The sequence below is a fragment of the Sporosarcina sp. JAI121 genome, from assembly GCF_013408665.1.
Lineage (GTDB): Bacteria > Bacillota > Bacilli > Bacillales_A > Planococcaceae > Sporosarcina.
On sequence record NZ_JACCCL010000003.1, the window covers coordinates 173,015 to 258,012 of the forward strand.

Sequence of the window (84,998 nt, forward strand, 5' to 3'; positions counted from 1 at the left end):
TACGGTTTCTCATGATGCATTCGATAAAATAAAAACAACAGATTTAATCATAATACTGTCGAATTTAATTGATAATGCAATTGAGGCAACAATTGCATTACCTGAAGCTGAACGTGAAATAACAATTAGCTGTGAAACGTATGTTACGCATTATGTATTTAAAATTACGAATACTGGGCCTAAAATTATTGAGAATGAACATATTTTTAAACAAGGATATTCAACAAAAAAAGCAGAACAAGGAAAGATAAGAGGGCAAGGTTTATTTATTGTGAAGGAAGTTGTGAATAGATATAATGGGAAATTATCAATTGACTCAATAAATGAATTAGAGACTATAGCCATTGTGGAAATCCCTCTAAAGTAAATTTGAATGAAAGTGTAAACTCCCTATTACTAGTTGTGGGGAGTTTTTTCATTTGTCTAACTGTTTATGCTGCTAATTTCCTTATTTTGTGTTTTTTTAAATCGAATTATTATTCAACTGTATTCCGTATTCATATCTAGTAGACACAACACCAACTTTTCCCAGAAGTCCTCATTGTTCCATTTAGCGCTTCTTACTTCCCGTAACCTTAAGGGAGTAAGCCCCAAGTTAAAGGTCCAGGGCTTGAACAGCTGCATCCCTTGAAGCGTTATGTCAACCTCGTGTGCATGGCGTATACAGATTGATCTCATTTAGCAAATCCAATTTCTTCTTCGACTAACGGGGCAGGTTAGTTGAAGAAGGATGGATATCTCTATTCTAATTGGGAAGATTAGATAAGAGGTGAATTTATCTTGAAAAAACTATATGTACTGATTTTAATCATATCTTTATTTACTTTGGTGTCATTTGAAGCTAATGCACAGCCTAAAAAATGTCCTGTATTAAGTGAATTAGAGAAAACATCGCTTAAGGATAAAAAAGAGGTAATAGAAGCGTTAAATACTTTAATACCAAAAACGTATGGGACTGGATTAGATGATTTTCCTGACATGTATAATGAGTGGAATGTAGTAACTGCCAAACCTTTTCTCAAAACAGTTGGTAATAAAGAAGAAGAAGACTATTTTGGAATGGCAAAAAACTTTTGTGGCAAAGAAATTGCTGAAAAGTCATGGCTTGTACGTTTAGATTTCCCCAAAGCACCTGGAGCTAACTTAGCCCAAGGTCAAATATTTTTAGCTAAAAGTAAGGAAAAAGGATGGTTTGTTTGGTTTCAATACCATTGAACTAAGGGGCAGTTTAGTGAAAAAGTATCTTTCATCTTTTGAGTATTAGTTGTAATATGAATATGAACTGGAAAATTGTAGCTAGGGTTCCGCTATCTAGGTAGGTCGGTGACCGAGGGCTACATCTTTTACGATATGTAAAAGGCACCTATTGACATAAAAGGTCCGAGGGGAAAGGTTCAGCGTATTTGTTATGCGTTGAAATCTTTCTCTTCGGTCCTTTTTTTTTATTTTAAGGAGGGTTATTGTATGAAAAGAATTGATGCTTTAAAAGCTGGGATTGCAGTTATTATTTTGAATGAGGAAAAACAAGTTTTGTTACAGAAAAGGTCAGATGTAGGACTATGGGGTATTCCTTCAGGACATATAGAAATAGGGGAAACAGTTTCTGAAGCAGCTATCAGAGAAGTAAAAGAAGAAACTAATTTAGATATAAGAATTAAAAAGCTTATTGGTGTGTACTCTGACCCTAATTCACAGGTGTTTGCTTATCCAAATGGTAATGTAGTACATTTTATAACAACCTGTTTTCTTGCTGAAATTACTGGTGGAGAACTACGATGTAATTCCTCTGAGTCACTAGAAATTAAGTTTTTTGAACAACAGAACCTACCACAAGACCTATTGAAAATGCACCCTTTATGGTTAAACGATGCACTTGCTAATAAAGAATTGGCTTTTATTCGTTAGTGAAATTCTTATTGAAGTAACGGGCAGCCATCCATGAAGCATCTTCACTAACTAAGATGAAAATAATCTATTTACATGGGAGTTAACTGATTAAGCTACCTAAAAAAGTCGGTTCCTTACAGGAAATCGACTTTTTTCAGGTAATTCGCTTAGTGTACAAAATTTCCGAAATGTTGGCGGTACCCCTCGTTTAAATAAAAAAGGACAACTTAGATTGTGGGAGTGGAAAGAAATTATTTAGTGAACACTTTGATCATAATGTGTATTAAATGAGAAGGAGCTTATTCAACTATTGGGTGCTTTACTTAGAGATTGTAGAGCTGCTCAGACGGCTCTTTTCTTGTTCAACGAAAGGCGCAGGTTAGTTGGACAAAACGTATGAACAATTATGGTACTATGGGATTGAAAAGGGGCGTGCCTGTGATCTATCTAACCACTTTTTATATATTTGTGTTAGCGGTGTTTGTCAGTGCTATTGGTGGCTTTATGTTTTATAAAGTAAGCTGTAAAAAACTCTCAAGAACGCTTAGTTATATATTGGGAGGCATAGCATCTTTACTTCTAAGCTATCCGATGACAAAATTGCTGCTGTTAGGTGGGGTTTGGTTCTTTCACTTGCCTATCGCAGTGCTGTCGATAGTGGTATATGTCGCGTTCCTTTTGAATTCGAATGGTAGTTCGAAATTGATAAGTTGGGTAGGAATAGTTGTGTTGGCTTTGACTATTTCAGGACACGTTTATCTAATCATACTCTCTATCTTTTTAAAATAAACGGGTACTTTACTTGAAATTCGTTGAGCTGTTATGACGGCTCATTTTCTTGTTCAATTAAAGGGGCAGTTTACTGCACTAATATCTATTACTGATTTTTCGGGGTGTGAAATGATGAAAAGGTTCATAACAGCAGCACTATCTGCTGTTTTATTTGCAACAATATTTTCTTGGTTTTTCTTTGTACCCAGCTCTCAACGGGAACCTAATGTTTATTATTCTAGTTTTTCAGAAACGTTTACCTTAGTCATTATTTATGCCGGACCTGTTTTTTTTCTGGTAGGATTACCTCTTTCGATCTTCATTGATAAGTTAGATGCGAAGTTTAACAAAGATTTAAAATGGACACGTTACTTTTTCGGGTTAGGTTTATATTCGTTAGCTGGTATACTTTTTGGTGTTGTTTTTCTAAGTCTACTTAACCCAAATATCTATCTAGAAGATGTTTTTTCATTTTCACTATGCTGTTTCATAGCGTCTACTATTTACTATCACTTGTTATTGTCTGTTTCAAAAATAAATTTACTATTTAACTAACGGCTGCTTAGACGCTCTTTTCTTGTTTAACTCAAGGTGCAGGTTCTTCAATACAGCATTTGCATTATGCTACAATACAAGCGTTATAAAATAGCTTTTGAAAGAAAGGGAACATAGATGAAAAAGAAATTACTATTTTTTGGAATTGGATTTTTAGTAATGGCTCTTTTATTTGCAGGAACGTTTAAAGTTACGAAGTTAAGAACCTTTCAATTATTTGGAGGCTTAACATACCAAGTTGAAACGGAAAACAAGGTCATTGCTTTAACATTTGATGACGGTCCGACAAAGAACGTGGATCAGATTCTGCCTTTATTAGATAAATACGAGGCAAAAGCTACTTTTTTCCTTATCGGAAATGATATTGAAAAACACCCCGAAGAAGCAAAGAAATTGGTAGAAGCAGGGCATCAAATTGGAAATCACACCTATTCACACAAAAGAATGGTTTTAAAATCTCCCTATTTTATTAAAGAAGAAATAGAAAAAACCGATGAGTTGATTAGAAAGTCTGGATATAAGAGCGAAATTGACTTTCGACCTCCCTATGGGAAAAAATTTGTGGGATTACCTTATTATTTAAATAAGCACAACAGAGAAACTATTATGTGGTCTTTAGAACCGGATACATATTACACAAGTGCCGATGAAAAAGTAAATTATGTAGTGGAAAACATTAAACCAGGTTCGATAATCTTGCTACATCCAATGTACGATCAAACAGGTGGGGAAATCCAAGCGATTGAAGATATTTTACGAGAACTTACGAACGAAGGGTATAAATTTGTAACGGTGGATGAACTTCAAGAATTATGATGTAAGCAATAAAAATAATCTATTTTTAGCATTTTCGTTTGGAGAGATACAGTTGGTAAAACAAGGGTGATTGTTCGATAAGTAAGAATCGCTTTTTCCTTCTTCATGTAATTGCACGTTAGTTGAAGAAGCATTAAACAAATTTAAAGAGCCTAACTACAATAAAATGTAGCAAGGCTCTTATATTTTTATATCAAAATTGAATACCTTTTTTTTTACTGTACAAGTGAGATTATTTTTTATTGGATATTTATGTTAATATCGCTATGATGAAATGTACTTAAACTGACGGTGCAGTTTAGTTAATAAAATTCAAAATAAAGTGGCTAAATAGGGGAGAGAAACTTGAAGAATACAATACTTTATCTTGTAAATGCTGGTATGTTATTTGGTACTTGGTTGATGGCTTCTATTATTCTTTCCACAGGGGATGAATGGTGGTCCTTATACACTCTAAATATGGAGGAATTATCTCCATTCAATGTAGAAATATCTTGGATAAAAGTCTTTATTTTTGGATTCATCTCTTTAGTAATTTCTTTTTTTCTAGTAAAGATAACCTCAGAAAAAAATAAATAACTTGGCCCTTTTTCAACTGGGCAGGTTAGTGATAGAAGACGACTAACTAATGGGGGGATAGTCATGGATACTAAAATACTATATTATAAAATATTTGAAAGGAATGTGGAGCCTGTTGACTATGTTAATTGGGCTTTCAAAATGTTAAAGAATGAAATTTCAACTACATCCTTATCTATCCTTTCTTCCCTTAGTAAACCTCATAACATTTTTGAGGTAGAAGATTATTTTCATAGGGTTGTGGAAGAATTAAGTATGCAGGAGCCTTCACATGAAGAGTGTGCAAAGTACTACATCCGTAATTTATTAAGACAAATCATACATGATGAAACTAACGCAATTAACTTTGCTTATGAAATATATGTAGTGGTTCGTGAACACTTTATTAACAATAAGTTGGAAATCTGGTATGAAATCAGCGAAATGATTGATGACTTTCGTTATGGCGATAATATAGGAAATATTACAAAGGATTCCTTAATCACAACCATTGTACAAGAAGCTAAAGTACAATTAAAAAGTAACTTCTTATTGAGCTAAAGAGTGCTTATCTTCAATAAGATTTTCCATTAACGGGCGCGATCATTGAATAGGGAGCCATCTAAATAATTGAGCCTTTTGTAGAATAAGGTTCATTAAGCGAGAGGTTGCATAGGGGGCACTATTTTACGCTTACGAATCCGGAAATTAGCTACTATTTTTTCATTAGCACTCCTTAAATCATAATTGAGAAGTAGCTGAGCGTACGTACTGCCGAGGCACGTTCTGTGTGACAAGTTTACCCGATTAAATTCTTGGTTATTTGATAGTAGTCCTTTTCCTGCATACTTTAATCAAAATAAGGGAACGAATTGAATGACAATGCTTATAGGGAACACAGCCCTGTAAAAAAAAGCATAAGTAATCGTGTTATTCCAGTCGTAAATATGATTCGACTGTATGACTAGGTTTACTAAACGATAGTCCCAATAAATATAGAAAGGTGATGAATAGGATGGGTGTACATCAATATTTTAAAAGCTTATCAGATTTAGAACAAATTATTCGTTGTCCGGGAAAGTTCAAATATCAGGAGCATTCCGTTGCCAGTCATTCATTTAAGGTGGCAAAAATTGCTCAGTTTCTTGGAACAGTCGAAGAGGAATCTGGACAGAAAGTGGATTGGAGAATCCTATATGAAAAGGCATTGAACCATGATTACGCGGAACTTTTTACAGGAGATATAAAGACGCCTGTAAAATATGCTTCGAAAGAGTTGAAGCAACTATTCAGTGAAGTAGAGGAAGAAATGACAAGAAAGTTTGTAGAAAAGGAACTTCCATCTGAGTTTCAAGACATTTATTTGGAGCGATTTAAAGAAGGTAAAGATGAGACGTTGGAGGGGCGCATTTTATCTGTTGCGGATAAAATTGATTTGCTTTATGAAGCATTTGGTGAGATTCAAAAGGATAATCCGGAGCCCTTGTTTTTAGAGATATACGAAGAAGCATTAAGGACAATACTGCTGTTTCAAGATATGAACTGTGTAGAATACTTCCTAGAACATATTCTCACGGATATGCTTAGTGAACGATTCACTGAACATGGCGAGTTAACGGGCATTGCAATGCGGATAATTGAAGAACATAAAGGGTAAAAGACATACATAAAAATATCCAGTTCTAATGCAAACTAACGTAAAATGCTTAACTTCCATAATCGGGCCAGATTAAGGAGGAGTAACATATGAAAAAACACTGTTGTGAAGATATGAATTATCATGCGAATTTTAAATGTGATATGCATCGCGATCCGTTTGAATGTCCTGATAAAATAATAATTTATGATGATAAAGACGGTGACTATGGTTTGATAATCCATGATGGTGGTTCATCAAGTATAGGTATTGAATATTGTCCATGGTGTAGTACGAAATTATAACTTTCTATTCAACAACCGGGCCACTTAGTGGAATAATGAAATGAAAAAGTAGGTGATTCATTTCAAAATTCATCTCATTTACTGCAATGTAAAGCAATGGATTGAATCAAAAAATAAATGAATTCCTTCAATCTTATCCTGAAATTGAAGTGGTTGATTTTAGCTATTTTATATCGTTGATAAAGACTATTAGTATGATAAAAACGGGCGCAATTGTTTAATAAGCGTCTCTGTACTAATTAAACTAACGGGTGCGTCTCTACAACAAGTAGAGACGCATTTTTACTAACACGGCAGGTTAGTTCAATAACATTTAATTAACGGAGGAATAGGTGTATAATTAAGTCAAGTCAAAAAAAGGTGGGAGAATTGTGAACAATAGATTATTACCCATAAATATAACTGGCACAGATGCTTTAAATAGTATTGGTGAAAATATTATTATTGCTGATATAGATTATAAAATTATCTGGTTAAATTCATATGCTAGACAATCACTTAATTCAATAGCTCCTTTGTATGGTTTTTCCAATTCAGATGACTTAATTGGCTTGAGCATGGATTTCTTTCATAAAGAACCTACACACCAGCGTCAAGTGATGTCTGAATTAAAAAATGGTCATAGAGCTAGGATCAATATTAAAAACAAATTTATTGCTGATATTGTAATAACACCAATAAAGAGCATAGAGGAGCAAAATCAGGAGATTGAGGGTTACATGGTAATGCTCATGGATGTTACTAGCCAAGCGGATGAAGCAAGTAGATTGGAGGAAAAAGTCAGGGAATTATCTGCTCCAATACTGAAGATTTGGGATAACACTATAGCTCTTACGCTTGTAGGGGAATTTGATTTTGTTCGGGGAGAAACAATAATACCAGTTGTATTAGAGGAATGTACCTCAAAAGGTATAGAATTCGTTATGATTAGTCTCAGTCGGATAAATAATTTTGATGACAGCGTGAGGCAAACGCTTCAAAAATTACACGATTGTCTAAAGTTAATAGGAGTACATTGCATTATAGTTGGTATTAAGCCTAACTTAGCGGTTAGAATTGGAGCGTTAAGTAATATAGCTACTTTTAGTGATGCCCATGATGGTTTAAAATATATTATTAAGCTACAAGAAAACCGCTCCTTTACTTAAAAAGCGTTAATCTAGAATGCACTTTTTTTATATCACTTATTCAACTAACGGGTGGGTTAGTTGAATAAGGAAGAAGAAAATATTACTTATAAAAACAAAATCGTTGAATTATTTTTCAGTGTTTTTTTTTTTGAATAAATTTCATCTTTTCCACCTCTAACTCCCTTCAATTTGACCACTGAATTATCAATCTATTTCTTGCATTATTTAGTATTTTGTACCATTCAACAAAACGGATTAGAATTTACCTGCTTCGTCTTTTTATTTTGAATTATGAGGTGAAACTTAGAAACGATCATAAAGTTACTTCAACCGGCCACAAACGGCAGCGAACCAATCGTAAACACAGGTCAACCGACCATAAAGAAGAGCGAACGAATCATAAACACAGGTCAACCGACCATAAAGAAGAGCGAACCGATCGTAAACACAGGTCAACCGACCATAAACGAGAGCAAACCGATCGTAAACACACGTCGACCGACCACAAACCAGAGAGCGAACCGATTGTAAACACACGTCAACCGACCATAAACGAGAGCGAACCAATCGTAAACATACGTCGACCAACCATAAACGAAAGCGAACCGATCGTAAACGCACGTCAACCGGCCACAAACGGAAGCGAACCGACCATAAACACACGTCAACCGACCATAAACCAGAAAGCGAACCGACCACATTCCGCTATTGACAATGTAAACTACAAATGCACTGTTCTTCTAACAATCTTTGTTATACTAATCATACCAATGATGTAAACACGGTTATAGAAACAGGAGGAATTATCAAAATGAATCAGGAAGAAAAACCGCATATTTTACTGATAGACGGAATGGCACTCTTATTCCGCTCTTTTTTTGCTACATCAGCAATGGGACACTATTTCCCGAATGAAGCGGGAATTCCGACGAATGCAGTGCAAGGGTTTGCCCGCCATACGATGACGGCGACTTCGATATTCAAACCTACGCATATGGCAGTTTGCTGGGATATGGGAGCGCAAACGTTTCGCAATGATTTATTCGACGGATACAAAGCGAACCGGCCTGCACCGGCGCCGGAGCTTGTACCCCAGTTCGACATGGCTAGGAGTGTTTCTGAAACAATCGGCTGGAAAAACTATGGCGTACCGGGCATGGAAGCAGATGATCTGATTGGCTCATTCGTACAGGAGTGGGCAGGCAAAGCAGATATTACAATCGTGACCGGAGATAAAGATATGCTGCAGTTGCTCAGGCCAGGTGTCCGTATTGCATTCACCAAAAAAGGATATGCTGTTTACGACATCTATACAGCTGAACGATTCGTCGAGGAGTACGGAATTACTCCTATCCAGTTTATCGACAAAAAAGCATTCACGGGCGATACGAGTGACGGTTATCCAGGAGTGAAGGGCATCGGACCGAAAACCGCACTTAAACTCATTAAAGAATACGGGTCGGTAGAAGGCGTAATTCAATCGCTGCATGAATTGACACCGGCAATACGCAAGAAAATCGAGGTAGATATGGATATGCTCCTATTATCCAAAAAACTTGCAGAAATCCATTGTGAACTGAAAATGAATGATTCCATCGAAAACCTGAAAATACCTGTTTATGATAGCGTTATAAGGGAATTGATAGATAAAGAAGGTTATTCCATGATTGTCAGACAAGCGGATTCGCTCTTTTTTAATTAAACTTAGGAGGATGCATGTGGAAAAATACTTACAGCATATGAGGACAAAAATTGCGGCGGAGGCCGATCAAATAGTTCAAGCGGTATCGGAAAGTCAAAATAAGAGATATCCTTTTATGAGAAAACTTGACGATGTATTGGGACGTGAAAGGGAGAGAATGGTTCACATGTTTGCCGACACACTGATTATGGATGAGTCGGATAGGATTGAAACATTGAAAAGTTGGGGAGAAGAGGCAGGTACGGAGCTTTCCCACTTTGAGATGATCAGCCTGGACATGATGTTGCGTGAAATGCCCAAGTACCGGAATACGCTTGGCGCAGTTATTAAACATGAAGCAATAGAACTAGGTCTTGATGCGCGTGAAATGTACGACGTAATCTCTGTGTTGGATCAGTCATTGAACGATGCTATCTATTTTTTTAGTGTGCCATTTGTTCAAAAAGAAAAAGATAGACTCAATCTTACGCAGAATCTTGTTTCGGAATTATCCGTTCCCCTTGTCTCGATCAATGATCAGACAGCCATATTGCCACTTGTCGGTGCTGTGGATCATGACCGGGCTGTAATTCTTCAGGAACGCGTATTGCCCAATGCATCCGAATTGCAATTGAAAAACCTGATTATTGATTTATCAGGTTTGCAGACGACGGATACATTTGTGGCGCACCAATTATTCAATTTGTTTGATGCACTTTCGTTACTTGGTATCCAGCCGATTGTGAGCGGAATATCGCCAGCTATTGCACAAACACTCGTCCAGCTTGGATTGACATTCGGACGCATTAAAAGCTTCGCCACGTTGAAACAGGCTTTGGCGTATATAGAAGCATGAAAAAAGCTCTATTCGAATCGGAAAATGATTCGAATGGAGCTTTTTCATTTATCCTCAGGCTCCATTTTCACGAAAGATAAAATAGGCCTGTTCTTCTTATAGGAGATGGACCGTACACGACTGTCCCGGTTTCTTCCCCCGTTATCATGAATAATGAGAAATAAATCGTCCTCTTTCTCCTCATAACCTATGACAGGCACCCAATGATAGTCGAATTCATAATCGCCTCGCCAACGAAAAGTGAACCACTTATCAAACTTTGCAGCAATCGGGCGACCATTGTCGAGTTGTCTCTTCACTTCATCGATACTGCACGCTGCAACGGTCCATTTACTTCCGAGCAATTTTTGCACATTTCGAATGAAGCGATACTTGAACAGGCCAATCTTCGTTCCACCCAGAAGGCGATACAATTCATTTGTATCATAAGGGCACCCCTTCGGAAGCAAGTGTTGTATCAGTACGAGTGCCGTTACCGGACCACATGCAGATCGACGGATTGATAGGTCAATATCGTCAGCGAATTGGGATTTTCCTTTGACATTCAATATAGTTTTCATTCAAATACCTCCAGAAAAAAAGCTCATCCCTTAGCGTAAGGGATGAACTCATTGAATAGCAAGAGCGTAAGGGAATAGCTCATTGAGTAGCAAAGACTTTTAAATACTTGTCGATATCGACGTTCGTACCTTCTACGAGCGCATTTCCGAGTCCTTCATCGGCTTTGTAGAAGTTTGCGACCGCCCGTCCAACGATATCACGGTCTTTAATTTGTGCAAAATCATTCAGCAAGTTTTTGATGAGCGCTTGTTTCGTTTCTTCATCATAGCTTCTGTAAATATCTCCTGCTTGACCGAAGTTATTGGTTTTTTCGATGGCGTTACGGCCGATGACACCTGATAGTGGCTGATCCGGCTCACGATACGAGTGGTCTTCTTTCGGTTCGGTTGAATAGCTATTCGGTTCAAAATTGATAGTGGAAGTTTGCTGCTGAATCGGCATTGCCCCGTCACGTTGGTTATTTGCAAATGGACATTGCGGCGCGTTGATAGGCAATTGTAAATAGTTCGGTCCTACACGATGGCGTTGTGTGTCGGAATAAGAGAAAATACGGCCCTGGAGCATTTTGTCTTCAGATGGAAGCATGCCTGGGACCAAAACGCCGGGATTGAAGCCGACTGATTCCGTTTCCGCAAAGAAGTTATCAACGTTACGATTCAGTGTCATCGTACCGACAAGCTCCCAAGGGAAGTCTTTTTCGAGCCAATCTTTTGTTGAATCCAGTGGATTGAAATCGTAGTCGTCGAGATTTTTAGGGTCAAGTACTTGTACGTATAGATCCCATTCAGGGAAATTGCCCTCGTCGATTGCTTCAAATAGATCTCGTGTAGCGTGGCTGAAGTCTTTACCTTGCTGTTCTTCCGCTTCTTCAATCGTGAAGTTCTTAATGCCTTCTTTAGGATCCCAGCGTAGTTTCACGTAAACTGTTTCGCCTGCTTCGTTATACCATTTGTATGCATGTACGGAAGATCCGCGCATATGACGATATGAAGCGGGAATCCCTTCATCCGTGAACAAGTGGATCATCATGTTCGTCGTTTCAGGTGATAGCCCCATGAAATCCCAGTAGCGACTAGGGTTTTGCAAGTTTGTTTGTGGATCCGGCTTCAGTGAATGGATGACATCCGGGAATTTAATCGCATCGCGGATGAAGAAAACCGGTAAGTCATTCCCTACGAAATCATAGTTTCCTTCTTCCGTATAAAACTTAACGGAAAATCCGCGCGGATCCCGTGCAGTTTCGGGTGAACCCAGCCCATGAATAACTGTTGAGAAGCGGGCGAATAAGGGTGTTTCTTTGCCTTCCTCTTGAAGGAATGCCGCTTTTGTATACTTCTTCATGCTATTTTTCACTTTAAATACACCGTGTGCGCCTGCACCACGTGCATGGACGACACGCTCAGGAACGCGTTCGCGGTCAAAGTGTGCGAGTTTCTCGACTAATTGATAATCATCAAGTAGGGAAGGGCCGCTATTACCCGCCGTACGTGAGTTTTGGTTGTCAGCAATCGGAACACCTTGATTTGTCGTTAGTTTCTTTTCCAATGAAATCACTCCCTGATTATAATCATTACAAAGTAGGACTGAATATAATGTAATGTATATTCTCTCAATTTGCAAGAGAAAGGTGCTAGTTTATGAAAATAAAAAAATCACTCCATTCAAGAATGAAGTGATTGTCCATTTTCGGCTAATAGCACCTGTAATGAGGTTCTGAAATTTACGTAGGTTTCAATATTCACATGGATGCCTGCCTGCACGACTTCTCTGACGAGGCAAGGATTGAAACCGACGAAAATGGGGCGTACGCCCATCAGTTTCAACGTATTATTTAGTTGATCTATTTCAAGTGTCAGTAAACTGAAATCGAATTCCTCAATGTCATTGATACCTACTCCGGTAAAGTCAATTACAGCACAAATTGTTCCTCTGTGACCACCGACGTAATCGAGAACGCGGGTCCGGATCATGTTAAAACGTTCTTGGCTAATATGACCTGAAATCGGGACAAGGATCGTGTTTTCAACGATGGAAGGAATGATTGGAGCCGATGTTTCAATTAGAATTTTTTCATAGGAAGCAATTTTCGACTTAAGCTGTCGGATTTCATTTTCATAGTCCATAAAACGCACCTCGCTACCATTTTCTCTAGTATACTTCATTTGGCAAAAGGTGCATAGAAAATAGAAAACGGATAGACAAGGTCTACCCGTTCAGATAAAAAATTTAGTAGTTACGCCTTTACGCTTTCAAGGAAATCTGTAACTTGTTCTGGAGATTTTGCGTTTGCACTATGCAAATGCGCTTGCTTTTCACCGTTCTGGAAAATAAGCAGGCTTGGAATTCCCATGACTTCATACTTTTCCGCGATTTCGGGAAGTACGTCACGGTCGACGTCATACCATGTATACGAATCGTATTTTTCGACGATCGGATCGATGAACATGTCCATTCGTCTGCAGTCAGGACACCATCCTGCTTGGAATTTGACAAGTGCTTTCGAGTTTCCGGAAATCACTTCATTGAATTCTTCAACTGTTGTAATGGGTTTCATAATTTTTGCCCCTCCTTTATAGGGACAGTGTACAACGTATTCGCTTAAGACTGCTAGTTATATGTTCCGCGGGGAATAAGGGAGTAAAAAGAAATTTTTTCAATTTAAATATTGCGAAAACAATGAGAATGTTCTACACTGAGAGTTATAGAAATGGTTTCTATTTTTTTTGCCCAAGAAATGAATGAGTGTTCATTCAAAAAGAAAAGGGAGGCTTCACACGTGACTTATCAAATTAAAAAAGCGGCAGTTTTAGGTTCAGGTGTAATGGGCTCAGGTATTGCAGCCCATCTCGCGAATATTGGAATCCCGGTACTGCTCCTGGACATCGTTCCCGGCCAGTTGACGGAAGAGGAAGTAGCAAAAGGACTTACACTTGAAGATGATGCGATTCGAAATAAGATGTCAGCGGGTGCTCTGCAGAAACTATTGAAACAGAAGCCGGCACCACTCACAAAGAAAAGTAATGTGTCTCTTATTGAAGCTGGAAATTTTGAGGATGATTTGGAAAAACTGAAAAATGTCGATTGGATCATAGAAGTGATTGTTGAAAATCTAGATGTTAAAAAAGGTTTGTATGAAAAAATAGATGCAGTTCGTAAACCGGGTACAATCATCACGTCAAATACATCGGGCATTAGTATCGAGGCGATGGCAGAGGACCGTTCGGAAGATTTTCAAAAGCATTTCCTTGGAACGCACTTTTTCAATCCGCCGCGCTACTTGAAACTGCTTGAAGTGATCCCAGCTAGCACGACAACACCCGAAGTCGTCGATTTCATGACTCGTTTCGGCGAGGACGTTCTTGGTAAAGGGGTTGTCATTGCCAAAGATACACCGAATTTCATCGCGAACCGGATCGGTACATATGGACTTCTAATCACACTGCGTGAGATGGAAAAGCGGGGTTATTCAATCGGGGAAGTCGACTCGGTGACAGGGACATTAATCGGGCGGCCAACTTCAGCAACATTCCGTACGTTGGATGTCGTAGGACTCGATACATTCATGCATGTAGCGAAAAACGTTTATGACAAAACGGAGGGCGAAGAACAGAAGGTGTTTGAACTGCCGCCATTCATGAAGAAAATGATTGACAATGGCTGGATTGGTGCCAAAGCAAAACAAGGATTCTATCAGAAAAAAGGGAAAGAAATCTTGGAACTAAATACAGAGACATTTGAATACAGTCCGGCAAAAAAATTGACAACATCTTCAATTGAAATGGCCAAACAGCAAAAGGGACTTGCTAATAAAGTGAAAACGCTTGTCTATGCAGATGACCGGACTGGAGAAATCCTATGGAATATTCTTGCGCCGACACTGCGTTACTCGGCAGAACTGAACGGCGAAATCGCTGATGATATCGTATCACTCGACAATGCCATGAAATGGGGCTTCGGATGGCAGCAAGGACCGTTTGAAATATGGGATGCGATCGGCGTTGAAAAATCCGTTGTAAAAATGAAGGAAGAAGGCTATGAAATTCCCTCATTCGTTCAAAGTTTGCTAGCGAAAGGCTATGAATCTTTTTATAAGGAAGAAGACAGTGAACTCTACTTCTTCGACGGCGAAGATTACAAGCTCGTTCCGGTGAATGAAAAAGTGATCGATTTGAAACGGTATAAGAAAAAACACGGAGTCATCAAAAAGAATTCAGGCGCTAGCCTGATCGACCTTGGCGATGGCGTGGCACTTCTTGAATTCCATTCCCAATCGAATTCAATCGGTCCCGACATCATTCAAATGATCAATTTCGCAGTTGATGAAGTGGAGAAGAACTTCAAAGGGCTCGTCATTGGCAATCAAGGCAAAAACTTCTGCGTAGGGGCTAACCTTGGGATGATTCTTATGGAAGCGCAGGATGATAATATCTTCGAACTTGATTTCATCGTGCGTTCGTTCCAAAACGCCATGATGAAAATCAAGTATTCCTCAAAACCTGTCGTTGCAGCGCCGTTCGCTATGACGCTTGGTGGAGGGGCTGAGGTTTGTCTGCCAGCCGCGCATATCCAAGCTTCGATGGAAACGTATATGGGACTCGTAGAAGCCGGTGTAGGTTTGATACCGGGCGGCGGCGGAAACGTCGGTCTTTATACGAAACATTTGAAAGGATTGCCGAATGGCGTCCATATTGATTACCAATTTGTTGCAAATAAAGTATTCGAGACAATCGCGACTGCAAAAGTGTCCACTTCAGGTGAAGAGGCCCGCGACACCAATTTCCTGGATTTCGCGGATGGCATCAGTGTCAATGCAGATCATTTGATATATGACGCGAAACAGGCGGCGATAGCATTGTTCGATACAGGTTATAAAGCGCCTGCACGTGAAAAATTCCCTGTTACGGGTGATTCCGGTTATGCGACGATGCTTCTCGGCGCGGAAGGCATGTTTTTATCCGGTTTTATCAGTGAACATGATCTGAAAATCGCGAAGAAGCTTGCATTTGTTTTAGCCGGCGGAAAAGTGCCATACGGAACACTCGTTGACGAACAATATATGTTGGACCTTGAACGTGAAGCGTTCCTTAGCCTTGTTGCAGAACCGAAATCCCAACAACGCATGCAGCACATGCTTATAAAAGGTAAACCGCTGCGCAACTAAGTTTGTATTGTAGAGCAGAAATGTAAGTTCAAAGAGGAGGATGAAAAGGGCCGAGGAAGGAAGGCAGTCCACTGCATGACCTACTTCCTGCAGGTCTCAATTTTCACCGGGCTTTTTGAACAACCGATTTAAAGGAGGAAATACAATGCGTGAAGCAGTACTAGTAGCCGGTGCACGGACACCGGTGGGGAAAGCGGGCCGAGGCTCACTCGTAACAGTGCGTCCTGATGATTTAGGGGCACTTGTGGTTAAAGAAACGTTGAAACGTGCTGGAGGCTATGACGGACCGATCGATGATTTGATCATTGGTTGTGCGATGCCTGAAGCTGAACAAGGGATGAACGTAGCACGAAATATCGGGGCGCTTGCAGGTCTTCCTGATACGACGCCCGCCATTACAGTGAACCGATTCTGTTCATCAGGTCTTCAGTCAATCGCTTATGCAGCTGAACGAATCATGCTCGGACATTCGCAAGCGATTATTGCAGGCGGCGTCGAGTCGATGAGTATGGTGCCGATGATGGGCAATACAATCAGACCGAATGCGCATTTAGCGGAAACGGCTCCACAATATTATATGGGAATGGGTCACACCGCCGAGCAAGTTGCAGTAAAATACGGTATTAGCCGTGAGGACCAGGATGCTTTTGCTGTACTGTCCCACAAGAAAGCGGGTGCAGCCATTGCAGCCGGTAAATTCAATGATGAAATTGTACCCGTCGAAGTCGTGAAACGTTCGGTGGATGATAACGGTAAATATACAGAAAAGAAATTCACGTTCGAAATGGACGAAGGCGTTCGTCATGGAACTAGCGTGGAAGGTTTGGCGAAATTGCGTCCGGCATTTTCAGTGACTGGTTCTGTCACTGCGGGGAATTCTTCGCAAACATCCGACGGGGCGGGTTCCGTACTTGTTATGGACCGTGAAGTGGCTGAAGCGCAAGGGCTGAAGCCGATAGCGAAATTCCTATCATTTGCCGTGGGCGGCGTGCCTCCTGAAGTGATGGGAATCGGCCCGATCGTGGCAATTCCGAAAGCACTTAAAATTGCGGGACTTACCATTGAAGATATCGATGTGTGGGAGTTGAACGAAGCGTTCGCTTCCCAATCCCTTCAAGTGATCCGCCACTTAGGCCTTGATATGGATAAAGTGAATTTTAACGGCGGAGCAATCTCTCTTGGGCACCCACTAGGTGCAACAGGAACGATTTTGACAATCCGCATGATGAGTGAGTTAAAACGTCAAGGCAAACAGTTCGGCGTCGTCACGATGTGTATCGGCGGCGGAATGGGCGCAGCAGGCGTATTTGAAATGATTTAATCCAAAAAGGAGGAATTTATTATGACTGAATTGAAAACAAATGACCTCATTAAAGGTGGGGCTTTCCTAGTTGAAGATATTGACGCTGAACGTGTATTTACACCGGAGGATTTTTCCGATGAACAAAAAATGATTGCCAAAACTACAGAAGACTACGTGAAAAACGAAGTCCTCCCAGTTGTGGAAAATCTGGAAAACCATGAATTCGAGTATTCTGTCAAACTACTGAAATCTGCAGGCGATCTTGGACTTCTGGGGGCGGATGTCCCGGAAGAATATGACGGTCTTGATCTTGATAAAATCTCGTCTGCTTTGATAGCTGAAAAAATGTCGGTAGCGGGCGGATTTTCGATTACACACGGTGCGCACGTCGGCATCGGTACGTTGCCGATTGTCCTTTTCGGTAATGAAGAACAGAAGAAAAAATACTTGCTGAACTCAGTGTCGGGCGACAAGATTTCTGCGTACGCTTTGACGGAGCCGGGTTCAGGCTCTGACGCGCTAGGTGCGAAAACGAATGCGAAGCTGAATGCTGCCGGGACACATTATATCCTGAACGGTGAAAAACAGTGGATCACAAATGCAGGATTTGCGGATGTATTTGTTGTCTATGCAAAAATTGATGGCGAAAAATTCACTGCATTCATTGTAGAAAAAGAATTTCCGGGTGTATCCGTCGGTGCTGAAGAGAAAAAGATGGGTATCAAATCTTCATCAACACGTACGTTGATTTTACAAGATGCTGAAGTACCGGTTGAAAATTTATTGGGTGAAATCGGTCGCGGTCATATAATCGCGTTCAACATCCTGAATATTGGTCGGTATAAATTGGGAGTCGGTACAATTGGCGGATCAAAACGGGCACTTGAACTTGCAATCTCTTATACAAACCAACGTCAACAGTTCAAGACGCCAATTTCGTCATTCAACTTGACGAAACAAAAACTATCGACAATGGCATCCAAGCTCTATGCGGCGGAAAGTTTGATTTACCGTACGGTTGGCTACTTCGAAGAACGTCAAAGCCAGTTGAGCCCTGAAGAGCAAAAAGACGGTAAAGCGATTGCAGCGGCAATTGCGGAATATGCAATCGAATGTTCCATCAACAAAGTCGTCGGGTCCGAAGTACTGGATTACATCGTTGATGAAGCAGTTCAACTCCACGGGGGATATGGCTTCATGCAAGAATATGAAGTGGAGCGTATTTACCGGGATTCGCGCATCAACCGTATTTTCGAAGGGACAAATGAAATCAACCGTCTCCTCGTCCCGGGAACGTTCCTGAAGAAAGCGATGAAGGGCGAATTGCCATTACTGCAACAGGCAAAAGCACTTCAAGACGAGCTTCTAATGATGATGCCGGAAGAAATCGGTGAAGAAGCCCTCGCGCAAGAAAAAGCACTTGTGAAAAATGCCAAGAAAATTGGTTTGCTTGCTGCAGGTCTAGCTGCACAGCGGTTTGGCGCAAAGCTTGAAGCGGAACAAGAGGTGCTTGTTAACATCGCAGACATCGCCAATAACGTCTTCGCAATGGAGTCTGCACTTCTACGGACGGAAAAGGCGATTGCACGCAGCGGCGAAGAAAAAGCCCAACAGAAAATCCTTTACACACAAATCTTTTGTCAAGAAGCATTCGAAGACATCGAAAGAGATGCGAAAGAAACGCTTCTGGCAGCGGTCGATGGAGACAACCAGCGTATGATGACATCTGCGCTGCGCAAATTGACACGCTCCAACCCGTACAACATCATTGCCAAAAAACGCGAAGCATCAGTTAAGCTGATTGAAGCGGAAAAGTATATCGTTTAACACGTCTGTTGATAAACCAAAAGTAACCAATAATTACCTAGATCACACACTGGGCGATAGTTGCTTTTGTATCGCTTTGAATTGAACAACTTCTATACCATTATCGAGATTTCTTGATAAGTAGGGATGCGACGAAGTCGCATCCCTACTTATCTTTTCGGTAATCGTATGGTGTTCGTTCATCCATTGCTCTTCAAAACAACAGATACAAGAGTGCCCAAGCTTTTCGGAACGAAAGAATAGCATGCTTCTCACCTGGAGAGAGGCGGTCAAAGATACAATTTTGACCGCTCAAGCCTTCCTAGATAGTATCTCCATTTTTATTTTAAGGAAGTGTCACTATCTTAAAGAGCATCACAAAATCTTTGCTAAATGTAAGCCGAGAACGCAATGTACAATGTGCAAGAGTGCCCGAAATTGCATCTTCGGGCACTTACGAACTCTATAGAAAGTCATCTATTCTCTCCTTTCAAAGCAGCTGCATTGTTCACTTAACTATTGTAGGAACGCGACAGGCAATTACTCACAACAAGATGACCAAAAAGGGTGTGGCTAGAAGTGACGGAGTCACTTCTAGCCACACTTGCCCCTTGGTTAAAGTGTCGTGATTAATTAGCCGAAAGTTGGCCTAAAATAGTCCAGTGAAAAATGGCGGTTTTCAATTCCTTCTCGCCGGCATTTTATGCAAGTAAATAATGAAGCAACAGACGTGAACGTTTAATGAAGTAAAACTGTCAATCTCTCTATGCTATCCAGATGCCTATAGATGTCCGGGTGTTTTTTCTGTTATAATGGCGAAAATGGAGGTGTTTCGGCATGGGATTGATTTATTACGGTTACCCAAAGTGCGGGACGTGCAGGAAAGCGAAGAAGTGGCTTGAAACGAATAACTTGGACTTTCAGGAAGTGAACATAGCGGAAGCCCCCCCTTCAGAAGAGGAACTCGAGAAGATGATTGCGGCTTCTGATTTGGAATTGAAAAAGTTTTTCAATGTCAGCGGCATGAAATATAGGGAGCTTAACTTGAAAGAAAAATTGCCGGCAATGACCGATAATGAGAAAATCAGTTTACTAGCTTCGGACGGCATGCTGATTAAAAGGCCGATTGTTTTTGGAGACGGTAAAGTGACAGTCGGCTTTAAAGAAGAAGAATTCAGTAAAGTCTGGTTGATCTAAGTTCCTCTCTTGTCTTTATCTGAGAAATATGACAGAATTGAAGTGAATGAAACTACTTATTTGGAGGGGTTACGGAATGAGCACACCAAAAGATCTGCGTTATTCTGAAGAGCATGAATGGGTAAAGGATGAAGGCGGTAACTACCGCATCGGGATTACGCACTTTGCACAATCCGAACTCGGCGATATCGTATTCGTTGAACTTCCATCTGTTGGAGATGACATCAAAGCGGACGAGCCTTTCGGAAGCGTTGAGTCGGTTAAGACAGTATCGGAACTATATGCACCGATCAGCGGTAAAGTTCTTGAAGTGAACGAAGAACTGGAAGACAGCCCTGAATTCGTCAATGAATCGCCGTATGAAAACGCATGGATGATCGTCGTTGAACCTTCTAACACTTCTGAGCTTGACGAACTTATGTCTGCAGAAGCGTATGAAAAAATGACAGTCGGAGAATAATTACAACACGGCGCCGGTACATTTCCGGCGTCTTTTGCGTCTCAATGATGAATGAGCAAGGGAGGAACTCTTTTTGTCGGATGAAAAAATCATCATAGTAGAGGGCGGTTCGGATAGAAAACGATTAGCACGTATACTTGCTGAACCGGTCGAAATCATTTGTACGAACGGTACAGTAAGCCCTTACCGGCTTGAAGAGTTGCTTGCGCCTTATGAAGAACAGGAATTATATGTCTTTGTCGACGCCGACGAAGATGGTGAAAAAACCCGTACCTTATTCAAAAGAGCGTTTCCGGCAGCAATCCACTTATATACGGAAAAGGTATACCGGGAAGTGGAGACAACTCCATATAAAGTACTTGCCGCAATACTGCTAGGTGCGGATTTTAAAATCCGACCCGAATATCTATTTTAAAGGATGTAGGATCAATGGAGACATGGACACGCGAACAATGGGAAACCACTTTAACGGAGGAGACCTCGACAGCTGCGTTTTATTTATATACACCAATGTGTGGAACATGTGCGGTCGCTTCTAAAATGATGGAAGTTATTACTGTCATGAGACCGGAAATACCAATCGGGAAAGCAGATTTGAACTATGTGCAAACTATTGCTATCGACTATGAAATTGAAAGTGTTCCTTGCCTATTAATACAGAAGGATGGCGTTTTAATCCATAAAATCTATGCTTTTCAGTCAGTTCCGTATCTGCTTGAAAAGATTGATTGACAATCGATATGGCAATTTGATATAATTCTTCTTAACATTCAATTGAATAGGTCGCTCTTATTAAGAGAGGTGGAGGGATAGTGCCCTATGAAGCCCGGCAACCGTCACGAAAGTGAAATGGTGCCAAATCACGCAAAGTGCATACTTTGAGAGATGAGAGATTGGACAAACGTTTATTTTATGATAACGTAAAGCCTTTCTGCCCGTCTGCAGGAAGGCTTTTTTGTATTGAAAAGCGGAAGTGCCCCACGAAGCGGCGAATTATCGTATTATAGTAACTGAACGTAGGCGCCTTTAAAGGGGTAGCCGGAGCCATAAGACTGACGTCGAAGCTGTCTGGCTTATGGCAAGCCACTGAAAAAGTTCTTTTTTTAGTAAGAACTAGTTGATTGTAGTGGAGAGCGGCGACTCCAGCGGGAACAGCGCGAGCTGAAGACCCCGCAGGAACGCAGTGACGAGGAGGCTGAAGCCGTGCCCGCGGAAAGCGTCCGCTCGGAACGGAAATCAACGGGATTGAAGGAAATCGGACTTTTTCAGTGCCCTGGCTTATGGCGGGAGGCATCCTCGAAGCGGATTAGAAGGAATTCTAACTTACAATTTATATACATAAATTCTCAGAGGTGAAATAGATGATTCATTTAAAAAATATCAATAAACAATTCGGTGTAGGGCCAGCGAGTATTTCAGCGGTCGAAAATGTCTCACTTGAAATTGCCGACGGTGAAATTTTTGGGATTATCGGTTACAGCGGAGCGGGCAAAAGTACATTAATCCGTCTGTTGAATGGTCTTGAAAAACCGACATCAGGCAGTGTGAAAATTGGCGGTCTGGAAATATCCGCGATTAAAGGAAAAGAATTAAGAGAAGCGCGGCAAAAAGTAAGTATGATCTTCCAGCACTTCAACTTGCTGTGGTCACGAACAGTAAAGGACAATATCGCGTTCCCTCTTGAAATCGCGGGCGTGCGAAAAGCCAAACGTGAAAAGAAAGTGGCGGAACTGATTGAACTGGTCGGATTGGCGGGCAGGGAAAACGCGTATCCATCCGAATTGTCGGGCGGTCAGAAACAGCGTGTAGGAATTGCCCGTGCGCTTGCAAATGACCCCGAAGTCCTCCTTTGCGACGAGGCGACTTCAGCTCTTGACCCGGAAACGACGGATTCGATACTTGATCTTCTGACGGGCATCAATGAAAGACTTGGTCTGACAATTGTTCTTATCACCCATGAAATGCATGTGATTCGCAAAATCTGCCACAGGGTTGCAGTGATGGAAGCCGGGAAGGTTGTCGAGATGGGGGACGTTCTCGATGTGTTCCAATCGCCGAAAGAGTCCATTACGAAGCGATTTGTCTCTCAAGTGACGGAGCCGGCGGAAGCGAAACAGGCAATGGCACATATTAAAGATGAATTTCCAACAGGCACACTTATCAAGCTCGTTTTCGTTGGTGAGCAGACAGAACAACCTGTGCTCGCAAGCCTTATTCGGAAATTCAATGTCGATGTAAACATCGTTCAAGGGAACATTTCCCATACACATGGTGGAGCATACGGCACACTCATTCTCCAACTTCTTGGGGATTCCGCTGTCATTGAGGAAGCAATCCAATACCTTAATGAAAATGATGTTCAGACGGAGGTGATCGGTAATGATTGAAAACCTTTTTCCGAATGTTGACTGGACTAAGATGTTGGAAGCGACTGTTGAAACACTCTATATGACAGCAGTTTCTACATTTTTCACATTAATTATCGGACTAGGACTCGGAATCATACTGTTCCTATCAAGTCCCGGTCAACTGTGGTCGAATAAGCTTGTCAATATTATTTCAGGGGCATTCGTCAATGTATTTAGATCAATCCCGTTTATCATATTGATCATTTTGCTAATTCCGTTCACGAAATTTCTTCTAGGCACTATTCGCGGACCTGATGCAGCGATGCCGGCACTTATTATCGGAGCGGCTCCGTTTTATGCCAGAATGGTGCTAATTGCATTGCAGGAAATTGATAAAGGTGTAATTGAGGCTTCGAAGTCAATGGGAGCGAAAACGAAGACGATTATTTTTAAAGTTCTCATACCTGAATCGATGCCTGCTCTTGTTTCGGGGATTACTGTAACAGCCATCGCACTTGTCGGGTACACCGCTATGGCGGGTATTATCGGCGCAGGCGGTCTTGGGACACTTGCCTACTTGGATGGATTCCAGCGCAGCCGTGAAGACGTTACACTTGTTGCGACAATCTTTATTTTAATTATCGTTTTTATTATTCAATTCATCGGGGATTTCGCGGTGAGGAAATTTGACAAGAGATAATTTTATCGCAGTAACACCAGGCTTTGCCTGTAAATCATAAAATAGAATAGAAAAAGGGGAGAAATGTTCATGAAAAAGCTTTTAGGGGGAATAGTATTAGCAGTACTCGTATTCGCATTGGTAGCTTGCGGTGCGAAAAATGACAGCGGCGAAAAAAATGCAAGTGGGGGAGACAATGCTGTCGATGAAACCGTTGAAGAAACGAAAATCGTCATTGGTGCATCTAACACGCCGCACGCAATCATTCTAGAAAAGGCAGCTCCGATATTGAAAGAAAAAGGCATTGAACTTGTCATAGAAACATACCAAGACTATATCTTGCCGAACAAAGATCTTGAATCCGGTGAATTGGATGCGAACTTCTTCCAGCACATACCTTATTTGGATCAACAAGTAATTGACCACGGCTATAAATTTGCCAATGCAGGGGCTATCCATATCGAACCGATGGCTGTTTACTCGACGAAATATAAATCAATCGAGGAACTTCCAGATGGTGCTGTTATTATATTCAGTAACTCAGTAGCTGAACATGGCCGCGTTCTTTCATTGCTGGAGTCAGCCGGGCTAATCAAATTGGCTGATGGAGTAGATAAAGTAAAGGCTGAAGTGAAAGACATTGTAGACAATCCTAAAAATCTACAGTTTGATGCGAATTACGAACCATCGTTATTGCCGCAACTCTATAACAATGATGAAGGTGATGCGGTAGTCATCAATGCAAACTATGCAATTGATGCAGGTCTGAATCCAGTCGAAGATTCTATTGCGATTGAAGAGACGGAGTCGCCGTATGCGAATATCATTGCAGTGAGAGAAGGCGATGAAAATACTGAAGCAATCGAGACTTTGGTTGATGTATTGAAATCGAAGGAAATTCAAGATTTCATTGTCGAAGAATGGGGCGGCGACGTCATTCCTGTTAAGTGATTTGACTAAGGTAGTGGACAAGGTAAACGGTTCAGTTGAACAACTTGCTATACCCACCATCCAGATTAACATCATAGAAAAAAGGGAGATTATAAAATGAAGAAGTTACTATCGGGAATTTTATTGGCAGTACTTATACTTGCACTTGCGGCTTGTGGAACAAAAAACACCGATGAAGGTAATAATGCAGGCGGAAAAGAGATGACTAAGATTGTAATCGGTGCTTCCAATACACCACATTCGATTATTCTTGAACAGGCAAAACCGTTATTGGAGGAAAAAGGGTACGATCTTCAAATCGAAACATACCAAGACTACGTATTGCCAAATCAAGATCTTGAATCAGGCGAACTCGATGCAAACTACTTTCAGCACATTCCTTACCTAGAATTGCAAATTAAAGATGCCGGATACGACTTTGTGAATGCAGGCGGCATCCATATTGAACCAATCGGTGTGTATTCGAAAAAGTATAAATCATTAGATGAACTTCCAGATGGTGCAACGATTTTAATGAGCAGCTCAATTTCGGATCACGGACGTGTGCTTGCGATGCTCGAGTCGAAAGGACTTATCAAACTTGACGAAGGTATAGATAAAACAGCAGCTGAACTGAAAGATATCGTTGAAAATCCCAAAAACATCAAATTTGATGCAAACTACGAACCGGGGCTAATGCCACAACTTTACTCGAATGATGAGGGCGATGCGTTGTTGATCAACTCGAACTTTGCAATCGATGCTGGCTTGAATCCGATTGAAGATTCCATTGCAATCGAAGATGAGGATTCCCCTTATGTAAATATCATCGCTGTCAAAAAAGGCGATGAAGATGAAGATGCGATCAAAGCTTTGATCGAAGTATTGAAGTCCAAAGAAATCCAAGACTTTATTTTAAAAGAATGGGACGGCACTGTAGTCCCAGTAAAGTAATGTAAAAAAACTCCGTCGAAGGGTAAGAATTCGACGGAGTTTTTATATTTTCCAATAGATGTTAATAGCAAATTGATGTTTCAATAGCGAAAATATTATGGTATTGTTGTCTCTTAAATACATAAACTCATCTTAGGGGGAACATTGGTTTGAAGTTCAAAATTGGTCTTATATGGCGTATTGTTATCGCAATAGCACTGGCAGTACTCTTAGGTACATTTGTGCCAAAAGGATTTGTTCGTCTTTTCGCAACGTTCAACGATTTATTCTCTAACTTCCTGTCGTTTATTGTACCGCTAATCATTATCGCATTCATTGCACCCGGGATTGCGAAACTTGGAAAGGGTTCGGGGAAGATGCTTGGGATTGCGGCAGTCGCTGCATACTCGTCAACAATTATTGCTGGATTCCTGGCGTTTTTCGTAGGTTCATCAATACTCCCAAGTTTACTTGGCGGTAAAGCATTGAACACCTTGGAAGATCCGAGTGAAGCACTAGCTAAAGGCTTTTTCGAATTAGCGATACCTGCACCGGTGGAAATCATGACAGCGCTTGTACTCGCTTTCGTACTTGGAATCGGGATGGCATCTATCGGAAGCCGTCAAATGCTTCCACTGTTTGACGAGTTCAATGCCATTATTGAAAAAGTCATTTCTTACGTTATTATTCCATTACTGCCATTCCACATTTTCGGGATCTTCTTGAACATGACTTATGGTGGACAAGTAGCAAAAGTATTGTCCGTATTTGCAGTTGTATTCGTACTGATTCTCATTCTGCATTTCACGATGTTACTAATTCAGTACTTCACTGCAGGAACATTATTGAGGAAGAATCCATTCTTCCTACTTAAAACGATGGCACCGGCTTATATGACAGCGTTAGGAACACAGTCATCCGCTGCAACGATACCTGTCACATTGAGACAAGCCCGAAAAACTGGTGCATCTGCACGCGTGACGGACTTTGCTGTTCCGTTATTCGCAACGATTCATCTTTCAGGGAGTACAATTACGATCATAACTTGTGCAATCGGGGTTATGATTCTAAATGGTCAAGCAATTGTTTTCGCGAGCTTCCTGCCCTTCATCTTTATGCTGGGCGTTATGATGATTGCTGCACCGGGGGTACCAGGTGGGGCGGTAATGACTGCAATCGGACTTCTTGGAACAATGCTTCATTTTGACCAGACTATGATTGCACTTATGATTGCACTTTACATGGCGCAAGACAGTTTCGGAACCGCGACAAACGTTACGGGAGACGGAGCACTTGCTATAATCGTCGACAAGTTCACAAATGATGTCGATGGCGTGCCTGCAGAATCGACTAGCAATAGTAATGGATGAATCAAAGCCGGTGCATGAAGCGCCGGTTTTTTGAATTGTATGGATTCTCATTAAGGAATAGATAAATGAAAATGAGCGAACACTGAAGGAAGGAACCCGCTCAAGTCTTGAATTAAGGGCATTCCTTTCAAATGGAATGATTCTCAATGATTTGCAAGCCAATGATTAATACGTTAAGATTAGAATGATACTAAATTGAGAATGGATATCCGTTCATCTTTAATATATTGGAGGTATTGGAATGGCTACTTTGGAAATTAAAGACCTTCACGTTGAAATTGAAGGCAAGGAAATATTGAAAGGCGTCGATTTGACGATCAATACAAACGAGATCCACGCAATCATGGGTCCGAATGGTACAGGTAAATCTACACTCGCACAAGCGATTATGGGGCATCCCAAATATGTGGTAACTTCAGGTACAATCACACTCGATGGTGAAGACGTACTTGAAATGGAAGTGGACGAGCGCGCTAGAGCGGGGATCTTCCTTGGCATGCAATATCCAAGCGAGATTACCGGCGTAACGAATGCTGACTTCCTACGATCCGCAATCAATGCTAAACGTGAAGAAGGCGATGAAATTTCATTAATGAAATTCATTCGTGAACTTGACAGCAAAATGGAAATTCTTGAAATGGATGAAGATATGGCTACACGTTACTTGAACGAAGGTTTCTCGGGCGGAGAGAAAAAACGTAACGAAATCCTTCAACTTACAATGTTGAAGCCTAAATTTGCAGTGCTAGATGAAATTGACTCGGGTCTTGATATCGATGCATTGAAAATTGTTTCAAAAGGCATCAATGAAATGCGCGGCGAAGATTTCGGCTGCCTGATCATCACTCACTACCAACGTCTTCTTGACTATATTACGCCTGACACAGTTCACGTTATGATGCAAGGTAAAGTTGTTAAATCCGGCGGTGCTGAACTGGCACATAAACTTGAAGAACAAGGGTATGACTGGATTAAAGAAGAACTTGGCATCGAAGACGAAACTGTCGGGTTGGAAGTTTAAGAAAGGGGGACGATTCAAAATGACGGTTGAAACAAAGATGGCATTAACCGAACAGGACGTCCGCTCCTATTCCGCTAAGATGAACGAAGCAGATTGGATGGCGGATTTCCGCGCAGACGCATTAGCGAAAGCGGAACAGCTACCAATGCCAAAACCAGATAAAACGAAAATCGATAAATGGAATTTCACGGAATTCCCTGTTCACGCGGTAGAAAGTGCTAGTTATTCTTCATTGGACGAGCTTTCTGAAGAAGCACGTGCACTCGTTGATAAAGATCAGCAGAACAGTATTTATATTCAGCATAATAACACTCCTGCTTACCTTTCCCTTTCTGAAGAGTTGAAAGCGAAAGGTGTCATCATGACAGATATTTTCACAGCTTCACGTGAACACAGCGATCTTGTGAAAAAGTATTTCATGACGGATGGCGTGAAGGTGGACGAGCATAAATTGACTGCACTTCATGCGGCACTTATGAACGGCGGCGTATTCGTATACGTTCCAAAAAACGTTGTTGTCGAAGAGCCAATTCAAGTGTTGTTCTTGCATGATGATGAACAAGCTTCACTCTTCAACCACGTCCTTATCGTGGCAGAAGCGAATAGTTCAGTGACTTATGTCGAAAACTATTTGTCGACTGTCGAGGAATCGAAAGGTTTGGCGAATATCGTTTCTGAAGTATTCACGGGCGATAATGCACAAATCACTTACGGTGCGGTTGATGTACTTGCGAAAGGGTTCACGACATATGTGAATCGTCGTGGAGTTGCAGGGCGCGATAGCCGTATCGATTGGGCACTCGGACTGATGAATGACAGCGATACGATCTCTGAAAGCATCACGCATCTTGTAGGTAACGGATCTCACTGTGACATGAAGACAGTTGTTGTCGGCCGCGGTAAACAGCGCCAGAACTTCACAACTGAAATCGTTCACTGGGGTATGGATACGGAAGGGTTCATCTTGAAGCACGGTGTTGTGAAAGAAGAATCTACATGTATCTTCAACGGTATCGGTCGGATTGCAAAAGGTGCAACAAGGTCGAATGCTGTCCAAGAGTCACGCGTTCTTATGTTGAGTGAAAAGGCACGCGGAGACGCGAACCCGATTCTCCTTATCGACGAAGACGATGTAACGGCAGGACATGCGGCATCTGTCGGCCGTGTCGATCCTATGCAACTGTTTTACTTGATGAGCCGAGGAATTTCACAACATGAAGCAGAACGTCTTGTCATTCATGGTTTCCTTGCGCCTGTTGTCAGTAAACTGCCGATTGAAGGCGTCAAGAAGCAATTGACGGAGGTTATCGAAAGGAAAGTGCGCTAATGCTCAGTAAAGACATCCGCAATCATTTCCCTATATTAGATCAGGAAATAAATGGGCATCCGCTCGTTTATCTAGATAGTGCCGCGACTTCTCAAAAGCCGCGGCAAGTAATAGAAGCAATCAGCGACTATTACAGTTTCGGTAACTCGAACGTCCACCGCGGTGTGCATACGCTTGGAAACCGGGCGACGGAAGGGTATGAAGGCGCGAGAGAGAAAGTTCGCAAATTCATCAATGCGAAGTCGACGGAAGAAGTTATATTCATGCGCGGTACGACTACTGCATTAAACACGGTTGCACAAAGTTATGGACGGGCGAATGTCGGTGAAGGCGATGAAATTATCATCACCTACATGGAGCACCATTCGAACATCATTCCATGGCAGCAGCTGGCAAAAGAAAAAGGGGCAGTGTTGAAATACGTCGACCTTGAGGAAGACGGAACATTGTCACTCGAAAAAGTGCGTGAAGTGATTACAGACCGGACTAAGATTGTGTCGATCATGTACGTATCGAATGTGCTTGGCACGATGAACCCGATTAAAGAAATCACGGAAATCGCGCATGCACATGGGGCTGTCATGGTTGTCGATGGTGCGCAAGCTGCGCCACATCTGAAAATCGATGTACAGAAACTGGACTGTGACTTTTTCGCATTCTCGGGACACAAGATGTGCGGTCCGACCGGTATCGGTGTTCTATACGGGAAAAAAGATCTGCTCGACAAAATGGAACCGGTCGAATTCGGCGGAGAAATGATCGATTTCGTCGGTTTGTATGAATCAACATGGAAAGAGCTTCCCTGGAAATTTGAAGGTGGTACACCGATTATCGCAGGTGCGATCGGTCTGGGTGCCGCAATCGATTTTCTCGAGGAAATCGGACTGGATAACATTGAACGGCATGAACACGAACTTGCCGGATACGCAATGGAACGGATGTCTGAAATAGATGGTCTTACCATCTACGGTCCGCTTGATCCTGGAAAACGTGCAGGACTTGTCACGTTCAATTTGGACGATGTTCATCCGCACGATGTCGCAACGGTGCTCGACATGCATGGCATCGCTGTCAGAGCGGGTCACCATTGCGCACAGCCGCTCATGAAATGGCTCGATGTATCAGCCACGGCACGCGCCAGCTTCTATATTTACAATACGGAAGCCGATGTCGACCGCTTCGTGGACGGACTCCGTATTGCAAAGGAGTATTTCGCAGATGTCTACTAATAAATTAGATCAGTTATATCGCTCGGTCATCATGGACCATTATAAAAACCCTAGAAACAAAGGTGTCATCGGAGAAGACAGCATCACTGTCGATATGAATAATCCGACATGTGGCGATGTTATCCATCTGACGCTTCAAGTAGATGATGGCATTGTTCAAAATGCGAAATTCGAAGGGGAAGGCTGTTCAATTTCTATGGCATCCGCCTCGATGATGACGCAGATTGTCAAAGGGAGAAAAGTGGACGAAGCACTAAAAGCTGCCTCTGTCTTTTCGGACATGATGCTTGGCAAAGATATTGACGACTCCATCGACCTTGGCGACATTGAAGCTCTTGCGGGTGTAGCCAAATTTCCAGCCCGAATCAAATGTGCAACATTAGCCTGGAAGGCGATGGAAAAGGGAGTCGGAAATGACTCCGAACAATAATAGGACGGAGGAATAGTAATGGCTAAAAAAATGCCGGAAATCGGCGATTACAAATATGGGTTTTCTGATAAAGACGTCTCTGTTTTCCGTTCGGAACGTGGTTTGACAAAAGAAATCGTTGAAGAAATTTCAAGTATGAAGGATGAGCCGGAATGGATGCTCAACTACCGCTTGAAATCATTGGAAATGTTCTACAAAATGCCAATGCCTCAGTGGGGTGGAGATCTAAACTCCCTTAAATTCGACGAAATCACTTATTACGTTAAACCATCTGAAGGGGCAGAACGCTCTTGGGATGAAGTACCGGAAGAAATCAAGCGTACATTTGATAAACTTGGAATTCCTGAAGCTGAGCAAAAATACCTTGCGGGTGTTTCAGCACAATACGAATCTGAAGTTGTTTATCACAACATGAAAGAAGAACTCGTTGATTTGGGGATTGTCTTCAAAGATACGGATTCAGCACTTAAAGAAGACGAAGAGCTGTTCAAAAAGTATTGGGGCACGGTCATTCCGAACTCCGATAACAAATTTGCGGCATTGAACTCGGCTGTCTGGTCGGGTGGATCATTCATCTACGTACCGCCAGGCATCAAAGTTGATACGCCTCTGCAAGCCTATTTCCGCATCAACTCGGAAAATATGGGACAGTTCGAACGTACAATGATTATTGTCGATGAAGGGGCAAGCGTCCACTACGTTGAAGGATGTACGGCACCTGTCTACACAACGAATTCACTGCATAGTGCTGTCGTTGAAATCATCATCAAAAAAGATGCGTACTGCCGCTACACGACGATTCAAAACTGGGCTAACAACGTTTATAACCTTGTTACGAAGCGTGCAGTTTGTGAAGCGAACGCGACGATGGAATGGGTTGACGGTAACATCGGTTCGAAACTGACGATGAAATATCCGGCGATTATTCTTAAAGGCGAAGGCGCTCGCGGAATGACACTTTCCATTGCACTTGCAGGAAAAGGTCAACACCAGGACGCTGGAGCAAAAATGCATCACCTTGCACCAAACACATCATCTACAATCGTATCGAAATCAATTGCTCAACACGGTGGTAAAGTGACATATCGCGGAATCGTTCACTTCGGACGTAAAGCGGATGGCGCACGTGCGAACATCGAGTGTGATACGCTCATTATGGATAAGTTGTCGACATCCGACACGATTCCATATAATGAAATCCTGAATGATAACATTTCACTTGAACACGAAGCAAAAGTTTCCAAAGTATCAGAGGAGCAGCTCTTCTACTTGATGAGCCGCGGTGTTCCTGAGCTGGAAGCAACTGAAATGATCGTCATGGGCTTCATCGAGCCATTCACAAAAGAACTACCGATGGAATATGCTGTAGAAATGAACCGCCTAATCAAGTTCGAGATGGAAGGTTCAATCGGGTAATTATCATAAGGGAAAACCGGCCACTACGGCCGGTTTTTTCGTCTTTACATATAGTCTGTCGTCCAGTTTGCCGGCTGTCGTAGAGTTTCCTGACTCTGTCGCACAGTTCCGCCGTTCTGTCGTAGAGTTTTCAAAGTCTGTCGTCCAGTTTGCCGGCTGTCGTAGAGTATGCTGAGTCTGTCGTCCAGTTCCGCCGTTCTGTCGTAGAGTACACCAAGTCTGTCGTCCAGTTTGTCGGCTGTCGTAGAGTTTCCTGACTCTGTCGCACAGTTCCGCCGTTCTGTCGTAAAGTACTCCAAGTCTGTCGTCCAGTTTGACGGCTGTCGTAGAGTTTCCTGACTCTGTCGCACAGTTCCGCCTTTCTGTCGTAGAGTACTCCAAGTCTGTCGTAGAGTACTCCAAGTCTGTCGTCCAGTTTGCCGGCTGTCGTAGAGTATGCTGAGTCTGTCGTCCAGTTCCGCCATTCTGTCGTAGAGTTTTCAAAGTCTGTCGTACAGTCTGTCTGCTGTCGACCACAATTCCTCAAGTTCATCATTTAATCCAACAAACCTTCATCAAACAATCCCCGGAAACAATTGCAATTGCCGTAAATTTTTAAAGTACATATGTTAGTATGATAGTATCGATTTAATTGAAAGGGGGCGGGTAGGATGATCCAAATCGGTCTAACCGGTTGGGGAGACCATCCGGACGTATACGACTCCTCCTCCTCAAAAAAAGAGAAGCTAATTGATTATAGTGCGCACTTTCCAATTGTCGAACTGGATGCTACTTTTTATGCTATTCAACCGGAGCGCAATATTCAAAAGTGGATTGAAGAAACGCCGGACAACTTCCGGTTTATCGTCAAAGCATACCAGGGGATGACCGGACATCATCGGGGAGAACTGCCCTATGAATCTATCGATAAAATGTACGATTTATTCCGGCTGTCTGTCACTCCACTTCGAGAAGCGGGTAAACTTGCGATGATCCTTGTCCAGTTTCCGCCTTGGTTTGATTGTACAAAAGGGAACGTTGAGGAAATCCGTTTTGTTTGCAGTAAATTGGCCGGGTTCGACATCGCTGTTGAATTTAGGCATCAGTCGTGGTATTCACCGGAATATCTTGATCGAACGTTAGCTTTTCTGGAGAGACTGAATGTAATCCATTCTGTTTGTGATGAGCCGCAAGCTGGCCTAGGAAGCATTCCACTGGTTCCGATTACAACCCGTTCGGATAAAGTCTTATTCAGATTGCATGGCCGTAATGTGGCGGGATGGCGCAACACAACTGGCGATGATCAGGCATGGCGCAAAGTGAGATACTTATATAACTACAGTGACGCTGAACTAATGGAAATTCAGTTGGCTGTTCAAAAACTGCAAGAAGCAACTGATGAAGTTTTCGTCATTTTCAACAATAATTCCGGCGGGCATGCGGCACAAAATGCAAAACGTTTTCAGAAGATGCTCAACATCAACTATGAAAGTCTAGCGCCGAAACAGCTCGATTTTTTTGAGGGGGAATGGTAATGGAATTTATCTTATTGGCCGTTATCGGTCTCACAGCAGGAATTATCGGGGCGCTTGTCGGGTTGGGCGGGGGTATCATTCTGGTGCCAGCGACGCTTTTCGTCGGCATCAATCTTGGTTTAATTGATGGAATTACACCGCAAAGTGTCGTCGGTCTTTCTGTTATCATGATGATTTTTACTGGTCTTGCATCTACATTGTCATTTATGAAGGCGAAAACGATTGATTATCGGAGCGGACTCATCTTTTTTGCCGGGAGTGTACCCGGGACACTTCTCGGAGCCTTTGTCAATAAAGGGCTTGACCTCCCTGCGTTTAATCTTTCATTTGGAATCTTGCTGATCTTTTTGTCAACACTGCTCCTCGTCCGGGATTATTTAAAACCGGTCGGTTGGTTTGTTAAAAATGGAAAACAAAGGACGTTCATAGATAAGATGGGCGAAACGCATCTATATGGTTATCCTATATGGTTTGCTTTACTGCTTACATTTGTTGTCGGTTTTTCATCGGGGCTTTTTGGAATCGGAGGCGGCTCCATCATTGTTCCTGCAATGATTCTGCTCTTCCTGTTTCCACCGCATGTCGCGGTTGGCACGTCAATGTTCATGGTGTTTTTATCAGCTCTTGTCAACTCGGTCACGCATATCTCACTTGGCAATGTGCCATGGCTTTATACGATTCCGGTCGTTCCGGCAGCCTATATCGGCGCTAAAATCGGAGCGAGGCTGAATCAGAAGATGAAATCGGAAACTCTTGTTATTGCATTACGAATTATCCTGCTATTACTTGGCATAAGATCTATTATTGACGGATTTATGGGGTGACATATGGATCACAAAATCGAGACGATTCATTTCTATCATACAAATGATATCCACAGTCACTTTGAAAGCTGGCCGCAAATCAGCCGGCTTCTTTGTGATAAAAAGCGTGCGCATTCAATAAGAGGAGAAGCTTGTTATACATTCGACATCGGTGACCATGTTGACCGTTCCCATCCATTTACGGAAGGAACAAAAGGGCTTGGGAATATAATGTTGCTGAATGAGGCAGGGTATGATGCGGTTACGATAGGCAATAACGAAGGAATCACGATGTCGAAAGAAGCGCTGTCCTGTCTTTATAATGACGCCCGATTCGATGTCATCCTCAGTAATCTATTGGAGGAGGATGGGAGACGTCCAGAATGGGCATTGCCCTATGTGATCTATATCACAACGTCAGGAACGAGAATCGGTGTCGTCGGGGCAACTGCCGAATACAAAACCTTCTACTCAAAGCTCGGCTGGGAAGTGTTGCCGCCCCGCGAAAATGTAAAGAACATTGCTGAAAGTATAGCCGGCGAAACGGATCTCATTGTTTGTCTATCGCATATGGGTATTACTGAAGACGAAAAGCTCGCTGTTGAATGTCCGGAGATTGATGTCATTTTCGGAGCCCATACCCACCATCTTTTTCACGAAGGCAAGTTAATCGGTGAAACACTGCTGGCCGCAACAGGGAAATATGGTGAGTATGTGGGTCATGTCACAGTGAAATTTGATACGGTTACAAAAAGAGCACTCCAACTGGATGCAGAACTATTCAGGGCGGATTCTGTGAAAAGCGATGATGAGGACATTGAAAAAATAAACAATCTGATCTTAGCTGGAAAACAAGCGATGGAAGAGCAAGTCTTTTACAATCCTTCGCCCTTATCCCAAAACCTGTTCGAGAATAGTCCGTTGTCTTCTTTCTTCGGAAGGGCGCTCATTTCATATACGAAAGCCGATTGCGCCATGTTCAATGCCGGCATTTTTCTTGGAAGCCTCGATAAAGGCTGGGTGACGAAAGAGGATTTGCATTCTTTGCTCCCGCATCCGATCAATCCGTGTTTACTTACGCTGGATGGAGAAGAGTTAATGGAGGTGTATGAGCTATCTTTGAATGAAGAGTGGCCCGGAATAGAAATCAAAGGCCTTGGATTCCGAGGGGTATTGATGGGGGCGATGATTCACGAAAGACTTTATAGAAATCGAAATGGGCAATTATTCGCCGGAAACCGGGAAGTTGTGACGGGGCAAAAATATACACTTGCGACACTGGATATGTTTACATTCGGATTTTTCTTCCCTTCCCTGAAGTATGCAGAGAAAGAATACTATATGCCGGAATTGATCAGGGATGTGTTGGGTTGGTACGGGACTGAATATAATTATGAATGAACGGCTCCTCTCCTGCATAACGTATAGCAGGAGGAGTCGTTTTGAAATTTCAGGGCCAGGTTACCAGAAAGACCAGGAAAAAGAAGCGTAAACTGTTACCCTTTCTTATTCCGACGATTGTGATTGCAGTCTTCCTCTTCTTTTATTTTGTCAATGCAAGACTTACTCCAATTTATATCCAATATGCAGAAGTGCAGACGGAGAAAATAGCCTCCCATGTTATCAATAAAGCCATCAATTCGAGAGTAGCCAATGTCCTTGATGTCAATGAAATCATTGTGGACGTACCGAACGAATCAGAGGGGGGGGCGGCGTGGAAATTCAATACGGAAATTATCAACAGGGTATTATCTGAAACACAAGGGCTTGTCGAGTCCCATCTCCAACAAGCCGAAGAGGGGAATTTGGAAATGCTCCCTTCGGATAATGGTATTGAATTCGATCCGCAAGCGATGGAAAGCCATGGGGGGATAGTTTTTTTCGTGCCAGTCGGGCAAGCGGCGAATATTCCCTTACTTGGAAATTTGGGTCCCAAAATTCCAATCCGTTTCCACGTCATTGGCGAAGTCAGTGCGACGGTTGATACGGAAATCCGTCCTTTTGGCATTAATAGTGCTTATGTGGAAGTAAATATATTATTGACAGTAAACGTTCAAATCATCATGCCGCTTGCAACAGAGAAAAGTGTAGTTAAACAGAAGATTCCGGTAGCAATAGGACTTATTCAAGGAACGGTCCCTCAAATCAATTATTCGGGGAGTGGAGATCAACCCAATTTACAGGTACCTATACTAGATTCCTTTGAACCATGAATAAGGACTTGAAAATATCCCGGATTATTGATAGGCTTATAAAGGATTAGAAATATCGATTGGGTAGAGGCTGCATTGCTTATGAGTCACACACGCGAGATTGACACCGATGACCGTGCGTAAAAGGAAGCTTTGCCGAAGTTTGGTAGGATTGTCGAAATCTATCAGGCTGGGGTTGTTCCGAATAGGGATAACACTGTCATACATCTTTGAACATGTATGATGAGCTACAGGTCGTGTGTTAGATAAGCAGTATGATTTATCCAACAAACGAAACGTAGATAAAGCCGGTTCCTGATTCACTCTGATGAGTGCAGTTAGCAACCGGTTTTTTTATTCCCCCTATATAGGGCCTCAAACCGACTAAATGGAGGAATAGAAGATGATAGGAACATGGGTATCAATTTTACCACCATTAATTGCCATTATTATGGTATTTGCAACTAAACGAGTGCTGTTGTCGCTAGGAGCGGGGATAATATCAGGCGCCTTGCTGGCAGCGTCATTCGGCCCCGTTGAATCTTTGAAGAATTTATGGGAATCGGTTAAGGCTACTTTTTGGGATGGAGGACTTAATACAGGGAATATTTATATTATCCTTTTCATCCTCCTCTTAGGAGTTATCACTGCTTTTGTTAGTTTGTCCGGGGGAAGCAGAGCATTTGCAGAATGGGCTGTGCGTCATATCAAAACAAAACGCGGTGCAAAATTGCTCACAGTATTTCTCGGAATTGCAATTTTTGTGGATGATTACTTCAATGCGCTGGCGGTTGGGCAAATCGCTCGTCCAATCACAGATCAACACCGGATTTCAAGAGCGAAATTGGCTTACTTCATCGACTCGACTTCAGCACCAATCTGTGTCATTTCACCAATTTCAAGTTGGGGCGCCTTTTTAATCGGGCAACTGGCACTTATATTTGGCGGTGCAGCGGCAATCAACTATTCGCCATTATCCGCATTCGTTATGATGGCACCGATGAATTTTTACGTTATCGCAACACTCGCAATGGTATTCTTCCTTGCATGGTCGAATCTTGATTTCTTTGAAATGAAGAAACACGAACAGCGTGCTACAGAAACAGGTCAATTATTTGATCCAGCTAAAGAAATCCCGGGTCAATTGAAAGAAGAATTTCCTGTGCATCCGCATGGCCGTGTTCGGGATCTTGTGGCGCCGATTGTCACGCTCGTTGCAGTGACATTTGCTGTGATGATTTGGACAGGCTATCTAGAGGGGGGATCGATGAATATCTTGTCGATCTTTGAAAATACGAATGTTTCGCTGTCGTTGTTGGCGGGCGGAATAACAGCTACGCTACTTGCAGCAATTTTGTATACGCTACAGATGAAAAACAATGAAACGGCGAGCTATTCGCTTATGGGAAGTGCAATACTAAACGGCTCGAAGGCAATGATGCCGCCTGTTTTAATACTTATCTTTGCTTGGTCACTGTCGTTCTTAATCGGAAAACTAGATACAGGTATCTTCTTATCGGACCTCGTATTGAAATCGAATATACCGGTTACCTTCCTTCCTGTCATCATGTTTATTCTTGCTGGAATTATGGCATTTTCGACAGGAACGTCTTGGGGATCATTCGGTATTCTCATGCCGATTGCTGGAACAATTATGATTGAAGCGGCACCGGAAATGTTACTGCCTGCGCTGGCTGCAGTACTTGCGGGAGCTGTATTCGGAGATCACTCTTCGCCGATATCCGATACGACGATTCTATCTTCAACAGGTGCCGGATGTAACCATATCGATCACGTTTCGACACAGTTCCCTTACGCTTTGATTTGTGCAGGGGTGGCTACTGCCGGTTACGTAATTCTTGGCCTGACAGGTTCAATCTGGCTTGGGCTAGTAGGGGTAATCGCTATTCTTGCATTATTGTTTTCTGTTTGGACGATGAAAGCGAAAAAAGTGGCTGCACAGCAGTTGGTATGATTGTAAATGACTGGAAGCGGTGAGATATTCACCGCTTTTTTATTATAAATATAATAGTTTTCTAACAAAAAAATGTTTTGACAATAGTCTGATAGGTGTATATACTAGGCATTAAGACCAAAAGAAAATATAAAAAGAAAAGCGTCCATCAAATTGGTACGTTGAAGTTGAAAAGGAGGGACAACCGTAAGTAAGAGTAATACTAAAATGTAAATTAGCCAAGTAATAAAGCGATTTTTTTGCAGAATTCTATCTGCAAACGATAAGTATAGAAAATTCGCTATGGACTGAATAGAAAGTTTGTTTTACAATGAGCTTGTAAGTAGAGAAAAAGGTATTTCCAAATACGGTAGTCGGTAGTCATCTATCAGTCAATCGGCGCGCCTTAAATTGTCGGAAATATCAAACAAAAGGGGGATTTTTAATGAAATTGAAAAAGTTTGCAAGTGTGTTCGCGGCTTCCGCTCTCGCAGTCAGTTTATTGGCGGGATGCACGGGCGAGAAGGCTGAAGAAGGAAGCACGGGTGGATCGAAGGATGTCGAAACGATTAAAATCGGAGTCAATCTTGAATTATCAGGTGCGGTTGCTTCATACGGTACTTCAGAAGCATCAGGAATTGACCTTGCAGTGGAAGAAATTAACGCAGCTGGCGGAATTGACGGTAAGGAAATCGAACTTGTAAAAGTTGATAATAAATCCGAGCCTGCCGAAGCTACGAGTGCTGCACTTAAATTAATAACACAGGATAAAGTAATTGCGATAATCGGGGCAGCTACAAGCGGTGCTACTGTTGCACAAGCTGAAATTGCTAATAGCAACGAAACGCCACTTATCAGTCCATCTGGAACGAGCCCGACAGTAACAGTTAAAGAGGACGGAAGTGTAAATGAATTCGTTTTCCGTACTTCATTCATCGATCCGTTCCAAGGAACGGTTGCAGCAAACTTCGCAGCGAACGATCTTGGCGTTAAAAACGTAGCGATTTTCTCGGATAATGCAAGCGATTATTCAAAAGGTCTTGCGTCATCCTTCAAAAAAGACTTTGAAGCTGCAGGCGGTAAAATTGTTGCTGAAGAATCTTACGTAGCTAAAGACTCTGATTTCCGTTCAACGCTTACGCGTATTAAAGCAGCAAATCCTGAATTCATTTTCATCCCTGGATACTATGAAGAAGTTGGATTGATCGTTAAACAGGCTCGTGAAATGGGTATTACTGTTCCACTAATGGGAGCAGATGGTTGGGATTCTCCAACCTTGCTAAAACTAGCAGGTGCAGATGCGTTGAACAACACATTTACAACAAATCACTATTCATCTGAAGATCCAGATGGCATCATTCAAAACTTCAACAAAAAGTTCAATGACAAATACAGTAAATCACCTGACGCATTTAATGCACTAGGATATGACACTGTTTATCTACTAGCTGATGCAATTAAACGTGCAGGCGGTCCAGACTCTGTGAAGATTAAAGAAGCCCTAGCGGAAACAAAAGACCTTGAGCTTGTTACAGGATTGTATTCGGTTGATGAAAACCATCACCCTATCAAATCTGCAACTATCCTTGAGTATGTAGATGGCGAACAAGTCTTCAAAACAAAAGTTAATCCTTAAATCAATCACGTCTCGGCGTGATTGCGTCCAGATTTTGAATTGAGCTTGCTCAATTAATTCCCTTCAAAATCTGTGACATCCGCCGGAGGCTTTAACTTTATTCAGCCGGTGTTTGAACCTTCGCTGAATTGTAGATTTCGTTCACATTTATCTAGCAAGTTATAGAAGTGAGAGACATCTGTAGCTGACGCTTCGCTTTCAGTATAAAAAGATTTGCTGAATAAAGTTAAAACTGCAGGAATGGGGGGAGGATGTCCTCTCCTTATTCCTTTTTTAATCCCTGGAAAATTATGAAGTCTCGTATGTGGATAACCTGCGAAAGGTGATATTTCACGTCTAGACTCCAGCGCCTAAGGGCTCGGGTCATATGCCACCCTGGCTAAGAGGCAAAGAACGCCTCATCGCCGGTCTGTCTTATGCCTGTCGCCCTTGACCAGGCGCTTGCGCTTTTGTTAATCCCTATTTTAGAGCTGGAGAAGGAGTGAAAATTTCATGGAATGGCTACAACAACTAATAAACGGTATTTCACTCGGAAGCATTTATGCATTGATTGCACTAGGCTATACGATGGTTTACGGGATTATAAAACTCATAAACTTTGCACACGGGGAAATTTTTATGATAGGTGCGTTTATTGGCTATTTCTCGATTGCAGGATGGGGACTCGGATTTCTCCCAGCACTGCTGTTATCGATGGCTTCCTGTGCGATTATTGGTGTCGCCATTGAACGGATTGCTTACAAAAGATTACGGAATGCGACAAGAATCGCGGCATTGATCACTGCAATCGGGGTATCTCTTCTCATTCAAAATGGCGTCATTTATATGCGCGGGGCGCAACCAGAAGCATATCCAGCGGTGTTACGAAATAAATCATTCGACTTTTTCGGCGCTCAAATCAGCAGCCAGTCCATATTGATTCTTTCTGTTTCTATCACACTGATGATCATCCTTCAGTTTGTTGTACATAAAACGAAAATCGGAAAAGCGATGAGAGCGGTTTCATACGACGCTGAAGCAGCTAAACTCATGGGGATTAATGTAGACAACACAATTTCGGCTACGTTTGCAATCGGGTCGGCCTTGGCTGGTGCGGCGGGCGTTATTTTCGGTATTTATTATACAAAGATAGATCCGTTAATGGGGATTATCCCTGGTTTGAAAGCCTTCGTCGCCGCCGTACTTGGTGGAATCGGAATTATTCCGGGAGCCATGGCAGGGGGGCTTGTGCTTGGAGTTGTAGAAACGTTTGTCAGTGCACTTGGGTTCTCCCTATGGAGAGATGCGGCGGCTTTCGTTATCTTAATTTTAATACTCATTTTCAAGCCATCCGGGCTCTTTGGTAAAAATACACGTGAGAAAGTGTAGGTGAAAAAAGTCATGAAAAAGTCGAAACAGTTTTGGTCATTTATTGCTTCTTCTCTTATCGTATATACGGTTATTCAAGCTCTTATCAGTATTGGTATATTGAATAACTTCCATTCAAATACATTAATCTTTATGGCAATTAATATTATGTTGGCGGTCAGTTTGCACTTGGTGATAGGTATTACAGGACAGTTTTCTCTGGGGCATGCAGGATTTTTAGCAGTTGGTGCATATATATCGGCCATCGTGACGATGAAATTCCACCTGCCATTCCCGGTAGCCATTGTAGCAGCGGGGCTTATTGCGACGATTGCCGGATTAATAATAGGAATTCCAAGTTTACGCCTGCGTGGGGACTACTTGGCGATTGCCACTCTCGGATTTGCTGAGATTATCCGGATCGTATTTTTGAATATTGAATATGTAGGCGGGGCAGCGGGTATGCAAGTTAGCCATTATACTACGTGGACTTCTGCGTTTATCTGCCTGTTCATAACAATACTTGTCATCGTCAACTTTACGAACTCAAGACATGGTCGGGCATGCATTTCAGTTCGTGAAAATGAAATAGCTTCGGATGCAATGGGCATTAATACGACGTATTACAAAGTGTTGGCATTCGCCATCGGTTCTTTCTTTGCTGGCGTCGCAGGCGCATTGTATGCACACAACTTTTACATTATCCAACCTGCAAACTTCGGGTTTTTAAAATCAATCGATATTTTAATCTACGTTGTTTTGGGTGGACTTGGAAGTCTGTCGGGCGCAATTGTAGCAACAATTCTTTTGACACTCGTTTCCACTTTCTTGCAAGGTTATCCTGAAACGAGAATGATCATCTATAGTCTTGTACTCATCATTGTTATGCTTTATCGTCCAAAGGGGCTGATGGGCACAATGGAAATCACGGATTATTTCAAGTTATGGAGAGGTTCGAAAGGAGGCAGCCAGCATGAAAAGTGAACCGTTGCTAACAGTTAAAGATGTGGGGATACAGTTCGGCGGGCTGAAGGCTGTTTCGAATCTCAACTTGGAGATCAATCCTGGGGAACTTATTGGATTGATTGGGCCGAATGGGGCAGGTAAGACAACAAGCTTCAACTTATTGACAGGTGTCTACGCGCCGACGGAAGGCGAAATCATATTTAACGGGAAACGCATTAATGGGATGGCCCCTTATCAAGTTACCCGACGAGGAATTAGCCGTACGTTCCAAAATATCCGATTGTTCAATGAACTATCCGTGTTGGATAATGTCAAAGTGGCTTATCATTCATTGGCGAAGCATTCAGTTCTAAGTTCCATGTTGCGACTTCCTTCACATTTTTCGGGAGAAAAGGAAATGGAAAAGAAAGCGATGGAGTTCCTTGAAATCTTTGAACTCGATAAATACAAAAACGAGGACGCAAAAAATTTGGCGTATGGCAAGCAACGTAGACTGGAAATCGCGAGGGCATTGGCTGCAGGTCCCGAGTTATTATTGCTAGATGAACCGGCTGCCGGGATGAACCCGCAAGAAACGAAAGAACTCATGGAGTTAATCGCTTTTGTCCGTAAAAAGTTCAACTTGACTATATTGTTGATTGAACATGATATGAACTTGGTAATGGGTATTTGTGAACGTATTTACGTATTGGACCATGGTGTACTCCTTGCTGAAGGAACTCCTGAAGAAATCCGTAATAATCCAAAAGTGATCGAGGCTTATTTAGGGGAGGAAGTTCACGATGAGCATGCTTAAAGTTGACAATCTTAATGTATATTATGGAAGCATCCATGCATTGAAAGGTGTATCTTTGAATGTGGATGAAGGTGAAATCGTTACACTGATCGGCGCGAATGGAGCAGGGAAGAGTACATTGTTGAAGACGCTATCGGGTTTGTTGAAACCAAAAGAAGGAACCATCGACTATTTGAAGAAGTCAATAGCGGGCAAGCCGGCACAGGCAATTGTAAAAGCAGGCATCTCCCATGTTCCAGAAGGAAGACGGGTTTTTGCAGAGATGAGTGTAGAAGAGAATATAGAATTAGGCGCTTTTTTAAGAAAAGATAAAGCGGGTATCCAAAAGGATTTTCAGAAAGTATATGAGACTTTTCCGCGCTTGCATGAGCGGCGTAAGCAATCGGCTGGAACGTTATCCGGCGGAGAGCAGCAGATGTTGGCTATGGGCAGAGCCATCATGGCAAAACCGAAACTGTTGCTATTGGATGAACCTTCGATGGGTCTGGCTCCGCTAATGGTAAAGACGATTTTTCAGGTAGTTAAAGATATCAATAAAGAAGGAACGACGATTCTTCTTGTTGAACAAAATGCACATATGGCACTATCAATCGCTGATAGGGCGTATGTTATCGAAACAGGACGGGTCATTCTATCCGGGACAGCAGAAGAATTGCAGGCCAGCGAAGAAATTAAGAACGCGTATTTGGGCGGTCATTAATCATGAAAGGAAAAAAGATAGTGCCCGGAAACGGAGACACTATCTTTTTTCATGCTAATAAAATCAGCAACCAATTTATACGGGAGAGTTGGTTGTTTGAAGTCAGAATATATGATACATTGACAAGAGTAGTGAAAATACTTTTAAAGTACGTAGGAATGGAGTCGGTCGTCGTGTCTTGCAAACCGGAACAAGGAAATAGAACGGATCATGTAAGAAAACCGGATTGGTTAAAAATCAAGCTGAATACGAATGATAACTATACAAATCTTAAAAAAATGATGCGTGAAAATAATTTAAATACCGTATGTGAAGAAGCTCGTTGTCCCAATATCCACGAATGCTGGGGAGAGCGCCGTACAGCCACGTTCATGATTCTTGGTGCTGTTTGTACCCGTGCATGCCGCTTTTGCGCTGTTAAAACGGGCCTGCCGACAGAACTGGATCTTGCGGAACCAGAACGCGTTGCCGATTCTGTCGCTCTCATGAATTTAAAGCATACAGTCGTCACGGCGGTTGCACGAGATGATCAAAAAGATGGTGGATCTGCAGTATTTGCGGAAACAATCCGTGCAATTCGCAGAAAAAATCCATTTACAACAGTTGAGGTTCTGCCATCGGATATGGGCGGTGTTTATGAGAATCTAGAGCGCCTAATGGATGCTAAACCGGATATCCTGAATCACAATATCGAAACGGTACGCCGTCTCACGCCAAGGGTTCGTGCGCGTGCAACATATGACCGTTCGCTTGAATTTTTACTGCGTGCAAAAGAGATGCAACCGGATATCCCTACAAAATCTTCACTGATGCTAGGCCTTGGTGAAACTCACGAAGAAATTCTTGAGACAATGGATGACCTAATTGCACATAAAGTTGATATAATGACGATAGGCCAGTATTTGCAGCCTACTAAAAAACACTTGAAAGTACAAAAGTATTATTCGCCGCAGGAATTCGGCGAGTTAAGAAAAATTGCAATGTCCAAAGGGTTCTCACACTGTCAGGCCGGTCCTCTGGTTCGTTCCAGTTATCATGCTGACGAACAGGTGAATGCTGCCGCAAAAGAGAGGCAGCGAAAAGGTGAAGAACAGCTGGAATCAGCACTGCAAAGCTAAATTGGCGGTGAAAAATGAATGATAACGTTAGACAATTGGCAGTTTGAAATACTAACGGAATTCCGTGATGGTTTTAACGAAGAGGCGTTACTTGCAAGATACAGTGACGTACTGCTCAAATACGATTATATACTTGGTGACTGGGGATACGGACAACTCCGTTTAAAAGGTTTTTTCGATGATACAAACCAGAAAGCGACGTATGAAACAAAAATCAGCACATTACAGGATTATTTGTACGAATACTGTAATTTTGGTTGCGCTTATTTCGTATTGAAAAAATCGGGACGGATTAAACCGGAAATGCAGGCAATGCCGGAAATCCAGACTAATGTAGAAACCGAATGAGTTGACCCGCAAGTGGATGTAAAATCCGCGTGCGGGTCTTTTTTAGTTAGTCCGCAGGATATGGTATCATAAGATGAAGATTGTGAAGAAACAGGAGGGAAAGTCCGTGTATTTTGTCGACCGGAACCAAATTGGTGAATCACTTACACATATGGAAAGTTTGCTTGCTTTGTACAATAGTGAAAATGAGTGGCAGGAGGACATCATCCATACCCTTGCGCTTGAACGGATAACAACTGTTATTATCGAATCAATAATAGATGTTGGTAACGCAATGATTGACGGTTTCATCATGCGTGACCCAGGGAGTTATGAAGACATTATCGACATTATGGATGACGAGCGCGTCATTACGCAGGAAATGGCCGATCCGTTGAAACAGGTGGTTGAGCTTAGGAAGATGATTGTCCGTGATTTCACAAAAGTGGATAGTAGAGTAATCCAGGAAGTTTTAAATGCTTCGATGGATGAACTACTTGCGTTTCCAATCAAAGTTCGCCATTATCTTGAAAATGAACTAGGACCGGTATCCGCTTTTTTACCGGAAAATAAATGATCAAGGAAAAATATAATGCAATCTGCCTTGACTTGGATGGCACTGTCTACCGGGGAATTGAACCGATTCCAGAAGCGGTCACTTTCATCGGGAATATGCAGCATAGAGGAATCGATCCATATTTCATTACAAACAATTCTTCGATGACTCGCCTGCAGCTTCAAGAAAAACTGGCTTCATTCGGAATTAAAGCAGACAGCGACCGCATCATGACATCCGCGATTGCTGCTGCCAAGTATTGCAAAGGGAATCATGATGGCGCATCAGTCATGATGATTGGTGAAAAAGGATTGGAAGAAGCGTTGGCGTTCGAAGGGATTGAGGTGGTGAAAGAGAATCCGGATGTTATTATCATGGGGATTGATCGTGGTGTAACATACGCTAAATTAGCGGATGCTTGTCTTGCAATCCGAGCCGGAGCACATTTCATCGCAACGAATAGCGATAAAGCGTTTCCGACTGAGAGAGGGCTTGTCCCGGGTAACGGATCATTCGCTAAGTTGATGGAGAATGCAACGGGAGTTTCGCCGGTATATGTCGGAAAACCTGAACCGCATATGCTAGGTTTCATCCAGCAGGAAAATGGTTATTGTAAAGAAGAGATGGTAATGATTGGTGATAATTATGATACTGATATCCTAGCGGGTATTCGTTTCGGCATAGATACTGTCCATGTTGCCGGGGGAGTGACCTCACTGGAAGAAATACGTGCGAAACAACACAGGCCGACACATTCACTTCGGACATTACTGGAGCTTGGCATATAAAAAGGCTAACCGCCTTGAATAGGCGGTTAGCCATGACTGGTGCTCAAAAGAGCGGATTGTCTTCTATGAATTGATAGATACGTGCTGTCAGTTCGTCATTCGTATCCGCCTCGACGATTTCACCATTGACTACCGCATACAAAGTTTCGGCACATTTTGTACAATAGCTTAAACAGCCGTACTCAAGAACGTCCAAATTTGGGTCTTTTTCCAATTTCTCAAATGTTTCTTGTGAACCGTTTGCAATATTACTTATGCAAAATTCGACAATAGGATTCACGATGATCACCTCACCTAATTGGAATCCTACTCTTTTTATCCTCGCGCGTCAATTATCCCGTATTACTATTTGGATGTTCCTTACTCCGTGGAGATGAACTACTAATTGACGGGAAAGTCATTCCACTACGTAATGTTTCGCTTTCTTATGACTCATTGTGAAACATGTCACAAACTGCTATAATCGTATTTGGGAAAATAACGGATTACTGTATTACGAAGGAGAAATCTTATGAGAAAACTTGTGCTATTAGGTGCCGGATACGGAAATATTCGTATCTTACTGCGTTTATTAAACAAAGATTTACCGGATGACGTTGAAATAACGCTCGTCGATCGAACACCCTTCCACAGCTTGAAGACCGAATTTTATGCCCTGGCTTCCGGGACTGTTTCGGATTCGGTAGTGCGTGTTCCGCTACCGGAACATGATCGATTAAAAGTTGTCGGCGGAGAAATTATCGAAATCAGACCGGATGAGAAATGTGTCTATCTTGATGATGGCGTGCAGATAAAGTTTGACGACCTTGTCATCGGTCTTGGGTGTGAGGATAATTACCATGACGTCCCAGGGGCGGCAGAATACACGTATAGTATCCAAACAATCGGAAAATCGCGGGTTACCTATGAAAAACTTCTTGGTCTAGGCAGCGGCGCGACGATAGGAATTGTCGGAGCGGGTTTAAGCGGGATCGAGCTCGCAAGTGAACTTCGGGAAAGCAGACCGGATTTGAATATTAAGCTATTTGATCGTGGTCCGCGTATTTTGAGGGATTTCCCCGAAAGACTCAGCAACTATGTCAAAGGATGGTTTGACGAGCATAATGTAGATGTGGTTGCGAGCTCCAACATTACGAAAGTTGAACCGACCACACTATATAATCATGAAGAAACAATAGCGGTCGATGCTGTCGTCTGGACTGCAGGTATTCGTCCTGTCGCACCCGTGCAGAATATCGATACGGAAAAAGACAGTTCAGGTCGTGTCGTACTGAATATGTATCATCAGATGCCTGAACATCATAATGTCTACGTCGTTGGTGACTGTGCTGCACTGCCTTATGCTCCAAGTGCACAAGTAGCCGAAGAACAAGCGGAACAGATTGTACGCGTTCTCCGCAACGTCTGGAACAATGAGCCATTGCCGGAGACGATGCCTGAAATTAAGCTAAAAGGCTTCCTCGGTTCTTTAGGTAAGAAGCAGGGCTTCGCCTATCTTGCCGATCGTACTGTAACAGGACGTATTGCAAGGCTACTGAAATCAGGTGTGCTTTGGATGTATAAATGGCATAACGGTTAATCACCTATTCAAAAATCCCTTTTTCGCACAGAACTGCGGAAAAGGGATTTTTTTGTTCTCATTTATCTTATAACGTTCTCATTTCAAGATTGGGCTACAAATCCTTGTTTTTCAAGGGCGGCAAAAACAGGTTTCAATTGAATATAACCTTCACCGATCATTTCGTCATTGATCATAACAAGGGGATAAAAGAACTCGTCATCCTGTATTTGTTGTGCAATTTTCTTATGTTTCTCATCGGTAATGTCCGATTCGATGTCAATGTATTCGATTGCATAGGGCTGGTCCGGATACTTTCTATCGATTGCTGCTTGTAACCACTCGTACGTGTCTTTGGATGAAGGTGCATTTACACAGCTGGCACAGATGATATCTGCTCCGAAAATTTCAATGGTAGTAGTACTTTTCGTCATTTTAATTGTCCCCTTCCGATTGAATGTTGGATTTTTTCTTCTTTCCAGTTTATAATAAGTATAAGGAAAGGAGAGTTAAAAAACAATGACAGATACAGAGCTTACTGAACCAGTACAAGAAGTATTAGATAAACTACGCCCATTCCTCCTTCGTGATGGAGGCGACTGTGAACTTGTGGATATTGAAGACGGTATCGTAAAACTCCGCCTTCTTGGTGCTTGCGGTACATGCCCAAGCTCGACGATCACACTTAAAGCAGGTATTGAACGCGCCCTACTGGAAGAAGTTCCAGGCGTCGTAGAAGTGGAACAAGTATTTTAAGTCAAACGTTGAGCGGACCAGTATTCGGTCCGCTTTTCTATTTCGCCTTCCATCGACCTATGCGTTTTAATATGGAGAGGGAAACAAGTTTTTTATTAATGTGAAACGGACGGATTTCCACGTGAATCTTTCTTTCGCACTATATATTTCAATGTAACTTATTTACCCGGATGCACGAGTTAATATGATTGCGTTAACGCTTAAATCATTGCTATGATAATGAAAAGAAAACAAAGGGAAGGTGAACACGAATGACACAAATTGTTGAGGTTACAAAAGCTGCGGCAATTCATGTAAGAGAAATGATGCGTCATAATGAGGAAGAAGGATCATTCCTGCGTGTCGCTGTGAACGGCGGAGGATGCAGCGGTTTAACGTACGGAATGGGCTTTGAAACTGAAAAGTCATCGGATGATATCCAGCTTGAACAGCACGGTTTACAAATTCTCGTATCCAAAGAAGATGCCGGAGTTCTTGAAGGTACACAAGTTGACTATAAAGAGTCCCTCATGGGGGGCGGATTTACTATAAATAATCCCAATGCGATTGCTTCCTGCGGTTGTGGGACATCATTCAGAACAGCTAAAAAAGCAGGAACCCCGGCAGACTGCTAATAGATTTCAAGCCCTCCTAAACCAAACTTAGGAGGTTTTTTTGTCGTTCTATTACATAATCATCTTTATAAGTCGATGTATTGAATACAGTGTATAAGCCAATCTCAGTCTCCTTTCATCAGTTATATTGAGGTAAGGTTCACCTGTTATCTGAATACTTTTTATCAATGAATTTGGTATCATCAATATATCGAGGAAAAGCCAGCGCAGGCGCCTTTCAGTGTCCAGTTGCTGGCACAATTCGAAGTACGTGAATTGTGTCAGAACTGGACACCGGGTAGCCTCCCGCGATAAGACTGGCGGTGGTTTTCCGCCCGGCTTATCGCGGGAGGCATCCGCAAAGCGCCGAAGCGTATTTCAAGGAAATCTTCACTTCCACTAAGTCAGTATTTTCAAATATCTTCTATTTTAAATATACTATTGAAATGGCGTATCAAAAGGGCTACTATTAGAGATAGAAGTTTGTCGAAAAAATGACAAAGGCCAGGACTGTGTAAATCGTCGGTGCAACCGATTTCACGTGGGCCGGGCACATAAAAAAATCAAAGGTGGTTTCGATCTTCGTGAAAAGACCGACAATTTTAGTATTAGGTGCAGGTTATGGCGGTTTAACTACAGTCGTTAATTTGCAAAAATCGCTAGGAGCAGACGATGCTGACATCGTTCTAATCAACAAAAATGATTATCACTATGAATCGACATGGCTTCACGAAGCAGCGGCAGGTACAATGTCTCCTGAATCCGTGCGTTATGATATTAAAGACGTCATTAACAGTAATAAAGTAAAATTCGTCAAAGCTGAAGTTACAGCAATCGACGTGAACGGGAAAGTCGTAACGACAAACGTCGGCACACATACATACGATTACCTAGTTATTTCACTTGGATTCGAAGGAGAAACATTTGGTATCCCAGGTCTTGATAAATACGCGTTGTCAATTGCAAACGTTAAAGCTGCACGTCAAATCCGCGAACATATCGAATATCAATTCGCGACTTGGTCAACTGAAGAAGTTAAAGACGATAGCCGTCTGACAATCATCGTTGGAGGAGCGGGCTTCACAGGCATCGAATTCCTTGGCGAACTTGGTAACCGTGTTCCTGAACTTTGCAAAGAGTTCGACGTTCCACAAGAAAAAGTACGCGTATTATGCGTAGAAGCAGCTCCTATGGTTCTTCCAGGATTTGATCCTGAACTTGTAGATTATGCTGTTAAACATTTGAACTCTAAAGGAATCGAATTCTCAATCGGTACTCCGGTTGTAGAAGCTACTCCTGAAGGAGTCAATATTAAAAAAGGTGAAGACGTATTTGAATTCATCAAAGCCGGTACAGTCGTTTGGGCTGCGGGCGTCCGCGGTAACCGTCTGATTGAAGAGACTGGTATCGAAAACATGCGTGCCCGTGTCAAAGTCGACAAAGATCTCCGCGCTCCAGGTTATTCCGATGTATTCATCGTAGGGGACTGTGCGCTTATGATCAACGAAGAAGTCAACCGTCCTTACCCGCCAACTGCACAGATTGCTATGCAACAAGGTGATATGTGTGCGAACAACATCATCGCACTCATGAAAGGCAACCAAACTTCCGAGTTCACACCGGACTTGAAAGGTAGCGTTTGTTCACTTGGCGACACCGATGCGATCGGCGTTGCATTCGGTAAAAAAGTGACAGGTACAAAAGCTTCATTCTTGAAGAAAATGATTGATAACCGTGCGCTTTACATGATTGGCGGATTGGGTCTGACAATGAAAAAAGGTAAATTCAATCTGCTTAAATAAACATTTCTGAAGCACCCGTCTGTCAATGACTGCGGGTGCTTTTTTTGGAGGGAACTTTTTATGTCACGGAAAATGCGGGGAAATGTATGGCTCGGAGCGGCAGGGCTCGTTGTAAATAGCACGGGTCAGTGGCTAGTGGTCCGGAAAAACTACGGCGGTCTTAAAGGATTATGGTCCTTTCCGGCAGGTTTTGTGGAAGGAAATGAAACGGCGGACAACGCAGCCATTCGTGAAGTGGAAGAAGAGACAGGCATAGTTTGTCGGCTCGAAGGGATGATTGGATTCCGTACAGGTGTACTAAAAGGTGAAATAAGTGATAACATGGCAATATTTCTTCTCACACCTACAAGTGAAGGGCAGATTCTAGTCCCGCAATTGGGAGAAATTTCAGAGGTTGCATGGAAAAGCCCGTTCGAATTGAAAGCGGATAAAGATGTTTCTGTCATGATTCATGAAATTGCAGATAAGGTGATCGAATCGGGTTTTGACGAAATCGAGAATATTAATCCGGGAGATCAATTCGGCTATACTTCTTATAAACTGTTCTTCAAAAAATGACAGATATGTTGAAGAAATGACTATCAATATAAACTAAGTGAAGCCTCCTTCGCTGGTTCTTCTTGAGATATTAAAATACACCAAAAAAGTTCACTCTCATAGAATGGACTTGGCATTATCCATAATACTTGCTTCGCTTTATATGAGAATGCTTCTTCAGTAATAACCAGCGCAGGCGCCTCAAAGGGGTAGCCGAAGCCATAAGACTGACGACGAAGTTGTCCGGCTTATGGCGGGAGGCATCCCCGAGCGCCGCAGCGGATATTACGGTAAACGCTTATTCCACTTCTCTAATAGTGGACTTTTTCAATGGGCTCGAGCGGATTCAATGGAATTCTATATTTCAACCTTTATAGATACCAGTCGATTTTCCTTCTCGCGGAAAATCGACAAATTGACGAACGCGGCTAGTAATGTTGAAAGCTTACATCCATTCCTGTAAAATAATGAATGGAAAACGGAGGTAGTCACAAATGGGAACCATTTCGTTAACGCACGTTGTTTTATCTGTAATGATTTTCATAGTCATGTTTTTTGGTATAGGATTCCTATTAAATATGCTTCTTCGAATGACATGGTTGATGGCCATCATTTATCCGATTGTCGTCGTACTTATTATTGACGAAGTAAAAGTGTACGAATACTTCACGAAGCCAAAATACGCATTCAACCTTCTCAGTGAAAAAGTCATGGCACTCCATTCAGCGGATGTCATCATTTTAGTAAGCGGATTAGTAGGAGCGATCATTTCGGGCATCGTTATAAAATTACTAAGAAAACAAGGCTATCAAATGTTTTGAAAAAAGTGTGTGTACAAGCGATTATGCTTGTACACACACTTTTTTGTTTTAAATGATAAAAGTATAAAGAATAACAGAGATGAGGATACCGGTTACAGCTCCTGCGAACACTTCACTCGGTTTATGACCGAGCAATGTTTTCAGCTCTTGGATTTTTTGCGAACCGTCTTTGTGCTGCCAGCCTTTCGCTTCCTGAACAAACGTCTGGAAGTCCAATCGCATTTGATTGATGATAAGAGCTTGCTGTCCTGCCTGATAACGGATTCCCGTTGCGTCAAACATGACGATGACGGCAAAGATGGCCGAGACCGCAAATAGGGGGGAGTCGAGTCCTGTTTCGTAAGCGATTGCGGTTGTCAAAGAGGTGACCGCGGCGGAATGGGAGCTTGGCATTCCTCCAGTCGAAGTCATCAATCTCCAGTCGAGTTTACCACTGATGAAAAAATGGATAGGGATTTTGACAAATTGAGCAAAAATAATTCCAAATAATGCCGCAAGGAGCGGGGTGTTTTGTAAGAGAGCCATTTTATCCACTCCTTTTCAAAAATCGAAAATTGTAAAATTAGTATACCATATCGACATGATACAAAAAACTAGCACGTCCGGCGAACGGCCGAATCATTATAGACGGCAGAAAATTTAGGTTATACTAAAGAATGAATGAAAAATTGGAGGCAGTCAAATGAAAACACTAATTATGGAACCAGATTTCGGGAAAATTGAAGCCGATGTCCTTGTTATCGGCGTCCGGGAACATCCGGAAAATACAGAGGGATGGGAAGGCGTCGTCCGTTCTTTCAGTCCTCGTTTACCGGAATGGATTAAGTCGGGGGATATTAAAACAGAATTCAAAAAGATCGTCAAAATGCCGGCAATTGAAGAGCGTGGCTATAAGCGTGTCTTCTTCATCGGACTTGGTTTACAGAAGGAATTGACCGAAGATCGCTTGCGCCAATCGTTTGCTGCAATCGGAAGGGAGCTTGCAGCCGTGAAAGCAGTTTCTGTCGCAATATGGACGGCACCGTTCACGAACGACAATCTGAAGTGTGAAGATGTCGTCTTTGCAGCATCGGAAGGCATCGGGCTCGGCCTGTATAAGTTCGAAGGCTACCGTACCGATTCAAACGAACGCGATGTTGCTCTTGAAACACTATCATTTTTGTCTGAAGCGGATGAAGACGAACTGAAGGCGGCATTCGAAGTGGGAAAAGTCCACGCGTTTGCGGTCAATGAAGCACGTAATCTGGTCAATATGCCGTCAAATATCCTGACCGCGACTAAAATGGCAGCGTATGCACGTGAGGTTGCTGAAAAGTACGATTTCGAAATTGAAATCCTTGGAAAAAAGGAAATGGAAGAACTGGGAATGGGTGCCATCTTGGCAGTGAATAAAGGATCGGTTGAGGAACCCAAGCTGATTGTCATGAAATATGCAGCGACTGAGAAATGGGAAGATGTCGTCGGACTTGTCGGCAAAGGAATTACATATGACACGGGCGGCTATTCATTGAAACCGAAAGACGGGATGGTCGGTATGAAAGGGGATATGGGCGGAGCAGCGGCAGTTCTCGGCGCCATGACGATCATAGGGGAGTTGCGTCCGGCGAAAAATGTCATTGCTGTAATCGCCTCAACTGACAATATGGTTTCCGGGGAAGCTTTCAAACCGGATGATGTTATTACGTCACTAAGCGGTAAGACAATCGAAGTGCTCAATACGGATGCAGAAGGGCGCCTCGTTCTGGCAGATGCGGTTACATACGCCAAGCAGGCCGGTGCAGACTGCCTGATTGATGTTGCTACATTAACCGGAGGCGTTATCGTTGCGCTCGGTATGGATAAGACAGGAGCGCTTACAAACGATGAAGGGTTCTTTGAGGAATTCATGCAAGCATCAATGGAAACGGGAGAATTTGTCTGGAGGCTGCCGTTGACGGAAAGCGATAAGAAAAGACTTCGTAAAAGTGATGTAGCGGACTTGAATAACTCGCCCGGCAGAGATGGGCATATGATTTTCGGCGGCGGTTTTGTAGGGGAATTCGCGGGCGACACACCGTGGATCCATCTTGACATTGCAGGAACATCGGATGCTTCAGCTGCACACGATTTGGGACCAAAAGGAGCGACGGGTGTCATGGTACGTACCCTTGCGACACTTGTTGAACGAATGGCGGATACCGATATAGAAGGCTGATAGGCAATTGTCCCACTTCCCACTGAATGACGCGAATAAGATAAGTGGGAAAGGGGAATGATTATGCCTAGAGGTGGTTTTCACGGTGGCGGCTTTGGCCGCGGTTTTGGTCATGGTGGCTTCGGACGCGGCGGCTTTGGCCGTGGTTTCGGTTTTGGAGGATTTGGCGGACCTTTTATCGGAGGATTTGCCGGTAGTTTATTAGGTAGTGCATTGTTCCCGGGGGGCGGATATCAGTCGTACCCACCGTACCCGTACCCGTACCCGTATTATCCATATCCATACTATCCGTATCAACCATACGGATACTACGGGCCTTATTAAAAGATGAAAATGCCTGTCAACCGAATTTTCGGCTGACAGGCATTTTTTAATCTTCTTTCTGATGAGTTGGGGGATTCTTTAGTTTGGCCTGCTTGATAACTTCCGCAAAATCGTCCCCGACGGTAAGTTTAGTCGGTTTTACACCCGATATGTAAGCTGCGCGGCTCATCAGATGTCCTCCTATCGGAGAGGTAATGAACAAGAATGCAATTGCAAGTAGGAGCTGTATGCTAAAGTGTCCTTCCTTCAACCAAAAGTGAAAAAATACACCCAACAGAATACTGAGCACGCCCAGCGTCGCGCTTTTGGAAGCCGCGTGCGCTCTCGTATACACGTCCGGTAAACGAATGACGCCAATGACTGTCACGATGGTGAAAACGATGCCGACGACGATTGTAAGGACAATGAGGATGTTAGCTAGTACGATCACGCTCAATTATCTCTCCTTTCTCAATGAATTTAGAGAATGATACCGTTCCGATGAATGACATAATCGCAATCAGCAAGATGACTTCCATGAAAAAACCAGTATCGAATAGGATCGATAGGAGAGCGATTGCGGAAATAAGCATGACACCGATTGCATCCAACGCGACGAGACGATCCGGAACGGATGGACCGCGGTAAACACGATACAATAGGCCGACAATTGACAGGATGACCAGGATGAGGCATACCCATATGAATGTCGTCATGGTCGGCTCACCTCCTTGATTGCTTTTTCAAATGAATTTTTAATGGAGTCAATTGCATCATCCACATCATCAACATCGATGGCATGAATATAAAGCGTTTTTTGATCATCCGACACGTTCAAAACAATGGTACCCGGCGTCAATGTAATCAGGCTTGATAACAATGTGATTTCCCAATCATGTTCAAGGTCGGTCGGTAAAGCGAAAATCATCGGCTGAATATTCATCTTCGGGCGCAAGACAACCTGCAGCACTGAAATATTGGACAATGTCAATTCCTTGAAGAAGAGGAGTGCTAATTTCAATGTAGCCCAAAGCCGCCAAATGTACAGTCTATCCGAGAAAAAACGCCTCGTCATAATGATCAAAAGCAGACCAATCAAGAACCCTATGATGAATGTCGAAGCGGTGAATGAGGTGCTCATGAACATCCAGACGAGAGCGATGAAAAAGTTCAATAATAGTTGAAATGCCATCGTTCATCTACTCCTTTAACACCGCATCAATATAGATGGATGGTTGTAGTAATACATCTGTTGCGTCCGTCATGTAAGGAACGAGCCATTCAGTACCAACCCCGAACAACACAGATAGAATGACTAATGCAACAGCAGGCATCATCATCTTCCGGAATGTACGACGGTTTGTTTTCGGCAATTCCACGATGGTGGGATCTCCCCAGAATGCGTAGACGAAAATCCGGATGACAGATAGTAGGACCACAAGGCTCGATGCGAGGATGATAATACTCCCAAAGACGTCACCCGCTTCGAATGCGCCTTTCACAATCAGAAGCTTTCCAACGAAACCGCTTAACGGCGGAATGCCTGCCAATCCAAATGCAGCGATCAGATACATCCAGCCAAGCGGAGCGTGGGTTTTCATCAACCCGCCCATTTTACGCAAGTTGGACGTTCCAGTTACGTAAATAATAATACCAATCAATAGAAACAAGGCTCCTTTGATAAGCATATCGTGGATCAGGTAGAAAACAGCACCCGATATACCGGCCTCGTTCATTTGTGCGGCGCCGAATAATATAACACCCACGGCAATGACGATATTGTAAATGATTATTTGTTTTAAATCGAAATAGGCAAGTGCACCAATACAGCCGGCAACGATAGTAAGAAGTGCCAGTGCGGATAATAAGCCATGTGTAAATCCGGTGTCATGAACAAAAAACAGCGTATACGTTCGGATGATTGCATAGATACCGACTTTTGTCAGCAATGCACCGAATAGGGTAAGCACCGGTATTGGAGGTGCGGAGTAAGATCCCGGCAACCAGAAGTAAAGCGGGAAAAGGGATCCTTTCACTCCGAAAACGAGTAGAAAGAGAACTGCAATCACCGTTATAATACCGGGTTGACCAATTTCAGCAATCTTCACTGAAATATCGGCCATATTTAATGTACCAACGACAGAGTAGAGATAAGCAACTGTGATAACGAATAATGCTGATGAAATGACATTGACGAGTATGTATTTGATTGATTCGCGAAGCTGCCTTTTCTCGCCGCCCAGCACGATTAACAGGTAAGAGGCGATGAGCAGCACTTCGAAGAATACGAACATATTGAAAATATCACCAGTTGTAAATGCACCATTGATGCCCGTAATCATGAACAGAATAGCGGGATAATAAAAATGGCGCTCCCGCTCTTCACCAATCGCATTGAAACTGTAGATCACAACAAATAGCGTAATTAAAATCGTTGTCGTTACGAGCAATGCGGATAACATATCGGAAACCATCGATATGCCGAATGGTGCAGGCCAACTTCCGAGTGTGATTGCTTGCACGCCATCCGCTTTCACTGTTGCAACAAGGTAAAGCGCCGCAACCAGGCTGATTAGCAGCCCGATAACAGTCAACAAACGCTGTGCCCTTATATTCTCCTTGAAGAACAGGAGGATTATTGCGAAAAGGAATGGCAATATGATTGGGAATAACAGTAGATTAATCATGTTCGTCATTTCCTTTCATGAGATTCATGTTATCAGTCTGATGCTCGGCATACGTCCGGTAAGCTAAAACGAGGATGAATGCGGTAACACCGAAACTGATAACGATCGCCGTTAAAATAAGCGCTTGCGGCAAAGGGTCAGCAAAATCGGTTACGCCTTCCGTCAAGACAGGCGGGGCAGCACCGCCAAGTCCACCCATCGTAAGAATGAGCAAGTGGGCGCCGTGGCTCAACAGGCCGGTCCCTAGTATGACTTTGAGGAGGCTTCTGGATAGTATCAAATAGACGGCTGCCATGAAAAGGATTCCGACGACGATAGCCATTAGAAATTCCATTATGCGTCCCCTCCAATCGTTTGGATCATTGTAACAGCTGCCCCTACAACAACGAGATAAACGCCGGCATCGAAAATCATCGCTGTATGCAGAGAGGTTGTACCGAATAAAGGCAATGTGAAATCGTCAAAAGCGTGTGTAAAGAAGGGAACGTTGAAAAAGATCGAGCCTGCCGCCGTGCCGAGAGCAAGCAATAAACCGATGCCTGTCACAATAGTAAAGTTGAATGGCAGCGCTTTTTGTACGGTTTTCAGATCGAAGGCGAGCAGCAGGAGGACGATGGCACCGGTTGTCAGCAACCCTCCAACGAATCCTCCTCCTGGTGTATAGTGCCCTGCAAAGAAAATATGGATTGAAAAAAGGAAAATGATGAAGAATACGAGTTTTGTTGTCGTTTGCAAAATGACATCATTTGTTTTCATCCGTACTCTCCTCCTTTCTAGACAACTTCAGACGAATCATTGCAAGGACCGCGATTCCAGCGATTGAAAGAACCGCAATTTCAAATAATGTATCAAATCCACGGTAATCTACGAGAATGACGTTGACGATATTACCGCCCCCAGCTTCTGTTGCAACCGTATCTTTGTAATACTGTGATATCGAGGGAATCAGTTTTTGTGAATGGGCTGATAAAGCAACTAAAGTCACAGTGATTCCGACACCTGCCGCGATAATCAGATTTCCAAGCTTGTTGCGTTTCGTTAGGCCGTGATTAGAAAGTGACGGCAAATGCTTAAAGGCCAACAAGAACAAGGCAACTGAAATCGTTTCGATGACGAGCTGTGTAAGCGCCAAATCCGGTGCTTTGAAAATGACAAAGAATAATGCAACCGAATACCCGACTCCGCCAAGTGCGATAATGGCAGATAGCCGTGTCTTGGCGAGTAAAACCATAGAAACTGCAATAACTAGAACGATAGCATTCAAGATGCCGTACAAGTTTATCGGTGTAAAACTCTCCATGTCCACAACGAACGCTTCTTTGATGAATAGCGTTGCGGCTGTGATGGCAGCAATGAATGCGAACATATAAATCAGATACGTGCGGATCAAACCAGTCATATAGAAGCGGGAAATTCTATTCATCCCACCTTCACTGAATAGCATGGCTGAATCATACAAAGCATTCAACGACATGTACTCGGGATGGATATCGTACAGTTTCTGCCATCTCGCCATTGTCAGGAATAAGATAAACCCGACTCCTACAAGCGAAACTGTCATCCATAATTCCGGAGCGGCAAAGCCGTGCCAAGCTGCAACGTCAACCTTGACATCAGAGGGATGACTGTATAAACCGGGCTGGATAGCCATCACAGCAGGTTTCACAAACCACTTTCCAATGATGTTCGGTATGAAGAAGATGACAACAACTAGTGAAGCGAGAATTACTGGAGATACTAGCATCCCACTAGGCGCTTCATGCGGTTTATTCGGAAGCGGTTCGCTTTTTTGTCGTCCTGCAAACGTCTTGAATACAAAGTAAAAACTATAGACGAACGTAAAGACACTGGCAATCCAGGCAATGACAGGGAAGAGAATTCCCCATGTCGCAAAGTTGAACAGTTCAAAATGACGAATTGCCAACATTGATTGAAGGAACATTTCCTTACTCAGGAAGCCGCTGAATGGTGGCAGACCTGCCATCGACATTGAGCCGATGAAAGCAACCGTGAAGCTGACCGGCATGATACTCATCAACCCGCCGAGTTTCCGGATATCCCGGGTACCGGTTTCATGGTCGACAATACCTGCAATCATGAACAGACTACCTTTGAAAGTCGCGTGATTGATCAAATGAAAAATCGCAGCGAATGTTGCAAATTTAAAGATGGCATCATCCGAGTGATAAGCGAGCGCACCGGCACCTAGCAGAGACATGATCAGTCCTAGTTGGCTGACTGTCGAAAAAGCTAGAATCGCTTTCAAATCGGTTTGCTTCACTGCGAATAGTGATCCACAAAACAGTGTCAGAAGTCCGATGCCGGTAACGAGCCAGATCCATACTTCGGACACGGCGAAAATAGGCGTGAACCGGGCGACAAGGTAAAGCCCCGCTTTCACCATCGTTGCGGAGTGCAGATAGGCACTGACCGGTGTAGGCGCTTCCATTGCATCCGGAAGCCAAATATGGAACGGGAACTGCGCTGATTTCGTGAATGCACCGAGCAATACCAATACGAGCGCAAGCGTGAAGAATTCATGCCCTACAAAGGTGGATGCATTGGCGATAAGTTCTCGGATGGAAAATGTATCCCCCATAATTCCTAACAGAATGAATCCCCCAAGTAACATCAGCCCGCCAAATACAGTAATCATCATCGATTTCAATGCACCAAATCGTGAACGGTCACGTGTATTCCAATAGCCGATAAGCAGGAATGATGAAATGGAAGTCAATTCCCAGAATAAATAAAGGGAAATCACGTTGTCCGATTGCACGACCCCTAACATGGCACTCATGAAAATTAAAAGATAGACATAGAAGTTATTCAACTTTTCCCGGTTTTTATCGAGATAAAAGATGGAATAAAGGACAACTAGCGAGCCGATACCAGTTATGAGCAAAGTAAACAGCAAGCTGAGACCATCAATATACGATACGAACGAAATTCCAAGGGATGGAATCCATTGCAGCTCTGCTATAGCATGTCCGCCGTCCATCGTTGTCTTGATGAAACCAATGTAATAAATGAAAAGAACTATGGGAACGAGTAAAACGAACCATCCAGTATGTATGGCTTTCAGTTTCCTGAATAGCAGGGGAACGACTAGGGCTGCCACTATCGGCAGAAAAATCAGTAATACGAAATTCAAGAAAATCCTCCTTCCTGATGATTGAAACAATATTCTCTGCATCGTTTTAAAGTATAGCGTAAATAGACAGCGTTTGCATACATCACTTCCGCAAGTTATTGCTTAAATAGACTCACTTCTTATATTATAGGAATGGAGAAATAGTAATAATATTGAGGTGTGTAAATGAAAAATCCTTATCTATTCGGTTATTTGCCATTTGTAACAATTGTTCTATTCAGTTTGACCTTCGGAGTCTATACAGTAGGCGTGTCGGTGGAGTTGTTCAAAGGAATCGGATTATATGCAGGAATGCGGGAGTTTCTGACAGATATACAGTTACGTATTTTTCTGCTTATCATATATGGGTTACTATTTTTTATGCTTTTTTCTGCATTGAAATTGATTGCGGAGACGATTCATGAAACCGCAATGCTGTTCTTTTCAAAAGACGTGGAGGGGGAATCATATAGCAAGGCTCGCGGGGGCAATGTCATTTACTTTTTTGGCGCGCTTGCATCGGCCGGAGGTATCCATTCGATTATCCTTTTGATAACTATATTTCTCTTGACAACGTTCGTCTATTTCATCTATGTCGTTTATAAGTTGAGCAGATTCATGACAATCGTCAGCACAATCGGGCTGATCGTCTTTGAAATTATCAGTTGGAGTGTACTAGTTTCCGTACTTTTGTACATTTTACTGAAGCTTTATACGGGAGTTGTTGCAAGTCTGCCGTTCATCGACAAGTAACGGTCTTATATAAATTGAAATTAGGAATTCCTTCAAATCTATCTCCTCTACCTGGTGTCCTTTTACTTACACAATTCATGTCCACTTGTATAGAGCGGAATAAGCGTTTCCTGTAATACACGCTTCGGCGCTTGGGGATGCCTCCCGCCCAAAGCCAGACAACTTCGTCGTCAGTCTTAGGGCTCCGGCTACCCCAGTAAGGCGCCTTCGCTGGTTTCTCTTTAGTAGATTGGAGCTACTGAGAAAGTTTACGTCCACTATTATTTAGTGAAATAAGGAGCTCCCGTAATACACGCTGCGGCGCTCGGGGATGCCTTCCGCCCTAAGCCAGACAACTTCGTCGTCAGTCTTATGGCTACGGCTACCCCTGTGAGGCGCCTACGCTGGTATTTCTCGGGTATATTGGATTTACTGTGAATGTTCACGTCCACTATTACAGGGTGGGATAAGGATTGTCCATTTTACAAGCTCCGACGCTCGGGGATGAATTCCTGTTTCTCCCGGGTATATGATGCACCTAATTTATCGGTGCAGGGTTTAACTATAAAAGGCGATATTTCGTTCGGATTCGAACAGAAATATCGCCTTTTTAAATTCGTATTTACTTAGAGAAATCAAATACATCAGTTTTTCAGTAGTCGTACATATCTTCAGAAGCATCCCCATATAAGGCGAAGCGAGTATCATGGACAATGCTAAATCCAGACTATAAGCATGAAATTTTAATGTATTTAATATTCCTAGGAAAACCAGCGCAGGGCCTTTTAGTGTCCAGTTGCTGACACAATTCGAAGGACGTGAATTGTGTCAGAACTGGACACCGGGTAGCCGGAGCGATAAGACGAGCAGTGGTTTTCCACCCGGCTTATCGCAAGCCGCTGAAAAAGTTCTTTTTTATAGTAACAAGTAGTTGATTGTAGTGGAGAGCGGCGACTCCAGCGGGAACAGCGCGAGCTGAAGACCCCGCAGGAAAAGCCGTCACGAAGAACGGCTTTTGCGACCAAAAGCGTTAGCGTTGGGAGCATGGGGGAAGGATGCCTTAATTTCTGCCAAGAACGCAGAAATTAAGGCAAATCGAACCCTTCGCTGTTCGATTGGCTGAAGCCGTGCCCGCGGAAAGCGTCCGCTCGGAACGGAAATCAACGGGATTGAAGGAAATCGGGCTTTTTCAGTGATCTCTCATAAGCCAAGTAGCTTGGTCACCAGTCTTATGGATACGGCTGCCTCTTTGAAGGCGCCCACGTTCAGTTTTTTATAGCTATTTATAAATTCAACATTTATAGCCGTAATAACGAACGGCTAGTCCTGAAGCAATGTTGAAAATATCCGTAAATGCAGTTTCTGATCACTTATGTGTTTAATGGATTGTGGTCTATCATAGCCGACCCAGACAGCAGTTGTGTAGTTATCATTTAGTCCCCCGACCCATAAATCTTTATAATGGTCCGTCGTGCCGGTTTTCGCTCCTGTATAGGTTGTTGTATATGGGATTCCGCGCCCAGTTCCATTCAATACGACATCCTGCATCATGCTGCGCATCTTGGAAACTGTAGAAGGGGACCAGACATTGTTCTTTTCCTGCGGCCATTGATATAGGATATTCCCTTCTTTATCCTTCACTGCCCGGATTGCATGGACGGGTGAATATATTCCATCGATGAAGCTGGAATATGCACCCGCAAGTTCAATGGGCGTCGTCCCTTTCGAGAACCCTCCGAGGGCAGCCGCATAGGTCATGTCCTGCTCTGTGACGGATTTAAATCCGAACGGTTCGATGAAGTCGAATGCCTCCTGAATTCCAACCCGCTGAAACAATCTGACAGCCGCGGTATTATGGCTGTGTCGAAATGCCTCTTTGACTGAAACATTCCCATAAACGGACCCCCCGATATTTGTAGGGCAGTATGAACCGATACAAATGGAACCACCGTTGATAGGCGTGTTTTCTGTATACGATCCGCTTTCAAAAAGCGGGGCATAGACAAGAAGGGGTTTGATGGCAGAGCCTGGTTGCCTGACAGCCTGATATGCGCGATGAAAATCAGCTTTCTTATACTCTTTTCCTGCGAATACACTGATGATTTCCCGCGTTGCATTGTCGATGACGGCGGCTCCCGCCTGCACGCCTTCAGGTTTCAAAAGGAAGGATATTGCTCGTTCGTCCCGCCGCTGTTTCCCGGGATTAAGTGCCGTTTCGATAATCAATCCTGTGGACAATACTTCAATTGTCCGCTGTTTACTTATCGCTTCAAGGGCTGTCTTTTCAGAAGCATTTTTCGCATTTGCAATCTTTTCCGACAAGCCTTCGGATTTTGCTATGAGATCGGTTAGTTCAGCAAGTACATACGTGCTGTAAGCGGGATAGGCATTCGCTTTCTTTTTCAGCTTTAATTCGATGACCGTATTTTTATGAACTTCGTATTCCTCCGCGCTTATGACACCGTTTTTTGTAAGTATCGATAGAAGACGTTCTTGCCTTATTTTTGTCCGCTCGAAATGCTTCAACGGATTGTACAAAGATGGATTGTTTGGAATTGCTGCGAGGAAGGCTAATTCCGCTTTATTCAACTCGTCAATAGGTTTGCTGAAGTAATAGGTCGAGGCCGCGCTAATGCCGTATACTTGATTGCCGAAATACATTTCATTCAAATACATTTCAAGGATTTCATCTTTTGTCGATTGTTTATCAAGCTCGGCTGCGTAGAAAAGTTCCGTCACTTTTCGTTCGTATGTCTTTTCGGTCGATAAAAAACGCATCCGGACGACTTGCTGTGTGATGGTGGAAGCACCTTGCCTGACAGTGTCCGTTGCAGTGTTGACAGCAAATGCCCGTGCGATGGCGGCGACGTCATACCCACGGTGCTCGAAGAAGCCAGTGTCTTCACTTTCAAGAAAAAGTTGACGGGCGAATAGCGGAATCGATGCGAGGGGAAGCGGATCGCGCCATTCCACATATTCTTCTGCGAAGATAAGTCCGTTACGATCTTTCATCGTCACAGGTGCGTTGACGGTCCCGGATGATAACGCAATGGTTTCACTCATCTTTCCCTTGAATGAATTAACAGTTTTCAATTCCATGGCAATCGCTTCCTGGACGACAAAGAGAATTGGTATGGAAAAAAGGATGAAGATAAAGCCGATGATTTGCTTCAGCACTACGGACCTCCGTTCTAGAATTATGTATATAAATTGAAATAAAGCAATCCATCAAATCCGCTCCGGCGCTTTGTGGATGCCTCCCGCGATAAGCCGGGCGGAAAACCACCGCCAGTCTTATCGCTTCGGCGACCCGGTGTCCAGTTCTGACACAATTCACGTCCTTTAAATTGTGACAGCAACTGGACACTAAAAGGCGCCTTCGCTGGTTTATCCTAGGAATATTATATACACTTAAAAAATTCATGCTAATAGTCTTGACTTAGCATTATCCATAATACTTGCTTCGCTTTATATTGAGAATGCTTCTTCAGTAATAACCAGCGAAGGCGCCTCAAAGGGGTAGCCGAAGCCATAAGTCTGACGACAAAGTTGTCTGGCTTATGGCGGGAGGCATCCCCAAGCGCCGCAGCGTGTATTATGGGAAATGCTAATTACACTCTATACTAGTAGATGTAAAGTCTCTCCGGCGACCACATAAAAGGCGTCTACGCTGTATCCATATGTTCAACTTTTACAATAACAAAAATATAGCACACTCCCGCATTGGGGGTGTGCTGTTTTTTAAGTATGCGTCCGTTTTTCTTCCGCTGCTAGAAAATCCTCAAAATCCTGAACCGGTTTTCGTTTGGCGTAAAAGAGAAATGCGAATCCGACTAAGAACAAGACACCGGTGACGATGAAGACGGACGAAATGCCGATAAAACCGCTGACAATCCCACCGAACATCGGCCCGATGATGTTGCCTAAGAAACGGAAGCTTGTATTATACCCCATGACTTCGCCTTGAATATTGATCGGCGCTTCGCGTCTGACAAGGGCAGTCGTTATAGGAATCATACCTCCGAGTGCGATACCGAACAGCAGACGCCAGAAAATAAGCTGCCATAGCTCTGTCACAAAAGCCTGGGGAATGATGAAGACGACTGATAGAAGAAGCAGGATTGACAGCACCTTTTCATAGCCGATATCGTCACCCAGCTTACCCCAGCGGCGCGCGAACAATAGATTTCCGACCCCCGCGGCACTAAACGTGATGCCTGCCAGAAACGCTACATCTTTCGCTTCCGTCAAATGGGACACATATAGCGATAGCAACGGCTGGATACTGAAGTTTCCTATTTGGATAAGTGCGGTGACAATCATGATGTTCAACATGAGCCGGTGATGCAGAAGACCGCTTAAAATGGATTTTCTTGAATACTGGATGGCTTGCGGATTTTTTATCCGTTTCTGTTCCTTAATGCCGAACAGGACGATGATTGCGGCGACTATTACGGAGATGGATGTAATGATGAAGGTGTATTGGAAGCCGAATGTATCCGCCAGAAGACCACCGAATACAGGTCCGAACAACGTTCCCGTCACACTCCCCATCTGCAAAGTCCCAAGCATTTTTCCCGCTTCCTTTTTTGCGGTCTGCGAAGAAATAAAAGCTAGAGATGTTGGTATGAATCCTGTAACGACACCATTTAACAGGCGCAGAACGAAAAATGCCTCAACGGAGTCGACAAACCCCATTAAGAAGACAGACGTTGCAATCCCGAATCCATTTATGAGAAGAATGGGTTTGAAGCCGAATTTATCAGCGACCCGCCCCCAAATCGGTGACATGATAAATGCCGTAACAAAGGAGGCCCCGAAAATTAAACCCGACCACTTTTGGACATACGCATCCGAATGATCACCGAATGTCTCAATATATAGGGATAAGAATGGCATAATCATCGTCATGGTTCCGGCAACTAAAACGTTGGATATCCAGATGATGATGAAATTCCGTTTTTGCACGTCCATGTGAAAACCTTCCTTCTCCTCTGTACCAATTCATTCATTATAAAACAGTTCGATATCCGAAGGAAGTAACATGCTTATTCATCGAAATAGATGTTTCGATATGATAAACTGATTCAGGGTGAATGTTAATGAGAAAACGCTTTTCTCTTTACTGACAATCTTTGTTCTCGTCTTACTTACTGCATGCGGAAAAGGTGTTACGCTGAACAATGTGCAAGAAAAAGAAGTGTCTGCTGGCAAGGAGCCGGCAGAAGAAAATAGCTCGAAGAACTCAGAGGAGGCAATAACTATGTATCCACAATTATCGACAGAAGTAGCAGCAAATGAAGCACTTGTAGTAATGAACACAACAATGGGGCCAATTAAAATCAAGCTTTTCCCTGAACAAGCACCAAAAACCGTTGAAAACTTTTTGACACATGCAGAAAATGGCTATTATGACGGCATCATCTTCCACCGTGTCATTGAAGATTTCATGATTCAAGGCGGCGACCCAACGGGAACTGGTATGGGCGGAACTAGTATATACGGCGATACTTTCGAAGACGAATTTTCTATGGAATTATTCAATCTAAAAGGAGCACTTTCCATGGCGAATGCTGGACCGGGAACGAACGGCAGCCAGTTCTTCATCGTCCATGCATCAGAAGTTCCAGGTTCAGTCGATCAAATGAAAAAAGGCGGATGGCCTGAAGAAATCGCTGAAGCATACGGCAAATGGGTGGAACACCTCACCTGGACCAAAAACATACGGTATTCGGCCAAGTTATTGAAGGCATGGATGTTGTCGATAAAATTGCAAAAGTTAAAAAAGGTCGTCAGGACAAGCCAGTTGAAGATGTTTCCATTCAATCAATCGAAATCCTTCAAAAATAATCCTAATCTCGTAAAATTAACAAAGTGAGGAAGTGTACGTAAGTGAACGCTCTATTAATGCCGTTCCTTTACTTTCCGGAAGATAAATCAGAATACATTCCGGCTGCGATTTCATTTGTCATCTTCATGATTCTTTTAGTATTCGCATTCCGGTGGATTCGAAACAATTCGAAGAAACAAGAATTGGAAACGAAAGAACTTGAAGAACGCATTCTGCGTGAACGTCGCGAAGCCAAAGAAAAACAGCATCCTCAAAATTGAGGATGCTGTTTTTCTTTAGTAATTTTTAAATAGATAAGTGAATCGATTTCCTAATAGCACAGTTATACTGAAATCCTAACAAGGTTGATTTTCGCTTCAGCCGGACACTTTCCGCGGGCACGGCTTCAGCCTCCTCGTCGCTACGCTTCTGTGGGGTCTTCAGCTCGTGCTGTTCCCGCGGGAGTCGCCGCCTTACGCTCCAATCAACAACAGTATAACGTTATAATTACGAACAATGGAACGGCTGTTTTTCTTTGGTAATAATCGTGCAGTCAGTCACTCATCGCAGTGATAAAACGTTTGACGCCTTCTTTGATTTGCGAAAGCGGCGTAGCCACATTCATGCGCAAGAAACCGCGTCCCGCTTCACCGTATTTCGTGCCCGGCTCCAGTGCAAGTTTTCCTTTATTCAAAAGCTTGTCCATCATCTCATCTTCAGACAGTCCCGTCCCGCGATAGTCAATCCAAAGAAGGTATGTACCATGAGGCTTCGCAATTTTTAAAGCGGGAATCGCTGCCGTCAGTTCACGGATCACATAGTCCATATTATTGGAAATCGTATCAAGCAGTTCTGCCAGCCAAGGGCCGCCTTCTTTATATGCCGCCGTCAATGCTGCAGCTGCAAAAGAGTTCAATTCCATCTGACCATGTGACAGCGCATTCATTGTAAGTTTCTCTCTCACATCTTGATCCGTCGCAATCATCAATGCTGCTTGAATGCCTGCAAGATTGAATGTCTTTGTAGGAGCAACGCAAGTAATGATGCGGCCGATTTCTTCGCCAGCTATTTTTGCAAGCGGAATATGCTTATAGCCAGTGAAGACAAGGTCTGCATGTATTTCATCCGACAATATGAGGACATCATATTTAGTACAAAGACGCAACATTTCTTTCAGTTCGTCTTCTTTCCAGACGATGCCGCCAGGGTTATGCGGATTACACAAGATGAACAGCTTAACATCTTGCTGCAGGCTTTTCTCAAATTCTTCAAAATCGATGGAGTAAACGCCGTCTTCTTCATTCATCATGCATTCGACCAGATTCCGTCCTTGGCGTTTGGGAATTTGGAAGAACGGTGGATAGACGGGGGAAGTGACAAGGATTCCGTCCCCCGGATTCGTGAACGTTTCAATTACCGAAGCGATTGCGGGAACAACGCCATGGTGGAATAACATCCATTCATTTTTCGTTTCCCATGCATGACGTTCAGATAACCACTGGCCAACTGCATCTTTACATCCATCGCAAATATACGAATAGCCGAATACGGGATGGTCGAGCCGTTCTTTCATAGCATTTACGACAACCTCAGGAGCGGCGAAATCCATATCTGCGACCCACATCGGTAAAATATCGGATGCATCTTCAATTCCATATATCATTTCCATTCGGTCCCATTTTACAGAACGCGTTTTACGCCGTTCGAAGACTTGTTCAAAGTTATTCATGGAAATCCCCTCTTTCCTTTTTTCGTTACTATGTTATCATAGTCTAAACTAATGAGAAAAATAAGGTGACTCATCGTGCAGACTATTGAAATGAATAAAAAGGCTGTTGCTCTACTTCAACAATGGGATCCTTTCGCAGTCGGACCAAAAGGGTATGAACTCGAAATCGTCGATGTCGTAGCGGATTTACATCGACTTGATCATCCGACCGACCTTGCAAAGCGAATCCGGGAAATTTACGAACATTCCTATGAATTGTGGATACCGATCGAGAACTGCGTGCAAATTTCTTATAAGCTGTTAGCCATTAAATACGAGGCGAAATGTATCGTCTGATCTTCTAGAGCTGTACCCACATTCAAATGGGTACAGCTTATTTTATTACAATAAAATACCCGCGAATCCCAAAACTGGATTCGCGGGTATTAAAGTTAAAGCTCAATGATCCAAACGATGAAAATGATAATGATGGCAGCCGGTGCTGCATACCTTACTAGAAACTTCCAAAGACTGTTCATAACAGGGTGCATGCGAAGCTCTTCATCCGTCTGCGATTTCGTCAGGACATAGCCCGCGAAAATCGATACGAGCAATGCACCGAGTGGCATTGCAATCCTGCTCGTCAGCGTGTCGGCGAAGTCAAAGATGGTTCCGCCGAAGATTTTCACGTCGGAAAGGACTCCGAATGACAATGCGCTTGGTATCCCGACGATGAAGATAAGTATTCCGAATACCCATGCAGCACGCCTTCTGCGGTTTCGTTTCTCGCGGATACCCGTTGACACGACAATTTCAAGCATCGCAATCGATGAAGTGAGTGTCGCGAATAGCATCAAGATGAAAAAGATGATCATGAATACATTACCGAACGGAATCTGGCTGAAGATAGCAGGTAATATAACGAAAATCAGTCCCGGTCCTTCAGCAGGCGAGTGACCAAGTGCGAACACTGCCGGAAAAATGACAAGACCAGCCAAAATGGAAATGGTGATATTCAAAAGTGCGACATTCATGGCCGATTGCCCTAATTTTTCTTCTTTCGGCAAATAAGACGCATAGGTCATCATTGCTGTAACCCCGACACTCAAGGAGAAGAAAGCTTGTCCGAGTGCCAGTAAAAATGTCGAACCTGTCAAATGGGACCAATCAGGCACGAATAGGAAGCGAACACCTTCCATTGCACCATCCAGTGTCAATGAACGGATGGCCAGGATGATGAAGAAAATGAACAACAACGGCATCATCCATCTGCTTGCCCGTTCGATTCCGCCTTTGATACCACTTTGTACAATCCAAATCGTCAGCCCCATGAACACGGCTTGGGCAAGCAAGACTTCTACTGGATTGGCGATGATGGTATTGAAAAGATCTCCATGATTTGTCGCATTGAGTCGGAAGAAGATGGCTCGTGCCAAATAGGATAGAATCCATCCTCCCACGACACTATAAAACGACAGGATAATGAATGAAGCTGCAAGGCCCATCCAACCGATGAAAGGCCACTTTTTTCCTGGAGCCAGACGTTTTAAAGAAGTTACTGCATCGGCTTGCCCCATCCGTCCGATAACGAACTCTGCCAGTAAGATAGGGAGTCCGATTGCTATAGTGCAAATAATGAACAGTAGTAGGAATACGCTTCCGCCGTTTGTCCCTGCCATGTAAGGGAACTTCCATATCGCACCGAGTCCGATCGCACTGCCGGCAGCTGCTAGAACGAAGCCGATCTTAGAAGACCATTGATCACGTTGTTTCATATACAATCACTCGTTTCATTAAGTTTCAGATTTTCTTATTGTACACTAACTAATGTCGAATACCATCGGATTTTGGAACAAATTTTGCGAACGGATAATCTTTGGTATAATTGAAATAATTAGACAGATATTCTGAAGGGGAGGGGTGCCTGTGGAAGATGCTGAGTTGAGTCATAAGATAAGGGCCCGCCAGATTGACGCTTTTGAAAAATGGATGGACATTTACTCGGGAGACATTGAGCGTTTCACCATTCAGTATGGTTATGGGTTAAAACAAGCGGCTAAAGTAACGGAGGAAGCGTTTAGAATCGTATTTAATCAGCTGGAATCCGTTGACGACGAAAGGTCATTCATTGACGCATTATATAAACAAACCGTAAATATACTTGCTAACACGCGACGATCCAATCAGCCAAATGAAACGATATTCCTTTTTGAAGAGGATCAGGAACTACATAATCAGATTGGCCAACTTGAAACGGACAAGAAAGTACCGTTTATACTTTCGGCACTCCATAAACTGGATGATACGGAGATTGCGACAATTATGGATACTTCCGTGGAAGCGGTCGAACTCGCTATTACGGAAGCGTCCAGTGACTTGGAAGTAGCGCAACTGGAAAAGAGGCTTGAATTCCTTACTAGATCGTATGGACGACTGAAAACTTCTTTTAGAAAAGAACAGGTTTTTGCAGAGCCGCGGAAGGAAGTTCGGGAGCCTGGAAAAGTGAAACAAACAATTTCAAAGAAGGTCCTAATTTCCTGGATTGCGGGGTGCCTTGTCCTCCTATCACTTCTTATCGTTCCTGTTGTGACAAGTGAGGAATACAAAAAGACTTCTGCCGAAAAGTATATTGAACGGTTAAAGGCGTCGTTTGAGAAAGAAGTCGGAAACCGATACAACGAATTGGGATTGAAGGAAACAACTGAAGATGGAGTGGAATTTAACCATATTTTTTACGGAAAGCAAGAACGCGATGATTTTGTGTCTATGATACGGCGTTATGAAGGCTATATAAGAAACACCGGTACATTGGATAAAAAGAAGGTAGGAGAAGAGTACGCAAAAATAATTAAGTCATTGGAGTTGCCGTCCGCGATGACGAAACGTTTATTTAAACAACCGCTAGCAGATGACGTGGAAAAAAGCGGTGAATTTATAAAAGAATACTTGGAACAGTATTACATACTCCAACAATCCTATTTCACGGTTCTTGTTAAATATGAACAGCTTATCGAAGATGCCGTCGTCGATGGGGTCATAGATATTGAAGAATTCCTGAAAAAAAAGGAGACGTATCCAAAAGATTTGCAGCTGGCATTGGATGGCATGATTAAGCAAAACATTTATCCAATGTCCGTTAAAAACTGGGCCCCTATTGTTCCTGTATTTAAAAAGAATGAGTACAGCGCTAAAATTCGCTCCTCTATCCATCCTGATTTGCGAGGCTATTTAACAGGTTTGGAAGCGATGCCGATGGTTACGTATCCGGGTCTTGCACACCCTTTGGAACAATCGATCGACTATTTGCTGGAAATAGAAAAAACGTTGTTAGCAACAAAATTAACGGATGAAGCGACTAGCAATCTCAGTTGGAGTTACGGTGAACTCTTTTACAAAATCATCGGTGGGACGGAACCTGATCGAATACTCGATACTGATGGAAAAGTGAAAACGGAAATTCGTGCAGGATGGGAAAGAATCGCTGGTTCGGGAGAAGGCTCTCCAACAGCTTATCTTATACAAATAATCATTTCAGAGATGGAAGCGACGAATTGGACCGAGTCGCAAAGTCGCAATCGTTTAGAAGCCTATGATGTCTATCATGCACTGGAACTTGCAAAAGCCGGGAAACTCGATACGTTTATCATGCTTGGAATCAGACAAAGCGCATCGGGCATTGAAAGTGTGTCGCTCCCGGATACGTACTTTGAGAACTTAGTTGAAGAGACGTACCATTCATTTTCATCAGATTATGACCAATCCATATTGCAATCAGTCAGTCCGCTGGTCATTATGGGCGTATACTTTTATGCGAATGAACAAGAGGACCCAGAGACGATGTGGCATCTTTATATTAAAAAATATAATGCAGATACGCTAGATGAGTATGTTGCAGAATGGAGTCGATTGGATATAGTTATTGAGAGCCTTGATAGTCTACTATTTGACGGCAACGGAGGAACAACAGGTTCAATCGGAATTCAGCGGGGAGATACTACGTTTTATGGTGTTGAGATGGTTTTGGATGAAGATTCTATATGGGGAATAAAGCATGTTGACTTAGACTTTTTACTGACCGAATTTAGTGATGGGCAGTTGTAACACGGTCATATCGTAGTACCCCTTCACACTGTCATTTTTTGCCCGCTTCCTATAAACATGATATAATTTTAAGTGGCCTTAAGGGCAGAATCGATACCAAAATAGATTGGGAGCTGTTTTAAATGGCGCAAAAATTCGAAGCGGGAGAAGAGTTTTCCGGCAAAGTAACAGGTATCCAACCGTACGGTGCATTTGTAGCACTTGACGATGAAACACAAGGACTTGTCCACATCTCTGAAATTACGTATGGATTTGTTAAAGATATTCATGAATTTCTCACTGTGGGGCAGGAAGTGCAAGTGAAAGTGCTGGAAGTTGACGAAGCCGCAGGGAAAATCAGCCTGTCAATCCGGGCCCTTCAAGAACCGCCGGCTGTAACCCGCAGAGACGACCGTCCGCGCAAGTCATTGCAAGCACGTGTCGATGAAAGCGATGCAGACGGATTCAACTCACTGAAAGACAAACTCCAAGACTGGATTGAAAAGTCCGGGCAATGATGGAACGCAGCCTAAGGATGCCGCGTCGTGCGGCAAAGGCTGCATGACCCACATCCTGTGGGCTTCAGAGCGATTGGCCGCTGAAGCTGGACAATAAAAAATGAGGGAGAAGGCATGCATGCCTTCTCCCTCATTTTTTTAATTTCCTTAATCGATACTGTAAATTCTGTCTGCTCATGCCAAGTGCATGTGCAGTTTTTGTGATGTTTTTATTATTGAGCTTCATCGCTTTTTGTAAATAATAGCCTTCTGCTTCACGTAAAAACTGATCAAGCGGAAGTAGCTCTTTATCGGACTGTACGATAAAGTCCGTAGCTTGCGTAGGTTCCTCAGTGATGTCTGCACTCTTCATCCGGAAATGCAATGGTAGCAGATCATACGTAATGGCCGTTTCAGTCGTGGCCAAGGAAGAGATTTCATCCAGAAGAAATTCAAGCTCCCGCACATTTCCCGGCCAATCATATCCGAGGAATAGCTGTTCAACGTCGGGTGTGATTTCCGTAAGTGAAGAACCATAACGTTCACTTCGCCGTTCTAAATAAGAAAAAATGAACGGCATAATATCCTCTTTCCGCTTTCGCAGAGGCGGAATCCGGAGTGTGAATGAAGCAAAGAAATAATATAAATCCTTCAGTAATGTGCCGGCAGCGATTAATTCAACAGGATCATCACCGATGCTTGCGATGAATTGCTTGTTGCTGCGCTGTGCTTCCAAGAGGATTGAAAGTAGCTTTTGCTGTAATGGAATCGACAGTAAATCGATTCTTTCGCAAAATAACGTCAGCGATTCCGATACATTCAAATCTTTACCTAAACGTCCAATAAGTATCGGGTCTGAACTATGACAGAACAGGGTATAAAATAAGGTGCTGGAAGGCGATAATTCATTATGTATGCTTTCAGCAATCAAATCTTTTCCTGTGCCGGTTTCACCGATCAACAATACAGGCAATTTTGCACGTGCCGCTTTTTTTGCAGTCGTAATAACAACTTTCATAGGCGGGGAGGACGCGATAATTTGATTGAACGTAACCGGGTCACTATTTTTACGAAAGGGCTGCAGAACGAATTTCTCAAGAGCTGTAACATCACGGGCTAATTCAACAGCCCCGATTTGACCGACGCTTCCGACAACCGGATAGGTATCATTGATGGTGGTGATTTCTGTACCGTTTCTATTCCAATACGTCTGTTTGACGTTCAATTGCTCTTTCCCGCTTTGCAACACTTTCAAGAGCGTACTTTCCTCTTGGTCAAAATTAAAAAGCTCCAGAATCGACCTGTCTCCCACATCTTCAAGTGCGAGTCCCTCGATTTCTTTCATCTTGTCATTATAGATGATGGTGCGACCGTTTATGTCTACGGCATGTATGCCAACCGCGGCGTGGCGCACTGCAAACTCATAAAAAGGGAAGAGTGAATCGTCGATGTTCTTCAAAATAATCACCCTCAAACTATTATTTTTAAAATTTTAATGAATAATGCTTGATATCTGCAACAATCTTTTGCATTATTATATATGTAATCTATAAATAAGTGCAAATATTATTTGCGTTTCACTACTTCAGAGGAGGAATAATATGATTCCATATAAACACGAACCATTCACAGATTTTACGGTAGAAGCGAATAAACAAGCTTTCCTTGAGGGGTTGAAAACAGTTGAAGGATACCTTGGGCAAGATTATCCGCTAATTATCGGTGGAGAACGCATCATGACTGAAGAGAAATTGGTTTCAACAAACCCGGCAAACAAAGAAGAGGTAATCGGACGCGTTTCCAAGGCAAGCAAAGACCTTGCTGAAAAAGCGATGAAAGTTGCAGACGAAACGTTCAATACATGGAGAAAAGAGAAACCTGAATTCCGCGCAGACGTATTATTCAAAGCGGCTGCAATCATTCGTCGCCGCAAACACGAATTCTCGGCACTTCTTATGAAAGAGGCAGGGAAACCTTGGAACGAAGCAGATGCGGATACAGCTGAAGGAATCGATTTCTTGGAGTTTTATGCTCGCCAAATGCTTGAGTTGAAAAATGGAATACCTGTTGTAAGCCGACCAGGCGAATACAACCGCTTTGACTACATCCCACTTGGAGTAGGTGTTATCATCTCGCCTTGGAACTTTGCATTCGCAATCATGGCGGGTACGACAGTTGCTGCTTTAGTTACAGGAAATACGGTACTTCTTAAACCTGCATCGACAACTCCAGTTGTTGCATACAAATTTATCGAAGTTCTTGAAGAAGCGGGAATGCCGGCTGGCGTTGTTAACTACATCCCTGGATCTGGCGCTGAAGTGGGCGACTATCTTGTTGATCACCCTAGAACACGTTTTGTTTCCTTCACAGGTTCACGTGAAGTAGGAACACGTATTTACGAACGTGCGGCTAAAGTGAACGAAGGCCAAATCTGGTTGAAACGCGTTATCGCTGAAATGGGCGGTAAAGATACAATTGTCGTTGACAATGAAGCAGATCTTGAACTCGCTGCACAATCAATCGTTAAATCAGCATTCGGATTTAGCGGACAGAAATGTTCAGCATGTTCACGTGCGATTATTCACGAGGACGTTTACGACCAAGTGGTAGCGCGCGTTGAAACATTGACGAAAGAATTGACATACGGCGATCCGGAAGATAACTCAAACTTCACTGGACCTGTTATTGATCAGGCGTCATTCGACAAAGTGATGAGCTACATCGAAATCGGTAAAGAAGAAGGCCGTATCATCGCAGGAGGAACAGGAGACAGCTCTAAAGGATTCTTCGTTGCGCCTACAGTTATTGCGGACCTTGATCCAACAGGCCGTGTTATGCAAGAAGAGATCTTCGGCCCGGTTGTCGGCTTGTCGAAAGCTAAAAACTTCACAGAAGCAATCGAACTTGCAAACAACACGGACTACGGTCTAACTGGCGCGGTCATTACAAACAACCGTCACCATATCGAACAGGCACGTGAAGACTTCCACGTAGGTAACCTTTATTTCAACCGCGGCTGCACAGGTGCAATCGTAGGTTACCAGCCGTTTGGCGGATTCAACATGTCAGGTACAGATTCAAAAGCCGGCGGACCGGATTACCTTCAACTTCATATGCAAGGACAAACAACATCAGAAACACTATAAGAAAAGCGTAGGGCGCCTGAAAGACCCGACAAGCGCTGGAGGAATTGTGATAAAGGCGTCTTTTGCCTTTATCCCCAATTCAGAAGCGACTCGAGGGGCTGGTGCCCGTAGCTAAACAGATAGAAAAGCGTAGGGCGCCTAATTAGCGCCTGGATTCCGGAAAATATACGGACCCATCTAAAGGATGGGTCTGTCTTTACATACCTTGGGGAGGGAAATGTATGACAGTATCAGAAAAAGTAATTGTACAGACAGAAAAATTTGGGGCGAACAATTATCATCCACTGCCAATCGTTATTTCAGAAGCAGAAGGGGTTTGGGTGAAAGACCCGGAAGGCAATAAATACATGGATATGCTCTCTGCATATTCTGCAGTAAACCAAGGGCATCGTCATCCGAAAATTATTCAGGCATTGAAAGACCAAGCGGATAAAGTGACGCTGACGTCCCGCGCATTCCATAACGACCAACTCGGTCCATGGTATGAAAAAATTTGCGAACTGTCCGGCAAAGAGATGGCGCTACCGATGAACACGGGAGCAGAAGCGGTTGAGACAGCTATTAAAGCAGCACGCCGCTGGGCTTATGATGTCAAAGGGGTAGCAGAAGGCAAAGCGGAAATCATTGGTTGTGAAGGCAACTTCCATGGCCGTACGATGACAGCTGTATCTTTATCGTCAGATGCTGAATATAAACGCGGATTTGGTCCGATGCTTCCAGGAATCGATCTAATTCCTTATGGAGATATTCAGGCTCTTGAAGCTGCAATCACTCCGAACACGGCGGCATTCTTGATTGAACCGATTCAAGGGGAAGCGGGTATCATCATTCCACCGGCAGGTTTCATGAAAGCTGCTTATGAACTATGCAAGAAGAATAACGTTCTATTTATTGCGGACGAAATCCAAGCCGGTCTTTGCCGTACTGGTAAAATGTTTGCATGTGAATGGGAAGACATGGAGCCGGATATGTACATCCTTGGTAAAGCGCTAGGCGGCGGCGTATTCCCGATTTCATGCGTGTTGGCGGATAAATCTATTCTCGGTGTATTCAACCCGGGTTCACATGGTTCAACATTCGGCGGTAATCCAATGGCATGTGCAGTATCAATTGCATCCCTTGAAGTCCTTGAAGAAGAGGAATTGGCGAAAAAGTCCCTCGAACTTGGAAACTACTTCATGGAAGAATTGAAGAATATTGATCATCCATCAATCAAAACAGTGCGAGGACGCGGTTTGTTCATCGGGGTTGAATTGACGGAAGCGGCTCGTCCATATTGTGAAGAGTTGAAAGAACTTGGATTGCTATGTAAAGAGACGCATGATACAGTTATCCGCTTTGCACCACCACTCATTATCAAAAAAGAAGAATTGGATTGGGCAATTGAAAAAATTAAAAGAGTTTTCGGAAATTAAAATACTTGTCCAACTAAGTTGCGGATATGTTACAATAGAAGCATAGAAAAAATTATGAATCAAAGAGGCGAATCATTAAATGACTGAAAACCTGAATCTATTTACGTCTACACAAGCTGTCATAAAAGATGCACTTGACAAATTAGGCTACGATGAAGGAATGTACGAACTATTAAAAGAACCGCTCCGCATGGTAGAAGTACGCATTCCAATAAAAATGGACGACGGCAAAGTGAAAGTGTTCACGGGTTACCGCGGACAGCATAACGATGCAGTCGGACCTACAAAAGGCGGCGTTCGTTACCATCCGGAAGTGACAATAGAAGAAGTAAAAGCACTTTCAATGTGGATGACACTGAAAGCGGGTATCGTCGATCTTCCTTATGGCGGCGGTAAAGGCGCAATCATCTGTGATCCGCGTGAAATGTCCATGGGCGAACTTGAGCGTATTAGCCGCGGTTATGTCCGTGCACTGAGCCAAGTAATGGGACCTGCAAAAGATATCCCAGCTCCAGACGTCTTCACAAACGCACAAATCATGGCATGGATGATGGATGAATACAGCCGAATTGACGAATTCAACTCGCCTGGCTTTATTACAGGTAAACCGATTGTTCTTGGTGGATCACAAGGACGCGACCGTGCGACTGCAGAAGGTGTAACAATCATCATTGAAGAAGCGGCGAAACGTCGTGGAATTGATATGAAAGGTGCACGCATCGTAATCCAAGGTTTCGGAAACGCGGGTAGCTTCTTATCCAAGTTCCTTCATGATGCGGGCGCGAAAGTAATCGGGATTTCCGATGCTTACGGTGCACTTCATGATCCTGAAGGTCTTGATATCGATTACCTTCTAGATCGTCGTGACAGTTTCGGAACAGTGACAACACTTTTCGACAACACGATTACAAACCAAGAATTGCTTGAACTGGATTGCGATATCCTCGTACCAGCAGCAATTGCGAATCAAATTACTGAAGAAAATGCACATAAAATCAAAGCTAAAATCGTTGTTGAAGCAGCGAACGGACCAACAACTTCTGAAGGAACGAGAATTCTTACAGAACGTGGAATCCTTCTCGTACCGGACGTTCTTGCTAGTGCGGGCGGTGTAACGGTATCTTACTTCGAGTGGGTCCAAAACAACATGGGCTACTACTGGACTGAAGAAGAAGTTCGTGAAAAAATGACGAAAAAGATGGTTGATGCATTCGATAACGTATATACGACTGCAGAAACACGAAACATCGACATGCGTCTAGCGGCGTATATGATCGGTGTCCGTAAAACTGCGGAAGCATCACGTTTCCGTGGATGGGCATAATTCAATAAGTAAAAGGCATCTCCCGCATTATACGGGAGATGCCTTTTATATTTTATCGGAAGTCGAAATAATTTCATCAGCGCGATCTGGCCGATATTCAAATAGTAACCCGTGATATAGAAGACCTTCAATTACAATGTTAATGAATCGAGCCACTGGCCAATTGAGCAACTACGTCAAATAATGATATACCCACCAACGCCCAGATAAGTGCGCCGATAAGTAACAGGACCAAGGCTATTTTAATTACTTTTTTCCGTATAGTAACACCTCTATTATCTACCATTTCCGGCAGTCACATATTCATACTAGCATCTATAAAATTGCAAATCAGCTTGCGGTTTCGGATAATGAAAAGAGTAGAAGGAGGCAACCATAATGAATGAATTTGTATTCCACAATCCAACGAAACTTATATTCGGTAAAGGGCAGCTTCAAAAGCTATCGAAAGAACTTATGAATTACGGCAAAAAAGTGCTTGTCGTATATGGCGGCGGCAGCATTAAACGAAATGGTCTATACGATGAAGTAATGACGATTTTGAAAGACAACAACATGGACGTTCATGAATTAGCGGGTGTCGAACCGAATCCGCGTGTTTCTACGGCACGCAGAGGCGCGGCGATTTGTAAGGAGAAAGACATTGACTTTATTCTAGCTGTTGGCGGTGGCTCGGTAATCGACTGTGTGAAACTCATCGCATCTGCAGCTAAATATGACGGTGATGCATGGGATCTTGTGACTAGAAAAGCGTTCGCAAAAGGCGCGATTCCATTTGGAACTGTTCTGACATTAGCAGCAACAGGATCGGAAATGAATGCAGGATCGGTCATCACTAATGAAGAAACGGAAGAAAAATACGGATGGGGCGGTCCATTCAATTATCCGAAATTCTCAATCCTTGATCCGACGTATACGATTTCAGTACCAAAAGATCAAACAATTTACGGTATAGTCGATATGATGTCCCATATTTTTGAACAATATTTCAATAACGCTAAAAATACGCCCGTACAAGATGAAATGTGTGAAGGTGTCCTGCGCGCGATTATGGATAATGGTCCCAAGCTACTTGAGGATCTTGAAAATTACGATCTGCGGGAAACAATTCTATTCGCAGGTACAATGGGGTTGAACGGTTTCCTTCAAATGGGTTATCAAGGCGATTGGGCGACACATGATATCGAACATGCTGTGTCCGCCGTCTATGATATTCCACATGCAGGCGGCTTAGCGATCTTATTCCCACACTGGATGCGCCATAATGTTAAAGTTAATCCAACACGATTTGCCAAGCTTGCCGTGAATGTATTCGGTGTCGCACCGGAGGGGAAGACGGAAGAAGAGGTTGCGTTTGAGGGAATTGAGCGACTTACATCATTCTGGAATTCACTTGGAGCTCCTAAAACGCTTGCTGATTATAATATTGACGATACGAAACTTGAATTGATGGCTGAAAAAGCGACGATTAACGGGTCGCTCGGTCATTTCAGCAGTCTGAATAAGGAAGATGTATTGGCGATATTAAAAGCTTCATTATAGTAGAAATGAAGTAGTAGAAATGAAATAGTAGAAATGAAAAACGTCACGTTGGAGATTATCCAAACGTGACGTTTTTATATTACTCCGGTAGTTTTGAAATGGTTTGCTTTGATGTATCCGGAGAATTTGATTTCTTCCATGACATTACTCCATCATCTTCGTCAAAGGAAATTAAAACGTCCCGTACACCTTTTTGTTTAAGGACAATATCCATCAGTCGGTCGCGCACATCATCGACATAGGCAACTGTATGAGAAGGGTCAACTTCGGCGACGATTTCTACATGCAGAAATTCTCCTTCTTTGATAACTTCAATCCGTTGTATGTCCTTCACATCGGGATCTTCGGCAACAATGTGGGCAATGTGATTGAGCATTTCTTCGTCAGTTTCTCCGATCGCACCACGTGCATTTTCGAGAAACACCTTGCCGACCACATAGAACATCATCATCCCGATCAAAATGGATGCAATGCCTTCTGCTACGAGCAATCCGAGGAAATGAGCTAACAAAACAGCTATGAAGGCAAGAAGACCTCCTAATGTTGCGACGAAATCTTCCATGAAGACGAGTTTTGTCGCAGGCTTAGCACGATTAAGATTTTTGAACCCCATCGTTAGGGGGGCCATTCCACCTTTATCAATCCCTACTTCGTGAAGGATTTCTTTACCGGCTTTATAAAGAACGGTAGCTTCAAGAATGATAGCAATACCGAGAACGGAAAGGTTGATTATGTATCCGCCTGACTCGACTGGATTCATAAGATGATGCCAGCCGCCTATTACTGCCTCATAAGACATGATTCCCACAATAATGACGGCACCGAGACAAACCAAGTTAACGACGCGACCGAATCCATTCGGGAATTTCGGAGTAGGTGCTTTTTTTGAAAGGGCAGAACCGACGAAAACGAAGAACTGATTCGCTGCATCACCAAATGAGTGCATCATTTCCGCGAACATAGCAACATTTCCGGTGAAGAAGAATGCGATTGCTTTCAAAATTCCGATGACTGTATTCACGACTGCTGCAAGTAGTGATGGTTTGTTGCCGCTTTTCAAAAGTTTTAGTATGTCTCTCATAAAAACATCCTCCATTAGGGAAATATTTCGATTTCAACTGATTCGATATAAGGTAGTGTTGACAATTCGATATACAAATTAGACGTATGTTTCTTCGGAAGTGCCGAGAGCCGAAAATCAAGTTCATGCTGCACATGAAGATCCCTAGCTACAATTTGGCGAATACGCAAATTTTCAATTGTCATGCCTTCTGTTTTCAAGTAATCAATTAGATCTTCAATCTTCGTCAAATCCGATACCATTACAATGAAGGAAGCCTCTTTTGCACGTAGTCTCTTTGGGCCGAATTTGTCGAGCGCAGGTGCGATGACTTCTATGACGAACATTACTGCCAGCACAGCGAACGCGGCTTCGATATAAAAACCGGCACCAACAGCAATTCCGATACTCGCTGCCCCCCAAATCATCGCCGCCGTCGTCAGTCCCGTAATACTGTCATTCCCCCTGCGCAGAATTGCCCCGGCTCCTAGAAAACCGATTCCGCTGACAATTTGCGCAGCAAGACGAAGCGGATCCATTGTGACATTGATATCGTCCCGTGCAGGAACGAGATATGCCGCTTCAATAGAGACGACTGTCAGAAGACAACTGAAAGTAGCAATGACAGCACTAGTTTTTAATCCAATCGGTTTCTTCTTTATTTCCCTCTCTACACCGATAACTAAACTTAAAACTAAAGCGAGTGTGATTTTAATCAATACTTCGGGATACATCGCCTCATTCGCTATCCAAATCAAAACATTTCCCCCTCATGACATTCTCTATTACGAACCATGATATACTAACAATTATCTATAACCCTAAAAGGTGAAAAGATAACCTAATTCCTATTGAAAGAGATGTGTTAGAAGTGGAAAAACCAGTAATTCATCCGTATATTCCAATAATCATAGGAGTGATTTCCGTTGCATTGTCTGCAATCTTTGTAAAGCTTGCTACAGCTGACGCAGGGGTCATTGCATTTTATAGAATGTTATTCTCGGTTCTGATCATGTTGCCGTTATTCCTCAGTAAGTATAGGAAGGAAGTGATGACACTCGGTAAAAAAGACTGGATCTTTTCAACAATCGCCGGAGTCTTTTTAGCGTTTCACTTCATTCTATGGTTTGAATCGTTAAATTACACATCGGTCGCCAGCTCGACCGTACTTGTTACATTGCAACCCATTTTCGCCTTTGTAGGAACATACTTCTTCTTTAAAGAGAAGCTTTCGTTTAAAACGATCTTATCCGCACTGATTGCTGTATCAGGGAGTGTGATCATTAGTTGGGGAGATTTTAAACTGAGCGGTACAGCTTTTTACGGCGACATGCTTGCACTTATTGCATGTGCCTTGATTACAACCTATCTACTATTCGGTCAAGACGTGCGTAAACGACTTTCTCTTATTACATATACGTTTGTTGTTTACTCCATAAGTACAATAACGTTGTTCTTTTATGTTCTCATCAAAGGAGAGTCATTCGGTCCTTATCCGGGCTCTGATTGGTTTTGGTTTATATTGCTCGCTATTATTCCGAACTTGTTTGGACATACCCTATTCAATTGGGCGCTCAAGTGGGTCAGCACCAATGTCATATCCATCGGTATTCTATTTGAACCTGTGGGGGCAGCAATCCTGGCGTTTTACGTCTTCGGTGAAACTTTATCGATGTCCCAAATAGCGGGAGGAATGATTGTAATAGCGGGGATTGTACTCTTCGTAATTGATGGTAATAAACTGCGGGAAAAATTCTTTTCAAAAAAGGCTTGATTTCTTATAACGTCTTGTAGTATATTAATACATGTCCTCAGGGAGCGAGAAACAACAGCGAAAAAAGAAGTTAACAAAGTTGTTGACTCCTTCCGAGCGAGATGTTATGATAGTAAGCGTCGCACTTCTGATGAAGTGGCAACAACGAAAAAAGAAGTTAAAAATAGTTGTTGACATGAAGAATGCGATTTGATAAGATATAAGAGTTGCTGCTGAAACAACGGCAACTGAACGAAGAAGCGAATTGCCTCTTCTCAAATCAAATGAACCTTGAAAACTGAACAGCAAAACGTCAATGAAATACAGCGAGAGTGCTAACGCACTTGAGCAAAACGTTTCTTAGTAAGTTGACTTCTGTCGGACGAAAAGAAACACAATCGAATCTTCGGATTCAGGGGAGGAATTCTATTCCTCTCCAGTCAGCAAGAAATGAGCTATTCATT

83 protein-coding genes, 1 pseudogene and 2 riboswitches (1 of these 86 cut by a window edge) are annotated in these 84,998 nt (G+C 43.0%); of the genes and pseudogenes, 61 read left to right on the forward strand and 23 right to left on the reverse strand.

What is annotated here, in order from left to right:
- From HDC33_RS14675 to HDC33_RS16870, 11 genes are all read left to right on the forward strand, one after another.
- Positions 1–367, forward strand: partial view of a GHKL domain-containing protein gene (locus HDC33_RS14675; RefSeq protein WP_179393309.1) — the 3' end only. It extends 941 nt beyond the left edge of the window; only the last 367 of its 1,308 coding nucleotides appear in the window; the start codon falls outside the window, past its left edge; it ends in the stop codon at positions 365–367.
- A gap of 413 nt (positions 368–780) precedes the next feature.
- Positions 781–1,215 carry a hypothetical protein gene (locus tag HDC33_RS14680; RefSeq protein WP_218843292.1) on the forward strand — a complete coding sequence of 145 codons (435 nt, stop codon included), beginning with the start codon at positions 781–783 and terminating at the stop codon, positions 1,213–1,215.
- A gap of 249 nt (positions 1,216–1,464) precedes the next feature.
- On the forward strand, positions 1,465–1,905 hold the full coding sequence (locus tag HDC33_RS14685) for an NUDIX domain-containing protein (RefSeq protein WP_179393310.1): 441 nt from the start codon (positions 1,465–1,467) through the stop codon (positions 1,903–1,905).
- A gap of 1,425 nt (positions 1,906–3,330) precedes the next feature.
- Positions 3,331–4,029 (forward strand): polysaccharide deacetylase family protein, encoded by a 699-nt coding sequence (locus HDC33_RS14690; protein ID WP_179393311.1) that lies wholly within the window; start codon positions 3,331–3,333, stop codon positions 4,027–4,029.
- A gap of 345 nt (positions 4,030–4,374) precedes the next feature.
- Positions 4,375–4,608, forward strand: coding sequence for a hypothetical protein (locus HDC33_RS14695; RefSeq protein WP_179393312.1), 234 nt, complete (start codon positions 4,375–4,377; stop codon positions 4,606–4,608).
- A 63-nt stretch (positions 4,609–4,671) separates the two neighbouring features.
- The gene (locus HDC33_RS14700; protein WP_179393313.1) at positions 4,672–5,148 is read left to right on the forward strand and encodes a hypothetical protein; all 477 of its coding nucleotides are present in this window, start codon (positions 4,672–4,674) and stop codon (positions 5,146–5,148) included.
- Positions 5,149–5,602: 454 nt separating this feature from the next.
- On the forward strand, positions 5,603–6,244 hold the full coding sequence (locus tag HDC33_RS14705; protein ID WP_179393314.1) for an HD domain-containing protein: 642 nt from the start codon (positions 5,603–5,605) through the stop codon (positions 6,242–6,244).
- Between the two features lie 89 nt (positions 6,245–6,333).
- Entirely contained in the window at positions 6,334–6,528 is a 195-nt protein-coding gene (locus HDC33_RS14710; RefSeq protein WP_179393315.1) for a DUF6980 family protein, read from the forward strand.
- A gap of 371 nt (positions 6,529–6,899) precedes the next feature.
- Complete coding sequence (locus tag HDC33_RS16865) at positions 6,900–7,676, forward strand: STAS domain-containing protein (protein WP_370457484.1); 777 nt, start codon at positions 6,900–6,902, stop codon at positions 7,674–7,676.
- Positions 7,677–8,469: 793 nt separating this feature from the next.
- Positions 8,470–9,360, forward strand: coding sequence for a 5'-3' exonuclease (locus tag HDC33_RS14720; RefSeq protein WP_179393316.1), 891 nt, complete (start codon positions 8,470–8,472; stop codon positions 9,358–9,360).
- Positions 9,361–9,376: 16 nt separating this feature from the next.
- On the forward strand, positions 9,377–10,195 hold the full coding sequence (locus HDC33_RS16870; protein ID WP_179393317.1) for an STAS domain-containing protein: 819 nt from the start codon (positions 9,377–9,379) through the stop codon (positions 10,193–10,195).
- A 44-nt stretch (positions 10,196–10,239) separates the two neighbouring features.
- Here HDC33_RS16870 and HDC33_RS14730 read toward each other — a convergent pair whose 3' ends face one another.
- The 4 genes from HDC33_RS14730 to HDC33_RS14745 all read right to left on the reverse strand — a co-directional run bounded on the left by HDC33_RS14730 (position 10,240) and on the right by HDC33_RS14745 (position 13,310).
- Entirely contained in the window at positions 10,240–10,755 is a 516-nt protein-coding gene (locus tag HDC33_RS14730; protein WP_179393318.1) for a C39 family peptidase, read from the reverse strand.
- A 79-nt stretch (positions 10,756–10,834) separates the two neighbouring features.
- Positions 10,835–12,307, reverse strand: a complete 1,473-nt coding sequence (locus tag HDC33_RS14735) for a catalase (protein ID WP_179393396.1) — start codon at positions 12,305–12,307, stop codon at positions 10,835–10,837.
- A gap of 110 nt (positions 12,308–12,417) precedes the next feature.
- Positions 12,418–12,879: an STAS domain-containing protein gene (locus HDC33_RS14740; protein ID WP_179393319.1), complete on the reverse strand. Its 462-nt coding sequence runs from the start codon at positions 12,877–12,879 to the stop codon at positions 12,418–12,420.
- Between the two features lie 110 nt (positions 12,880–12,989).
- Positions 12,990–13,310, reverse strand: a complete 321-nt coding sequence (locus tag HDC33_RS14745) for a thioredoxin family protein (RefSeq protein WP_179393320.1) — start codon at positions 13,308–13,310, stop codon at positions 12,990–12,992.
- Between the two features lie 222 nt (positions 13,311–13,532).
- Between HDC33_RS14745 and HDC33_RS14750 the strand changes: the two genes are divergently transcribed.
- The 17 genes from HDC33_RS14750 to sufB all read left to right on the forward strand — a co-directional run bounded on the left by HDC33_RS14750 (position 13,533) and on the right by sufB (position 32,366).
- On the forward strand, positions 13,533–15,917 hold the full coding sequence (locus HDC33_RS14750) for a 3-hydroxyacyl-CoA dehydrogenase/enoyl-CoA hydratase family protein (protein ID WP_179393321.1): 2,385 nt from the start codon (positions 13,533–13,535) through the stop codon (positions 15,915–15,917).
- Between the two features lie 145 nt (positions 15,918–16,062).
- Positions 16,063–17,238 (forward strand): acetyl-CoA C-acetyltransferase, encoded by a 1,176-nt coding sequence (locus tag HDC33_RS14755; protein ID WP_179393322.1) that lies wholly within the window; start codon positions 16,063–16,065, stop codon positions 17,236–17,238.
- Between the two features lie 21 nt (positions 17,239–17,259).
- Positions 17,260–19,047 carry an acyl-CoA dehydrogenase family protein gene (locus HDC33_RS14760; protein ID WP_179393323.1) on the forward strand — a complete coding sequence of 596 codons (1,788 nt, stop codon included), beginning with the start codon at positions 17,260–17,262 and terminating at the stop codon, positions 19,045–19,047.
- An 816-nt stretch (positions 19,048–19,863) separates the two neighbouring features.
- A complete protein-coding gene (locus HDC33_RS14765; protein WP_179393324.1) occupies positions 19,864–20,223 on the forward strand; it encodes an arsenate reductase family protein in 360 nt (119 codons plus the stop codon).
- A 76-nt stretch (positions 20,224–20,299) separates the two neighbouring features.
- Positions 20,300–20,683 carry a glycine cleavage system protein GcvH gene (gcvH, locus tag HDC33_RS14770; RefSeq protein WP_179393325.1) on the forward strand — a complete coding sequence of 128 codons (384 nt, stop codon included), beginning with the start codon at positions 20,300–20,302 and terminating at the stop codon, positions 20,681–20,683.
- A gap of 73 nt (positions 20,684–20,756) precedes the next feature.
- Complete coding sequence (locus HDC33_RS14775; protein WP_179393326.1) at positions 20,757–21,098, forward strand: toprim domain-containing protein; 342 nt, start codon at positions 20,757–20,759, stop codon at positions 21,096–21,098.
- Between the two features lie 14 nt (positions 21,099–21,112).
- Positions 21,113–21,415 (forward strand): thioredoxin family protein, encoded by a 303-nt coding sequence (locus HDC33_RS14780; protein WP_179393327.1) that lies wholly within the window; start codon positions 21,113–21,115, stop codon positions 21,413–21,415.
- Positions 21,416–21,469: 54 nt separating this feature from the next.
- A riboswitch (SAM riboswitch) is annotated at positions 21,470–21,575 on the forward strand.
- Between the two features lie 469 nt (positions 21,576–22,044).
- Complete coding sequence (locus tag HDC33_RS14785) at positions 22,045–23,070, forward strand: methionine ABC transporter ATP-binding protein (protein ID WP_179393328.1); 1,026 nt, start codon at positions 22,045–22,047, stop codon at positions 23,068–23,070.
- Complete coding sequence (locus tag HDC33_RS14790; RefSeq protein ID WP_179393329.1) at positions 23,063–23,731, forward strand: methionine ABC transporter permease; 669 nt, start codon at positions 23,063–23,065, stop codon at positions 23,729–23,731. The genes HDC33_RS14785 and HDC33_RS14790 overlap by 8 nt, the downstream gene beginning before the upstream one ends.
- A 69-nt stretch (positions 23,732–23,800) precedes the next feature.
- A complete protein-coding gene (locus HDC33_RS14795; protein ID WP_179393330.1) occupies positions 23,801–24,661 on the forward strand; it encodes a MetQ/NlpA family ABC transporter substrate-binding protein in 861 nt (286 codons plus the stop codon).
- A gap of 96 nt (positions 24,662–24,757) precedes the next feature.
- Positions 24,758–25,594, forward strand: coding sequence for a MetQ/NlpA family ABC transporter substrate-binding protein (locus tag HDC33_RS14800; RefSeq protein WP_179393331.1), 837 nt, complete (start codon positions 24,758–24,760; stop codon positions 25,592–25,594).
- A gap of 149 nt (positions 25,595–25,743) precedes the next feature.
- Positions 25,744–26,943 carry a dicarboxylate/amino acid:cation symporter gene (locus HDC33_RS14805; RefSeq protein ID WP_179393332.1) on the forward strand — a complete coding sequence of 400 codons (1,200 nt, stop codon included), beginning with the start codon at positions 25,744–25,746 and terminating at the stop codon, positions 26,941–26,943.
- Positions 26,944–27,184: 241 nt separating this feature from the next.
- Entirely contained in the window at positions 27,185–27,964 is a 780-nt protein-coding gene (sufC, locus tag HDC33_RS14810; RefSeq protein ID WP_179393333.1) for a Fe-S cluster assembly ATPase SufC, read from the forward strand.
- A gap of 19 nt (positions 27,965–27,983) precedes the next feature.
- The gene (sufD, locus tag HDC33_RS14815; protein WP_179393334.1) at positions 27,984–29,291 is read left to right on the forward strand and encodes a Fe-S cluster assembly protein SufD; all 1,308 of its coding nucleotides are present in this window, start codon (positions 27,984–27,986) and stop codon (positions 29,289–29,291) included.
- Positions 29,291–30,520, forward strand: a complete 1,230-nt coding sequence (locus HDC33_RS14820) for a cysteine desulfurase (protein ID WP_179393335.1) — start codon at positions 29,291–29,293, stop codon at positions 30,518–30,520. The genes sufD and HDC33_RS14820 overlap by 1 nt, the downstream gene beginning before the upstream one ends.
- Positions 30,510–30,950 (forward strand): Fe-S cluster assembly sulfur transfer protein SufU, encoded by a 441-nt coding sequence (gene sufU / locus HDC33_RS14825; RefSeq protein ID WP_179393336.1) that lies wholly within the window; start codon positions 30,510–30,512, stop codon positions 30,948–30,950. Before HDC33_RS14820 ends, sufU begins: the two co-directional genes overlap by 11 nt.
- Before the next feature lie 18 nt (positions 30,951–30,968).
- Complete coding sequence (gene sufB, locus HDC33_RS14830; protein ID WP_179393337.1) at positions 30,969–32,366, forward strand: Fe-S cluster assembly protein SufB; 1,398 nt, start codon at positions 30,969–30,971, stop codon at positions 32,364–32,366.
- A gap of 44 nt (positions 32,367–32,410) precedes the next feature.
- On the opposite strand, the gene HDC33_RS14835 is transcribed toward sufB, so the two are convergent.
- Positions 32,411–32,716, reverse strand: coding sequence for a hypothetical protein (locus HDC33_RS14835; protein ID WP_179393338.1), 306 nt, complete (start codon positions 32,714–32,716; stop codon positions 32,411–32,413).
- A gap of 300 nt (positions 32,717–33,016) precedes the next feature.
- Here HDC33_RS14835 and HDC33_RS14840 point away from each other — a divergent pair, with 300 nt between their 5' ends.
- The 14 genes from HDC33_RS14840 (at position 33,017) to HDC33_RS14905 (ending at position 47,063) form a co-directional block, all read left to right on the forward strand.
- Positions 33,017–33,880, forward strand: coding sequence for a DUF72 domain-containing protein (locus HDC33_RS14840; RefSeq protein WP_179393339.1), 864 nt, complete (start codon positions 33,017–33,019; stop codon positions 33,878–33,880).
- Positions 33,880–34,704, forward strand: a complete 825-nt coding sequence (locus HDC33_RS14845; RefSeq protein ID WP_179393340.1) for a sulfite exporter TauE/SafE family protein — start codon at positions 33,880–33,882, stop codon at positions 34,702–34,704. Before HDC33_RS14840 ends, HDC33_RS14845 begins: the two co-directional genes overlap by 1 nt.
- Before the next feature lie 3 nt (positions 34,705–34,707).
- Entirely contained in the window at positions 34,708–36,084 is a 1,377-nt protein-coding gene (locus HDC33_RS14850) for a bifunctional metallophosphatase/5'-nucleotidase (RefSeq protein WP_179393341.1), read from the forward strand.
- 41 nt (positions 36,085–36,125) lie between these two features.
- Entirely contained in the window at positions 36,126–36,896 is a 771-nt protein-coding gene (gene yunB, locus HDC33_RS14855) for a sporulation protein YunB (protein ID WP_179393342.1), read from the forward strand.
- Positions 36,897–36,952: 56 nt separating this feature from the next.
- Positions 36,953–37,134: riboswitch (Lysine riboswitch) on the forward strand.
- A 144-nt stretch (positions 37,135–37,278) separates the two neighbouring features.
- Complete coding sequence (locus HDC33_RS14860) at positions 37,279–38,850, forward strand: Na+/H+ antiporter NhaC family protein (RefSeq protein ID WP_179393343.1); 1,572 nt, start codon at positions 37,279–37,281, stop codon at positions 38,848–38,850.
- 424 nt (positions 38,851–39,274) lie between these two features.
- Positions 39,275–40,465 (forward strand): ABC transporter substrate-binding protein, encoded by a 1,191-nt coding sequence (locus HDC33_RS14865; RefSeq protein WP_179393344.1) that lies wholly within the window; start codon positions 39,275–39,277, stop codon positions 40,463–40,465.
- A 492-nt stretch (positions 40,466–40,957) separates the two neighbouring features.
- A complete protein-coding gene (locus tag HDC33_RS14870) occupies positions 40,958–41,833 on the forward strand; it encodes a branched-chain amino acid ABC transporter permease (protein ID WP_179393345.1) in 876 nt (291 codons plus the stop codon).
- Between the two features lie 12 nt (positions 41,834–41,845).
- On the forward strand, positions 41,846–42,796 hold the full coding sequence (locus HDC33_RS14875; RefSeq protein WP_179393346.1) for a branched-chain amino acid ABC transporter permease: 951 nt from the start codon (positions 41,846–41,848) through the stop codon (positions 42,794–42,796).
- Positions 42,786–43,574 (forward strand): ABC transporter ATP-binding protein, encoded by a 789-nt coding sequence (locus HDC33_RS14880; protein ID WP_179393347.1) that lies wholly within the window; start codon positions 42,786–42,788, stop codon positions 43,572–43,574. Before HDC33_RS14875 ends, HDC33_RS14880 begins: the two co-directional genes overlap by 11 nt.
- Complete coding sequence (locus HDC33_RS14885; RefSeq protein WP_179393397.1) at positions 43,567–44,274, forward strand: ABC transporter ATP-binding protein; 708 nt, start codon at positions 43,567–43,569, stop codon at positions 44,272–44,274. The genes HDC33_RS14880 and HDC33_RS14885 overlap by 8 nt, the downstream gene beginning before the upstream one ends.
- Before the next feature lie 158 nt (positions 44,275–44,432).
- Positions 44,433–45,392 (forward strand): lipoyl synthase, encoded by a 960-nt coding sequence (gene lipA / locus HDC33_RS14890; protein WP_179393398.1) that lies wholly within the window; start codon positions 44,433–44,435, stop codon positions 45,390–45,392.
- An 18-nt stretch (positions 45,393–45,410) separates the two neighbouring features.
- Positions 45,411–45,740, forward strand: a complete 330-nt coding sequence (locus tag HDC33_RS14895; protein ID WP_179393348.1) for a YutD family protein — start codon at positions 45,411–45,413, stop codon at positions 45,738–45,740.
- A 106-nt stretch (positions 45,741–45,846) separates the two neighbouring features.
- Positions 45,847–46,296: a DUF86 domain-containing protein gene (locus HDC33_RS14900; protein WP_179393349.1), complete on the forward strand. Its 450-nt coding sequence runs from the start codon at positions 45,847–45,849 to the stop codon at positions 46,294–46,296.
- Complete coding sequence (locus tag HDC33_RS14905; RefSeq protein ID WP_179393350.1) at positions 46,293–47,063, forward strand: TIGR01457 family HAD-type hydrolase; 771 nt, start codon at positions 46,293–46,295, stop codon at positions 47,061–47,063. Before HDC33_RS14900 ends, HDC33_RS14905 begins: the two co-directional genes overlap by 4 nt.
- Before the next feature lie 43 nt (positions 47,064–47,106).
- Here HDC33_RS14905 and HDC33_RS14910 read toward each other — a convergent pair whose 3' ends face one another.
- Entirely contained in the window at positions 47,107–47,343 is a 237-nt protein-coding gene (locus tag HDC33_RS14910; RefSeq protein WP_179393351.1) for a YuzB family protein, read from the reverse strand.
- A 231-nt stretch (positions 47,344–47,574) separates the two neighbouring features.
- Here HDC33_RS14910 and HDC33_RS14915 point away from each other — a divergent pair, with 231 nt between their 5' ends.
- On the forward strand, positions 47,575–48,642 hold the full coding sequence (locus HDC33_RS14915; RefSeq protein WP_179393352.1) for an NAD(P)/FAD-dependent oxidoreductase: 1,068 nt from the start codon (positions 47,575–47,577) through the stop codon (positions 48,640–48,642).
- Between the two features lie 83 nt (positions 48,643–48,725).
- Here HDC33_RS14915 and HDC33_RS14920 read toward each other — a convergent pair whose 3' ends face one another.
- A complete protein-coding gene (locus HDC33_RS14920) occupies positions 48,726–49,055 on the reverse strand; it encodes a YuzD family protein (protein WP_179393353.1) in 330 nt (109 codons plus the stop codon).
- 85 nt (positions 49,056–49,140) lie between these two features.
- Here HDC33_RS14920 and HDC33_RS14925 point away from each other — a divergent pair, with 85 nt between their 5' ends.
- The 5 genes from HDC33_RS14925 (at position 49,141) to HDC33_RS14945 (ending at position 53,130) form a co-directional block, all read left to right on the forward strand.
- Positions 49,141–49,377 carry a NifU family protein gene (locus tag HDC33_RS14925; protein ID WP_179393354.1) on the forward strand — a complete coding sequence of 79 codons (237 nt, stop codon included), beginning with the start codon at positions 49,141–49,143 and terminating at the stop codon, positions 49,375–49,377.
- A 251-nt stretch (positions 49,378–49,628) separates the two neighbouring features.
- Positions 49,629–49,991 carry a HesB/IscA family protein gene (locus tag HDC33_RS14930; protein ID WP_179393355.1) on the forward strand — a complete coding sequence of 121 codons (363 nt, stop codon included), beginning with the start codon at positions 49,629–49,631 and terminating at the stop codon, positions 49,989–49,991.
- A 563-nt stretch (positions 49,992–50,554) separates the two neighbouring features.
- Positions 50,555–51,772, forward strand: a complete 1,218-nt coding sequence (locus tag HDC33_RS14935; protein ID WP_179393356.1) for an NAD(P)/FAD-dependent oxidoreductase — start codon at positions 50,555–50,557, stop codon at positions 51,770–51,772.
- Between the two features lie 60 nt (positions 51,773–51,832).
- Entirely contained in the window at positions 51,833–52,330 is a 498-nt protein-coding gene (locus HDC33_RS14940) for an NUDIX domain-containing protein (protein ID WP_179393357.1), read from the forward strand.
- A gap of 473 nt (positions 52,331–52,803) precedes the next feature.
- Positions 52,804–53,130 carry a YuiB family protein gene (locus HDC33_RS14945; RefSeq protein WP_179393358.1) on the forward strand — a complete coding sequence of 109 codons (327 nt, stop codon included), beginning with the start codon at positions 52,804–52,806 and terminating at the stop codon, positions 53,128–53,130.
- A 48-nt stretch (positions 53,131–53,178) separates the two neighbouring features.
- Here HDC33_RS14945 and HDC33_RS14950 read toward each other — a convergent pair whose 3' ends face one another.
- Positions 53,179–53,655 (reverse strand): divergent PAP2 family protein, encoded by a 477-nt coding sequence (locus tag HDC33_RS14950; RefSeq protein ID WP_179393359.1) that lies wholly within the window; start codon positions 53,653–53,655, stop codon positions 53,179–53,181.
- A gap of 157 nt (positions 53,656–53,812) precedes the next feature.
- Between HDC33_RS14950 and HDC33_RS14955 the strand changes: the two genes are divergently transcribed.
- Both HDC33_RS14955 and HDC33_RS14960 read left to right on the forward strand, forming a co-directional pair.
- Positions 53,813–55,324 (forward strand): leucyl aminopeptidase, encoded by a 1,512-nt coding sequence (locus tag HDC33_RS14955; protein ID WP_179393360.1) that lies wholly within the window; start codon positions 53,813–53,815, stop codon positions 55,322–55,324.
- Between the two features lie 63 nt (positions 55,325–55,387).
- The gene (locus tag HDC33_RS14960) at positions 55,388–55,648 is read left to right on the forward strand and encodes a hypothetical protein (RefSeq protein WP_179393361.1); all 261 of its coding nucleotides are present in this window, start codon (positions 55,388–55,390) and stop codon (positions 55,646–55,648) included.
- 46 nt (positions 55,649–55,694) lie between these two features.
- On the opposite strand, the gene mnhG is transcribed toward HDC33_RS14960, so the two are convergent.
- Genes mnhG through HDC33_RS14995 form a run of 7 tightly spaced genes read right to left on the reverse strand, consistent with a single transcriptional unit; the run spans position 55,695 to position 61,468 of the window.
- Positions 55,695–56,078 carry a monovalent cation/H(+) antiporter subunit G gene (gene mnhG, locus HDC33_RS14965; protein ID WP_179393399.1) on the reverse strand — a complete coding sequence of 128 codons (384 nt, stop codon included), beginning with the start codon at positions 56,076–56,078 and terminating at the stop codon, positions 55,695–55,697.
- Positions 56,062–56,343 carry a Na(+)/H(+) antiporter subunit F1 gene (locus HDC33_RS14970; protein WP_179393362.1) on the reverse strand — a complete coding sequence of 94 codons (282 nt, stop codon included), beginning with the start codon at positions 56,341–56,343 and terminating at the stop codon, positions 56,062–56,064. The genes mnhG and HDC33_RS14970 overlap by 17 nt, the downstream gene beginning before the upstream one ends.
- Entirely contained in the window at positions 56,340–56,819 is a 480-nt protein-coding gene (locus HDC33_RS14975) for a Na+/H+ antiporter subunit E (RefSeq protein ID WP_179393363.1), read from the reverse strand. The genes HDC33_RS14970 and HDC33_RS14975 overlap by 4 nt, the downstream gene beginning before the upstream one ends.
- 7 nt (positions 56,820–56,826) lie before the next feature.
- Positions 56,827–58,314, reverse strand: a complete 1,488-nt coding sequence (locus HDC33_RS14980; RefSeq protein WP_179393364.1) for a Na+/H+ antiporter subunit D — start codon at positions 58,312–58,314, stop codon at positions 56,827–56,829.
- On the reverse strand, positions 58,307–58,648 hold the full coding sequence (locus HDC33_RS14985; protein ID WP_179393365.1) for a Na(+)/H(+) antiporter subunit C: 342 nt from the start codon (positions 58,646–58,648) through the stop codon (positions 58,307–58,309). The genes HDC33_RS14980 and HDC33_RS14985 overlap by 8 nt, the downstream gene beginning before the upstream one ends.
- Positions 58,648–59,070, reverse strand: a complete 423-nt coding sequence (locus HDC33_RS14990; RefSeq protein WP_179393366.1) for a Na(+)/H(+) antiporter subunit B — start codon at positions 59,068–59,070, stop codon at positions 58,648–58,650. Before HDC33_RS14990 ends, HDC33_RS14985 begins: the two co-directional genes overlap by 1 nt.
- Complete coding sequence (locus HDC33_RS14995) at positions 59,057–61,468, reverse strand: Na+/H+ antiporter subunit A (protein WP_179393367.1); 2,412 nt, start codon at positions 61,466–61,468, stop codon at positions 59,057–59,059. The genes HDC33_RS14990 and HDC33_RS14995 overlap by 14 nt, the downstream gene beginning before the upstream one ends.
- Before the next feature lie 165 nt (positions 61,469–61,633).
- Between HDC33_RS14995 and HDC33_RS15000 the strand changes: the two genes are divergently transcribed.
- On the forward strand, positions 61,634–62,200 hold the full coding sequence (locus HDC33_RS15000) for a DUF5366 family protein (RefSeq protein WP_179393368.1): 567 nt from the start codon (positions 61,634–61,636) through the stop codon (positions 62,198–62,200).
- 1,299 nt (positions 62,201–63,499) lie between these two features.
- Here HDC33_RS15000 and HDC33_RS15005 read toward each other — a convergent pair.
- Positions 63,500–65,356, reverse strand: a complete 1,857-nt coding sequence (locus HDC33_RS15005; RefSeq protein ID WP_370457486.1) for a transglycosylase domain-containing protein — start codon at positions 65,354–65,356, stop codon at positions 63,500–63,502.
- 564 nt (positions 65,357–65,920) lie between these two features.
- Positions 65,921–67,153 (reverse strand): MFS transporter, encoded by a 1,233-nt coding sequence (locus tag HDC33_RS15010; RefSeq protein ID WP_179393369.1) that lies wholly within the window; start codon positions 67,151–67,153, stop codon positions 65,921–65,923.
- Positions 67,154–67,442: 289 nt separating this feature from the next.
- On the opposite strand from HDC33_RS15010, the pseudogene HDC33_RS15015 reads away from it, so the two are divergent.
- Together HDC33_RS15015 and HDC33_RS15020 are read left to right on the forward strand one after the other, a co-directional pair.
- Positions 67,443–68,029: pseudogene (locus HDC33_RS15015) on the forward strand (peptidylprolyl isomerase).
- A gap of 57 nt (positions 68,030–68,086) precedes the next feature.
- Positions 68,087–68,290 (forward strand): hypothetical protein, encoded by a 204-nt coding sequence (locus tag HDC33_RS15020; protein ID WP_179393401.1) that lies wholly within the window; start codon positions 68,087–68,089, stop codon positions 68,288–68,290.
- 272 nt (positions 68,291–68,562) lie between these two features.
- Here HDC33_RS15020 and HDC33_RS15025 read toward each other — a convergent pair whose 3' ends face one another.
- Positions 68,563–69,738, reverse strand: a complete 1,176-nt coding sequence (locus HDC33_RS15025; protein ID WP_179393370.1) for a MalY/PatB family protein — start codon at positions 69,736–69,738, stop codon at positions 68,563–68,565.
- Positions 69,739–69,813: 75 nt separating this feature from the next.
- Between HDC33_RS15025 and HDC33_RS15030 the strand changes: the two genes are divergently transcribed.
- On the forward strand, positions 69,814–70,074 hold the full coding sequence (locus HDC33_RS15030) for a DUF1871 family protein (protein WP_179393371.1): 261 nt from the start codon (positions 69,814–69,816) through the stop codon (positions 70,072–70,074).
- 95 nt (positions 70,075–70,169) lie between these two features.
- On the opposite strand, the gene HDC33_RS15035 is transcribed toward HDC33_RS15030, so the two are convergent.
- Positions 70,170–71,492, reverse strand: a complete 1,323-nt coding sequence (locus tag HDC33_RS15035; RefSeq protein ID WP_179393372.1) for a sodium-dependent transporter — start codon at positions 71,490–71,492, stop codon at positions 70,170–70,172.
- Between the two features lie 151 nt (positions 71,493–71,643).
- Here HDC33_RS15035 and HDC33_RS15040 point away from each other — a divergent pair, with 151 nt between their 5' ends.
- On the forward strand, positions 71,644–73,818 hold the full coding sequence (locus HDC33_RS15040; RefSeq protein WP_179393373.1) for an RNA polymerase sigma factor: 2,175 nt from the start codon (positions 71,644–71,646) through the stop codon (positions 73,816–73,818).
- A gap of 122 nt (positions 73,819–73,940) precedes the next feature.
- Positions 73,941–74,315, forward strand: coding sequence for a S1 domain-containing post-transcriptional regulator GSP13 (gene yugI / locus HDC33_RS15045; RefSeq protein ID WP_179393374.1), 375 nt, complete (start codon positions 73,941–73,943; stop codon positions 74,313–74,315).
- 130 nt (positions 74,316–74,445) lie between these two features.
- Here the strand turns inward: yugI and HDC33_RS15050 are convergent, their stop codons facing one another.
- Positions 74,446–75,753, reverse strand: a complete 1,308-nt coding sequence (locus tag HDC33_RS15050; protein ID WP_179393375.1) for an AAA-type ATPase lid domain-containing protein — start codon at positions 75,751–75,753, stop codon at positions 74,446–74,448.
- 142 nt (positions 75,754–75,895) lie between these two features.
- Between HDC33_RS15050 and pruA the strand changes: the two genes are divergently transcribed.
- The 3 genes from pruA to HDC33_RS15065 all read left to right on the forward strand — a co-directional run bounded on the left by pruA (position 75,896) and on the right by HDC33_RS15065 (position 80,179).
- Positions 75,896–77,440 carry an L-glutamate gamma-semialdehyde dehydrogenase gene (gene pruA, locus HDC33_RS15055; RefSeq protein WP_179393376.1) on the forward strand — a complete coding sequence of 515 codons (1,545 nt, stop codon included), beginning with the start codon at positions 75,896–75,898 and terminating at the stop codon, positions 77,438–77,440.
- Between the two features lie 221 nt (positions 77,441–77,661).
- Positions 77,662–78,855 carry an ornithine--oxo-acid transaminase gene (locus HDC33_RS15060; protein WP_179393377.1) on the forward strand — a complete coding sequence of 398 codons (1,194 nt, stop codon included), beginning with the start codon at positions 77,662–77,664 and terminating at the stop codon, positions 78,853–78,855.
- 79 nt (positions 78,856–78,934) lie between these two features.
- Complete coding sequence (locus tag HDC33_RS15065; RefSeq protein ID WP_179393378.1) at positions 78,935–80,179, forward strand: Glu/Leu/Phe/Val family dehydrogenase; 1,245 nt, start codon at positions 78,935–78,937, stop codon at positions 80,177–80,179.
- 139 nt (positions 80,180–80,318) lie between these two features.
- On the opposite strand, the gene HDC33_RS16875 is transcribed toward HDC33_RS15065, so the two are convergent.
- Positions 80,319–80,465 (reverse strand): DUF378 domain-containing protein, encoded by a 147-nt coding sequence (locus tag HDC33_RS16875; protein WP_179393379.1) that lies wholly within the window; start codon positions 80,463–80,465, stop codon positions 80,319–80,321.
- 92 nt (positions 80,466–80,557) lie between these two features.
- On the opposite strand from HDC33_RS16875, the gene HDC33_RS15075 reads away from it, so the two are divergent.
- Positions 80,558–81,721: an iron-containing alcohol dehydrogenase gene (locus HDC33_RS15075; protein ID WP_179393380.1), complete on the forward strand. Its 1,164-nt coding sequence runs from the start codon at positions 80,558–80,560 to the stop codon at positions 81,719–81,721.
- Positions 81,722–81,800: 79 nt separating this feature from the next.
- Here the strand turns inward: HDC33_RS15075 and HDC33_RS15080 are convergent, their stop codons facing one another.
- Both HDC33_RS15080 and HDC33_RS15085 read right to left on the reverse strand, forming a co-directional pair.
- Entirely contained in the window at positions 81,801–82,802 is a 1,002-nt protein-coding gene (locus HDC33_RS15080) for a cation diffusion facilitator family transporter (RefSeq protein WP_179393381.1), read from the reverse strand.
- Positions 82,803–82,816: 14 nt separating this feature from the next.
- Positions 82,817–83,515 carry an MgtC/SapB family protein gene (locus tag HDC33_RS15085; RefSeq protein WP_179393402.1) on the reverse strand — a complete coding sequence of 233 codons (699 nt, stop codon included), beginning with the start codon at positions 83,513–83,515 and terminating at the stop codon, positions 82,817–82,819.
- 137 nt (positions 83,516–83,652) lie between these two features.
- Between HDC33_RS15085 and HDC33_RS15090 the strand changes: the two genes are divergently transcribed.
- The gene (locus HDC33_RS15090; protein WP_179393382.1) at positions 83,653–84,555 is read left to right on the forward strand and encodes a DMT family transporter; all 903 of its coding nucleotides are present in this window, start codon (positions 83,653–83,655) and stop codon (positions 84,553–84,555) included.
- The last annotated feature ends 443 nt before the right edge of the window (positions 84,556–84,998 follow it).

Bases quoted from the DNA above. Each gene is read 5' to 3' on its own strand.
- HDC33_RS16875 (WP_179393379.1), bottom strand. From the start codon at position 80,465: ATGGTAGATAATAGAGGTGTTACTATACGGAAAAAAGTAATTAAAATA.
- HDC33_RS14745 (WP_179393320.1), bottom strand. From the start codon at position 13,310: ATGAAACCCATTACAACAGTTGAAGAATTCAATGAAGTGATTTCCGGA.
- HDC33_RS14885 (WP_179393397.1), top strand. From the start codon at position 43,567: ATGCTTAAAGTTGACAATCTTAATGTATATTATGGAAGCATCCATGCA.
- HDC33_RS14925 (WP_179393354.1), top strand. From the start codon at position 49,141: ATGACAGATACAGAGCTTACTGAACCAGTACAAGAAGTATTAGATAAA.
- HDC33_RS14955 (WP_179393360.1), top strand. From the start codon at position 53,813: ATGAAAACACTAATTATGGAACCAGATTTCGGGAAAATTGAAGCCGAT.
- lipA (WP_179393398.1), top strand. From the start codon at position 44,433: ATGGAGTCGGTCGTCGTGTCTTGCAAACCGGAACAAGGAAATAGAACG.
- HDC33_RS15035 (WP_179393372.1), bottom strand. From the start codon at position 71,492: ATGAAACAACGTGATCAATGGTCTTCTAAGATCGGCTTCGTTCTAGCA.
- HDC33_RS14950 (WP_179393359.1), bottom strand. From the start codon at position 53,655: ATGGCTCTCTTACAAAACACCCCGCTCCTTGCGGCATTATTTGGAATT.
- HDC33_RS14985 (WP_179393365.1), bottom strand. From the start codon at position 58,648: ATGGAATTTCTAATGGCTATCGTCGTCGGAATCCTTTTCATGGCAGCC.
- HDC33_RS14870 (WP_179393345.1), top strand. From the start codon at position 40,958: ATGGAATGGCTACAACAACTAATAAACGGTATTTCACTCGGAAGCATT.
- HDC33_RS14920 (WP_179393353.1), bottom strand. From the start codon at position 49,055: ATGACGAAAAGTACTACTACCATTGAAATTTTCGGAGCAGATATCATC.
- HDC33_RS14905 (WP_179393350.1), top strand. From the start codon at position 46,293: ATGATCAAGGAAAAATATAATGCAATCTGCCTTGACTTGGATGGCACT.
- HDC33_RS14930 (WP_179393355.1), top strand. From the start codon at position 49,629: ATGACACAAATTGTTGAGGTTACAAAAGCTGCGGCAATTCATGTAAGA.
- HDC33_RS14940 (WP_179393357.1), top strand. From the start codon at position 51,833: ATGTCACGGAAAATGCGGGGAAATGTATGGCTCGGAGCGGCAGGGCTC.
- HDC33_RS14895 (WP_179393348.1), top strand. From the start codon at position 45,411: ATGATAACGTTAGACAATTGGCAGTTTGAAATACTAACGGAATTCCGT.
- HDC33_RS14990 (WP_179393366.1), bottom strand. From the start codon at position 59,070: ATGAAAACAAATGATGTCATTTTGCAAACGACAACAAAACTCGTATTC.
- HDC33_RS15060 (WP_179393377.1), top strand. From the start codon at position 77,662: ATGACAGTATCAGAAAAAGTAATTGTACAGACAGAAAAATTTGGGGCG.
- HDC33_RS14970 (WP_179393362.1), bottom strand. From the start codon at position 56,343: ATGACGACATTCATATGGGTATGCCTCATCCTGGTCATCCTGTCAATT.
- HDC33_RS14945 (WP_179393358.1), top strand. From the start codon at position 52,804: ATGGGAACCATTTCGTTAACGCACGTTGTTTTATCTGTAATGATTTTC.
- HDC33_RS14710 (WP_179393315.1), top strand. From the start codon at position 6,334: ATGAAAAAACACTGTTGTGAAGATATGAATTATCATGCGAATTTTAAA.
- HDC33_RS14795 (WP_179393330.1), top strand. From the start codon at position 23,801: ATGAAAAAGCTTTTAGGGGGAATAGTATTAGCAGTACTCGTATTCGCA.
- HDC33_RS15065 (WP_179393378.1), top strand. From the start codon at position 78,935: ATGACTGAAAACCTGAATCTATTTACGTCTACACAAGCTGTCATAAAA.
- HDC33_RS14760 (WP_179393323.1), top strand. From the start codon at position 17,260: ATGACTGAATTGAAAACAAATGACCTCATTAAAGGTGGGGCTTTCCTA.
- HDC33_RS14740 (WP_179393319.1), bottom strand. From the start codon at position 12,879: ATGGACTATGAAAATGAAATCCGACAGCTTAAGTCGAAAATTGCTTCC.
- HDC33_RS15020 (WP_179393401.1), top strand. From the start codon at position 68,087: ATGCCGTTCCTTTACTTTCCGGAAGATAAATCAGAATACATTCCGGCT.
- HDC33_RS14975 (WP_179393363.1), bottom strand. From the start codon at position 56,819: ATGGCATTTCAACTATTATTGAACTTTTTCATCGCTCTCGTCTGGATG.
- gcvH (WP_179393325.1), top strand. From the start codon at position 20,300: ATGAGCACACCAAAAGATCTGCGTTATTCTGAAGAGCATGAATGGGTA.
- HDC33_RS15010 (WP_179393369.1), bottom strand. From the start codon at position 67,153: ATGGACGTGCAAAAACGGAATTTCATCATCATCTGGATATCCAACGTT.
- HDC33_RS14820 (WP_179393335.1), top strand. From the start codon at position 29,291: ATGCTCAGTAAAGACATCCGCAATCATTTCCCTATATTAGATCAGGAA.
- HDC33_RS14730 (WP_179393318.1), bottom strand. From the start codon at position 10,755: ATGAAAACTATATTGAATGTCAAAGGAAAATCCCAATTCGCTGACGAT.
- HDC33_RS14755 (WP_179393322.1), top strand. From the start codon at position 16,063: ATGCGTGAAGCAGTACTAGTAGCCGGTGCACGGACACCGGTGGGGAAA.
- sufB (WP_179393337.1), top strand. From the start codon at position 30,969: ATGGCTAAAAAAATGCCGGAAATCGGCGATTACAAATATGGGTTTTCT.
- HDC33_RS14690 (WP_179393311.1), top strand. From the start codon at position 3,331: ATGAAAAAGAAATTACTATTTTTTGGAATTGGATTTTTAGTAATGGCT.
- pruA (WP_179393376.1), top strand. From the start codon at position 75,896: ATGATTCCATATAAACACGAACCATTCACAGATTTTACGGTAGAAGCG.
- HDC33_RS14765 (WP_179393324.1), top strand. From the start codon at position 19,864: ATGGGATTGATTTATTACGGTTACCCAAAGTGCGGGACGTGCAGGAAA.
- HDC33_RS14840 (WP_179393339.1), top strand. From the start codon at position 33,017: ATGATCCAAATCGGTCTAACCGGTTGGGGAGACCATCCGGACGTATAC.
- sufC (WP_179393333.1), top strand. From the start codon at position 27,185: ATGGCTACTTTGGAAATTAAAGACCTTCACGTTGAAATTGAAGGCAAG.
- HDC33_RS15075 (WP_179393380.1), top strand. From the start codon at position 80,558: ATGAATGAATTTGTATTCCACAATCCAACGAAACTTATATTCGGTAAA.
- HDC33_RS14800 (WP_179393331.1), top strand. From the start codon at position 24,758: ATGAAGAAGTTACTATCGGGAATTTTATTGGCAGTACTTATACTTGCA.
- HDC33_RS14865 (WP_179393344.1), top strand. From the start codon at position 39,275: ATGAAATTGAAAAAGTTTGCAAGTGTGTTCGCGGCTTCCGCTCTCGCA.
- HDC33_RS14850 (WP_179393341.1), top strand. From the start codon at position 34,708: ATGGATCACAAAATCGAGACGATTCATTTCTATCATACAAATGATATC.
- HDC33_RS14785 (WP_179393328.1), top strand. From the start codon at position 22,045: ATGATTCATTTAAAAAATATCAATAAACAATTCGGTGTAGGGCCAGCG.
- HDC33_RS14960 (WP_179393361.1), top strand. From the start codon at position 55,388: ATGCCTAGAGGTGGTTTTCACGGTGGCGGCTTTGGCCGCGGTTTTGGT.
- HDC33_RS14705 (WP_179393314.1), top strand. From the start codon at position 5,603: ATGGGTGTACATCAATATTTTAAAAGCTTATCAGATTTAGAACAAATT.
- HDC33_RS14790 (WP_179393329.1), top strand. From the start codon at position 23,063: ATGATTGAAAACCTTTTTCCGAATGTTGACTGGACTAAGATGTTGGAA.
- HDC33_RS15085 (WP_179393402.1), bottom strand. From the start codon at position 83,515: ATGTATCCCGAAGTATTGATTAAAATCACACTCGCTTTAGTTTTAAGT.
- HDC33_RS14860 (WP_179393343.1), top strand. From the start codon at position 37,279: ATGATAGGAACATGGGTATCAATTTTACCACCATTAATTGCCATTATT.
- HDC33_RS14875 (WP_179393346.1), top strand. From the start codon at position 41,846: ATGAAAAAGTCGAAACAGTTTTGGTCATTTATTGCTTCTTCTCTTATC.
- sufD (WP_179393334.1), top strand. From the start codon at position 27,984: ATGACGGTTGAAACAAAGATGGCATTAACCGAACAGGACGTCCGCTCC.
- HDC33_RS14685 (WP_179393310.1), top strand. From the start codon at position 1,465: ATGAAAAGAATTGATGCTTTAAAAGCTGGGATTGCAGTTATTATTTTG.
- HDC33_RS14915 (WP_179393352.1), top strand. From the start codon at position 47,575: ATGAGAAAACTTGTGCTATTAGGTGCCGGATACGGAAATATTCGTATC.
- HDC33_RS15080 (WP_179393381.1), bottom strand. From the start codon at position 82,802: ATGAGAGACATACTAAAACTTTTGAAAAGCGGCAACAAACCATCACTA.
- HDC33_RS14720 (WP_179393316.1), top strand. From the start codon at position 8,470: ATGAATCAGGAAGAAAAACCGCATATTTTACTGATAGACGGAATGGCA.
- HDC33_RS14980 (WP_179393364.1), bottom strand. From the start codon at position 58,314: ATGATTAATCTACTGTTATTCCCAATCATATTGCCATTCCTTTTCGCA.
- HDC33_RS14880 (WP_179393347.1), top strand. From the start codon at position 42,786: ATGAAAAGTGAACCGTTGCTAACAGTTAAAGATGTGGGGATACAGTTC.
- HDC33_RS14700 (WP_179393313.1), top strand. From the start codon at position 4,672: ATGGATACTAAAATACTATATTATAAAATATTTGAAAGGAATGTGGAG.
- HDC33_RS14845 (WP_179393340.1), top strand. From the start codon at position 33,880: ATGGAATTTATCTTATTGGCCGTTATCGGTCTCACAGCAGGAATTATC.
- HDC33_RS15025 (WP_179393370.1), bottom strand. From the start codon at position 69,738: ATGAATAACTTTGAACAAGTCTTCGAACGGCGTAAAACGCGTTCTGTA.
- yugI (WP_179393374.1), top strand. From the start codon at position 73,941: ATGGCGCAAAAATTCGAAGCGGGAGAAGAGTTTTCCGGCAAAGTAACA.
- HDC33_RS14780 (WP_179393327.1), top strand. From the start codon at position 21,113: ATGGAGACATGGACACGCGAACAATGGGAAACCACTTTAACGGAGGAG.
- sufU (WP_179393336.1), top strand. From the start codon at position 30,510: ATGTCTACTAATAAATTAGATCAGTTATATCGCTCGGTCATCATGGAC.
- HDC33_RS15000 (WP_179393368.1), top strand. From the start codon at position 61,634: ATGAAAAATCCTTATCTATTCGGTTATTTGCCATTTGTAACAATTGTT.